88 protein-coding genes, 1 tRNA gene and 1 pseudogene (1 of these 90 cut by a window edge) are annotated in these 115,343 nt (G+C 74.0%); 60 read left to right on the top strand and 30 right to left on the bottom strand.

All coding sequences use genetic code 11. The features are described from left to right. Nucleotides 1-318: 318 nt before the first annotated feature. Entirely contained in the window at nucleotides 319-3,858 is a 3,540-nt protein-coding gene (dnaE, locus tag ACZ7LB_RS02125; protein ID WP_471464922.1) for a DNA polymerase III subunit alpha, read from the top strand. Between the two features lie 123 nt (nucleotides 3,859-3,981). Here dnaE and ACZ7LB_RS02130 read toward each other — a convergent pair whose 3' ends face one another. After that, nucleotides 3,982-4,149, bottom strand: a complete 168-nt coding sequence (locus ACZ7LB_RS02130) for a hypothetical protein (RefSeq protein WP_471464923.1) — start codon at nucleotides 4,147-4,149, stop codon at nucleotides 3,982-3,984. 223 nt (nucleotides 4,150-4,372) lie between these two features. On the opposite strand from ACZ7LB_RS02130, the gene ACZ7LB_RS02135 reads away from it, so the two are divergent. The 4 genes from ACZ7LB_RS02135 (at nucleotide 4,373) to ACZ7LB_RS02150 (ending at nucleotide 8,396) form a co-directional block, all read left to right on the top strand. Continuing rightward, nucleotides 4,373-5,590, top strand: coding sequence for an NYN domain-containing protein (locus ACZ7LB_RS02135; protein WP_471464924.1), 1,218 nt, complete (start codon nucleotides 4,373-4,375; stop codon nucleotides 5,588-5,590). Between the two features lie 160 nt (nucleotides 5,591-5,750). Next, on the top strand, nucleotides 5,751-6,725 hold the full coding sequence (locus ACZ7LB_RS02140) for an ABC transporter ATP-binding protein (protein WP_471464925.1): 975 nt from the start codon (nucleotides 5,751-5,753) through the stop codon (nucleotides 6,723-6,725). 89 nt (nucleotides 6,726-6,814) lie between these two features. Further along, nucleotides 6,815-7,642 (top strand): ABC transporter permease, encoded by an 828-nt coding sequence (locus ACZ7LB_RS02145; protein ID WP_471464926.1) that lies wholly within the window; start codon nucleotides 6,815-6,817, stop codon nucleotides 7,640-7,642. Between the two features lie 34 nt (nucleotides 7,643-7,676). Next, nucleotides 7,677-8,396: an AAA family ATPase gene (locus ACZ7LB_RS02150; protein WP_471464927.1), complete on the top strand. Its 720-nt coding sequence runs from the start codon at nucleotides 7,677-7,679 to the stop codon at nucleotides 8,394-8,396. Nucleotides 8,397-9,205: 809 nt separating this feature from the next. Here ACZ7LB_RS02150 and ybaK read toward each other — a convergent pair. The 3 genes from ybaK to ACZ7LB_RS02165 form a co-directional block, all read right to left on the bottom strand. Next, a complete protein-coding gene (gene ybaK / locus ACZ7LB_RS02155) occupies nucleotides 9,206-9,706 on the bottom strand; it encodes a Cys-tRNA(Pro) deacylase (protein WP_471464928.1) in 501 nt (166 codons plus the stop codon). Nucleotides 9,707-9,795: 89 nt separating this feature from the next. Further along, on the bottom strand, nucleotides 9,796-10,536 hold the full coding sequence (locus ACZ7LB_RS02160) for an LON peptidase substrate-binding domain-containing protein (RefSeq protein WP_471464929.1): 741 nt from the start codon (nucleotides 10,534-10,536) through the stop codon (nucleotides 9,796-9,798). A 653-nt stretch (nucleotides 10,537-11,189) separates the two neighbouring features. After that, nucleotides 11,190-12,767, bottom strand: a complete 1,578-nt coding sequence (locus tag ACZ7LB_RS02165) for an oxidoreductase (protein WP_471464930.1) — start codon at nucleotides 12,765-12,767, stop codon at nucleotides 11,190-11,192. Between the two features lie 199 nt (nucleotides 12,768-12,966). On the opposite strand from ACZ7LB_RS02165, the gene hisD reads away from it, so the two are divergent. Genes hisD through hisF form a run of 8 tightly spaced genes read left to right on the top strand, consistent with a single transcriptional unit; the run spans nucleotide 12,967 to nucleotide 18,758 of the window. Then, complete coding sequence (gene hisD, locus ACZ7LB_RS02170) at nucleotides 12,967-14,292, top strand: histidinol dehydrogenase (protein ID WP_471464931.1); 1,326 nt, start codon at nucleotides 12,967-12,969, stop codon at nucleotides 14,290-14,292. Next, on the top strand, nucleotides 14,289-15,404 hold the full coding sequence (locus ACZ7LB_RS02175) for a histidinol-phosphate transaminase (protein WP_471464932.1): 1,116 nt from the start codon (nucleotides 14,289-14,291) through the stop codon (nucleotides 15,402-15,404). Before hisD ends, ACZ7LB_RS02175 begins: the two co-directional genes overlap by 4 nt. Next, a complete protein-coding gene (gene hisB, locus ACZ7LB_RS02180; RefSeq protein WP_471464933.1) occupies nucleotides 15,401-15,994 on the top strand; it encodes an imidazoleglycerol-phosphate dehydratase HisB in 594 nt (197 codons plus the stop codon). The genes ACZ7LB_RS02175 and hisB overlap by 4 nt, the downstream gene beginning before the upstream one ends. Nucleotides 15,995-15,997: 3 nt before the next feature. Further along, a complete protein-coding gene (locus ACZ7LB_RS02185; RefSeq protein ID WP_202549996.1) occupies nucleotides 15,998-16,162 on the top strand; it encodes a hypothetical protein in 165 nt (54 codons plus the stop codon). Continuing rightward, nucleotides 16,153-16,803, top strand: a complete 651-nt coding sequence (gene hisH / locus ACZ7LB_RS02190) for an imidazole glycerol phosphate synthase subunit HisH (protein ID WP_471464934.1) — start codon at nucleotides 16,153-16,155, stop codon at nucleotides 16,801-16,803. Before ACZ7LB_RS02185 ends, hisH begins: the two co-directional genes overlap by 10 nt. Next, entirely contained in the window at nucleotides 16,804-17,529 is a 726-nt protein-coding gene (gene priA, locus ACZ7LB_RS02195) for a bifunctional 1-(5-phosphoribosyl)-5-((5-phosphoribosylamino)methylideneamino)imidazole-4-carboxamide isomerase/phosphoribosylanthranilate isomerase PriA (RefSeq protein ID WP_471464935.1), read from the top strand. It abuts the gene before it with no gap. After that, nucleotides 17,526-17,957, top strand: a complete 432-nt coding sequence (locus ACZ7LB_RS02200) for a Rid family hydrolase (RefSeq protein ID WP_471464936.1) — start codon at nucleotides 17,526-17,528, stop codon at nucleotides 17,955-17,957. The genes priA and ACZ7LB_RS02200 overlap by 4 nt, the downstream gene beginning before the upstream one ends. 45 nt (nucleotides 17,958-18,002) lie before the next feature. Next, nucleotides 18,003-18,758, top strand: a complete 756-nt coding sequence (hisF, locus tag ACZ7LB_RS02205; RefSeq protein WP_161225212.1) for an imidazole glycerol phosphate synthase subunit HisF — start codon at nucleotides 18,003-18,005, stop codon at nucleotides 18,756-18,758. Between the two features lie 124 nt (nucleotides 18,759-18,882). Here the strand turns inward: hisF and ACZ7LB_RS02210 are convergent, their stop codons facing one another. Beyond that, a complete protein-coding gene (locus ACZ7LB_RS02210; RefSeq protein ID WP_471464937.1) occupies nucleotides 18,883-19,518 on the bottom strand; it encodes a TIGR03085 family metal-binding protein in 636 nt (211 codons plus the stop codon). A gap of 81 nt (nucleotides 19,519-19,599) precedes the next feature. Here ACZ7LB_RS02210 and hisI point away from each other — a divergent pair, with 81 nt between their 5' ends. The 14 genes from hisI to ACZ7LB_RS02280 all read left to right on the top strand — a co-directional run bounded on the left by hisI (nucleotide 19,600) and on the right by ACZ7LB_RS02280 (nucleotide 37,503). After that, complete coding sequence (gene hisI, locus ACZ7LB_RS02215) at nucleotides 19,600-20,001, top strand: phosphoribosyl-AMP cyclohydrolase (protein WP_365215957.1); 402 nt, start codon at nucleotides 19,600-19,602, stop codon at nucleotides 19,999-20,001. A 20-nt stretch (nucleotides 20,002-20,021) separates the two neighbouring features. Continuing rightward, nucleotides 20,022-21,542 carry an anthranilate synthase component I gene (locus tag ACZ7LB_RS02220; RefSeq protein WP_471465115.1) on the top strand — a complete coding sequence of 507 codons (1,521 nt, stop codon included), beginning with the start codon at nucleotides 20,022-20,024 and terminating at the stop codon, nucleotides 21,540-21,542. 184 nt (nucleotides 21,543-21,726) lie between these two features. Further along, the gene (locus tag ACZ7LB_RS02225) at nucleotides 21,727-22,371 is read left to right on the top strand and encodes a TIGR02234 family membrane protein (RefSeq protein WP_471464938.1); all 645 of its coding nucleotides are present in this window, start codon (nucleotides 21,727-21,729) and stop codon (nucleotides 22,369-22,371) included. A gap of 135 nt (nucleotides 22,372-22,506) precedes the next feature. After that, nucleotides 22,507-22,752, top strand: coding sequence for an HGxxPAAW family protein (locus ACZ7LB_RS02230; protein ID WP_471464939.1), 246 nt, complete (start codon nucleotides 22,507-22,509; stop codon nucleotides 22,750-22,752). A gap of 701 nt (nucleotides 22,753-23,453) precedes the next feature. Beyond that, the gene (locus tag ACZ7LB_RS02235; protein ID WP_471464940.1) at nucleotides 23,454-24,008 is read left to right on the top strand and encodes a DUF2752 domain-containing protein; all 555 of its coding nucleotides are present in this window, start codon (nucleotides 23,454-23,456) and stop codon (nucleotides 24,006-24,008) included. Between the two features lie 116 nt (nucleotides 24,009-24,124). Continuing rightward, nucleotides 24,125-24,934, top strand: a complete 810-nt coding sequence (gene trpC / locus ACZ7LB_RS02240) for an indole-3-glycerol phosphate synthase TrpC (protein ID WP_471464941.1) — start codon at nucleotides 24,125-24,127, stop codon at nucleotides 24,932-24,934. 19 nt (nucleotides 24,935-24,953) lie between these two features. After that, nucleotides 24,954-25,130 (top strand): tryptophan biosynthesis modulator TrpM, encoded by a 177-nt coding sequence (trpM, locus tag ACZ7LB_RS02245; RefSeq protein ID WP_471464942.1) that lies wholly within the window; start codon nucleotides 24,954-24,956, stop codon nucleotides 25,128-25,130. Between the two features lie 127 nt (nucleotides 25,131-25,257). Further along, entirely contained in the window at nucleotides 25,258-26,541 is a 1,284-nt protein-coding gene (gene trpB, locus ACZ7LB_RS02250) for a tryptophan synthase subunit beta (protein ID WP_471464943.1), read from the top strand. Continuing rightward, a complete protein-coding gene (trpA, locus tag ACZ7LB_RS02255) occupies nucleotides 26,538-27,353 on the top strand; it encodes a tryptophan synthase subunit alpha (protein WP_471464944.1) in 816 nt (271 codons plus the stop codon). The genes trpB and trpA overlap by 4 nt, the downstream gene beginning before the upstream one ends. Before the next feature lie 111 nt (nucleotides 27,354-27,464). Beyond that, nucleotides 27,465-28,235, top strand: coding sequence for a DsbA family protein (locus ACZ7LB_RS02260; RefSeq protein ID WP_471464945.1), 771 nt, complete (start codon nucleotides 27,465-27,467; stop codon nucleotides 28,233-28,235). Nucleotides 28,236-28,360: 125 nt separating this feature from the next. Next, complete coding sequence (gene lgt / locus ACZ7LB_RS02265; protein WP_471464946.1) at nucleotides 28,361-29,416, top strand: prolipoprotein diacylglyceryl transferase; 1,056 nt, start codon at nucleotides 28,361-28,363, stop codon at nucleotides 29,414-29,416. A gap of 867 nt (nucleotides 29,417-30,283) precedes the next feature. Beyond that, nucleotides 30,284-31,015 carry a VIT1/CCC1 transporter family protein gene (locus tag ACZ7LB_RS02270; protein ID WP_471464947.1) on the top strand — a complete coding sequence of 244 codons (732 nt, stop codon included), beginning with the start codon at nucleotides 30,284-30,286 and terminating at the stop codon, nucleotides 31,013-31,015. A 448-nt stretch (nucleotides 31,016-31,463) separates the two neighbouring features. Continuing rightward, nucleotides 31,464-36,047 carry a glutamate synthase large subunit gene (gltB, locus tag ACZ7LB_RS02275; protein WP_471465116.1) on the top strand — a complete coding sequence of 1,528 codons (4,584 nt, stop codon included), beginning with the start codon at nucleotides 31,464-31,466 and terminating at the stop codon, nucleotides 36,045-36,047. Beyond that, on the top strand, nucleotides 36,040-37,503 hold the full coding sequence (locus ACZ7LB_RS02280) for a glutamate synthase subunit beta (RefSeq protein ID WP_471464948.1): 1,464 nt from the start codon (nucleotides 36,040-36,042) through the stop codon (nucleotides 37,501-37,503). The genes gltB and ACZ7LB_RS02280 overlap by 8 nt, the downstream gene beginning before the upstream one ends. 200 nt (nucleotides 37,504-37,703) lie before the next feature. On the opposite strand, the gene ACZ7LB_RS02285 is transcribed toward ACZ7LB_RS02280, so the two are convergent. Then, nucleotides 37,704-38,588 (bottom strand): chitosanase, encoded by an 885-nt coding sequence (locus ACZ7LB_RS02285; protein ID WP_471464949.1) that lies wholly within the window; start codon nucleotides 38,586-38,588, stop codon nucleotides 37,704-37,706. A gap of 201 nt (nucleotides 38,589-38,789) precedes the next feature. On the opposite strand from ACZ7LB_RS02285, the gene ACZ7LB_RS02290 reads away from it, so the two are divergent. Then, nucleotides 38,790-39,554 carry a vWA domain-containing protein gene (locus ACZ7LB_RS02290; RefSeq protein ID WP_471464950.1) on the top strand — a complete coding sequence of 255 codons (765 nt, stop codon included), beginning with the start codon at nucleotides 38,790-38,792 and terminating at the stop codon, nucleotides 39,552-39,554. Here ACZ7LB_RS02290 and ACZ7LB_RS02295 read toward each other — a convergent pair. Continuing rightward, nucleotides 39,544-40,179, bottom strand: a complete 636-nt coding sequence (locus ACZ7LB_RS02295; protein ID WP_471464951.1) for an SIMPL domain-containing protein — start codon at nucleotides 40,177-40,179, stop codon at nucleotides 39,544-39,546. The genes ACZ7LB_RS02290 and ACZ7LB_RS02295 overlap by 11 nt on opposite strands. Before the next feature lie 247 nt (nucleotides 40,180-40,426). On the opposite strand from ACZ7LB_RS02295, the gene ACZ7LB_RS02300 reads away from it, so the two are divergent. The 4 genes from ACZ7LB_RS02300 to pyk all read left to right on the top strand — a co-directional run bounded on the left by ACZ7LB_RS02300 (nucleotide 40,427) and on the right by pyk (nucleotide 48,013). Beyond that, nucleotides 40,427-40,777: a chorismate mutase gene (locus ACZ7LB_RS02300; RefSeq protein WP_471464952.1), complete on the top strand. Its 351-nt coding sequence runs from the start codon at nucleotides 40,427-40,429 to the stop codon at nucleotides 40,775-40,777. 136 nt (nucleotides 40,778-40,913) lie between these two features. After that, entirely contained in the window at nucleotides 40,914-43,412 is a 2,499-nt protein-coding gene (pepN, locus tag ACZ7LB_RS02305) for an aminopeptidase N (RefSeq protein ID WP_471464953.1), read from the top strand. A 1,595-nt stretch (nucleotides 43,413-45,007) separates the two neighbouring features. Beyond that, nucleotides 45,008-46,426: a lysine N(6)-hydroxylase/L-ornithine N(5)-oxygenase family protein gene (locus tag ACZ7LB_RS02310; RefSeq protein ID WP_471464954.1), complete on the top strand. Its 1,419-nt coding sequence runs from the start codon at nucleotides 45,008-45,010 to the stop codon at nucleotides 46,424-46,426. 156 nt (nucleotides 46,427-46,582) lie between these two features. Continuing rightward, a complete protein-coding gene (gene pyk, locus ACZ7LB_RS02315; protein ID WP_471464955.1) occupies nucleotides 46,583-48,013 on the top strand; it encodes a pyruvate kinase in 1,431 nt (476 codons plus the stop codon). Nucleotides 48,014-48,034: 21 nt separating this feature from the next. On the opposite strand, the gene ACZ7LB_RS02320 is transcribed toward pyk, so the two are convergent. Beyond that, nucleotides 48,035-48,108, bottom strand: a tRNA-Leu gene (locus tag ACZ7LB_RS02320). Nucleotides 48,109-48,210: 102 nt separating this feature from the next. On the opposite strand from ACZ7LB_RS02320, the gene ACZ7LB_RS02325 reads away from it, so the two are divergent. Then, on the top strand, nucleotides 48,211-48,867 hold the full coding sequence (locus tag ACZ7LB_RS02325) for an ANTAR domain-containing response regulator (protein ID WP_471464956.1): 657 nt from the start codon (nucleotides 48,211-48,213) through the stop codon (nucleotides 48,865-48,867). 120 nt (nucleotides 48,868-48,987) lie between these two features. On the opposite strand, the gene ACZ7LB_RS02330 is transcribed toward ACZ7LB_RS02325, so the two are convergent. The 7 genes from ACZ7LB_RS02330 to ACZ7LB_RS02360 all read right to left on the bottom strand — a co-directional run bounded on the left by ACZ7LB_RS02330 (nucleotide 48,988) and on the right by ACZ7LB_RS02360 (nucleotide 59,179). Further along, the gene (locus tag ACZ7LB_RS02330) at nucleotides 48,988-49,704 is read right to left on the bottom strand and encodes an ABC transporter ATP-binding protein (RefSeq protein WP_471464957.1); all 717 of its coding nucleotides are present in this window, start codon (nucleotides 49,702-49,704) and stop codon (nucleotides 48,988-48,990) included. Beyond that, on the bottom strand, nucleotides 49,701-50,591 hold the full coding sequence (locus ACZ7LB_RS02335; RefSeq protein ID WP_471464958.1) for an ABC transporter ATP-binding protein: 891 nt from the start codon (nucleotides 50,589-50,591) through the stop codon (nucleotides 49,701-49,703). The genes ACZ7LB_RS02330 and ACZ7LB_RS02335 overlap by 4 nt, the downstream gene beginning before the upstream one ends. A gap of 4 nt (nucleotides 50,592-50,595) precedes the next feature. Then, complete coding sequence (locus tag ACZ7LB_RS02340) at nucleotides 50,596-52,422, bottom strand: branched-chain amino acid ABC transporter permease (RefSeq protein WP_471464959.1); 1,827 nt, start codon at nucleotides 52,420-52,422, stop codon at nucleotides 50,596-50,598. A 5-nt stretch (nucleotides 52,423-52,427) separates the two neighbouring features. Continuing rightward, nucleotides 52,428-53,360 (bottom strand): branched-chain amino acid ABC transporter permease, encoded by a 933-nt coding sequence (locus ACZ7LB_RS02345; protein WP_471464960.1) that lies wholly within the window; start codon nucleotides 53,358-53,360, stop codon nucleotides 52,428-52,430. Nucleotides 53,361-53,477: 117 nt separating this feature from the next. After that, the gene (locus ACZ7LB_RS02350) at nucleotides 53,478-54,719 is read right to left on the bottom strand and encodes a branched-chain amino acid ABC transporter substrate-binding protein (protein ID WP_471464961.1); all 1,242 of its coding nucleotides are present in this window, start codon (nucleotides 54,717-54,719) and stop codon (nucleotides 53,478-53,480) included. A 1,616-nt stretch (nucleotides 54,720-56,335) separates the two neighbouring features. Continuing rightward, entirely contained in the window at nucleotides 56,336-56,830 is a 495-nt protein-coding gene (locus ACZ7LB_RS02355; protein WP_471464962.1) for a PaaI family thioesterase, read from the bottom strand. Nucleotides 56,831-56,899: 69 nt separating this feature from the next. Next, nucleotides 56,900-59,179, bottom strand: a complete 2,280-nt coding sequence (locus tag ACZ7LB_RS02360; protein WP_471464963.1) for an FdhF/YdeP family oxidoreductase — start codon at nucleotides 59,177-59,179, stop codon at nucleotides 56,900-56,902. 311 nt (nucleotides 59,180-59,490) lie between these two features. Between ACZ7LB_RS02360 and polA the strand changes: the two genes are divergently transcribed. Together polA and ACZ7LB_RS02370 are read left to right on the top strand one after the other, a co-directional pair. Continuing rightward, nucleotides 59,491-62,217 carry a DNA polymerase I gene (gene polA / locus ACZ7LB_RS02365; protein WP_471464964.1) on the top strand — a complete coding sequence of 909 codons (2,727 nt, stop codon included), beginning with the start codon at nucleotides 59,491-59,493 and terminating at the stop codon, nucleotides 62,215-62,217. A 604-nt stretch (nucleotides 62,218-62,821) separates the two neighbouring features. Then, entirely contained in the window at nucleotides 62,822-63,709 is an 888-nt protein-coding gene (locus tag ACZ7LB_RS02370; protein WP_471464965.1) for an IS5 family transposase, read from the top strand. A 13-nt stretch (nucleotides 63,710-63,722) separates the two neighbouring features. Here ACZ7LB_RS02370 and ACZ7LB_RS02375 read toward each other — a convergent pair whose 3' ends face one another. Beyond that, nucleotides 63,723-64,154, bottom strand: a complete 432-nt coding sequence (locus tag ACZ7LB_RS02375; RefSeq protein WP_471464966.1) for a hypothetical protein — start codon at nucleotides 64,152-64,154, stop codon at nucleotides 63,723-63,725. A 241-nt stretch (nucleotides 64,155-64,395) separates the two neighbouring features. Continuing rightward, nucleotides 64,396-65,352, bottom strand: a complete 957-nt coding sequence (locus ACZ7LB_RS02380; protein WP_471464967.1) for a DUF4184 family protein — start codon at nucleotides 65,350-65,352, stop codon at nucleotides 64,396-64,398. A 267-nt stretch (nucleotides 65,353-65,619) separates the two neighbouring features. Here ACZ7LB_RS02380 and ACZ7LB_RS02385 point away from each other — a divergent pair, with 267 nt between their 5' ends. Further along, entirely contained in the window at nucleotides 65,620-67,542 is a 1,923-nt protein-coding gene (locus ACZ7LB_RS02385; protein ID WP_471464968.1) for a lytic transglycosylase domain-containing protein, read from the top strand. Between the two features lie 10 nt (nucleotides 67,543-67,552). Here ACZ7LB_RS02385 and ACZ7LB_RS02390 read toward each other — a convergent pair whose 3' ends face one another. Together ACZ7LB_RS02390 and ACZ7LB_RS02395 are read right to left on the bottom strand one after the other, a co-directional pair. Continuing rightward, a complete protein-coding gene (locus ACZ7LB_RS02390) occupies nucleotides 67,553-70,303 on the bottom strand; it encodes an ATP-dependent RNA helicase (protein WP_471464969.1) in 2,751 nt (916 codons plus the stop codon). 42 nt (nucleotides 70,304-70,345) lie between these two features. Beyond that, nucleotides 70,346-71,143, bottom strand: a complete 798-nt coding sequence (locus tag ACZ7LB_RS02395; RefSeq protein ID WP_471464970.1) for a class I SAM-dependent methyltransferase — start codon at nucleotides 71,141-71,143, stop codon at nucleotides 70,346-70,348. A 398-nt stretch (nucleotides 71,144-71,541) separates the two neighbouring features. On the opposite strand from ACZ7LB_RS02395, the gene rpsA reads away from it, so the two are divergent. The 4 genes from rpsA to ACZ7LB_RS02415 all read left to right on the top strand — a co-directional run bounded on the left by rpsA (nucleotide 71,542) and on the right by ACZ7LB_RS02415 (nucleotide 75,420). Next, entirely contained in the window at nucleotides 71,542-73,035 is a 1,494-nt protein-coding gene (gene rpsA / locus ACZ7LB_RS02400) for a 30S ribosomal protein S1 (protein WP_161225241.1), read from the top strand. Nucleotides 73,036-73,221: 186 nt separating this feature from the next. Next, complete coding sequence (locus ACZ7LB_RS02405) at nucleotides 73,222-74,160, top strand: PAC2 family protein (protein ID WP_471464971.1); 939 nt, start codon at nucleotides 73,222-73,224, stop codon at nucleotides 74,158-74,160. 132 nt (nucleotides 74,161-74,292) lie between these two features. Further along, nucleotides 74,293-74,970, top strand: coding sequence for a dephospho-CoA kinase (gene coaE / locus ACZ7LB_RS02410; protein ID WP_471464972.1), 678 nt, complete (start codon nucleotides 74,293-74,295; stop codon nucleotides 74,968-74,970). 69 nt (nucleotides 74,971-75,039) lie between these two features. Continuing rightward, nucleotides 75,040-75,420 carry a tetratricopeptide repeat protein gene (locus ACZ7LB_RS02415; RefSeq protein ID WP_265291580.1) on the top strand — a complete coding sequence of 127 codons (381 nt, stop codon included), beginning with the start codon at nucleotides 75,040-75,042 and terminating at the stop codon, nucleotides 75,418-75,420. 407 nt (nucleotides 75,421-75,827) lie between these two features. On the opposite strand, the pseudogene ACZ7LB_RS02420 reads toward ACZ7LB_RS02415, so the two are convergent. Together ACZ7LB_RS02420 and ACZ7LB_RS02425 are read right to left on the bottom strand one after the other, a co-directional pair. Further along, a pseudogene (locus ACZ7LB_RS02420) lies at nucleotides 75,828-76,019 on the bottom strand (DUF6343 family protein); the annotation flags it as partial. Between the two features lie 233 nt (nucleotides 76,020-76,252). Then, nucleotides 76,253-76,831: an RNA-binding S4 domain-containing protein gene (locus ACZ7LB_RS02425; RefSeq protein ID WP_471464973.1), complete on the bottom strand. Its 579-nt coding sequence runs from the start codon at nucleotides 76,829-76,831 to the stop codon at nucleotides 76,253-76,255. Nucleotides 76,832-76,966: 135 nt separating this feature from the next. Here ACZ7LB_RS02425 and ACZ7LB_RS02430 point away from each other — a divergent pair, with 135 nt between their 5' ends. Beyond that, entirely contained in the window at nucleotides 76,967-77,689 is a 723-nt protein-coding gene (locus tag ACZ7LB_RS02430; protein WP_471464974.1) for a uracil-DNA glycosylase, read from the top strand. Nucleotides 77,690-78,113: 424 nt separating this feature from the next. Here ACZ7LB_RS02430 and ACZ7LB_RS02435 read toward each other — a convergent pair whose 3' ends face one another. After that, entirely contained in the window at nucleotides 78,114-78,554 is a 441-nt protein-coding gene (locus tag ACZ7LB_RS02435) for a hypothetical protein (RefSeq protein ID WP_471464975.1), read from the bottom strand. Further along, nucleotides 78,545-79,183, bottom strand: coding sequence for an ATP-binding protein (locus ACZ7LB_RS02440; protein ID WP_471464976.1), 639 nt, complete (start codon nucleotides 79,181-79,183; stop codon nucleotides 78,545-78,547). Before ACZ7LB_RS02440 ends, ACZ7LB_RS02435 begins: the two co-directional genes overlap by 10 nt. Before the next feature lie 244 nt (nucleotides 79,184-79,427). On the opposite strand from ACZ7LB_RS02440, the gene ACZ7LB_RS02445 reads away from it, so the two are divergent. After that, nucleotides 79,428-80,288 (top strand): helix-turn-helix domain-containing protein, encoded by an 861-nt coding sequence (locus ACZ7LB_RS02445; RefSeq protein ID WP_471464977.1) that lies wholly within the window; start codon nucleotides 79,428-79,430, stop codon nucleotides 80,286-80,288. Further along, entirely contained in the window at nucleotides 80,289-80,564 is a 276-nt protein-coding gene (locus ACZ7LB_RS02450) for a DUF397 domain-containing protein (RefSeq protein WP_471464978.1), read from the top strand. Between the two features lie 736 nt (nucleotides 80,565-81,300). Here the strand turns inward: ACZ7LB_RS02450 and ACZ7LB_RS02455 are convergent. Next, nucleotides 81,301-82,791, bottom strand: a complete 1,491-nt coding sequence (locus tag ACZ7LB_RS02455; protein WP_471464979.1) for a glutamate synthase subunit beta — start codon at nucleotides 82,789-82,791, stop codon at nucleotides 81,301-81,303. 432 nt (nucleotides 82,792-83,223) lie between these two features. Here ACZ7LB_RS02455 and ACZ7LB_RS02460 point away from each other — a divergent pair, with 432 nt between their 5' ends. Both ACZ7LB_RS02460 and ACZ7LB_RS02465 read left to right on the top strand, forming a co-directional pair. Beyond that, nucleotides 83,224-83,856: a nucleoside/nucleotide kinase family protein gene (locus ACZ7LB_RS02460; protein ID WP_471464980.1), complete on the top strand. Its 633-nt coding sequence runs from the start codon at nucleotides 83,224-83,226 to the stop codon at nucleotides 83,854-83,856. A gap of 156 nt (nucleotides 83,857-84,012) precedes the next feature. Further along, on the top strand, nucleotides 84,013-84,807 hold the full coding sequence (locus tag ACZ7LB_RS02465; protein WP_471464981.1) for a methyltransferase domain-containing protein: 795 nt from the start codon (nucleotides 84,013-84,015) through the stop codon (nucleotides 84,805-84,807). A 967-nt stretch (nucleotides 84,808-85,774) separates the two neighbouring features. On the opposite strand, the gene ACZ7LB_RS02470 is transcribed toward ACZ7LB_RS02465, so the two are convergent. Then, complete coding sequence (locus tag ACZ7LB_RS02470; RefSeq protein WP_471464982.1) at nucleotides 85,775-86,329, bottom strand: methylated-DNA--[protein]-cysteine S-methyltransferase; 555 nt, start codon at nucleotides 86,327-86,329, stop codon at nucleotides 85,775-85,777. A gap of 58 nt (nucleotides 86,330-86,387) precedes the next feature. Continuing rightward, a complete protein-coding gene (locus ACZ7LB_RS02475) occupies nucleotides 86,388-87,278 on the bottom strand; it encodes a glycerophosphodiester phosphodiesterase (protein ID WP_471464983.1) in 891 nt (296 codons plus the stop codon). A 289-nt stretch (nucleotides 87,279-87,567) separates the two neighbouring features. Between ACZ7LB_RS02475 and ACZ7LB_RS02480 the strand changes: the two genes are divergently transcribed. The 7 genes from ACZ7LB_RS02480 (at nucleotide 87,568) to aroQ (ending at nucleotide 96,635) form a co-directional block, all read left to right on the top strand. Next, nucleotides 87,568-88,440: an MHYT domain-containing protein gene (locus ACZ7LB_RS02480; protein WP_471464984.1), complete on the top strand. Its 873-nt coding sequence runs from the start codon at nucleotides 87,568-87,570 to the stop codon at nucleotides 88,438-88,440. Between the two features lie 40 nt (nucleotides 88,441-88,480). Beyond that, nucleotides 88,481-90,619, top strand: coding sequence for an excinuclease ABC subunit UvrB (gene uvrB / locus ACZ7LB_RS02485; protein ID WP_471464985.1), 2,139 nt, complete (start codon nucleotides 88,481-88,483; stop codon nucleotides 90,617-90,619). A gap of 167 nt (nucleotides 90,620-90,786) precedes the next feature. After that, nucleotides 90,787-91,365, top strand: coding sequence for a TerD family protein (locus ACZ7LB_RS02490; protein ID WP_471464986.1), 579 nt, complete (start codon nucleotides 90,787-90,789; stop codon nucleotides 91,363-91,365). A gap of 130 nt (nucleotides 91,366-91,495) precedes the next feature. Continuing rightward, entirely contained in the window at nucleotides 91,496-93,478 is a 1,983-nt protein-coding gene (locus ACZ7LB_RS02495) for a TerD family protein (protein ID WP_471464987.1), read from the top strand. A 286-nt stretch (nucleotides 93,479-93,764) separates the two neighbouring features. After that, nucleotides 93,765-94,766 carry a TerC/Alx family metal homeostasis membrane protein gene (locus tag ACZ7LB_RS02500; protein WP_471464988.1) on the top strand — a complete coding sequence of 334 codons (1,002 nt, stop codon included), beginning with the start codon at nucleotides 93,765-93,767 and terminating at the stop codon, nucleotides 94,764-94,766. Nucleotides 94,767-94,933: 167 nt separating this feature from the next. After that, nucleotides 94,934-96,034, top strand: coding sequence for a calcium:cation antiporter (locus ACZ7LB_RS02505; RefSeq protein WP_471464989.1), 1,101 nt, complete (start codon nucleotides 94,934-94,936; stop codon nucleotides 96,032-96,034). 127 nt (nucleotides 96,035-96,161) lie between these two features. After that, on the top strand, nucleotides 96,162-96,635 hold the full coding sequence (gene aroQ / locus ACZ7LB_RS02510) for a type II 3-dehydroquinate dehydratase (protein WP_471464990.1): 474 nt from the start codon (nucleotides 96,162-96,164) through the stop codon (nucleotides 96,633-96,635). A 31-nt stretch (nucleotides 96,636-96,666) separates the two neighbouring features. Here the strand turns inward: aroQ and ACZ7LB_RS02515 are convergent, their stop codons facing one another. Both ACZ7LB_RS02515 and ACZ7LB_RS02520 read right to left on the bottom strand, forming a co-directional pair. Continuing rightward, nucleotides 96,667-97,323, bottom strand: coding sequence for an MBL fold metallo-hydrolase (locus tag ACZ7LB_RS02515; RefSeq protein ID WP_471464991.1), 657 nt, complete (start codon nucleotides 97,321-97,323; stop codon nucleotides 96,667-96,669). A gap of 104 nt (nucleotides 97,324-97,427) precedes the next feature. Continuing rightward, nucleotides 97,428-98,111 carry a maleylpyruvate isomerase family mycothiol-dependent enzyme gene (locus ACZ7LB_RS02520; RefSeq protein WP_471464992.1) on the bottom strand — a complete coding sequence of 228 codons (684 nt, stop codon included), beginning with the start codon at nucleotides 98,109-98,111 and terminating at the stop codon, nucleotides 97,428-97,430. A 222-nt stretch (nucleotides 98,112-98,333) separates the two neighbouring features. Here ACZ7LB_RS02520 and uvrA point away from each other — a divergent pair, with 222 nt between their 5' ends. Further along, a complete protein-coding gene (uvrA, locus tag ACZ7LB_RS02525) occupies nucleotides 98,334-101,327 on the top strand; it encodes an excinuclease ABC subunit UvrA (RefSeq protein WP_471464993.1) in 2,994 nt (997 codons plus the stop codon). A 114-nt stretch (nucleotides 101,328-101,441) separates the two neighbouring features. Here the strand turns inward: uvrA and ACZ7LB_RS02530 are convergent, their stop codons facing one another. After that, complete coding sequence (locus ACZ7LB_RS02530) at nucleotides 101,442-102,362, bottom strand: carbohydrate kinase family protein (RefSeq protein ID WP_471464994.1); 921 nt, start codon at nucleotides 102,360-102,362, stop codon at nucleotides 101,442-101,444. A 381-nt stretch (nucleotides 102,363-102,743) separates the two neighbouring features. Here ACZ7LB_RS02530 and ACZ7LB_RS02535 point away from each other — a divergent pair, with 381 nt between their 5' ends. Then, on the top strand, nucleotides 102,744-103,166 hold the full coding sequence (locus ACZ7LB_RS02535) for a Rieske (2Fe-2S) protein (protein WP_471464995.1): 423 nt from the start codon (nucleotides 102,744-102,746) through the stop codon (nucleotides 103,164-103,166). Nucleotides 103,167-103,338: 172 nt separating this feature from the next. Here the strand turns inward: ACZ7LB_RS02535 and ACZ7LB_RS02540 are convergent, their stop codons facing one another. After that, a complete protein-coding gene (locus ACZ7LB_RS02540; protein ID WP_471464996.1) occupies nucleotides 103,339-104,289 on the bottom strand; it encodes a hypothetical protein in 951 nt (316 codons plus the stop codon). Between the two features lie 387 nt (nucleotides 104,290-104,676). Here ACZ7LB_RS02540 and uvrC point away from each other — a divergent pair, with 387 nt between their 5' ends. The 6 genes from uvrC to gap form a co-directional block, all read left to right on the top strand. Next, nucleotides 104,677-106,878, top strand: a complete 2,202-nt coding sequence (uvrC, locus tag ACZ7LB_RS02545; protein ID WP_471464997.1) for an excinuclease ABC subunit UvrC — start codon at nucleotides 104,677-104,679, stop codon at nucleotides 106,876-106,878. Further along, nucleotides 106,875-108,017, top strand: coding sequence for an RNase adapter RapZ (gene rapZ / locus ACZ7LB_RS02550; RefSeq protein ID WP_471464998.1), 1,143 nt, complete (start codon nucleotides 106,875-106,877; stop codon nucleotides 108,015-108,017). Before uvrC ends, rapZ begins: the two co-directional genes overlap by 4 nt. Then, nucleotides 108,014-109,105, top strand: a complete 1,092-nt coding sequence (locus ACZ7LB_RS02555) for a gluconeogenesis factor YvcK family protein (protein ID WP_265291604.1) — start codon at nucleotides 108,014-108,016, stop codon at nucleotides 109,103-109,105. Before rapZ ends, ACZ7LB_RS02555 begins: the two co-directional genes overlap by 4 nt. Continuing rightward, nucleotides 109,096-110,085: a DNA-binding protein WhiA gene (gene whiA, locus ACZ7LB_RS02560; protein ID WP_161225273.1), complete on the top strand. Its 990-nt coding sequence runs from the start codon at nucleotides 109,096-109,098 to the stop codon at nucleotides 110,083-110,085. The genes ACZ7LB_RS02555 and whiA overlap by 10 nt, the downstream gene beginning before the upstream one ends. A gap of 1,083 nt (nucleotides 110,086-111,168) precedes the next feature. After that, nucleotides 111,169-114,141 (top strand): M14 family metallopeptidase, encoded by a 2,973-nt coding sequence (locus ACZ7LB_RS02565; protein WP_471464999.1) that lies wholly within the window; start codon nucleotides 111,169-111,171, stop codon nucleotides 114,139-114,141. 221 nt (nucleotides 114,142-114,362) lie between these two features. Then, nucleotides 114,363-115,343, top strand: the 5' portion of a protein-coding gene (gap, locus tag ACZ7LB_RS02570) for a type I glyceraldehyde-3-phosphate dehydrogenase (RefSeq protein WP_471465000.1). It continues 27 nt past the right edge of the window; the window shows 981 of its 1,008 coding nt (coding positions 1-981); it begins with the start codon at nucleotides 114,363-114,365; its stop codon lies off the right edge, out of view.

Raw genomic sequence — 115,343 nt, forward strand, 5'->3', positions numbered from 1 at the left:
GGTGCCTCCTGGTGCGGTGGTGCGTTCCGGGGGTGTGGTGCGGTCCGTGGGGGGAGGGGTGCGGCGGGCGGCCCGGTGGTGCGTGCTGGGGGAGCCGGTCCGGGGGCCGGGGCGCGTCCGGGCGGAGGGCGCTCCGACCGGACCAACGCGCGGCGCCGCGCGGGAGTGCCCCGGCCGGGGCGGGCGGCCCGACACGCGGGCCCCGGCCCGACGGTACGCGTGCAGGGCCCGGGGTGTCAGTGGTGAGGCATAGACTTCGACGCTGACCCCCCGGACTGACCGCAGCCCGTCGTCCCCAGTTTTCCCAGGAGGCCGCACGTGTCGAAGCCGCCGTTCACGCACCTGCACGTCCACACCCAGTACTCGCTGCTGGACGGTGCCGCGCGGCTGAAGGACATGTTCGACGCCTGCAACGAGATGGGCATGACGCACATCGCGATGTCCGACCACGGCAACCTGCACGGGGCGTACGACTTCTTCCACACCGCCCGGAGCGCCGGGATCACCCCGATCATCGGCATCGAGGCGTACGTGGCGCCCGAGTCGCGCCGCAACAAGCGCAAGATCCTCTGGGGCCAGCCGCACCAGAAGCGCGACGACATCTCCGGCTCCGGCGGCTACACCCACAAGACCATGTGGGCGGTGAACCAGACGGGCCTGCACAACATCTTCCGCCTCTCCTCCGACGCCTACGCCGAGGGCTGGCTGCAGAAGTGGCCGCGCATGGACAAGGAGACCATCGCCCAGTGGTCCGAGGGGATCGTCGCCTCCACCGGCTGCCCCTCCGGCGAGGTCCAGACCCGGCTGCGGCTCGGCCACTTCGACGAGGCGCTCAAGGCCGCCGCCGACTACCAGGACATCTTCGGCAGGGACCGCTACTTCCTGGAGCTGATGGACCACGGCATCGACATCGAGCACCGGGTCCGCGACGGGCTGCTGGAGATCGGGCGCAAGCTCGGCATCCCGCCCCTGGTCACCAACGACTCGCACTACACCTACGCGCACGAGGCGACCGCCCACGACGCGCTGCTGTGCATCCAGACCGGCAAGAACCTCTCGGACCCCGACCGCTTCAAGTTCGACGGCACCGGCTACTACCTGAAGTCGACCGACGAGATGTACGCCATCGACTCCTCCGACGCCTGGCAGGAGGGGTGCGCCAACACGCGGCTGATCGCGGAGATGGTCGACGTCGAGGGCATGTTCCACAAGCGCGACCTGATGCCCAGGTTCGACATCCCCGACGGCTACACCGAGGTCACCTGGTTCCAGGAGGAGGTCCGCCGGGGCATGGAGCGCCGCTTCCCCGGCGGCATCCCCGAGGACCGCCGGCAGCAGGCCGCCTACGAGATGGACGTCATCATCCAGATGGGGTTCCCGGGCTACTTCCTGGTGGTCGCGGACTTCATCATGTGGGCCAAGAACCAGGGCATCGCCGTCGGCCCCGGCCGGGGCTCCGCGGCCGGCTCGATCGTCGCCTACGCCATGGGCATCACCGACCTCGACCCGATCCCGCACGGACTGATCTTCGAGCGGTTCCTCAACCCCGAGCGCGTCTCCATGCCCGACGTCGACATCGACTTCGACGAGCGCCGGCGCGTCGAGGTGATCCGGTACGTGACCGAGAAGTACGGCGCCGACAAGGTCGCCATGATCGGCACCTACGGCAAGATCAAGGCGAAGAACGCCATCAAGGACTCCGCCCGCGTCCTCGGTTACCCGTACGCGATGGGCGACCGCATCACCAAGGCGATGCCCGCCGACGTCCTCGGCAAGGGCATCCCGCTCTCCGGCATCACCGACCCCAAGCACCCCCGCTACTCGGAGGCGGGCGAGGTGCGCGGGATGTACGAGAACGAGCCGGACGTGAAGAAGGTCATCGACACCGCCCGCGGTGTGGAGGGCCTGGTCCGGCAGATGGGCGTGCACGCCGCCGGCGTCATCATGTCCAGCGAGACCATCACCGAGCACGTCCCGGTGTGGGTCCGGCACTCCGACGGCGTGACCATCACCCAGTGGGACTACCCGAGCTGCGAGTCGCTCGGCCTGCTGAAGATGGACTTCCTCGGCCTGCGCAACCTCACGATCATGGACGACGCCGTCAAGATGGTGAAGGCCAACAAGGGGATCGACATCGACCTCCTCGGCCTCCCGCTCGACGACCCCACCACCTTCGAACTCCTCCAGCGCGGCGACACCCTCGGCGTCTTCCAGTTCGACGGCGGCCCCATGCGCTCCCTGCTGCGCATGATGAAGCCCGACAACTTCGAGGACATCTCCGCCGTCTCGGCCCTGTACCGGCCGGGCCCGATGGGCATGAACTCGCACATCAACTACGCGCTGCGGAAGAACGGCCAGCAGGAGATCACCCCGATCCACCCGGAGCTGGAGGAGCCGCTCAAGGAGGTCCTGGACGTCACCTACGGCCTGATCGTCTACCAGGAGCAGGTGCAGAAGGCCGCCCAGATCATCGCCGGGTACTCGCTCGGCGAGGCCGACATCCTCCGCCGCGTGATGGGCAAGAAGAAGCCGGAGGAGCTGGAGAAGAACTTCGTCATCTACCAGGCCGGCGCCCGCAAGAACGGCTACAGCGACGAGGCCATCCAGGGTCTCTGGGACGTGCTGGTCCCCTTCGCCGGATACGCCTTCAACAAGGCCCACTCCGCCGCGTACGGACTGGTCTCCTACTGGACCGCCTACCTCAAGGCCAACCACCCGGCCGAGTACATGGCCGCCCTGCTCACCTCGGTCAAGGACGACAAGGACAAGTCGGCCGTCTACCTCAACGAGTGCCGGCACATGGGCATCAAGGTGCTCCCGCCCAACGTCAACGAGTCCGAGTCCAACTTCGCCGCCCAGGGCGACGACGTGATCCTCTTCGGCCTCTCCGCCGTCCGCAACGTCGGGACCAACGTGGTCGAGGCGATCATCCGCAGCCGCAAGGCCAAGGGGAAGTACGCCTCCTTCCCCGACTACCTCGACAAGGTCGAGGCCGTCGTCTGCAACAAGCGGACCACCGAGTCACTGATCAAGGCCGGCGCCTTCGACACGATGGGCCACACCCGCAAGGGCCTCACCGCGCAGTACGAACCGATGATCGACAACGTGGTCGCGGTCAAGCGCAAGGAGGCCGAGGGGCAGTTCGACCTCTTCGGCGGCATGGGCGACGAGCAGAGCGACGAACCGGGCTTCGGGCTCGACGTGGTCTTCGGCGAGGACGAGTGGGAGAAGACCTACCTGCTCGCCCAGGAACGGGAGATGCTCGGCCTCTACGTCTCCAACCACCCGCTGTTCGGGCTGGAGCACGTGCTGTCCGACAAGGCCGACGCGGGCATCTCCCAGCTCACCGGCGGTGACTTCGGCGACGGAGCGGTCGTCACCATCGGCGGCATCATCTCGGGCCTCCAGCGCAAGATGACCAAGCAGGGCAACGCCTGGGCCATCGCCACCGTCGAGGACCTGGCCGGTGCCATCGAGTGCATGTTCTTCCCGGCCACCTACCAGCTCGTCTCCACGCAACTCGTCGAGGACGCCGTGGTGTTCGTCAAGGGCCGTCTCGACAAGCGGGAGGACGTGCCGCGGCTGGTCGCCATGGAGCTGACCGTCCCCGACCTCTCCCACGCGGGCACCAACGCGCCCGTGGTGCTCACCATCCCGGCCACCCGGGTCACCCCGCCCATGGTCAGCCGGCTCGGGGAGATCCTCACCCACCACAAGGGCGACAGCGAGGTGCGGATCAGGCTCCAGGGCCCGACCCGGACCACCGTCCTGCGCCTGGACCGGCACCGCGTCAAGCCCGACCCGGCCCTCTTCGGCGACCTGAAGGTGCTGCTCGGCCCGTCCTGCCTGGCGGGCTGACCCGCCGGGCGGGGCCCGCCGCCGCGCCCGGCTCCGCGGACGCGTCCGACGGCTCAGGGGCGCACCCGTGCACCGGGTGCGCCCCTGTCGTGTTCACCGGCCGCGAGGGCCGTGCGCCGCGCGTCAGTTGTGGCCGAAGCGCTTCTCACGCTTGCGGGAGGCGTGGTCGCCGGGGGAGAGCTGCGGAGCGAGCTGCTCCTCGCGGTCCATCGCCGACGGCTCGCTCTGCTGCGAGCCGCGCGAGGGCTGGGACTGCTGCTTGCGGTCGCGGTTGTGCTTGTTCTTGGCCATGGTGATCTGCCTCCTGAGGGGGATCTAGGGGCCAGGGCCGGAACCAGATTTACACAGGCCAACAAAGAACGCATATCGGGCAATTACCGTCCGTGACGCGGCTCGACGGACCGTGCGGCGCGGAAACGCCACGCCGATGATCGAGTTCGGGCCGTTAACCTCCGCGCGGTCGGGCAGACTCGAAGGAAGCCGAAGCAAACCTCCCGGAAAGAGGGTGGATCGCGTGGACCGCTGCATCGTCCTGGTGGACGCCGGGTATCTGCTGGGGGCCGCCGCCAGTCTCCTCGCCGGCGAGCCCTCACGCTCCCGCATCAGCGTCGACCACGCCTCCCTCATCCAGGGGCTGCGCGAACGCGCCGAGTCCGAGACCCAGCAGCCCCTGCTGCGCATCTACTGGTTCGACGGCGCCCCCGACCGCGTCCCGCAGCCCGAGCACCGGCGGCTGCGCGTGATGCCCCGTGTCACCGTCCGCCTCGGAGCCCTCACCCGCAGCGACGGCCGCTGGGCGCAGAAGGGCGTGGACGCCGCCATGCACGCCGAACTGACCGAGCTGGCCCGCAACCGCGCTTGCTCCGACGTCGTCCTCGTCACCGGCGACGGCGACCTGCTGCCGGGCATGATGGCCGCCAAGGAGCACGGCGTCGCCGTCCACCTGTGGGCCGTCCAGGCCGCCGACGGCGACTACAACCAGTCCGAGGACCTCGTCGCCGAGGCCGACGAGCGCCGCGTCCTGGACCGCGCCTGGATCACCAAGGCCGTCCGGGCCCGGGAGATCGGCGGGATCTGCGCCCCGCCGCCCGCGCCCCGCCCCGAGATCGCCGCCATCCTCTCCGCGCCGCTGCCCGACTCCTCCCTGCCCGCCCCCGCCGAGCGGCCCGCACCGGAGCCCGCGCACCCCGCCGCCCTGCCCGCCCCCGGCGCGGGGGAGCGCGTACCGCCCGCCAAGGGCGTCCCCACCCCCAAGGACCTCGCCGCCCTGCGCGCCCCCGGCCCGCACGCCCAGCCGCATCCGCACCCCGCCAGCGCCACCCTGCGCTGGTCCTCCGACAAGGGCTGGGTCGACCGCCCCGCCGCGGGCGAACCGGCCGAGACCCCCTCGCTGCCCACCCTCGCCCAGCTCACCACCGCCGAGCAGCGCTGGGCCGACCGCGAGGAGGACATCACCACCGTCGGCGGCGACCCCTTCGAGGTCGGCCAGGTCTTCGCCCGACGCTGGGTGGAGCGCCTAGGCGACCACCTCCATCTGCAGAAGCTCTCCGTGATGTACCCGCGCATCCCGCACCGGGTCGACGGCGAGCTGCTGCGCTACGCGGCCCGCTTCGGACTGCTCGCCCACAAGGACGACCAGATCGACGAGCACGACCGGTACGCGATCCGGGCCGGTTTCTGGCGCGAGATCGACCAGCGCACGGCGACCGAGCGCGCCCCCGCGGGCGACTGACGCGCCCCCGCCGCCACCGGGCGCCCCCGCGGGCCACCGGGGCGCCCGCCGAAACGGCCCCCGTGCGCGGACCCGGGGGCGGGACGGGACCGCCGACCCCGTAGTCTCGTCCCTTGTGAGTACGCGCGCGGCACAGTCATCTCGACCCGGTGGCGATGCCGTGTGCGTCGTCCGCGCGCTGACCAAGACCTACCCCGCCGTGCGCGGCAGGCGCGGGGTCCCCGCCACCCCCGAGGTCCGGGCCACCGACGACGTCACCCTGGAGATCCGCCGCGGTGAGATCTTCGGACTGCTCGGGCCCAACGGCGCGGGCAAGTCCACCCTCGTGCGCCAGCTCACCGGGCTGATGCGCCCCGACAGCGGCGGCGTCGAGATCCTCGGCCACGACATCGTGCGCCACCCGGAGCGGGCCGCCCGCATCCTCGCCTACCTCGGCCAGGAGTCCACCGCCCTGGACGAGCTGACCGTGTCGCTGGCCGCCGAGACCACCGGGCGGCTGCGCGGACTCGACGTCCGGCGGGCCCGCGCCGAGCGGGACGCCGTCCTGGACGAACTCGCCCTGACCCCGCTCGCCTCCCGCCCGCTCAAGAAGCTCTCCGGCGGCCAGCGGCGCCTGGCCTGCTTCGCCGCCGCCCTGGTGGGGGAGCGCCCGCTGCTGGTCCTCGACGAGCCGACCACCGGCATGGACCCGGTGGCGCGCCGCGCCGTCTGGGCCGCCGTCGACCGGCGCCGCGCCGAGCACGGCGCGACCGTGCTGCTCGTCACCCACAACGTCATCGAGGCCGAGACCGTCCTGGACCGGGTCGCCGTCCTCGACCGGGGACGCGTGATCGCCTGCGACACGCCCGCCGGGCTCAAGGAGCGGGTCGCCGGGGAGGTCCGCGTCGACCTGGTGTGGCGCGAGACGGCCCCCCTGAACGTCCCCGAGGTCGCCGCCCTGCGCGACCGCGCCGCCGAGTCGGGGCGCCGCTGGACGCTGCGGCTGGCCCCCGAGGAGGCCCGCGCCGTCGTCGCCACCGTCACCGGCGGTGCCGCCTTCGCCGCCCTGGACGACTTCACCCTGGCCACGCCCAGCCTGGAGGACGTGTATCTGGCGCTGGGCGGCGACGCCCGGCAGGGGCTGGTGCGGGCGTGAGCGCCCGCGGGGCCAGAATGGGGGGCGCCGTGCCCGCGCCCCCGGCCACGGCCCGACCCAAGGACCGCGAGGAAACGGAGCTGCGCGACGTGAGTGTCGTTCCCGGCGATGTCCGGCCGGGCGGTGCCCTGGCCGCCGAGCGGCCCGGTGCCGCCCCCGGAGCGGCGGAGCTGGCCCCCGCGGCGCGGCTGTGGCCCTCCCTGGCGGCGGTGTACCGGGCCCAGCTCTCCCGGGCAAGGGTGGCCCGCATTCCGCTGCTGTTCGTCGCCACCTTCCAGTCGGTCGGCATCATGATCCTGATGCGCGGCGTCGTGGACGGCGGCGGCGAGGCGCGGGCCGTGGTCGCGGGCTCGGCGGTGCTGGTCGTCGCCTTCGTCGCGCTCAACCTCCTGGCCCAGTACTTCGGCCAGCTCCGCGCCAGCGGTGGGCTGGACCACTACGCCACCCTGCCGGTGCCGCCCGCCGCGGTGGTGCTGGGCGCGGCGGGCGCCTACGCCTCCTTCACCGTGCCCGGGACGGTGGTCACGGCGGTCTTCGGCTGCGTGCTGTTCGGGCTGCCGCTGACCCACCTCTGGGTGCTGGCGGCCGTGATCCCGCTGGCCGGGGCCGCGCTGGCCGGGCTGGGCGCGGCGCTCGGGCTGCTGGCGCCCCGGCCCGAGCTGGCCACCCTGCTGGGCCAGCTCGGCATGTCGGCGGCGCTGCTGCTGGGCGTGCTCCCGGCCGAGCGGATGCCCGGGGTGGTGCGGCTGGCCCGGGACCTGCTGCCCTCGACCTACGGCGTCGAGGCGTTCGCCCGGACCTTCGGGAAGGACCCCGACTGGGCCCTGGTCCTCGGCGACCTCGCCGTGTGCGCCGCGGTCGGCGTCGTCTCGCTGGCCGTCGCCACCTGGGCGTACCGGCGGGCCGCCGTCCGGTGACGCGCGCCACGGGCGCGTTTGGCAACATGTCAGGGTGACCGCACCCCTGACTCCCCCCCCACCACCCCACGGCCGTCCCTCGGGCGGGGGCGGGCCGGTACCGCCGCCCGCCGGCGCGCACGCGGTGGACCTCGCCCCGTACCGGACCGGTGACCAGCAGGGCCTCTGGACGTGGCCGGAAGTGCGGCAGGCCGTCCTGGCGCTGGTGGCGCTGGCACTCTCCGGGGTGCTGCTGGGGATCCTCTGGTGGTGGCTGGCGCCGCACGTGCCGCTGGTCGGCGACGCGATGGGCGACAGCTGGGTCGTCTACCTCAAGGACTCCGAGGGCGAACAGGCGGTGGGGGTCGACGGCACGTTCACCCTCCTGGCGCTGGCCTTCGGGGCGGTCACCGGGGCGGCGGTCTTCCTGCTGCGGCGCGGCGGCGGGGTGCCGCTGGCGGTGGCGCTCGGCGCCGGGGGGCTGCTCGGCTCGCTGGTCGCCTGGCGGGTCGGCATCTGGCTCGGCCCCACCCAGAACGTGATCGCCCACGCCAGGGCCGTGGGCAGGGGCGTGACCTTCTCCGCGCCGCTGAAGCTGGGCGCCCACGGGGCGCTGCTGGCCTGGCCCATCGCCGCGCTCGGCGTCCATCTGGGCCTGACCAGCCTGTTCACCCCGCGCGACCCGGAACCGCACGACCCCGGGAACCCCGGGTTCCCGGCGAATACGCCGCAGGGGGAACCGCCGCGGGGTGCGGGGGACGGCAAGCCGACGTAGGTCTCCCGGAGGGGACGCGGAAGGGGCCGGCGCGCGCTGCCCGGTCCCCGACCGGCCCGTGCCGTCGCCCGGGCCCGTTCGTTGCTGTCCGCTGCCGCTGCCGCTGCCGCTGCCGCTGCCGCTGCCGCTGCCGCTGCCGCTGCCGCTGCCGCTGCCGCTGCCGCTGCCGCTGCCGCTGCCGCTGCCGTCGGCCGGGCCCGGCCTGGTCCCCCGTGCGTCCGTCCGGCACTCCGGGGCGCCCGTCCGGCGCCTTCCGCCGCGCCCGCGTACCCGTTCGGCCCACGGTCGTACGCTGCTCTGCGCGGTTGCCCGGCTCGCGCCCCCGCGCGCGCTCGCGCATGCCGGCGCAGCGGTACGGCGTCCCGCGCGCCCGTGTGGCTTCCATGGGCCGGTCACGGGTCCGGCGGAGGCGCCGGGTGGGCCGGCGCTGCGGACTTCCGGTGCGGCTGCCCGGCGCTCGCGCGCGTCTGTCCGTCCGGCACCGTTTCCGTGCCTGCGTGCCCGTCCGGCTCATGTTCGTACGGCACCCCGTGAAGCCTGCCCGGCTCGCGCCCGTGTACGCCGGCCCGCCCGGCGGCCCGGCGGCCCGGCGGCCCGCGCGCCCGTGCGGCTTGCATGGAGCCGGGTTCGGCCCGGCGGAGGGTGCCGGGTGGGCCCGGGTTCCGGTGTGGCGGGGGCCGCTCGGCGGACGCGTCCCCGCCGGTGTGCCCGGCGCCGCCGTCCGGTCCGTGCCGGAGGGCGGTGGGGTCCGGGCTGCACCGGTGCCCTGTCCGTGACGTTCCCCGCCCTCAGGGAGAGCCCGGGGCGGGTCAGAGGCGGCCGATGGGGGCCAGGACGGCGTCGGTCAGGGCGGCCAGGTCGGTGGGGGCCAGTTCGACCTCCAGGCCCCGGCGGCCCGCCGAGACGCAGATCGTGGGGTGGGCGGAGGCGGAGGCGTCCAGGACCGTGGGCAGCCGCTTGCGCTGGCCCAGCGGGGAGATGCCGCCCCGCACATAGCCCGTGGTGCGCTCCGCCAGCGCCGGGTCGGCCATCGCCGCGCGCTTGCCGCCCACCGCCGACGCCAGGGCCTTCAGGTCCAGTGAGCCCGCCACCGGCACCACGGCGACCGTCAGCGCGCCGTCGACGTCCGCGACCAGCGTCTTGAAGACCCGCTCGGGGGAGACGCCCATCGCCTCGGCCGCCTCCTCGCCGTAGGACGGGTGGGCGGGGTCGTGGTCGTAGGCGTGCACCGTGTACGCCACCTCGGCCGCCGTCAGCGCCACCGTCGCCGGGGTGCCCCCGGTCTGCTGCTTCTTCGCCTTCTTCGCCATCGCTGCCGTCCCTCCGGGAGACCGTGCGTCGGTGCGTACGGCGCCCCCGTACGCGGATCGCGCGTCCGGCGGCGTCCGCCGGGCGCGGATCAGTTGTAGTGCGTCGGGCCGGTGGTGAGCTCCGAGGCCGGCAGCGACGGCAGGGTGCGGATGATCGCAGTCTCGGAGCGCAGCAGCTTCAGCTCGTCCCGGAGCCGGGAGGCCGTGTCCGGGGCCTGGAGGAGGCGCTGCTTGGTCGGCGTGTCGAGCATCATCGCGGCGGCCACCAGGTACGAGACCACGCTGGGCTCGTCGGGCAGCTCCGCGCCGGTCGCCAGGGACCGCTCGCGCGCGCCCGCCAGCCGCTTCTGGTACTGGCGGAAGGAGCGCAGCACCCCCTCGGCCAGCGCGCCCGCCTCGTCGCCGGGCTCCTCGGGCAGCGGCTCCAGCTCGGCCGTCAGGAACGGTCCCGAGGAGTCCAGGGACAGCAGCCGCACCCGGGTCGTGCCGGTGGCCAGCACCTCGAAGGTGCCGTCCGGCCGTTCCCGGATGGTCGCCGCGTCGGCGACGCAGCCGACCCGGTGGAAGGACGCCATCGGATCGGGACCGAACCCGGCGGTGGGCCCGCGCTCGGGCACGGCGGTGGGATCGGGCATGCCGGGGGCGCTGGGGGCCACTTCGTGGCCGTCGCGGATGGCCACGACGGCGAACCGCCGGGACTCGTCCTCGGGGGTCTTCAGCAGGTCGCGCATCATCGCGCGGTAGCGCTCCTCGAAGACGCTGAGCGGGAGCACCAGCCCCGGGAACAGCACCGAGTTCAGCGGGAAGAGGGGGAGCCGGACGGTGGTCACGACGCAGAAGCCTAATGCGCGCCGCGCCCGGCCCGGCGGCCCCACCCGCCACGCGCCCCGCCCGGCCCGGCCGGGGCTCCCCTCCGCGCCCCGTGCGGGAGGCCCGGCGGGACGACGCCCGGGGCGCCGTCCCGACCACCGTCCGCCCGTCGACGGGATGCCGGGGCGCCGGGGCCGGCGGGGTGTGCCGGGGAGGACCGGGGCCCATGGCTCCCCGGGCACCGGGACCCTCCCGGGCACCCGCTCTCCCGGGCACCGGGACCCCGGAGAGCGGGTGCCGCCGCGGAGTCCCGAGGAGGCCGCCCCGTTCCGGCCGGGCACCGTCGTCGTGCGCACCGTGCCCGGCCCCGCCGCGGCTGTTCTCCCGGGCCCCCCGCGCGGGGTGCTGCGGCGAGTGGCCTCCGGGCGTCGGCCCCCGAGCGGGGAACCCCCGGCGAGTGGCGTCCGGGTGTCGGCCCCGGTGCGGGAGGCCCCGGTGGGGTGACGTCCCGGGCGTCACCTTGACCGCCGTCCGCCCGCAGAGGGGGCCCTGCGGCCGGTGGGGCGCACCCGGGGGCGGCCGGGGGCCGCCGTGGTCCCGCGGGCGCCCGGAGACCCCGCGGGCGCCGCCCCCGGCACCGCTCCGGCCGCGTCCCGGGGCGCGGCCCCGGTGGTCAGCTCCGGCGCAGGAGGCGGGTCGCGCCCGCCGCGACCGTCGTGGCGAGGATCCAGCCGGCCAGGACCAGGGCCGCGGCCAGCCACTTCCACGGGCCGCGCAGATGCCAGAAACCGATCTGGCCGAGGTCGATCACCGGCAGCAGCAGATCCAGGGTGAACAGCACCGGGCTCCAGTCCGGATGCTCCTCGCCCTTCAGCGGTGGCGGATCGGCCCGGGCGAAGGCCAGCGACCCCGCCGCCCACAGCACCGCCATCCACACCGCCGCCCGCCCCGGCCGGTAGCCGTAGGCCACCGTCCAGTCCTGCGCGTACCCCACCAGCTTCGCGGCCGGGGGCAGGCTCTCGCGGCGGCGGCGCTGCTTGGCGAGCAGCACCTCCCGGGCGTCCTCGTCCTCGCCCCCGGCCCGCAGCACGGCGGCCAGCCGCTCGTACGGCTCCGGGTTGTACTCCGCCGTCGCCGCGGCGACCCAGCGCAGCCGCCGCTCCAGCGGGAACGGGCCGCGCGGCACCAGGTTCTCGTAGGAGAAGCCGCCCATGTGCAGCCGGCCGGGACCCGGCCAGCTGTCCGCCCGGTCGACCAGATTGACGACCCGCGCCCCCGACAGCACCACCTTCCCGCGCGTCGGCCTCTCGCCCAGGAACCGCAGCTCCGGTGTCTGCACCCGGCGCAGCGACAGATCCTGCTCGTCGGTGAAGGTGAACCGCGCCTGTTCCAGGTCGACCGCGTCGCCGAAGCGCCCGTCGTCCAGCCGCACCCCGCCCTGGCAGGAGAAGCGCTGGACCCGCGTCCCCTCCGCCGGGGTGGTGCCCCGCAGCAGCGAGCTGCCCAGCCCCGCCGGGGTCAGGTACAGCGTCCGCCCCACGGTGAGCTGCGGCGCGTTCAGCGCGAGCCGGGCGTACGGGTTGCGGAGCAGGGCGCCGCGCAGGCTCAGCGACACGCCGACCGTGGCGCCGCGCAGGCTCATCTCCCCGTACGACTCCATCATCTCGGCCTGGAGGTCCTGGCCCACCGTCATGCCGTCAGCGGCGATCGAGCGCCCGCTGCGGTCCCGGTGCACCACCGCCTGGTTGAGCAGCAGATCGGTGCCGATCCGGGCGTCCGTCAGCCGGATGCCCTGGGCGAAGCGGCAGCGCGGCAGGTGCAGGTCGCCCTCGGTGTGCAGCCGGGCCGCTTCCAGCCGGGGCACCGCGCAGTCGACCATCCGCACCGTGGTGAAGCGGGCCTCCGGCAGCAGCACCTGCCGGTCGAAGCGGCAGCGCCGCAGCTCCACGTACGGCACCACGGTGCCGCCCGCGAGGTCCATGGTGCCGCTGATCCGCACGCCCACGAGCTGGAGCGAGGCCACCCGGCCCGCCAGCGCCGGGGGACCGTCGAGGAGCAGCCGGCATACGACGCGCGCCCGCACCGTCCGCTCCGGACCCCACACCTGCCCGCCGTGCGGATCGTCGACCCGCGCGTCACCGCCGCTGAGGTCGTACACGCCGCCCTCGCGGAACGCCTGCCACATGCCGGCCTCGACCAGCGTCAGGTCGTCCGGCAGCTCTCCGTCACGGTGGCCGTCCCCTTCGGTCACGGCACATCACTCCCTCCCCGTCCCTTCGGCAGTCGGTCACACTTCGTACAACCGTTCATGCCCACTGTGTGACCACCTGAACACTCAACGTGAGGGCGAACTTCGGTCCCCTCCCGGGGCGGTGACGGGCCGTGGCGTTCCGTATCAGCCACTGATACGCGCGGACGGCCTCCGACGCGGGTCTGAGAGAATTGGTTCCGTGATCTCCCGAATCGATCTGCGCGGCGCCGCCCTCCCCGAGGGCGCGGCCCTGCGCGACCTGCTGCCCCGAGCCGACTTCGACGTCTCGGCCGCCCTGGAGAAGGTGCGTCCGATCTGCGAGGCCGTGCATCATCGTGGCGACGCGGCGCTGATCGACTTCGCCGAGCGGTTCGACGGGGTCACCCTGGAGAGCGTCCGGGTCCCGGCCGCCGCGCTCGCCCGCGCGCTGGAGGAGCTGGATCCGGCCGTCCGCGCGGCCCTGGAGGAGTCCATCCGCCGCGCCCGCGTCGTCCACCGCGCCCAGCGCCGCACCACCCGCGCCACCCAGGTCGTGCCCGGCGGCACCGTCACCGAGAAGTGGGTGCCGGTCCAGCGGGTCGGCCTCTACGCGCCCGGCGGCCGCTCCGTCTACCCCTCGTCCGTGATCATGAACGCGGTGCCCGCCCAGGAGGCCGGCGTCGGCTCGATCGCGCTGGCCTCGCCCGCCCAGGCCGAGTTCGGCGGGCTGCCGCACCCGACCGTCCTCGCCGCCTGCGCCCTGCTCGGCGTCGACGAGGTCTACGCGGCCGGCGGCGCCACCGCCGTCGCGATGTTCGCGCACGGCACCGAGTCCTGTCCGCCGGTCAACATGGTCACCGGCCCCGGCAACATCTGGGTCGCCGCCGCCAAGCGGTACTTCGCCGGCCGTATCGGCATCGACGCCGAGGCCGGGCCGACCGAGATCGCCGTCCTCGCCGACGCCGGCGCCGACCCGGTGCACGTCGCCGCCGACCTGATCAGCCAGGCCGAGCACGACCCGCTGGCCGCCGCCGTCCTGGTCACCGACTCGGCCGCGCTCGCGGAGGCCGTCGAGAAGGAGCTGGCGGCCCAGACCGCGGTCGCCAGGCACCTCGACGACCGGATCGCCCCCGCGCTCGCCGGCCGCCAGTCCGCCGTCGTCCTGGTCGACGGCATCGACGAGGGGCTGCGCGTCGTCGACGCCTACGGCGCCGAGCACCTGGAGATCCAGACCGCCGACGCCGCCGCCGTCGCGGACCGCGTCCACAACGCCGGGGCGATCTTCGTCGGCCCCTGGTCGCCGGTCTCCCTCGGCGACTACGCGGCCGGGTCCAACCACGTCCTGCCCACCGGCGGCTGCGCCTGCCACTCCTCGGGCCTGTCCGTGCAGTCCTTCCTGCGCGGCATCCACGTCGTCGACTACACGCGCGACGCCCTGGCCGAGGTCGCGCACCACGTGGTGACGCTGGCGGAGGCGGAAGACCTGCCCGCGCACGGCGCGGCGATCAAGGCACGGTTCGAGTGGAAGGTCCCGGCAAGCAAGTGACGTTCGGCATCGACGATCTGCCCGTACGGGACGAACTGCGCGGTCAGTCCCCCTACGGCGCGCCCCAGCTGGCCGTGCCCGTACGGCTGAACACCAACGAGAACCCCTACCCGCTGCCCGAGGCGCTGGTCGAGCGGATCACCGAGCGGGTCCGCGAGGCCGCCCGCCACCTCAACCGCTACCCGGACCGGGACGCCGTCGAGCTGCGCACCGCGCTCGCCGCCTACCTGACGCGCACCACGGGCCACCCCGTGGGCCCGAGCGACGTCTGGGCGGCCAACGGCTCCAACGAGATCATCCAGCAGCTGCTGCAGACCTTCGGCGGGCCCGGCCGCACCGCGATCGGCTTCGAGCCCTCGTACTCCATGCACGCCCTCATCGCGCGCGGCACCGGCACCGGCTGGATCTCCGGACCGCGCCACGAGGACTTCACCATCGACGTGGCCGCCGCCGTGCGCGCCATCACCGAGCACCGCCCGGACGTCGTCTTCGTCACCAGCCCCAACAACCCCACCGGCAACGCCGTACCGGCCGCCACCGTCCTCGCCCTGCACGACGCCGCGCAGGCCGTGAAGCCGACGATGGTCGTGGTGGACGAGGCGTACATCGAGTTCAGCCACGGCGCCTCGCTGCTGCCGCTGCTGGCGGACCGGCCGCACCTGGTCGTCTCCCGCACGATGTCGAAGGCGTTCGGCGCCGCGGGCCTGCGGCTCGGCTACCTCGCCGCGCACCCGGCCGTCGTCGACGCCGTCCAGCTCGTGCGGCTGCCCTACCACCTGTCCGCCGTCACCCAGGCGACCGCGCTGGCCGCCCTGGAGCACACGGACGACCTGCTCACCTACGTCGAGCAGCTCAAGTCCGAGCGGGACCGGCTGGTGGCCGAACTGCGCGCCATCGGCTACGAGGTGACCGAGTCCGACGCGAACTTCGTCCAGTTCGGGCGGTTCGAGGACACCCGTGCCGCCTGGCGCGGCATCCTCGACCGGGGCGTCCTGGTCCGGGACAACGGCGTACCGGGATGGCTGCGGGTGACCGCGGGCACCCCGGCGGAGAACGACGCGTTCCTGGACGCGGTCCGTGAGTTGAAGAAAGAACAGGAGCAAGGCGCATGAGCCGCGTCGGGCGCGTGGAGCGCACCACCAAGGAGACCTCGGTCCTCGTCGAGATCGACCTGGACGGCACCGGGAAGACGGACATCACCACCGGTGTCGGCTTCTACGACCACATGCTCGACCAGATCGGCCGGCACGGTCTGTTCGACCTGACCGTGAAGACCGAGGGCGATCTGCACATCGACTCCCACCACACCATCGAGGACACCGCCCTCGCGCTGGGCGCCGCCTTCCGGCAGGCCCTCGGCGACAAGGTGGGCATCTACCGCTTCGGCAACTGCACGGTGCCGCTGGACGAGTCCCTCGCCCAGGTGACCGTCGACCTCTCCGGCCGCCCCTACCTCGTGCACACCGAGCCCGAGGGCATGGCGCCGATGATCGGCGCGTACGACACCACCATGACCCGGCACATACTGGAGTCCTTCGTCGCCCAGGCGCAGGTCGCCCTCCACGTGCACGTGCCCTACGGGCGCAACGCGCACCACATCGTGGAGTGCCAGTTCAAGGCCCTGGCCCGGGCCCTGCGCTACGCCTCGGAGCGCGACACCCGCGCCGCCGGAATCCTGCCGTCCACGAAGGGCGCCCTGTAGACCATGAGCGGTACCGCCACCGTCCTGATCGTCGTCGGCCTGTTCTTCCTCGGCGGCATCATCTCCTTCGTCAAGCAGAAGATGCCCACCAGCCTCATCGTGCTGCTCTCCATCGGCGCCGCGATGTGCCTCGTCTCGGGCGTGATGCGCCTGGAGGTGTGGAATTGAGCCCCGCCGCCAAGCGGGTCGTCGTCTTCGACTACGGCTTCGGCAACGTCCGCTCCGCCGAACGCGCCCTGGCGCGCGCGGGCGCCGAGGTCGAGATCACCCGTGACTTCGACGCGGCGATGAACGCCGACGGGCTGCTGGTGCCGGGCGTCGGCGCCTTCGCCGCGTGCATGGAGGGCCTGCGGGCCGCGCGCGGCGACTGGATCGTCGACCGCCGCCTCTCCGGCGGCCGCCCGGTCATGGGCATCTGCGTCGGCATGCAGATCCTGTTCGCCCGCGGCATCGAGCACGGCGTCGAGGCCGACGGCCTGGACGAGTGGCCCGGCACCGTCGCCCCGCTGCGCGCCCCGGTCGTGCCCCACATGGGCTGGAACACCGTCGAGGCCGCCTCCGGCTCGCAGCTCTTCGCCGGGCTGGACGCCGGTGCCCGGTACTACTTCGTGCACTCCTACGCCGTCCACGAGTGGACCCTCCAGCCGCGCGACCCGGCCTTCACCGCGCCCAGGGTGAGCTGGTCCACCCACGGCGAACCGTTCGTGGCCGCCGTCGAGAACGGCGCGCTGTGGGCCACCCAGTTCCACCCCGAGAAGTCCGGCGACGCCGGAGCCCAGCTCCTCACCAACTGGATCGAGACCCTGTAGATGAGCACGCTCGAACTCCTTCCCGCCGTCGACGTCCGCGACGGGCAGGCCGTCCGCCTCGTGCACGGCGAGTCCGGCACCGAGACCTCCTACGGCGCCCCCCTGGACGCGGCCCTCGCCTGGCAGCGCTCCGGTGCCGAGTGGCTGCACCTGGTCGACCTGGACGCCGCCTTCGGTACCGGTGACAACCGCGAGCTGATCGCCGAGGTCACCAGGGTCATGGACATCAAGGTCGAGCTGTCCGGGGGCATCCGCGACGACGACACCCTGGCAGCCGCCCTCGCCACCGGCTGCACCCGCGTCAACCTCGGCACCGCCGCCCTGGAGACCCCCGAGTGGGTCGCCAAGGTCATCGCCGAGTACGGCGACCGGATCGCCGTCGGCCTGGACGTGCGCGGCACCACCCTGCGCGGGCGCGGCTGGACCCGCGACGGCGGCGACCTCTACGAGACGCTGGCCCGCCTCGACGGTGAGGGCTGCGCCCGGTACGTCGTCACCGACATCGCCAAGGACGGCACCCTGCTGGGCCCCAACCTGGAACTGCTGAGGAACGTCTGCGCGGCCACCGACCGCCCGGTCGTCGCCTCCGGCGGCGTCTCCTCGCTGGACGACCTGCGGGCGCTCACCGGGCTCGTCCCGCTGGGTGTCGAGGGCGCCATCGTCGGGAAGGCCCTGTACGCGAAGGCTTTCACCCTGGAAGAGGCCCTGGAGGCAGTGGCGTCATGACGTCCGGCGTACGGCGCGTGCACAGCGGAAGTCCCTGGGAGGAGTCCTTCGGCTGCGCGCGGGCCGTCGCGGCGGGCGACCGGGTCGTCGTCGGCGGCACCACCGCCTTCCGGGACGGGGTGCTGCACGGCGAGGGCGACCCGTACGAGCAGGCCGGGGCGGCCTTCGCCGCCGCCCTGAACGCGATCGGGGAGTTCGGACTCGGCATCGGGTCCGTGATCCTCACTCGCGTCCACCTGGCCCACGCGCGCGACGTAGACGCGGTGGGCCGGGCCCACCGGGAGCTGTTCGGCTCCGTGCGCCCGGCCGCGACCTTCCTGGTCGTGGAGGGCTTCGTCGACTCCCGCATCCTGGTCTCGGTGGAACTGGAGGCCTACGCGGGAGGGACCGCGCCGCCCGGCGCGGAGGGCCCCACGCGGGCCCGTTAGCAGCGGTAACAGCACAGCACGAGGCACTAGAGGAGCCGTGGATTCATGACCCTGGCGGTCCGAGTCATCCCCTGCCTGGACGTGGACGGCGGCCGGGTCGTCAAGGGCGTCAACTTCCAGAACCTGCGCGACGCGGGCGACCCCGTCGAGATGGCCAAGGTGTACGACGCCGAGGGCGCCGACGAGCTGACGTTCCTGGACATCACCGCCTCGTCCGGCGACCGCGAGACGACCTACGACGTGGTGCGCCGCACCGCCGAGCAGGTGTTCATCCCGCTGACCGTCGGCGGCGGGGTGCGCACCGCGGACGACGTCGACCGGCTGCTGCGGGCCGGCGCCGACAAGGTGGGCGTCAACACCGCGGCCATCGCCCGGCCCGAACTGATCCGCGAGATCGCGGAGCGCTTCGGCCGCCAGGTGCTGGTCCTGTCCGTCGACGCCCGCCGCACCCCGTCCGGCGGCTTCGAGGTCACCACGCACGGCGGACGGCGCGGCACCGGCACCGACGCGGTCGAGTGGGCCCACCGGGCGGCGGAGCTGGGCGCGGGGGAGATCCTGCTCAACTCGATGGACGCGGACGGCACCAAGGACGGCTACGACCTGGAGATGATCGCGGCGGTCCGCCGCCACGTCTCCGTCCCCGTCATCGCCTCCGGCGGCGCCGGGCGGCTCGCGGACTTCTCCCCGGCCGTCGGCGCGGGCGCGGACGCGGTGCTGGCCGCCTCCGTCTTCCACTTCGGTGACCTGCGCATCGGCGAGGTCAAGGACGCCCTGCGGTCGGCGGGCCACCCGGTCCGCTAGGCCCTCCCGGACACCCGGCCCCGGCCGCCGCACGGGCGGGACCGGACCGCCGTCGGCCGCGCCGTCCCCGGCCCGGGGCGGCCCGGCCGCCGAGGGGGAGCACCGCAGGGGCGCCCGGGGGGCGTCAGAGGCCGAGCTGTTTCGCCTCGTGCAGCCGGGTGATCGCGTCCTCGTCGCCGTCCAGCGCCACCTTCGCCGCGTCCTGCCGCCCGAAGGCGAACATCAGCAGCTCGGAGGGCTCGCCCGTGACCGTCACCACCGGCGCGCCCCGGTGGGCGACCACCGTCCGCCCGTCCGGACGGCGCAGCACCAGTCCCGTCGGGGCGTCCCGGGCCACCAGCCGGGCGGTGCGCTCCAGCCGGGCCCACAGGGCGTCCTGGAACACCGGGTCCAGCTCGCGCGACGACCAGTCCGGCTGCGCCCGGCGGACGTCCTCGGCGTGCACGTAGAACTCCACCGTGTTCGCCGCCTCGTCGACCTGCTTCAGGGTGAACGGCGAGAACTTCGGCGGCCCGGAGCGGATCAGCCCGATCAGCTCCTCGTACGGCTTCTCCCCGTACTCCCGGGACACCCTCTCCAGCCGGCCCGCCAGCGGCTTGATCAGCACGCCCCCGGCGGCGTCCGGCCGCCGCTCGCGCACCACGACGTGTGCCGCCAGGTCCCGGGTCACCCACCCCTCGCACAGGGTGGGGGCGTCCGGACCGGCGGTCTCCAGCAGGTCGGCCAGCAGCAGCCGCTCACGCTTGGCGAATGTCGACATGCCGTCAGCCTACGGCCGCGCCCCCGGTCCGCCCACCGGACACGGCCGGGGCCGGCCTGCCGCGCGCGGCACAATGGACCCATGACCAGCAGCCCGCCCCGGGGGCCCAGCCCGCTCGCCCCGGAGATCGCCGCCCGCCTCAAGCGCAGTCCGGACGGACTCCTCCCGGCCATCGCCCAGCAGTACGACACCGGGGAGGTGCTGATGCTCGGCTGGATGGACGACGAGGCGCTGCACCGCACCCTGACCACGGGCCGCTGCACCTACTGGTCCCGCAGCCGCGGCGAGTACTGGGTCAAGGGGGACACCTCCGGACACGTCCAGCGGGTCAAGTCCGTCGCCCTGGACTGCGACGCCGACACCGTCCTCGTCAAGGTCGACCAGACCGGCGCCGCCTGCCACACCGGGGCCCGCACCTGCTTCGACGCCGATGTGCTCCTCGGCGGCGGAACGGGTGGCGACGCGCCCGGGGCGGATCAGTAGGGTCTGCGGCCATGGACGTCATGGACCTCGAGACCTTCCGCAAGCTCGCCGCCGACCGCCGCGTCGTGCCGGTCACCCGCAAGCTCCTCGCCGACGGCGACACCCCGGTCGCCCTCTACCGCAAGCTCGCCGCCGAACGCCCCGGCACCTTCCTCCTGGAGTCCGCGGACGGGGGTGCCTCCCAGGCGTTCAGCACCGGGGGAGGGCGCTCCTGGTCCCGCTTCTCCTTCATCGGCGTCCGCAGCGACGCCACCCTCACCGAGCGGGACGGTCTGGCCCACTGGGAGGGCACCCCGCCGGTCGGCGTCCCCGCCGGGGGCGACCCCCTCGGCGCGCTCCGCGCCACCATCGAGGCCCTGCACACCCCCCGCGACCTCGCCGAGGACCTGGGCCTGCCGCCCTTCACCGGCGGCATGGTCGGCTACCTCGGCTACGACATCGTCCGCCGCCTGGAGAAGGTGGGCCCCGGCGAGCGCGACGACCTGCGGCTGCCCGAGCTGACCATGCTGCTCACCAGCGACCTCGCCGTGATGGACCACTGGGAGGGCTCGGTCTGGCTGATCGCCAACGCGATCAACCACAACGACCTGGACACCGGCGTCGACGAGGCCTACGCCGACGCGGTGGCCCGCCTGGACGCCATGCAGGCCGACCTCGGCCGCGCCGTGGCCCAGCCCCCGGCCGCGCTGCCCCCCTCCGAACTGCCCGAGTACACCGCCCTCTGGGGCGGCACCGACTACCAGGCGGCCGTCGAGGACATCAAGGAGCGCATCCGCGCGGGCGAGGCCTTCCAGGTCGTCCCCTCCCAGCGGTTCGAGACGCCCTGCACCGCGAGCGCCCTCGACGTCTACCGGGTCCTGCGCGCCACCAACCCGTCCCCCTACATGTACCTGCTGCGCCTCGACGGCTTCGACATCGTCGGCTCCTCGCCCGAGGCCCTGGTCAAGGTGGAGGCCGGCCGGGCCCTGCTGCACCCCATCGCCGGCACCCGCCACCGCGGCGCCACCCCCGGGGAGGACCAGGCGCTGGCCGAGGAACTGCTCGCCGACCCCAAGGAGCGCGCCGAGCACCTGATGCTCGTCGACCTGGGCCGCAACGACCTCGGCCGGGTCTGCGAGCCCGGCTCCGTCGAGGTCGTCGACTTCATGTCCGTCGAGCGGTACTCGCACGTCATGCACATCGTCTCCACGGTGACCGGGCAGGTCGCGCCCGGCCGCACCGCCTTCGACGTGCTCACCGCCTGCTTCCCGGCCGGCACCCTCTCCGGCGCCCCCAAGCCGCGCGCCCTGCAGATCATCGACGAACTCGAGCCCTCCCGCCGCGGCCTGTACGGCGGCGCCGTCGGCTATCTCGACTTCGCGGGCGACTCGGACACCGCCATCGCCATCCGCACCGCCCTGCTGCGCGACGGCACCGCCTACGTCCAGGCGGGCGCGGGCGTCGTGGCGGACTCCGACCCGGTCGCCGAGGACACCGAGTGCCGCAACAAGGCGGCGGCCGTGCTGCGCGCCGTCCACACGGCCAACCGCCTCGGCGGCTGACGGCGGCCGGCACGGCCGCCGGCGGCGGCGGGACGGGGCGCGCGGGGGCGCTCCGTCCGGCCCGGGACCGTGCCCGCACGCCCCGGATGTGGCCGGAAACCGCCGCCCGACGGCCCCCGATGGGGGACTTCTCACCCTCCGATCGTGAACCCCGGGTGCCGCGGCACCCGGGGTCCGGGTGATAGTGGAGTACGTGACTGCTGTTCCTCACCCCCGCACCCCCGACGCCGGTCCCGGCAGGTCCCACGGCCGCCGCAGCCTCGCCCTCGCCCTGCTGAGCGGCGCGCTCGGCGCCGCCGTCGCCCTGCTCGCCACCCGCCAGGAATGGTCCGAGGGCACCGCGACGGTGGCCGGCGGCGCCTTCCCGCTGACCGCCAGGGGAAGCGACGTCACGGGCGTCCCCGCGGCGCTCGCCATAGTCGGCCTCGCCGCGCTCGTCGCCGTCTTCGCCGTCCGCCGCGCCGGGCGCCTCGCGGTCGCCGGGCTGCTCGCGCTGTGCGGCGCGGGCACCGTCACCGCGGCCCTCGCCGGCGCCCTGGACAGCTCCGCCCTGGACGACAAGGCGGTCCGGGCGGCGGGCGACACCTCGGCCACCGTGGACGCCCTCACCCACACCGCCTGGCCCTACGTGGCCGCCGCCGGCGGGCTCCTGCTCCTGCTCGCCGGGCTGCTCGCGCTGCGCTACGGGCGGCTGTGGCCCGCGATGTCCGGCCGCTACGAGCGCGACGGCACACCCCGCCCGCGCCGCCGGGAGCGCCCGGTCGACCCGGACCGCCCCGAGGACCTCTGGAAGGCGCTCGACCGCGGCGAGGACCCGACCGGGGCCTGACCGGCCCGTCCGCGGCACCCGTACGGGGGACACGCCCACCGGGCGGTGGACCCCCGATCACGCCACGCGCGCCCGTGCGGGACAATGAGCGCGAGCGTCCTGCTCAGACACGTACACAGCAACGAGGAGCAAGCAATGGCGGGCAGCAGCCACGGTCACACCCCGGCCGCCTGGACCGGCGTCATCATCGCCTTCATCGGTTTCTGCGTCGCGGGCATGTTCATGGTGATGGCGCAGCCCGCGGGCTTCTGGGCGGGCATCGGCGTCACCCTCGTGGGTGCTGTCGTGGGCGGCGTCATGAAGCTGATGGGCCTCGGCCAGCCGAAGCACGTCGACCCCTCGCGCAGCATCGCCGACAGCCGCGCCGCCGCCGGCGCCTGAGGGCGGGCGCCGCACGACGGCGGAACGCCTCCACGGGGGGCGGGCGGCACCCGGGTGCCACCCGCCCCCCCGCGCGTTCCCGGCCCGGCTTCGGACCCCACGCCCCCGCGCCCGGCCCGTCCCGCCCGGCGCGTCCCGTCCGGCACCCGTTCGCCCCGTCCGGCACCCGTTCGCCCCGCCGGGCGTACGCCTGCCCCGCCGGGCGTACGCCTGCCCCCTGGGCGTGCGGGTGCTCCGTCGGGCACGCGCCCGGTTTCCGGCCGGGTGCCGTTACCGCCGGGGGCGGCGCCCCGCGCCCGGCGCGTCCCGTCCGGCACCCGTTCGCCCCGCGGGAGGTACGCCCGCGCCGCCGGGTGTGCGTGTGCTCCGCCGGGCGTGTGACCGGTCCGCGTCGGGCACCTTTCGAGAGAGGGACGCCGCGCCCGGGCCTTCCGTGCCGCGCCCGGGCCTTCCGGTTTCGTCCGTCCCGCCAGGCGTTTGTGCGTCCCGCCCCCGTGCGTCGCGTCCGGCGGTGCGTGGTTCTCGCCGGTCCGGGATCTGGCCTCGTGCGTTCGCGCGCCGCGCCCTCCGCCGCCCCGCCGCCGTGCCCGAGCCCTGCGGCGTGCCCGCGCCCGGCGCCGCGCCCCCCTTCGCGCCGCGCCCGGGGTGCCGTGTTCCCCCGCCCGGCGTCCCCCGTGCGGGCCCGCGCCGTGCCGGGCAGAATGCGGACCGTGGACGCCGAGACCCTTCCGAAGCCGCCGCCCGAACCGGCCCCCCGGCACCCGTCGGCCGGGCCCGCCGCGCCTCCCGCCGGCCCCCTTCCGCCCGCCGGACCCGGTCCTCGCGCCGTCCCCGGCCGCCGCCCCGTCTCCGGTCCCCGGGCCGTCGCCGGGCGCCTCGCCGTCCCCGCCGCCGTGCTCGCGGCCGTCGCCGGGGCCTTCACCTACGTGGCGGCCGTCGACCCCAACGAGCCCGGCCACTACCCCGTCTGCCCCCTGCTGCGCGTCACCGGCCTGTACTGCCCCGGCTGCGGCGGACTGCGCAGCGCCCACGCCGTCGCCCACGGGGACCTGCTCACCGCCCTGCACGCCAACGCGCCCGCCGTCCTCGGCTACGCGGCCTTCGCCGTGCTCTGGACCCTCTGGGCGGTGCGCGCCGCCCGGGGGCGCCGCTCGGCCCTCTCCCCGGGCCCCGCGCTGCTCTGGAGCCTGGGCGCCCTGCTGCTGGTCTTCACCATCGTCCGGAACCTGCCCATCGGTGGCTGGCTGACCCCTTGACGGACCGCCCGATGTCCACCTTGTGGGACCGGCGGTGGCCGGATGCGGGCCCCGCGGCCCGCTGCGGATACCATCTCAGTGACCGAACGTTCCGCCGTCCGAAAGGGGCCTCTCGCGTGAGTGTGCTCGACGAGATCATCGACGGAGTCCGTGCCGACCTCGCCGAGCGGCAGGCGCGCGTCAGCCTCGACGAGCTCAAGGAGCGCGCGGCCCGGGCCAGGCCCGCGCAGGACGGCGTGAGCGCCCTGCGCGGCGACGGGGTCAAGGTCATCTGCGAGGTCAAGCGCTCCAGCCCCTCCAAGGGCGCGCTGGCCGCCATCGCCGACCCGGCGGGGCTCGCCGCCGACTACGAGGCGGGCGGCGCGGCCGTCATCTCCGTCCTCACCGAGCAGCGCCGCTTCGGCGGCTCGCTGGCCGACCTGGACGCCGTCCGCGCCCGGGTGGACATCCCCGTCCTGCGCAAGGACTTCATCGTCACCTCGTACCAGCTCTGGGAAGCCCGCGCGCACGGCGCCGACCTGGCCCTGCTGATCGTCGCCGCCCTGGACCAGCCCGCCCTGGAGTCGCTGATCGAGCGCGCCGGGTCCATCGGGCTCACCCCCCTCGTCGAGGTCCACGACGAGGAGGAGGTCGAGCGGGCCGTCGACGCCGGGGCCAAGGTCATCGGCGTCAACGCGCGCAACCTGAAGACGCTGGAGGTCGACCGCGGCACCTTCGAGCGCGTCGCCCCCGAGATCCCGGCCGGCATCGTCCGCGTCGCGGAGTCCGGCGTCCGCGGCCCGCACGACCTCATCGCCTACGCCAACGAGGGCGCCGACGCCGTCCTCGTCGGGGAGTCCCTGGTCACCGGCCGCGACCCCCGGACCGCCGTCTCCGACCTGGTGGCCGCCGGCGAGCACCCGGCCCTGCGGCACGGCCGCGGCTGACCCCGACCGGCAGTCCCCGATGACCGCACCCACGCCCGTCCCCGCGTCCAGGGACCCGTACGCGCGCCTGGCGCGCGGCTGCCGCCCGCGCGGCTGCCGCGCCCCCGCGCGCCGGGTCCACGGGCGCCGGGTGCGTTATGTGATCGGGGACGAGCCCGGCCAGGTGAACGGGATGCGATGGCACCGCGCCCCCTGAGGGGCGCGGGCCGCCACTGAGCCGCGCGGTCCGTCGGGTGCCCTCGGGCGCCGACGGGCCGCGCGGTCGGACGACCCCACCCCGCGGCGCACCGTGCCCACCCATCACACCACCGTGAGGCTCCCGCATGCCCAGCTCCTTCTTCATCCCCGATCCCGAGGGTCAGGTCCCCAGCCCCCAGGGCTACTTCGGCGCCTACGGCGGCAAGTTCATCCCGGAGGCCCTGGTGGCCGCCGTGGACGAGGTCGCCGTCGAGTACGACAAGGCCAAGGCCGACCCCGAGTTCGCCCGTGAGCTCGACGACCTGCTCGCCCACTACACCGGGCGGCCCTCCGCCCTCACCGAGGTCCCCCGCTTCGCCGCCGAGGCGGGCGGCGCCCGGATCTTCCTCAAGCGCGAGGACCTGAACCACACCGGCTCGCACAAGATCAACAACGTGCTGGGCCAGGCCCTGCTCACCCGGCGGATGGGCAAGACCCGCGTCATCGCCGAGACCGGCGCGGGCCAGCACGGCGTGGCCACCGCCACCGCCTGCGCCCTGTTCGGCCTCGAGTGCACCATCTACATGGGCGAGGTCGACACCCGGCGCCAGGCGCTCAACGTGGCCCGGATGCGCATGCTCGGCGCCGAGGTCATCGCCGTGAAGTCCGGCAGCCGCACCCTCAAGGACGCCATCAACGAGGCGTTCCGCGACTGGGTTGCCAACGTCGACCGCACCCACTACCTGTTCGGCACCGTCGCCGGTCCGCACCCCTTCCCGGCCATGGTCCGCGACTTCCACCGGGTCATCGGCGTCGAGGCCCGCCGCCAGATCCTGGAGCGGGCCGGACGGCTCCCCGACGCCGCCGTCGCCTGCGTCGGCGGCGGCTCCAACGCCATCGGCCTCTTCCACGCCTTCATCCCCGACGAGGGCGTCCGCCTCATCGGCTGCGAACCGGCGGGACACGGCCTGGAGACCGGCGAGCACGCCGCCACCCTGAGCGCCGGGGAGCCCGGCATCCTGCACGGTTCCCGCTCCTACGTCCTCCAGGACGACGAGGGCCAGATCACCGAGCCGTACTCGATCTCGGCCGGCCTGGACTACCCGGGCATCGGCCCGGAGCACGCGTACCTGAAGGACTCCGGCCGCGGCGAGTACCGCGCGGTCACCGACGACGCCGCCATGCAGGCCCTACGCCTGCTGTCGCGCACCGAGGGCATCATCCCGGCCATAGAGAGCGCCCACGCGCTGGCCGGGGCCCTGGAGGTCGGCCGGGAGCTGGGACCGGAGGGGCTGCTCGTCGTCAACCTCTCCGGCCGCGGCGACAAGGACATGGACACCGCCGCCCGCTACTTCGGGCTCTACGACACCGACGCCGAGGTCGCCGCCGACCGGGCGGGCACCGCCGAGATCGAGGGGGACGCGAAGTGAGCGGGAACGTACGACTGCTGGACGAGACCCTCGCGGCGGCGAAGGCCGAGGGCCGCGCGGCTCTCATCGCCTACCTCCCGGCCGGGTTCCCCACCGTCGACGGCGGCATCGAGGCGGCCAAGGCCGTCATCGGGGGCGGCGCCGACATCGTCGAGATCGGGCTGCCGCACAGCGACCCGGTCCTGGACGGCCCGGTCATCCAGACCGCCGACGACATCGCCCTGCGCGGCGGGGTGCGCATCGCCGACGTGCTGCGCACCGTCAAGGAGGCCCACGAGGCCACCGGGCGGCCGATCCTCGTGATGACCTACTGGAACCCGGTCGACCGCTACGGGGTGGAGCGCTTCGCCGCCGAGCTGGCCGAGGCGGGCGGCGCCGGGTGCATCCTGCCCGACCTGCCGGTCCAGGAGTCCGCGACGTGGCGGGAGCACGCCGACAAGCACGGTCTCGCCACGGTCTTCGTGGTGGCGCCCAGCAGCCGGGACGCCCGGCTGGCGGAGATCACCGCGGTCGGCAGCGGCTTCGTCTACGCGGCCTCCCTGATGGGCGTCACCGGCACCCGGACCTCGGTCAGCTCGCAGGCCGAGGACCTGGTGCGGCGCACCCGCGCCACCACCGGCACCCCGGTCTGCGTCGGGCTCGGCGTCTCCGACGCCGTCCAGGCCGCCGAGGTCGCCCGCTTCGCCGACGGGGTGATCGTGGGCTCCGCCTTCGTCAAGCGGATGCTGGACGCCCCCGACGCCGCCACCGGGCTGGAGGAGGTCCGCGCCCTCGCGGCCGATCTGGCGAAGGGCGTCCGCAGCCGGGCGTAGCCGTCCGCCGCGTGGCCCGGCGGACCGGGCCGAATGTCATACGGGTCCCTCGTACGGGTGGACCTGGGGCCGGGGAGGCGCGTTGCGCCTCCCCGGTTCGTTCTGCGGGGTGTGAGCGAGAAGAACCGAGGAAAGCGCACCGCCCGGGAGCGGATGGCGGCCGAGCGGCAGAAGCAGCAGTCCAGGGACCGGCGCCGGCGCGGCCTGATCGTCGGCGTGAGCGTGGTCGGCGTCCTGGGGCTCGCGGCGGTGATCGGGGTGATCGCCGCCAACGCGGGCAAGGACGACGGCAGCGAGTCGGCCGGCCCGGTCGTGGTGCCCTCCGGGGCCCAGGGCAAGGACAGCCTCGCCATCCCCGCCGGGAAGGAGAGCGCCGGATCGACGCTCACCATCTGGGAGGACTTCCGCTGCCCCGCCTGCAAGGCCTTCGAGCTGGCCTACCGGGACACCATCCACGAGCTGGCCGCCGCCGGGCAGCTCAAGGTGGAGTACCACCTGGCCACGCTGATCGACGGCAACATGGGCGGCACCGGCTCCCGCGAGGCGGCCAACGCCGCGGCCTGCGCCCAGGACGCCGGCCGGTTCTCCCCGTACCACGACGTGCTCTACGACAACCAGCCCGCGGAGACCGACGACGCCTTCGCCGACAAGGACCGGCTGATCGCCCTGGCGGGCAAGGTCGACGGCCTGGGCACCCCCGCCTTCCAGGAGTGCGTGCGCAACGGCACGCACAACGCCTGGGTCGCCAAGTCCAACCAGGCGTTCAAGAAGGGCGGCTTCAGCGGTACCCCGACGGTCCTGCTGGACGGCGAGAACATCTACCAGGACGGCGGCATGACCCCCGACAAGCTGAAGCAGCGCGTCGCGGAGGCGAACAAGTAGGCTCGTGGGAAGCCCACAAGTAGGAAGGACCGGGCGCGGGCGGACCAATCCGCCCTCCCGTTACGGACCCGTAGCCGAGGTGTCTTGCCGCAGGTCCCGTCCGACACGGTAGCGTCGACCTTGCCATGGAACTTGCCTTCATTCCCAGCCCGTCCAGCGGGGTGCTGCATCTCGGCCCCGTTCCGCTGCGCGGCTACGCGTTCTGCATCATCATCGGTGTCTTCGTGGCCGTGTGGCTCGGCAACCGGCGCTGGGTCGCCCGGGGCGGCCGGGCGGGCACGGTGGCCGACATCGCGGTCTGGGCCGTTCCCTTCGGCCTGATCGGCGGCCGGCTCTACCACGTGATCACGGACTACGAGCTGTACTTCAGCGACGGCCGTGACTGGGTGGACGCCTTCAAGGTCTGGGAGGGCGGCCTCGGCATCTGGGGCGCCATCGCGCTCGGCGGGCTGGGCGCCTGGATCGGCGCCCGGCGCCGGGGCATCCCGATGCCCGCCTACGCCGACGCCGTCGCCCCCGGCATCGCCCTGGCCCAGGCCATCGGCCGCTGGGGCAACTGGTTCAACCAGGAGCTGTACGGGCGGGCGACCGACCTGCCGTGGGCGCTGAAAATCACCTCCTCCGCCGGGGGCCGGGAGCCGGGCACCTACCACCCGACGTTCCTGTACGAGTCGCTGTGGTGCGTGGGCGTCGCGCTCCTCGTCATCTGGGCCGACCGCCGCTTCTCGCTCGGCCACGGCAGGGCCTTCGCCCTGTACGTCGCCTCGTACTGCGCGGGCCGCTTCTGGATCGAGTACATGCGCGTCGACGACGCCCACCACATCCTCGGCCTGCGGCTGAACAACTGGACCGCGCTCCTCGTGTTCCTGCTGGCCGTGGTCTACATGGTGGTCTCGGCGCGGACGCGGCCGGGCCGGGAGGCCGTGGTCGAGCCGGGCGCGGAGAAGGCCGACGGCGCCGCGGAGGACGCGGAGACCCCGAAGGGCGCCTCCGGCGCGGACGCGAAGGGCGCCGCCGAGGACGCGGAGCCCGCGAAGGGCGCGGAGCCCGCCAAGGGCGCCGCCGGGCCCGGGAGCGCCGGGACCGCGAAGGGCGCCGAGGACATTCCCGACGCCCGGGACGGGGACGCCGGGGACTCCGGCGACGTGAGGAACGGCGCCGGGTCGGCCAAGAAGGGCTGAGACGGCACCCGGCCGGACGGCCGGGGCGCGTACGGGCGGCGGTGGTCTCCACCGCCGCCCTCGTCGTGTCCGGCCCCGGATCCCGGTCCCGCCCGGTCCCCGGGTCCCGATCTCCGGGCCCTCGGGCTCGTGGCTGCCCGGCTGCCCGGCGGCTTCGAGGTCCGGCGTCCCGGGCCCGCCTGTACCGCCCGGCTCCGCCCGTACGGCCCGGCTCCGCCCGTACGGCCCGGTCTCATCCGCTGCCGCCGGGCCCCGGCCCCCGGCCTCCGGGCCCCGACGGTTGCGTCCCACCCCGGCGCCAGCACCTGGCTTCCGGGCCTTGACCAGGCCGGCCCCTGGTCCCGGCCCCCGGGCCGCGAGCCCTTGGGCTCCCGGGGCACGGAGGCCGACGGCGCGCATGCCCGGAGGGCTCCGAGGTCCGGCGTCCGGTCCCCGCCCGTACCGCCCGGCTTTGCCCGTACGGCCCGGTCCCCGCCCGTACCGCCCGGCTTTGCCCGTACGGCCCGGCTCCTTCTGCACGGCCCGGTGCTCGCTCGGCCTCTCCGGCCCTTCGCCCGTTCCCCGCACCCGTACTCGGGTTCGTCCGCGCCACCCCTCCCGCGCGCCCCGCGACCCCGTGCCGCCCGGTGCCGTTCCGCGCCCGTCGCCCCGGCGGGATCCGGCCCCGGAGGGGGTCCGTCCTCCCTGTCCGATCCCCGTGCGAGCATGGCCATGGACGTCCTTCCGACGACAAAACCGCAGGTAAGCGCAGCCTTTCCTTGCTGGCGGCAGGGAATGGATCACCGTAGATTGGTTGTTGTCGAGAAGTGGAATTCGTCCAAGGAGCACGCGTCGACGACGTGCTCGACGCTCCCCAGGGGGACCCGCATGGCCATCATCGAGACCGAAGCCGCGCTCCACGAGGCGCACCGCGACAACCACACCCACCGGGACGTCAACGGGGGGTGGCTGCGCCCCGCCGTCTTCGGCGCCATGGACGGGCTGGTCTCCAACCTGGCCCTGATGACCGGCGTCGCCGGGGGCGCGGCCGGGCAGCAGACCATCGTGCTCAGCGGTCTGGCGGGGCTGGCGGCCGGAGCCTTCTCGATGGCCGCCGGCGAGTACACCTCCGTCGCCTCCCAGCGCGAGCTGGTCGAGGCCGAGCTGGACGTGGAGCGCCGGGAGCTGCGCAAGCACCCGAAGGACGAGGAGGCCGAGCTGGCCGCCCTCTACGAGGCGCGCGGCGTCGAGCCGGAGCTGGCCCGCGAGGTGGCCCGGCAGCTCTCCCGCGACCCCGAGCAGGCGCTGGAGATACACGCCCGCGAGGAGCTCGGCATCGACCCCTCCGACCTGCCCTCCCCGCTGGTCGCGGCCGTCTCCTCGTTCGGCTCCTTCGCCCTCGGCGCCCTGCTCCCCGTGCTGCCCTTCCTCCTCGGCGCCGAGGCCCTCTGGCCCGCCGTGCTGCTGGCGCTGGCCGGGCTGTTCCTGTGCGGCGCGGTGGTCGCCAAGGTCACCGCGCGGAGCTGGTGGTTCAGCGGGCTGCGGCAGCTCGCGCTGGGCGGCGCGGCGGCCGGGGTGACCTACCTCCTGGGCACCCTGTTCGACTCGGCCCTGGGCTGACCCCGCTCCGTCAGGATCCGTCTCCCCGCGTTACACGCACGTTAATTCCCTGCCCGCCGGTTTCGCCCCCGAAGCCAGCGGGCATGGTGCGTAAGCGCCACGGGTGAGGAAGCCCGTCGCGTATCCCGCGGAGCGGGCGACGACGCCCCTCCGCCCCGGAGCCGCCGGTCAGCGTCCTTTCCCTCGGCTCGACCCACCACCTCGCACCATCGGGTCCGCGATCCCGAAAGCCGTCGCCGACCCCTCAGATGTCCGCATGCTGGTACGGCGTTTCCGCTTTGCGGGATCCGCAACATCGTGTAGCCTGCACCAGCTTTCGCACTCAGCGGAGGGCCAGCGTCGTCCCTCGGCAACTCGATTTGCCACCCGACGACGATGGGGAGAGCCGATGCACATGCCGCGCCAGCCGTCCCAGCAGCAGCCCGTGACCGACCGGAACCGGTCCTTCATGGACGCCCGCCCCGCCCGGCAGGGCCTGTACGACCCCCGTGAGGAGCACGACGCCTGCGGCGTCGGCTTCGTCGCCACCCTCACCGGTGAGGCGTCCCACACCCTGGTCGACCAGGCCCTCACCGTGCTGCGCAACCTGGAGCACCGGGGAGCCACCGGCTCCGAGCCCGACTCGGGCGACGGCGCGGGCATCCTGACCCAGGTGCCCGACGCCTTCCTCCGCGAGGTGGCCGGATTCGACCTGCCCGAGCCCGGCGGCTACGCCGTCGGCATCGCCTTCCTCCCGCCGGAGGGGACCGCCGCCGCCGTCGAGCGGGTCGGGGAGCTGGCCGCAGAGGAGGGACTGACCGTCCTCGGCTGGCGCGAGGTCCCCGTCGCCCCGCAACTGCTGGGCGCCACCGCCCGCGCCACGATGCCGGTCCTGCGCCAGCTCTTCGTCACCGACGGCACCTCGCGGGGCATCGCCCTGGACCGCCGGGCCTTCGCCCTGCGCAAGCGGGCCGAACGCGAGCTGGGCGTCTACTTCCCCTCGCTGTCCGCGCGGACCGTCGTGTACAAGGGCATGCTGACCACCGGCCAGCTCGAACCGTTCTTCCCGGACCTGTCCGACCGCCGCTTCGCCTCCGCGATCGCGCTCGTGCACTCCCGGTTCTCCACCAACACCTTCCCGGCCTGGCCGCTGGCCCACCCCTACCGGTTCGTCGCGCACAACGGCGAGATCAACACCGTCCGGGGCAACCGCAACTGGATGGCCGCCCGGGAGTCCCAGCTCGCCTCCGACCTGTTCGGCCACGGGCCGGCCGGGGACGGTGCGGCGGGCGGGAACGCCGCCGCGGGCCTGGAGCGGCTGTTCCCGATCTGCACCCCCGACGCCTCGGACTCCGCCTCCTTCGACGAGGTCCTGGAACTGCTGCACCTGGGCGGGCGCTCCCTGCCGCACGCCGTGCTGATGATGATCCCGGAGGCGTGGGAGAACCACGAGTCCATGAACATCGAGGACGCGGGCCGCCGCGCCTTCTACCAGTACCACTCCACGATGATGGAGCCCTGGGACGGCCCCGCCTGCGTCACCTTCACCGACGGCACCCAGGTCGGCGCCGTCCTCGACCGCAACGGACTGCGCCCCGGCCGCTACTGGGTCACCGACGACGGCCTCGTCGTCCTCGGCTCGGAGGTCGGCGTCCTGGACATCGACCCGGCCCGGGTGGTGCGCAAGGGCCGCCTCCAGCCGGGCCGCATGTTCCTCGTCGACACCGCCGAGCACCGCATCATCGAGGACGACGAGGTCAAGGCCGCCCTGGCCGCCGGCCGGCCCTACGCCGAGTGGCTGGAGGCCGGCGAGATCGAGCTGTCCGACCTGCCCGAGCGCGAGCACATCGTCCACACCCACGCCTCGGTCACCCGCCGCCAGCAGACCTTCGGGTACACCGAGGAGGAGCTGCGGGTCATCCTGGCGCCGATGGCCCGCACCGGCACCGAGCCGATCGGCTCCATGGGCACCGACTCCCCGATCGCCGCCCTCTCCGAGCGGCCCCGGCTGCTGTTCGACTACTTCACCCAGCTCTTCGCCCAGGTCACCAACCCGCCCCTGGACGCCATCCGGGAGGAGCTGGTCACCTCCCTGCGCAGCTCCCTGGGGCCCCAGGGCAACCTGCTGGACCCGACCGCGGCCTCCTGCCGCAGCGTCGTCCTGCCCTTCCCGGTGATCGACAACGACGAGCTGGCCAAGCTCATCCACATCAACGCCGACGGCGACATGCCCGGCTTCAAGGCCGCCACCCTCTCCGGTCTCTACCGGGTGCACGGCGGCGGCGAGGCGCTGGCCGCCCGGATCGAGGAGATCCGCGCCGAGGCCGACGCCGCCATCGACAACGGCGCCCGGCTGATCGTGCTCTCCGACCGCCACGCGGACGCCGAGCACGCCCCGATCCCCTCGCTGCTGCTCACCGCGGCCGTCCACCACCACCTCATCCGCACCAAGCAGCGCACCCAGGTGGGCCTGCTGGTCGAGGCCGGCGACGTCCGCGAGGTCCACCACGTGGCCCTGCTCATCGGCTACGGCGCCGCGGCCGTCAACCCCTACCTCGCGATGGAGTCCGTCGAGGACCTGGTGCGGGCCGGGACCTTCCTGCCCGGCGCCGACCTCGCGCAGTCCCTCCGCAACCTCATCCACGCCCTGGGCAAGGGCGTCCTGAAGGTGATGTCCAAGATGGGCATCTCCACCGTCGCCTCCTACCGCGGCGCCCAGGTCTTCGAGGCCGTCGGCCTCGACGAGTCCTTCGTGGAGACCTACTTCCACGGCACCGCCACCAAGATCGGCGGCGTCGGCATCGACGTCGTCGCCCGGGAGGTCGCCGCGCGCCACGCCAAGGCGTACCCCGCCTCCGGCATCGCCCCGGCGCACCGCGCGCTGGAGATCGGCGGCGAGTACCAGTGGCGCCGCGAGGGCGAGCCCCACCTGTTCGACCCGGAGACGGTCTTCCGCCTCCAGCACTCCACGCGCTCCGGGCGCTACGACATCTTCAAGAAGTACACGTCCCGGGTGAACGAGCAGTCCGAGCGCCTGATGACGCTGCGCGGGCTGTTCGGCTTCGCCTCCGGCCGGACCCCCGTCCCGCTGGACGAGGTCGAGCCCGTCTCCGAGATCGTCAAGCGCTTCTCCACCGGCGCCATGTCGTACGGCTCCATCTCCCAGGAGGCGCACGAGACGCTCGCCATCGCCATGAACCGGCTCGGCGCCAAGTCCAACACCGGCGAGGGCGGCGAGGACCCCGAGCGGCTCCACGACCCGGTCCGCCGCTCCGCCATCAAGCAGGTCGCCTCCGGGCGCTTCGGCGTCACCAGCGAGTACCTGGTCAACGCGGACGACATCCAGATCAAGATGGCCCAGGGCGCCAAGCCCGGCGAGGGCGGCCAGCTCCCCGGCCACAAGGTCTACCCCTGGGTCGCCAGGACCCGGCACAGCACCCCCGGCGTGGGCCTGATCTCCCCGCCGCCGCACCACGACATCTACTCCATCGAGGACCTCGCCCAGCTCATCCACGACCTCAAGAACGCCAACCCCCGGGCGCGCGTCCACGTCAAGCTGGTCTCCGAGGTCGGCGTCGGCACCGTCGCCGCCGGGGTCTCCAAGGCCCACGCCGACGTGGTCCTCGTCTCCGGCCACGACGGCGGCACCGGCGCCTCCCCGCTGACCTCGCTCAAGCACGCGGGCGGCCCCTGGGAGCTGGGCCTGGCCGAGACCCAGCAGACCCTGCTGCTCAACGGGTTGCGCGACCGGATCGTCGTCCAGACCGACGGCCAGCTCAAGACCGGCCGCGACGTGGTCATCGCCGCCCTCCTCGGCGCCGAGGAGTTCGGCTTCGCCACGGCGCCGCTCGTCGTCTCCGGCTGCGTCATGATGCGCGTCTGCCACCTGGACACCTGCCCCGTCGGCATCGCCACCCAGAACCCGGTGCTGCGCGAGCGGTTCGCGGGCCGGGCCGAGCACCTCGTCACCTTCTTCCGGTTCATCGCCGAGGAGGTCCGCGAGCTCCTCGCCGAGCTGGGCTACCGCTCCGTCGAGGAGGCCGTCGGCCACGCCGAGGCCCTCGACGTCACCCGGGCCGTCGACCACTGGAAGGCCCGGGGCCTCGACCTGGCCCCCCTGTTCCACGTGCCCGACCTGCCCGAGGGCGCGGTGCGCCACCGGACCGTCGCCCAGGACCACGGCCTGGAGAAGGCCCTGGACAACGAGCTGATCCGGCTCGCGGCCGACGCCCTGGGCGCCTCCGGTGCCGAGGCCGCGGCCCCGGTGCGGGCCCGGGTCGCCATCCGCAACATCAACCGCACCGTCGGCACCATGCTCGGTTACGAGGTGACCCGGAGGTTCGGCGGCGCGGGCCTGCCCGACGGCACCGTCGACCTCACCTTCACCGGCTCCGCCGGGCAGTCCTTCGGCGCCTTCGTGCCGCGCGGCATCACCCTGCGCCTGGAGGGCGACGCCAACGACTACGTCGGCAAGGGCCTCTCCGGCGGCCGGATCGTCGTCCGCCCGGACCGGCGCGCCGACCACCTCGCGGAGTACTCCACCATCGCCGGCAACACCATCGGCTACGGCGCCACCGGCGGCGAGATGTTCCTGCGCGGCCGGGTCGGAGAGCGCTTCTGCGTCCGCAACTCCGGCGCGCTGGCCGTCTCCGAGGGCGTCGGGGACCACGGCTGCGAGTACATGACCGGCGGCCACGCCGTCGTCCTCGGCCCGACCGGGCGCAACTTCGCGGCCGGCATGTCCGGCGGCGTCGCCCACGTCCTCGACCTCGACCCGCGCCGCGTCAACGCCGGGAACCTGGACGCCGTGGAGCCGCTGGACGACGCCGACCGGGAACGGCTGCACGACGTGGTGCGCCGGCACCGGGAGGAGACCGGCTCGACCGTAGCCGCCGCGCTCCTCGCCGACTGGCCCGCCGCCGCGGCGCGGTTCAGCCGGATCATCCCCCGTACGTACAAGGCAGTGCTCGCCGCCAAGGACGCCGCCGAGCGGGCCGGTCTCACCGAGACCGCGATCACCGAGAAGATGATGGAGGCGGCGTCCCATGGCTGATCCCAAGGGCTTCCTCAACCACGACCGCGAGGCCGCCAGGACGCGTCCCGTGGCGCAGCGCGTCAGGGACTGGAGCGAGGTGTACGTCCCCGGCTCCCTGCTGCCGATCATCGGCACCCAGGCGTCCCGGTGCATGGACTGCGGCATCCCGTTCTGCCACAGCGGCTGCCCGCTCGGGAACCTGATCCCCGAGTGGAACGACTACGCCTACCGCGAGGACTGGCCGGCCGCCCAGGAGCGCCTGCACGCCACCAACAACTTCCCGGAGTTCACCGGCCGCCTGTGCCCGGCCCCGTGCGAGTCGGCGTGCGTGCTCGGCATCAACCAGCAGCCGGTGACCATCAAGAACGTCGAGGTCTCCATCATCGACAAGGCGTGGGAGACCGGTGACGTCGTCCCGCGCGTCCCCGAGCGGCTCTCCGGGCGGACCGTGGCCGTCATCGGCTCCGGCCCCGCCGGGCTGGCCGCCGCCCAGCAGCTCACCCGGGCCGGCCACACCGTCGCCGTCTACGAGCGCGCCGACCGCGTCGGGGGACTGCTGCGGTACGGCATCCCCGAGTTCAAGATGGAGAAGCGGCACATCAACCGGCGCATCGAGCAGATGCGCGCGGAGGGCACCCGGTTCCGCACCGGCGTCGAGATCGGCCGGGACCTGAAGGCCACCGACCTGCGCCGCCGCTACGACGCCGTGGTCATCGCCGCCGGGTCCACCACCGCCCGCGACCTGCCGGTGCCCGGCCGCGAACTCCTCGGCATCCACCAGGCGATGGAGTACCTGCCGCTGGCCAACAAGGTCCAGGAGGGCGACTACGTCACCGCCCCGATCTCCGCCGAGGGCAAGCACGTCGTCGTCATCGGCGGCGGCGACACCGGCGCCGACTGCGTGGGCACCGCCCACCGCCAGGGCGCCGCCTCCGTCACCCAGCTGGAGATCATGCCGAGGCCGGGCGAGGAGCGGAATCCGGCCTCGCAGCCCTGGCCGACCTTCCCGATGCTCTACAAGGTCACCTCGGCCCACGAGGAGGGCGGCGAGCGGGTCTACGCCGTCTCCACCACCCGTTTCGAGGGCGACGAGGAGGGCCGCGTCCAGTGGCTCCACCTCGCCGAAGTGGAGTTCACCGACGGCGGGTTCACGCCGAAGCCGGGCACCGGACGCCGCATCCCGGCCCAGCTCGTCACCCTCGCCATGGGCTTCACCGGAACCGACCGGGAGAACGGCCTGGTGGAACAGCTCGGACTGGAACTCGACGAACGGGGTAACATCGCCCGGGACGCCGACTTCCAGACCAATGTGCCGGGTGTGTTCGTCGCCGGTGACGCCGGCCGGGGCCAGTCGCTCATCGTCTGGGCCATCGCGGAGGGCCGTTCGGCCGCCCGCGGTGCCGACCGCTTCCTGACCGGGGCCAGCGACCTGCCGGCCCCGATCCGCCCGACCGACCGCTCCCTGGCGGTCTGACCGGCGGATCGATCCCAGACGTCCCGTACAACGGCGTACGGGCGGGCACTCCGGGGGACTTTCCCCCGGACCCCCCGAGATGGCGCCTGCCCTGTCCCCGACCGGACCCCGGGCAGGCGCTGTCGTCTCTCCGTACGCCCCCGCGCCCGTCCGGGCCGCCCCGACCGCCCGCCGGGACGGGCGGCGGGACCGGCCGCGCCCTACGGCACCCGGTACGTGTCCCCGTACGTCTGCCACGTCAGCGGGGTCCGCAGCGCCAGGTTGCCGGCCTCCAGGAAGCGGCGCTGGGCGGTGTCGATCCGGGAGGTGTCGATGCCGGGGCGCCGGGCCAGCATGGCCGCGCGCCGCACATCGAGGAAGGCGTCCAGGAAGGCCGTCTCGGAGCCGCCCGCGGCCGGGGTCGCGGCCCGCTCCGCCGCCCGCTCGCGCAGCCCGTAGAAGCCGTCGGGACCGGTGTCCGGGCCGTGGAAGACCATCGCGTCGTAGTAGACGAACTGGCCCAGCGGACCCAGGCCGTCCCGCTCGGCCCGGCGCACCGCCGGATCGAAGTAGACCCGGTCCCGCTCCTCCTCCTGCGCCTTGCGGAACGCCGGGACCTCCGCCTCGGCCCGCCATGCCCCGGGGAAGCCCGGGTCCAGGCCCTCGTGGGAGCCGGTCCCGTCGACCGCGCGCAGCGCGGGCAGGTAGCGGGCCAGGCCGTTGTCCGGATGGGCGCGGGTGTAGCGCTCGACGAGGGCGAGCAGGTCGTGGGTGCCGGTGCAGAAGCCGATGATGCCGGCCGTGTAGCCGTCGCCGTGCCCGTCGTCCTCGACGGCCCCGTAGGACGTGCGCCAGTCGACGGTCGAGTTCTCGGCGCTCGACACCAGTTGCTGCGCCAGCTCCTTCTTCTCCGGCGAGGCCAGCCCCGCCGGGGCACCGTCGGCCCTCCCGTCGGACCGGTCCCCGTCGGCCCCCCGCGACGCGGCCGGGGCGGTCACGGCGGACGGGGCGGCGGGGGCGTCGGCCGTGTCGGCCGGCATGAGCAGGTACGCGCCCGTGACCACCACGGGAGCGGCCACGAGGAGCAGCACACCGGCACGTTTCACTGGGGAGGACCTCCGCCCGTCACTGACGACACCCGGCACCGGTCCCGCCCCCCCGCCGCGCGGTCCCGTGACCCCGCGGTCCGGCGGAACGCGACCGGCCCGGCGGCGAACCAAGCTATCAACCCCGGCGGCCCCCCGGCGCCCGGCCGCGGGTGCCGTACGCTCGGGCCACGCCGAAGCCGCTGCGGGAGGGGAGCCCGGATGGCCGCCATCAGCCTGACCAAGGTGCTGGAGACCGCGCCCGCCCTCGCGGGGCCCTACCGCAGCGCCGGGGTGTCGCTGACGAAGCACGGGCTGGAGGGTGTCCGCGCGGCCGTGTACCTGGTCGTCGACCACTCCGGCTCCATGCGGCCCTACTACCGGGACGGCAGCGTCCAGGCGCTCGCCGACCGGGTCCTCGGGCTCTCCGCCCACCTCGACGACGACGGCACCGTGCCGGTCGTCTTCTTCTCCACCGACGTGGACGCCATGGCCGAGATCACGCTCGCCGGCCACGAGGGGCGCATCGGGCGGATCGCCGACGGGCTCGGGCACATGGGCCGCACCCACTACGAGGCGGCCATGGACGCCGTCATCGACCACTACCTGGACAGCGGCGCCCGCGACCCCGCCCTCGTCGTCTTCCAGACGGACGGCGGCCCGAGCAGCCGGACCGCCGCCGAACGCCATCTGTGCAAGGCGGCCGGGCTGCCGCTGTTCTGGCAGTTCGTCGGCTTCGGAGACCCGGACAGCCGCCGGTTCGACTATCTGCGGAGGCTGGACGAGCTGGCCGTGCCCGCCAGGCGGGTCGTCGACAACGCCGGGTTCTTCCACGCCGGGCGCGACCCCCGCCGGATGTCCGACGCCCGGCTGTACGACCTGCTGCTGGGCGAGTTCCCGCAGTGGCTCGCGGCGGCCCGCGCGGCGGGCATCGTCCGGACCGGGTCCGGGACAGCCGGGATCAGGGCAGCCCGGATCAGGGGATGAGGGCCCAGCCGATCCGCACCGCGGCCGTCAGCTCCACCGCGCCGGGGGCGAGGTCGCCCGCCGGTCCTCCGCCGGGCCCGGCGCGGAGACCGGGCGGCTGGACGGGCCCCGCCTCCAGGTCCCGCAGGGAGACGACCGGCCCCAGTCGCACCCCCGCCGCCCCCGCGTACACCCCGGCCCTGCGCCGGGCGTCGGCCACGGCCCGGCGGCGCGCCTCGTCGCCCAGGGCCTCCCGGTCCCGCACGTCGAACTCCACGCCGTCGATCCGCTGCGCGCCCGCGGCCACCACGTCCACGATCAGCCGCTGGAGGCCGTCCAGCGCCTCCGTCTCCACCCCGTACGCCGCCCGGCACGCGTAGCCGACGAACCTGCGGCCGGTGCCGTAGCCGTCGAACCCCGAGGCCAGGGCGAGCCGCGAGGCCGACACCCCGTCGTCCTCCAGACCGTGCCGGCGCAGCACCCCGCGCAGCCGCGACACCGCCTCCCCGGCCTTGCGGAACGCCAGGTCGGGGGAGGGCTCCACCACCTCGACCACCAGCGCCACCCGGGCCAGCCCCGGCTCCGCCCGCACCCGGCCCACACCCGTCACCGTGAGCCCGCCGGGCTCCCCGTCCGCCTCCGCCATGGGGGCATTCAAGCACCGCGCCCGGACACCGGCCACGCCCCGCCCGCCGGGGCCGCCCGCTCCGGCCCCGCCGCGGCGCAGGTGCCGGTGCCGCGTCCGCCCCCGCGGTGCCGCCCGTCCCGGCCGCGCGGGCGGCGTCCCTGGGCGGCGTCGGCGCGCCGCGCCGCACCCCCCGGCGCGCCGGGGAGGCGTTCGGGCGGTGAGACGGTCTGCGGCGGTCCGCCCCCCACCCGTAGGGTGGGCGACCATGACCACCAGCAACACGGGCACCGGCGCGGAGGACCCCGCCGTCGTCGAGGAGCTGAACCGGCTGCGCGACAGCATCGACAACATCGACGCCGCCGTCGTCCACATGCTCGCCGAACGGTTCAAATGCACCCAGCGGGTCGGCCACCTCAAGGCCCGGCACTCCCTGCCGCCCGCCGATCCGGCCCGCGAGGCCCGGCAGATCGCCCGGCTGCGCTCCCTCGCCGAGAGCGCCAGACTCGACCCGGCCTTCGCCGAGAAGTTCCTCACCTTCATCATCGCCGAGGTGATCCACCACCACGAGCGCATCGCGGAGCACAAGGACGACGACGCGGCCCCCGCGCGGGGCTGACCCCCCCCGCGGCGGCCCCGCTCGGCGCGCGCGGCGGCCCCCTCAGAGTGTGCCGCCACCGCCGAACGAACCGGACAAACATCGTGAACCGGCCCGGCCCTGTGCGCCGCCCCCACCATCGGGCAGCATGGCCACCATGTCCGTACTGACGCGCGACGAAGCGCAGACCCGTGCCCAGCTCCTCGATGTCCACCACTACACCATCGACCTCGACCTGACCGGCGGCGACGAGACCTTCGGTTCCCGCACCGCCATCCGGTTCACCGTCCGCTCGGGGACGGGCAGTACGGACACCTTCGTCGAGGTCAAGCCCGCCGAGCTGCGCTCCGTGACCCTCGACGGACAGCCTCTCGACCCCGGCGCCCTGGACGGCAACCGGCTGCCGCTGACCGGCCTCGCGCCGGGCGAGCACGAGCTGCGCGTCGAGGCGTCCATGCGCTACTCGCGCACCGGTGAGGGCATGCACCGCTTCACCGATCCCAGCGACGGCGAGACCTATGTCTACACCCAGCTCTTCCTGGACGACGTGCAGCGCGTCTTCGCCGCCTTCGACCAGCCCGACCTCAAGGCCGTCTTCGCCCTGACCGTCACCGCCCCCGAGGAGTGGACGGTCCTCGCCAACGGCGTCACCGAGCACACCGGCGGCGGCGTCTGGACGGCCGCCCCCACGCCGCCCGTCTCCACCTACCTCGTCGCCGTCGCCGCCGGGCCCTGGCACTCCGTGCGTGCCGAGCACCGCGGGCTGCCCTTCGGCATCCACTGCCGCCGCTCGCTCGCCCCCCACCTGGAGGCCGACGCGGACGAGCTGTTCGAGATCACCCGCGCCTGTTTCGACCGCTACCACGAGAAGTTCACCGAGCCCTACCCGTTCGACTCCTACGACCAGGCGTTCGTCCCCGAGTTCAACGCCGGCGCCATGGAGAACCCGGGACTGGTCACCTTCCGCGACGAGTTCGTCTTCCGCTCCGCCGTCACCGACACCGAGCGGCAGACCCGCGCCATGGTCATCGCCCACGAGATGGCCCACATGTGGTTCGGCGACCTCGTCACCCTCAAGTGGTGGGACGACATCTGGCTCAACGAGTCCTTCGCGGAGTACATGGGCTACCAGACCGTCGGGGAGGCCACCCGCTTCACCGACATCTGGACCGACTTCGGCGTCGCCCGCAAGGCCTGGGGCTACAACGCCGACCAGCGCCCCTCCACCCACCCGGTGGCCCCGGAGAACGTCGAGGACACCGCCTCCGCGCTGCTCAACTTCGACGGCATCTCCTACGCCAAGGGCGCCTCCGCCCTGCGTCAGCTCGTCGCCTGGCTCGGCGAGAAGGACTTCCTGACCGGCATCAACCTCCACTTCGAGCGGCACAGGTTCGGCAACGCCACCCTCGCCGACTTCATCGACTCGCTCGCCGCCGCCACCGAGCGCGACGTCCACACCTGGGCCGACGCCTGGCTGCGCACCACCGGCGTCGACACCCTCGCCCCCCGCGTCACCGGGGACAACGGCGGGCGCCTCCTCACCGTCGAGCGCACCGGCAGCCGCCCGCACCGCATCGCCGTCGGCCTCTACGACCAGGACCTCACCGACGAGGGCCGGCTGAGCCTGCGCGAGCGCTTCGACGTCGACGTGCCGCAGAGCGAGCCCCGGCCCATCGGCAAGCGCCCCGCCCTGATCGTCCTGAACGACGGGGACCTCACCTACGCCAAGGTCCGCTTCGACGCGGAGTCCTTCCGCACCCTCGTCGCGACCCTGTCCGGACTCCCCGGCGCGCTCACCCGGGCCGTCGTCTGGAACGCGCTCCAGGACGCCGTGCGCGACGGCGAACTGCCGGTCACCGAATACCTGGAGACCGCCCGCGCGCACCTCCCGCACGAGACCGACCTGGCCCTCGTCGACGGGGTGCTGACCTTCGCCACCACCCAGGTCGCCCGCCGCTACGTCACCCCCGAGCAGCGGCCCGCCGCCCTGGCCGTCCTGGCCGAGCTGTGCCGCGACCTCATCCGGCGCACCGAGGACGGCGACCACCCCGGGCTGCGGCTGATCGCCGTGCGGCACCGCATCAGCACGGCCACCCAGCCCGACACCATCGCCGGCTGGCTCGCCGAGGGCACCGTCCCCGGCGGCCCGGAACTCGACCCGGAGCTGCGCTGGCGGGTCCTCACCCGGCTCTCCGTGCTCGGCGCGGTCGGCGAGGCGGAGATCGCCGCCGAGCTGGCGCACGACCCCAGCGCCACCGGGCAGGAGGGCGCCGCCCGATGTCGGGCCGCGCTGCCCGACGCCGGGGCCAAGAGCCGTGCCTGGGCCGCCATGTTCGACTCCGACGACCTCTCGAACTACCTGTTCACCGCGACCGCCCAGGGTTTCTGGCAGCCCGAGCAGGCCGAGCTGACCGCGGAGTACGTCGCCCGCTACTACCCCGCCGCGGTCGCCCTCGCCGCCCGCCGGGGCCCGGCCATGGCGGAGGCCGCCGGACACGGCGCCTTCCCGGTGTACGCCGTCGACCCCGAGACGCTGCGCCTCGGCCGGGAGTGCCTCGACACGGACGGCCCGACCCCGGCCCTGCGCCGCAAGCTCGTCGACCAGCTCGACGACCTGGCCCGCGCCCTGCGCGTCCGGGGGGTCGAGACGGACTGACGGCACGGGCGGTGCCCCGGTACGGGTCCGCTGCCCTTACCCGGGACCGGCCCGGGGGTCTGGGCCCCGGAGGCCGGTCCGGGGCCGGGGCTCCGCCCGGGGTCCAGGCTCCGCCCGGGGGCCGGGGGCCGGGGGCCGGGGGCCGGGGGCCGGGGGCCGGGGGCCGGGGGCCCGCCCGGGCCCGGCGGGTCGGTTGACGAGCCGGGTTGACGCACCGGGCCCGCCCGGAGGCCGGACGGGAGGGACCCGCCGCCCGGCGGAACGGGCCGACGGCGCCCGCCGGACGCCCGCGGCCGACGGCGCGGGAGCGGGCCGGGAGCCCGGACGCGGGAAGGGACGGACCCCCGCGGCCACCCCTCGGAACGGCTCCCCTCCGTTCCCCGGCCGACCGCCCTCCCCGGCCCGCGCGGCGCCCGGGGCGGACGTGCCCCGCGGGGCCCCGCCGGTGGGGCGACGGGCGGCGGTACCCCCTTTCGGGTTCTGATCAGCACGGTTGCCGGGCAGGCACGGGGGAGCGCGGCCACCCTGGGGGCTGTCCGTTCCCGCCCGGAAGGCAGTCCATGGGCATGCCGCCCCCCGCCCGCACCCCCGACCCCCGGAGCCCCCGGCCGACCCCGGCACCGGACCCCCGGGAGGCCGACGCCCACCCGCGCACCGGGACGGGCACGGGGGGCGGTACGCGCCGGGGCACCGGGACGGGCCGGAGCGCCGGCGCTTCCCGCCGGCCCGGTGCCCGCGCTCAGTCCGCCCACGTCCGGGCACGTACCGGGGGGTGGCCGGGCGTGGGGAGCCGCCCGGGTGCCGGCGTCTTCCGTCGGCCCGGGATTCTCGTGGGCCCGGGTGCACCGGTGCCTTCCGGGACGGGTCCGGGCGCCGCGACCGGCCCGTGTGCCGGTGCTTCCCACCGGCCCGTGACCTCCGCTCGCCCCGGCGCCCCGGCACGTGCCGGGACCCGGCCGCGCGTCGCCGCGTCCTCGCGGTCCGGGACCCTTCCGCCTACCGGGGACCGCGGGCGCTCCGGCGCCGCATGGTCCGGCACTTCCGCGCAGGGCGTCCCCGTACGCTCCCGCGCCACCCCGCGTACCCGTACCGCCTCTCGCATCCGCGTCACTTCGCGTGCCAGGGCTGTCCCGTGTACCCGTACTGCCCCCTGCTTCCGCGTCACTCCGCGTACCCGTACAGCCTCTCGCATCCGCGTCACTCCATGTGCCGGGGCTGTCCCGTGCACCGGTACCGCCCCCTGCGTCCGCGTCACTCCGCGTGCCAGGGCTGCGCCGCGCACCTGCACCGCCCCCTGCACCCACGCCACCCCGCGCGCCAGGGCCGCCCCGTGCCTTCGCGCCACCCCGCGCCCCGGTGTCCCCGGCCGCTCCCGCGTCCCGGTGTCGGCCGGAGGCTCCGCGCGTGCCCGGGACTCCATACGCGCCCGGCGCACCGGCACCGCGGCGCACGCCCCCGCGCGCACGGCGGGCCCCGCGCACCTCCGGCCCTCCCCGCGCCCCACGCCCGCGCGCACGACGGCCCGCCCCGAACCCCCGCCTACGGCCCTACGACCGGCCGGCTCCCCGGCCCCGTGGAAGGACAACCCCCGTCCGATGAACGACCCGCAGTCCGCCCCGCCCGCCCCCGACGAGCCCCACGACCTCGTCGGCATCGGCATCGGCCCCTTCAACCTCTCCCTGGCCGCCCTGGCCGACCCCCTGAGCGGGCTCGACGCCGTCTTCTACGACCAGCGCCCCTCCTTCCACTGGCACCCCGGTCTGCTGATCGACGGCGCCCGCGTCCAGGTCCCCTTCCTCGCGGACCTCGTCACGCTCGTCGACCCCGGCAGCCCCTGGTCCTTCCTCAACCACCTGCGGGCCCGCCAGCGCCTCTTCCCCTTCTACTTCGCCGAGCGCTTCCACATCCCGCGCACCGAGTACGACGCCTACTGCCGCTGGGTCGCCGAGCGGCTGCCCGCCCTGCGCTTCGGCCACCGCGTCGACGCCGTCCGCTGGAACGCGGGGGACGGCCTCTTCGAGATCGACCACACCCGGATCGGCGCCGACGGCGGTGCGACCGCCCGGGCCCGCGCCCGCGCCAGGAACGTCGTCCTCGGCATCGGCACCGAACCCCACGTCCCGGAGGCGCTCGCGCCCCTCGTCGGCGCCCCCGGCGCCCCCGTCGTGCACTCCTCCGACTACCTCGCCCACCGCGACGCGCTGCTCGCCGCCGGGCACATCACCGTCATCGGCACCGGCCAGTCCGGCGCCGAGGTCTTCCTCGACCTGCTCCGCCGCCGCCCCGTCGGGCGCGAGCGGCTGCACTGGCTCGGCCGCACCGGCGCCTTCGCGCCCATGGAGTACTCCCGGCTCGGACTGGAGCACTTCACCCCCGACCACACCCGCTACTTCCACGCCCTGCCCGAGGAGGTGCGTGACGGCCTCGTCGCCTCCCAGTGGCAGTTGCACAAGGGCATCGACGCCGACACCGCCGCCGCCATCCACGACGAGCTGTACCGGCGGACCCTGGGCGGCGGCTGGCCCGACACCGTGCTCACCCCCGGCGTCCGGGTCCGCACCGCCGGGCGGCTCGCCGCCAGCCAGGTCGAACTCCACCTGGAACACGTCCCGCAGAGCACCCGCACCCGGCTGACCACCGACGCGGTCGTCCTCGCCACCGGCCACCGCGAACGCCCCCTGGACCGCCTGCTGGCCGCCCTGGAACCGCAGCCGCGCCGGGACGGCCGGGGGCGCCCCCGTGTCGACGAGTCCTTCCGGCTGGACCTCGGCCCCTCCGTCACCGGCCGGATCTACGTCCAGAACGCCGAGACGCACACCCACGGTGTCGGCGCCCCCGACCTCGGCCTGGGCGCCTGGCGGAGCGCGAGCATCCTCAACGACCTGACCGGCACCGAGCCCTACCCCCTGCCGGGCCGCACCGCCTTCACCACCTTCGGACTGGCCGAGGAGCGCCTCCGGGTCCCGTCCGCGCGCCGGTACCGCACCCTCGTACCGCTCGCGGACGGCACCTGAGGCCGCCGGACGACGCGCCCCCGCCCCCGTGCGCGACGCTCATCGGAGCGGGGCGGCGCACCGTTGACGGTTTGTCAGGAACCCTTTGACCAAAGGTGGTTGAGTGGTCATGTGCGGCCAATTCACTACCCGCTGGTACGGCATAGGCTCGGACCCATGCGCCGAGCGAAAATCGTCTGTACCCTGGGGCCCGCCACCGACTCCTACGACCAGATCAAGAGCCTGGTCGAGGCCGGCATGGACGTGGCCCGCTTCAATTTCAGCCATGGCACCCACGCCGAGCACGAGGAGCGCTACCACCGGGTGCGCAAGGCCGCCGACGAGACCGGCCGCAGCGTCGGCACCCTCGCCGACCTCCAGGGCCCGAAGATCCGGCTCGGCCACTTCACCGAGGGCCCCGTCCTGCTTGAGCGCGACGACGAGTTCACCATCACCGTCGAGGAGGGCGCCGGGGGCGACCGGCACGGCTGCGGCACCACCTACGCCGGTCTCGCCGACGACGTCACCCCCGGTGAGCGCATCCTGGTCGACGACGGCCGGGTCTGCCTGCGGGTGACCGGCGTCGACGGCCCCCGGGTGCGCACCCGGGTGGTCGAGGGCGGCATGGTCTCCGACCACAAGGGGCTCAACCTGCCCGGCGTCTCGGTCTCGGTCCCCGCGCTGTCCAAGAAGGACGAGGACGACCTGCGCTGGGCGCTGCGCAACGGCTTCGACGTGATCGCCCTGTCCTTCGTGCGCAGCGGCCGCGACGTGCTGGACGTGCACCGGATCATGGACGAGGAGGGCCGCCGGCTCCCCGTCATCGCCAAGGTCGAGAAGCCGCAGGCGGTCGAGAACATCGAGGACATCGTCGCCGCCTTCGACGGCGTCATGGTGGCCCGCGGCGACCTCGGCGTCGAGATGCCCCTGGAGCAGGTCCCGATCGTGCAGAAGCGCGCGGTCAAGCTGGCCCGGCGCAACGCCAAGCCGGTCATCGTCGCCACCCAGATGCTCGACTCAATGATCGACAACGCCCGCCCGACCCGCGCCGAGGCGTCGGACGTCGCCAACGCGGTCATCGACGGCACGGACGCCGTGATGCTCTCCGGGGAGACCAGCGTCGGCAAGTACGCGGTGGAGACGGTGCGGACGATGGCCCGCATCGTGGCGGCGGCCGAGGAGGACCTCCTCGCCGGGGGGCTGCCGCCGCTGACCGGGCAGGACAAGCCCCGCACCCAGGGCGGCGCGGTGGCCCGCGCGGCGGCGGAGATCGGCGACTTCCTCGGCGCGGAGTTCCTGGTGGCGTTCACCCAGTCCGGGGACACCGCCCGGCGCCTGTCCCGCTACCGCTCGCCCATCCCGCTGCTGGCCTTCACCCCGGACCCGGCCACCCGCTCGCAGCTCAGCCTCACCTGGGGCGTGGAGACCTTCCTCGGGCCGCGGGTGGAGTCCACCGACGCGATGGTCGACCAGGTGGACGAGCTGCTCACCCGGCACGGGCGCGGGGAGAAGGGCGACGCCGTGGTCATCACGGCCGGATCGCCGCCCGGTGTCCCCGGGACGACGAACATGGTGCGCGTCCATCACATCGGGGAGGACGACTGCTGACCTCTGAAAGAAAGGGATACGTGCCCCGGGTGGGACTCGAACCCACACTGAATGCCTTTTGAGGGCATCGTCTCTGCCGATTGGACTACCGGAGCCTCTTCGAACCGAAGGGCAGTGTATCCCCTCGGTGAAGCAAACATACAGGAGCTGGGTAGGCTCTTGTCAGCAGTGCCCCTGCACCGAACGAGGAGCCCCACGTGACCGCCCCCGAGCCGCCCCAGCCAGAGAACGCGCCCGAAGACGACGCGTCGCACGTGCCTCCGATGACGACCCGCGTCGTCATCGCCGAGGACGAGGCCCTGATCCGGCTCGACCTCAAGGAGATGCTGGAGGAGGAGGGGTACTCCGTCGTCGGCGAGGCCGGCGACGGCGAGCGGGCGGTGGAGCTGGCCCGTGAGCACCGGCCCGACCTGGTGATCCTCGATGTGAAGATGCCCAAGCTGGACGGCATCTCGGCCGCCGAGCGGATCGCCGCGGAGAGCATCGCCCCGGTGCTGATGCTGACCGCCTTCTCCCAGCGCGATCTGGTGGAGCGGGCCCGGGACGCCGGGGCGATGGCGTACCTGGTCAAGCCCTTCAGCAAGAGCGACGTCGTCCCGGCGATCGAGATGGCCGTCTCCCGGTTCACCGAGCTGAAGACGCTGGAGAAGGAGGTCGCGGACCTCAGCCAGCGGCTGGAGACCCGCAAGCTGGTCGACCGCGCCAAGTCCGTGCTCCAGACCGAGTACGGACTGACCGAGCCCGCCGCCTTCCGGTGGATCCAGAAGACCTCCATGGACCGCCGGATGTCCATGCAGCAGGTGGCCGAGGCGGTCATCCAGGACGCCGAGGAGAAGAAGGCGGCCAAGGGCTGACCCCCCGTCACCGGCCGGGCCACCGCCCGCCGCTGCCCGGCAAGGGCACCGCACGCGTCCGGGCCCGTACCCCCGTCGAGGGGTACGGGCCCGGACGCGTGCGGCGGCGGGACGGGGTGCTCAGTCCTCGCCCAGGTACGCCTTGCGGACCGAATCGTCGTGCAGCAGGTCCTGGCCGCTGCCGGAGAGCACGATGTTGCCGACCTCCATCACATGGCCCTGGTCCGCCAGCGACAGCGCGGCCTGGGCGTTCTGCTCGACCAGCAGGATCGTGGTGCCCTGCGCCTTCAGATCGGCGATCGTCGACATGATCTTCTGCATCATGATCGGCGACAGTCCCATCGAGGGCTCGTCCAGCATCAGCAGCTTCGGCTGCGACATCAGCGCCCTGCCCATGGCGAGCATCTGCTGCTCACCGCCGGACAGGGTGCCCGCGGCCTGCCTGCGCCGCTCCCCGAGGATCGGGAAGAGGTCGTAGGCGTGCTGGATGTCGCGCTCGATGCCCTGCCTGTCGCTGCGCAGGAACGCGCCGAGCCGGAGGTTGTCCTCGATCGCCATCCTGGGGAAGATGTGCCGCCCCTCGGGGGAGTGGGCGAGCCCCAGGGAGACGATCTGGTGGGCGGGGACCTTCTTCAGCGACCGGCCGTTGAAGCGGATCTGTCCGCCGACGGGCTTCAGCAGCCCCGACAGGGTGCGCAGCGTCGTGGTCTTGCCCGCGCCGTTGGTGCCGATGAGGGTGACGACCTCGCCGGCCTCCACGGTGAACGAGATGCCCTTGACGGCTTCGATCTTGCCGTAGGCGACCCGGAGGTCCTCGACTTCGAGCAGGGCGGTCATCGGTCGTTCTCCTTGCCGGCCGGGGTGTCGGCCGCGGTGCCGGCGTTGGCCTCGGCGGCCTCCACCTCGGCGGCTTCCGCAGCGCCGGGGTCGTTCTCCAGGGGTTCGCCCAGATAGGCGGCGACGACGCGCTCGTCGCCCTGGACGGTGGCGCTGTCGCCCTCGATCAGCTTCTCGCCCTGCACCAGGACGGCGACGCGGTCGCAGAGGTTGAAGATGAACCGCATGTCGTGCTCGATGACGAGGATCGCGATGCCCTTGTCGCGGATCGCGAAGACCAGTTCCTCGGTGGTCCGGGTCTCCTGCGGGTTCATGCCGGCCGTCGGCTCGTCCAGCAGCAGCAGGCCCGGCTCGCTGGCCAGCGCGCGGGCGATCTCCAGCTTGCGCTGCTCACCGTAGGGGAGGTTGCGGGCCAGGTGGTCCGCCTTGGCGGCCAGGCCCACGAACTCCAGCAGCTCCATGGCGTGTTCGCGGGAGGCCGCCTCCGCCCGGTGGAAGCCGGGGCCGCGCAGGACGGCCGACCAGAAGCCCTCCCTGGTGCGGGTGTGGCGGCCGACGAGGACGTTCTCCAGCACCGTCATGTTGTTGAACAGCCGGATGTTCTGGAAGGTCCGGGCGATCCCGGCGGCGGTCACCTTGAACGACTTGGGCGGCAGCACCCGGTCCCTGTAGCGGACCTCGCCCTCGGTCGGGATGTACAGACCGGTGAGGCAGTTGAAGAAGGTGGTCTTCCCGGCGCCGTTGGGGCCGATGAGACCGACGATCTCGCCGCTGTTGACCGTGAGGTCCACGCCGCGCACGGCCGTCAGGCCGCCGAAGCGCATGGTGACCCCGCGTGCGTCCAGGACCGTGGTGGCGGTGCCCTTGGTGGTGGTGTCGGTGGTCATGTGGTCAGGCCCCTGTCTTGCTCAGGACGGTGGGCGCGTCGTCCTCTTCGTGGAACTCGAGCTGGCGGCGCCGGTTGGGGATGAGGCCCTCCGGACGGAACCGCATCAGCAGGACGAGCGCGAGTCCGAAGGCGAGCAGCTGGTAGTCGCCGAGGAACTGGAGCTTGTTGGGGATCAGGAAGAGCAGGGCGGCACCGATCAGGGGGCCGGCGATGGTGCCCATGCCGCCGAGGACGACCGCGGCCAGCAGGAAGGCCGAGTTGGGCGGTGTGGTGCCGGCGAACAGGTACTGCTCGGGCGTCACCGTGTAGGTGACGTGCGCCTGTACGGTGCCCGCGAGGCCGGCCAGGGTGGCGCCGACGGCGAAGGCGATGAGCTTGACCCGGAAGCCGTTGATGCCCATGGCGAGCGCGGCGGTCTCGTCCTCGCGGATGGCGACCCAGGCGCGGCCGATGCGGGAGTCGCCGCTGCGCCGGAAGACCAGCACCACGACCGCCGTGATGACGAGCATCAGGAAGAAGTAGTTGGCGAACCGGCCGATGGTGAAGCCGCCGATGTCGTGCTGGATGCCGAGGTCGAAGCCGAGGATCTTCAGGTCCGGGATGGACGACACGCCGTTGGAGCCGTTGGTGATGTCCGGGCCCGAGGTGCCGTCGGTGTTGTTGGCGGCGATGCGGAAGATCTCACCGAAGCCGAGGGTGACGATGGCCAGGTAGTCGCCGCGCAGCCGCAGCGTCGGGGCGCCGATCAGCACACCGAACACCAGCGAGGCGACGGCGCCGACCAGCACGGCCGCCCAGAACGGGAAGTGCACGTCGAACGGCGAGCTGGGCGAGCCGGACACCAGGGCCGCCGCGTAGGCGCCGACGCCGAGGAAGGCGACGTAGCCGAGGTCCAGCAGGCCCGCGAGGCCGACGACGATGTTCAGGCCGAGGGCGACGGTGGCGAAGATCAGGATGTAGACGCCCAGGGTGGCGTACTGGTCATCCGTCTGGGTGAAGGGGAAGCAGGCCGCCGCGATGAACGCGCCGCAGACCGTGATGTTCTGGTGCCGGGCGGTGATCTGCGAGACCCGGGAGATCAGACCGGCCTTGTTGAGCGCCGCGAAGCCGAGCCCGGCCATGATCAGGAAGCCGACGAACAGCTCGTCGTACTCGGTGCCGATGCCGTAGGTGAAGACCACCAGGGCGATCGCGAGGACCGCGACGATGATCAGGATCTCGGCGTAGGAGGGCAGCGGGCGCGCCGGGCGCGGGGTGCCGGCGGCGAAGGCCGCGCGGAGCGTGTGCCGCTTCTGCACGGCGTTGTGCTTGAACCGCTCCCAGCCGGTCTCGTCCGGGTCGAAGGGGTCCGGCTCCGGCCGTTCGAACGGCAGGGCCAGCGCGCCGAGCAGCGACACCAGGGTGGCGGCGGCCACGAGGTAGCCGCCGGGCTCCAGGTTGACGGCGCCGCCGAGTTCGGTGCTGATGGCGAGGACCGCGTACCAGGCGGTGGCGAAGGTTGCCAGGGCGGCGAGCTTGAGCGCCGCGTCGGCCCCGGCGGGCACCAGCCAGCGCAGCCCCTTGACGCCGTAGGAGGCGATGCCGAGGAGGGTGGTCAGGGCGCCGCCGATGAGCACCAGCACCTGCAGCCCGCCCGGGTAGCCGTAGACCGTGAGGTCACCGGGGAACTCGGAGGTCCAGGTCCAGGCCATGAACGTGGCGACGACGGCCAGGGCGCCGCCGCCGGTGGCGAGGGCGCGGCCGAGCAGCGGAGGGATGCCGATGAGGCCGGTGGGAGTGTCCGCGGCGGGCTCGCCGGCGGCCTTCGGAGCGGTGGTCTGTGTGGTCATCGGTGTCACGCCCTGTCCGCGACGCGTTCGCCGAGCAGGCCCTGCGGCCTGAACAGGAGCACGAGGATGAGGAGGATGAACGCCCAGACGTCGGCCCAGGACTGGCTGCCGAACTTGTCCAGGCCGGGGATGTCGGCGATGTACGCGGTGGCCAGGGTCTCCGCGACGCCGAGGACGACGCCGCCGATCATGGCGCCGTAGATGTTGCCGATGCCGCCCAGCACCGCGGCCGTGAACGCCTTCAGGCCGAGGATGAAGCCCATCTTGAAGTCGATCTGGCCGTACTTGAGGCCGTTGGCGACACCGCCGACGGCGGCGAAGACCGCGCCGAGGGCGAAGGCGACCACGATGATGCGGTCGGTGTTGATGCCCATGAGCTTGGCGGTGTCGCGGTCCTGGGCGGTGGCCTGCATGCCGCGCCCGGTGCGGGTGCGCATCACGAAGTAGGCGAGGAAGGCCATGCTCAGGGGGGCGGCGGCGAGCAGGAAGATGTCGCCGGTCTGCAGGGTGGCGCCGCCGATGCTGAAGGGGCCGCCCTCGATCTGCGGGAAGGGCAGCTTCGACTTGGCTTCGGGGTACAGCGCCCACACGGCCTGCTGGAGGGCGAGGGACAGGCCGATGGCCGTGATGAGCGGGGCCAGCCGCGGGGCACCGCGCAGGGGACGGTAGGCGAACCGTTCCGCCCCGATGGCGACCAGGACGGAGACCACCATGGCGCCCAGGAGCATCAGCGGCAGCGCGATCCACATGGAGGTGCCGTCGGGCAGGATGTACAGGTGGACCGTGAGCGCCCCGAAGGCTCCCACCATGAAGATCTCGCCGTGGGCGAAGTTGATGAGCTGGACAATGCCGTAGACCATTGTGTAGCCGATGGCGATCAGCCCGTACATGGATCCCAGTAGCAGGCCGTTGACCAGCTGCTGCGGCAGTTCGTTCACCGCATGTCCTCCGAGACTTTCGGACGTTCGACGGATGAGGCCGGATGCGAGTCCGCGCGGGGCGCCTGTGGAACAGCGCCCCGCGCGGCTCGTGGGCAGTGGTGCGGGCGGGCGGGGTCAGCCGCCGTAGGTACCGGACTTCACGGCACCCCAGGCACCGTTCTCGACGGCGTAGACGGTGAGCTGCTTGTTGGTGGCGTCACCGAACTCGTCGAAGGAGACCTTGCCGGTCACACCGTCGAACGACACGCTCTGCATGGCCTCGACGACCTTGGCGCGGGCGTCGCCCGGCAGCTTGCCGCCGTTGTCGTCGACGACCTTCTTCACGGCCTCGATGATCGACCAGGCGGAGTCGTAGGAGTAGCCGCCGTACGCCTCGAAGGCGTCCTTGTACCCCTCGGCCTTGTAGTTGGCGACGAACTCCTTGGCGGACGGGAGCTCCTCGACGGGCGCGCCGACCGAGGTCGCGAGGTCGCCGGTGCCGTTGGCGCCGGCGAGCTTGATGAAGTCGGCGCTGTAGATGCCGTCGCCGCCGACGAGCGGGATCTTCGCCCCGGCCTCCTTGATCTGCTTGCTCAGCGGACCGGCCTGCGGGTACTCGCCGCCGTAGTAGACGACGTCGGCGCCGGAGTTCTTGACCTTGGTGGCGACCGCGTTGAAGTCCTTGGTGTCCGGGTTGATGTGCTCGGTGCCGACCACCTTGCCGCCGAGCTTCTTGAACTCCTCCGTGAAGGTGCCCGCGAGACCGGCGCCGTAGGTCTTCTTGTCGTCGATGACGAAGACCTTGCGCTTCTTGGAGTCGTTGTAGACGTACTGCGCGGCGAACGGGCCCTGGACGGCGTCCGTGGTCGCGGTGCGGAAGTACGACTTGTACGGGCGGACCTGCTTGTTCTGCCAGTCCACGCCCTGGGTCAGCGACGGGTTGGTGTTGGCCGGGGAGACCTCGACCAGCTTCGCCGTGTCGAAGACCTTCTGCATGGACTCGCCGACCGAGGAGTTCAGCGGGCCGACCACGCCGAGCACGTCCTTGTTGGCGACGAGCTTGGTGGCGTTCTGCTGGCCGACCGAGGGCTGGCCCTGGTCGTCGAGCGCCTGGATCTTGAAGGTGACGCCCTCGACGAACTTCTGCTTGTTGGCCGTCTTGGCGGCGAGGTCCGCGGAGTTCTTGATGCCGAGGCCCAGCGCGGACAGGTCGCCGGTCAGGGGGGCGTCCACGCCGATGACGACGGTGGTGTTGCCACCGCCGGAACCGTCACCGGACTTGGAGCCGCCGTCGTCGTCACGCGAACCGCAGGCGGTGAGGGTGAGCGCTCCCGCCGCCAGAGCGGCGGTGATGGCGATGAGCGAACGTTGGCGCACGATCAGTCCTTTCCCTGGCACGGCCGCTGCCTTGTGGAAGGCGGCCGAGTCGAGCGCTGTGCCGAAGTGTCATTCCGACTGCGCGGTGACTGGCCGTGACTCTAGGCGGGTGCGGGGAATGTGGAGGAGGGTCTGACTGATGATGTGACTCTCTTGTTATGACACGCGGTAATGCAGAGCGGTGTCAGTGGGGAAGAAGGGCGGAATTCAGGCCGATTCGCCCTGTCCGCATCGTGAGAACCCGCAGGAACAGGGGGGCTTGTTCAGGCGTATGAGCCGTTTTGGTGATTACCGGAAAACGTTGCCAGGGGCGACTGGTGGGGCCTATGGGAAGAGGTGGGACATAGTTCCGGGGCGGCCGGAAATCATGCATGTGCATTGTGTGTGCATTACACAGCGTTACGCCTCAGAAGGGGAGTCCGGGGTTCCGTGGTGCTTTTTCATATTCCGTGATCCGCGGTGTGGTAATGATCTTGTGCAGGGAATGCGGCTTTGTCGGGAAAGGTTCCCCGGTGGTGGAGTAACCCGGCCGCGGATGGCTCCCGCGGGCGCGTGACCGGTCGTTTTCCGCCGTTCGCGGACGGGTGCGGAGGCCGTCGTCGGCGGTGCCGGAGCACCCGCCGGGCCGCTGACGCCCGCTCAGGAAAAAGGCTGATTCCCGCCCCTGACGGTGGCTAGGAAGCGGTGGGATGTGCAAGGGGGTGGGAGGGACGGCCACGGGGGCGCGTGGGGAGGCCGGGGTGTGCGGGGAGTGCGGGGACGCAGGGGGCCCGGCCGCGCCGGTTCGGGCCCGGTCACCTCGCCGGACGGCCCCGGTGACCCTGCCGAGGACGGGCGGGGGACGGGGAGGTGACGGGTGGCGTCGGCGGTGCGGCCCGTGGCGGTGCGGCGGCCCCCCGGGGCGCGGAGCCGGAAGGCGCGGTGCGGTTGCCGACGGGGCGGGAGCCCCCCGGCGCGCTCCGGTGTCGCGGGGTCGGCGTGGGGGAGATGCCCCGACCGGCGGGGACGTGCCGGGGGACAGAGGGTCCGCGTGACCCCGGACCCGGTCGTGCCGGGCTCTTGGCGCGGCCCCGGCCCCGGCGGCGTGGGGCGGCGGCAGAGGGGTCCCCGGCCGGCAGGGGGGGAACCGCCGGGGGACAGGCCGCCCATGTCGCCCCGGACCCCGGGCCGTACGGGGTCTCGGTGCGCCCCGGTGTCGCGGGGTCGGCGAGGGAGGGAAGTCTCCGACCGGCCGGGGAAGTGCCAGGGTCAGGGGGCGCAGGGGGACTGCGTGGCCCCGGACCCCGGGCTGTACGGGCCCTGGGCGCGCCCCGGCATCGTGGAGTGGCGGGACGGAGCGGCCCCGACCGGCGGGAAGCACCGGGGAACAGGCGGCTCGCGCGGCCCTGGGCCCCGGTCATGGGGGACACCCTCGGGGCGTCCGGCCGGGGCGTCCGGCGTCGGCCCGGGGGAGTGCCGACCGGCGGAGAAGCACCGGCCCGCGGGGAGGCATCGGCCTGCGGGGGAAGAACCGGCCGGCGGGGAGCGCCGATCGGGAGGGGCGGCCCGCGGGGAGCGCCGATCGTGGGGAGGGGGCCGGTGGGGGCGCCGTCAGGGGCGCCCGCCGCCGGCCTCGCTCAGGCCGTGCCGCCGCCGGGCCGCGCCGCGTCCCCGGGGCCGGCCGCCTCCCGCAGCAGACAGGTCAGCCGGGCGCTGCACACCCGCCGGCCGCTCTCGTCGCTGATCACGATCTCGTACGTCGCCGTCGAACGGCCCCGGTGCACCGGCGTGGCCACACCGGTGACCGTCCCGGACCGGACCCCGCGGTGGTGGGTGCAGTTCAGGTCGACGCCGACGGCGATCCGCGTGCTGCCGCCGTGCAGCATCGCGCCGACCGAGCCCAGCGTCTCCGCCAGCACCGCCGAGGCACCGCCGTGCAGCAGCCCGTACGGCTGGGTGTTGCCCTCCACCGGCATCGTGCCGACCACGCGGTCCGCCGACGCCTCCAGCAGCTCGACGCCCATCCGCTTGCCGAGCGCCCCGGCCGAGAACAGGGCGGGCAGGTCGATGCCCAGCGCGGCGTACTCGTCGAGGACTTCCCGGGGGAACGTGACCCGCTGCTGCTCGCCCATGGGCCGGACTCCGTTCTTCGTGATCGGTGGTGCGGCGCGGCCTGCGCGCCGCACGGCCTGAGCGAACGCTCAGCCGGTCGCCGATTGTTCCAGACGGACCACCACCGACTTGCTGGCCGGGGTGTTGCTGGTGTCCGCCGTGGCGTCCAGCGGCACCAGCACGTTCGTCTCCGGGTAGTACGCCGCCGCGCAGCCCCGGGCCGTCGGGTAGTGCACCACGCGGAAGCCCGGGGCCCGCCGCTCCACCCCGTCCGGCCACTCCCCGACCAGATCGACGTACGACCCGTCCGCGACCCCGAGCCGCCCGGCGTCCTCCGGGTTCACCAGGACGACCCGGCGCCCGTCGCGGATCCCCCGGTAGCGGTCGTCCAGGCCGTAGATCGTGGTGTTGTACTGGTCGTGCGAACGGAGCGTCTGGAGCAGCAGCCGCCCCTCGGGCAGCCTCGGGTACTCCACCGGCGCGGCGGTGAAGTTCGCCCGCCCGGTCGCCGTCGGGAAGCGGCGCTCGTCGCGCGGGGCGTGCGGCAGCGCGAAGCCGCCGGGGCGGGCCACCCGCGCGTTGAAGTCCTCGAAGCCGGGCACCACGCGCGCGATGCGGTCCCGGACGGCCCCGTAGTCCCGCTCGAACTCCTCCCACGGCACCCTGCTGCGCCCGCCGAGCACCCGGCGGGCCAGGCGGCACACGATCGCCGGCTCGGAGAGCAGATGGGGGCTCGCGGGATCCAGCCGGCCGCGCGAGGCGTGCACCATGCCCATCGAGTCCTCGACCGTCACGAACTGCTCGCCGCCCGCCTGCACGTCGCGCTCGGTGCGGCCGAGCGTCGGCAGGATGAGGGCCCGCGCGCCGGTGACCGCGTGCGAGCGGTTCAGCTTCGTCGACACGTGCACCGTCAGCCGCGCGCGCCGCATGGCCGCCTCGGTGACCTCCGTGTCCGGGGAGGCGGAGACGAAGTTGCCGCCCATGGCGAAGAACACCTTGGCGTCGCCGTCGCGCAGCGCGCGGATGGCCCGGACGACGTCGTACCCGTGCTCGCGCGGCGGGGCGAAGCCGAACTCCTTCTCCAGGGCGTCCAGGAAGGCGGGCGCGGGCCGCTCGAAGATGCCCATGGTGCGGTCGCCCTGCACGTTGGAGTGGCCGCGCACCGGGCACACCCCGGCACCGGGCCGGCCGATGTTGCCGCGCAGCAGCAGGAAGTTGACGATCTCGCGGATGGTGGGCACCGAGTGCTTGTGCTGGGTCAGCCCCATCGCCCAGCACACGATGATCCGCTCGGAGCCGAGCACCAGGCGCAGCGCCTCCTCGATGTCCGCGCGGGTGAGACCCGTCGCGGCGAGCGTCTCCTCCCAGTCGGCCTCCAGGGCGGTGCGGGCGAACTCCTCGTAGCCGTGGGTGTGTTCCCGGACGAACGCCTCGTCGACCGCGCCCGGCGTCTCCAGGACCAGCCGGTTGAGGAGCCGGAACAGCGCCTGGTCGCCGCCGAGCCGGATCTGCAGGAACAGGTCGGTCAGCGCGGTCCCCCGGGTGAGCCCCTTCGGGGTCTGCGGGTTGCGGAACCGCTCCATGCCCGCCTCGGGCAGCGGGTTGACGCTGACGATCCGCGCCCCGTTCGCCTTGGCCCGCTCCAGCGCGGAGAGCATCCGGGGGTGGTTGGTGCCCGGGTTCTGCCCGGCCACGATGATCAGGTCGGCCCGGTGGAGGTCCTCCAGCAGGACGCTGCCCTTGCCGACGCCGAGGGTCTCGGTCAGCGCCGAGCCGGACGACTCGTGGCACAGGTTCGAGCAGTCCGGCAGGTTGTTGGTGCCCAGTTCGCGGGCGAAGAGCTGGTAGAGGAAGGCCGCCTCGTTGCTGGTGCGCCCGGAGGTGTAGAAGAGGGCCTCGTCGGGGGAGGAGAGCGCGCCGATCTCCTCGGCGACGATCCCGAAGGCCCGCTCCCAGGTCACCGGCTCGTAGTGCTCGCCGCCCTCCGGGAGGTACACCGGGTGGGTGAGCCGCCCCTGCTGGCCCAGCCAGTAGCCGCTGCGGGTGGCGAGGTCGGCCACCGGGTGCGCGGCGAAGAACTCGGGGGTGACCCGGCGCAGGGTGGCCTCCTCGGCCACCGCCTTCGCCCCGTTCTCGCAGAACTCCGCCGTGTGCCGGTGCTCCGGGTCGGGCCAGGCGCACCCCGGGCAGTCGAACCCGTTCTCCTGGTTGACGCTCAGCAGGGTCAGCGCGGTGCGCCGCACGCCCATCTGCCGCTGCGCGGCGCGCAGGGTGTGGGCGACGGCGGGGATGCCCGCCGCCGCGCGCTTCGGTCCGGTGACCTTCGGCGCGTCCTGGACCGGATCACTCGCGGGCGGCTTCCTGGCCATCGCGCACTCCCCTTCGCGTCCCGTGCGGGCCGCCCGTCTCCGTCGTACGGGCCGTGCCAGCGATCCTCGCACGCCCCGCCGACATCCGGGCCCTCCGGGACCGGCGACCGGGATCCGGCGGGGTCTCGGCGGGGACACGACAGGAGCGCGGCCGGCCGGCACGGGGCGCGGCGGGGCTGCGAAGGGGCTGCGGCGGGGCCGGCCGCCGGACGCGGCGGGGATGGGGGGCGGGGAGCCGGCCGGCGCGGTCCGGCGGCGACGCAGGGCGTGGGCGGGACCGGGTGTCAGTGGTCCGTGGCAGGATCGGGGGCGTGGCAAAGACAGCATCGAAGCAGACCGACCAGACCCCCGGCGGCAGCCGCCCGCGCCTGATGCTCATGGACGGGCACTCGCTGGCGTACCGCGCGTTCTTCGCGCTGCCCGTGGAGAACTTCACCACCGCGACGGGCCAGCCGACCAACGCGATCTACGGCTTCGCGTCGATGCTGGCCAACACGCTGCGCGACGAGGCGCCCACGCACTTCGCGGTGGCCTTCGACGTCTCCCGCAGGACCTGGCGCTCCGAGGAGTTCACCGAGTACAAGGCGAACCGCTCCAAGACCCCGGACGAGTTCAAGGGCCAGGTCGAGCTGATCGGCGAGCTGCTCGACGTGATGCACGTGCCCCGGTTCGCCGTGGAGGGCTTCGAGGCGGACGACGTCATCGCCACCCTCGCCACCGAGGCCGAGGCCGAGGGCTTCGACGTGCTGATCGTCACCGGCGACCGGGACTCCTTCCAGCTGGTCAGCGAGCACACCACGGTGCTCTACCCGACCAAGGGCGTCTCCGAGCTGACCCGGTTCACCCCGGAGAAGGTCGTCGAGAAGTACGGGCTGACCCCCGCCCAGTACCCCGACTTCGCCGCCCTGCGCGGCGACCCGTCCGACAACCTGCCGGGCATCCCCGGCGTCGGCCCGAAGACCGCCACCAAGTGGATCAACGAGTTCGGCTCCTTCGCCGAACTGGTCGAGCGCGCCGACGAGATCAAGGGCAAGGCCGGGCAGAACCTCCGGGACCACCTGGAGTCCGTCAAGCTCAACCGCCGGCTCACCGAGCTGGAGCGCCGCGTCGAGCTGCCCCGGCGGGTCACCGAGCTGGAGCGCCCCGCGTACGACCGCAAGGGCGTCGCGATGATCCTGGACACCCTGGAGATCCGCAATCCCTCCCTGCGCGAGCGGCTGTTCGCCGTCGACCCGGGCTCCGAGGAGGCCGAGGTCACGCCGGTCGTGACGGACGGCGTGGAGCTGGACGGCACCGTGCTGGCCACCGGCGAGCTGGCGGGCTGGCTCGCCGGCCGCGGAGCCGGGCCGCTCGGCGTCGCCACCGTCGCCACCTGGGCGCTCGGCACCGGCTCGGTCGCCGAGGTGGCGCTGGCCGCGGCCGACGGCACCGCCGCGTGGTTCGACCCGTCCCAGCTGGACGAGGCGGACGAGACGGCGTTCGCGGGCTGGCTGGCCGACGCCTCCCGGCCCAAGGTCCTCCACAACGCCAAGGGCGCCATGCGGGTCTTCGCCGAGCACGGCTGGTCGGTCGGGGGCGTCTCCATGGACACCGCGCTCGCCGCCTACCTGGTCAAGCCGGGCCGCCGCTCCTTCGACCTGGACGCGCTCTCCCTGGAGTACCTGCACCGCGAACTGGCCCCGGCCGCCGCGGCCGACGGCCAGCTCGCCTTCGGCACCGACGAGGGCGCGGAGGCCGAGGCGCTGATGGTGCAGGCCCGCGCCGTCCTGGACCTGGGCGAGGCGTTCGGGGACCGGCTGGCCGAGGTCGGCGCCGCCGACCTGCTGCGCGACGTGGAGCTGCCGACCTCCGCCCTGCTGGCCCGCATGGAGCGGCACGGCATCGCGGCCGATCCGGAGCACCTCCGGGCCATGGAGCAGATGTTCGCGGGCGCGGTGCAGCAGGCGGTGAAGGAGGCGCACGCGGCGGCCGGCCGCGAGTTCAACCTCGGCTCGCCCAAGCAGCTCCAGGAGGTCCTCTTCGGCGAGCTGAACCTGCCCAAGACCAAGAAGACCAAGACCGGTTACACCACCGACGCCGACGCGCTCGCCTGGCTGGCCACCCAGACGGAGAACGAGCTGCCGGTGATCATGCTCCGCCACCGCGAGCAGGCCAAGCTGCGCGTCACCGTCGAGGGCCTGATCAAGACGGTCGCCGCGGACGGCCGCATCCACACCACCTTCAACCAGACGGTCGCGGCCACCGGCCGGCTCTCCTCCACCGACCCGAACCTGCAGAACATCCCGGTCCGCACCGACGAGGGCCGGGCGATCCGGCGCGGCTTCGTCGTCGGCGAGGGGTTCGAGTCCCTGATGACGGCCGACTACAGCCAGATCGAGCTGCGGGTGATGGCCCACCTCTCCGAGGACGCGGGCCTGATCGAGGCGTTCACCTCCGGCGAGGACCTGCACACCACGGCCGCCGCACAGGTGTTCTCCGTGGAGCGGTCCGCGGTCGACGCGGAGATGCGCCGCAAGATCAAGGCCATGTCGTACGGGCTGGCCTACGGGCTGTCGGCCTTCGGCCTCTCCCAGCAGCTCAACATCGAGGCGGCCGAGGCCCGCGGCCTGATGGACGCCTACTTCGAGCGGTTCGGCGGCGTACGGGACTATCTCCACCGGGTGGTGGAGGAGGCGCGGGCGACGGGCTACACGGCGACGCTGTTCGGCCGCCGCCGCTATCTGCCCGACCTCAACAGCGACAACCGCCAGCGCCGGGAGGCGGCCGAGCGGATGGCGCTCAACGCCCCGATCCAGGGCACGGCGGCCGACATCGTCAAGATCGCCATGCTCCGGGTGGACCGGGCGCTGCGCGAGGCCGGGCTCACCTCCCGGATGCTGCTCCAGGTGCACGACGAAATCGTCCTGGAGATCGCCCCCGGGGAGAGCGCCGCGGTGGAGGAGATCATCCGCCGCGAGATGTCCACGGCGGTGGAACTGCGGGTGCCGCTGGGCGTCTCGGTCGGCTCGGGCCCCGACTGGGAGTCGGCGGCCCACTGACGACGGACGCGTCCCGGCTCCGCGCCGGAGCGTCGCGCCCGGGGCCGGTTTCCGTCCCCGGCGCTTCCCGTACGGGCGGCACCGCGCGGACGGTCCCGCGCGGGCGGCACGGTCCGGTGCGGACGGCTGCGGGCGGGGAGCCCCGGCTCCGGGGCCCGGCCCGGCCGTCCGGGCGCGGGGCTCCCTACGGGGACGGGCCGGGAGGGCGCGTCACTCAGGTGGGGGCCGTGGGAAGGACGGCCGGGGAGGGGGCCGTGAGGATGGCGGGCATGGGTATACGCATGCTCCACCACCGGACGAACCCGGCTCGGGCAGGCACACAGCGACCCGCCCGGGTGCTCCTCCCACCGGCATCGGCTCCGGTCCTCGCACCCGACGCGAGCACCCTCCGCGTCCCCACCACCCTCCTGGACACCCCCCGCCGCACGGCGGCCGTTCTGCGGCGGCGGCTCGTCCGTGGCGTTCCGGCGGCCGTCGTCCCGCGTGAACCCCCTGCCCGGCGGTCCGGGAGCGGTCCGGTCCGGGGCCGTCTGGCCGCCGTCCTCGCCCTGGTACCGCGCCTGAGGCCCCAGGCCGTGTATCGAAAGTGGATCTTGAGCGGTGAATGATCGTGGTTCATGCGCGGAGAGATCCCACGGACGAACGGTGGGCGGTGCCGGAGCCGTTGTTGCCGAAGGGGGCGAAGGCGGGACGGCCACCTGTCCGGCCCCGGCGGCAGCTGATCGACGGCATACGGTTCCGGGTTCGGACGGGGGTTCCGTGGCGGGATGTGCCCGTCGAGCACGGGCCGTGGGGCCGGGTCTACGACCTGTTTCGCCCACGGCAGCGGCACGGTACCTGGTACCGAGTCCTCGCCCGGCTCCAGTGCCTGGCCGATGCGAAGGATGCGATCACGTGGGACCTGGGCGTCGAGTCCACGGTGTGCCGCGCCCATCAGCATGCAGCCGGAGCCCGGAAGCGGGGTGACCTGCAGAAAGAACCGCCGGGCGGGGTCTTCACCGAGCCCCGTGATCACGCACTGGGACGCTCGCGCGGCGGGTTCACCACCAAGCTGCGCCTGGCCGTCGAACAGGGCCAAAAGCCCATGTCGATCGTGGTGACGGCTGGGCAGCGCGGAGACTCGCCGCAACTCGAACCCGTTCCGGAGAAGGTCCGCGTGTCCCGCATCGGGTCGGGCCGACCGCGTGTCCGTCCCGATCGAGCGCGCGCTGACCAGGCGTACGCCTCCCGCGGGAACCGCGCCCGCCTGCGCCGACGCGGGATCCGCCGCACCATCCCGGACAAGGCCGACCAGGCGCGTAACCGCAGGAAGCTCGGCTCCCATGGCGGCCGACCGCCGCGTTTCGCCCCGGTCGACCACCGCGAGCGCCATGCGGTCGAGTGCGGGATCAACCCGCCTCAAGCGTCACCGGGGGTGGCCACCCGCCACGGCAAGCTCGCGGTTCGCCATGAGGCGACTGTCCTCGTAGCGGCCGTCAACGAGTGGCTGTGATTGGCAGACGTCGCTAGAGCTCGTAGTCCTGGGCCAGTTCCTCCCAGCGAATGCTGCGAAGCGCAAGATCGGCATCCTCGCCTGACGGGACATCCGGGAAGGGCTGGAACCGGACCACGGTGAGAGCGGAGCGGTGCAGCACGGGGTCGAGCACAGGAGCGACCGCCGTCGAGCGGAAGACGCCGATGCAAGCCACGGAAGGCGGCACCTCAACAGGACCGAAGGCGCCGGCGGTCTGGTCCGGGTACTCGTGGGAGGGCGGAACGAGATGGACCGGCGCGAAGGAGAACGCGCGTTCGGCCTCCCGCCGGCGGCCGCTGACTTTCATGTCGTTGACGCGCTTGCACGGGTAGCCCTCCAACATCCCCTCATAGGTCGAAGACATCCGCAGCTCGGTGAGCTCGATCGAACGACCAGACGAGAGGACGATGTGGCTCAGCGACATGCCGACACCCCATGCGCATGATCCACTTTCGACACACGGCCTGGATTTCCCTCCGGAAGGTGCCGCGAGGCGCCGGGGTCCGGCACGCCTCCGTGGGGGTGGGCCGGGCGGCGGCATTCCGCATCCGGTTCGCGCCACCGCCACCGCGGGAGGCCACGCGCCGGACGCGGTACGACCCGGCCTCGGGCCGGACGAGGGGGCCGACGACGGAACCCGGGGCCGCCACGGGTCCCGGCGCCCCTCAGCGGGTCACCCGCCACCCCCGCGAGGCGCCCGTGTCCGTACCCGCGCCCGTGTCCGGGCCCGCTCCCACGGTGCCGTCCGCCTTCCCGCCCGGGCCCGCGCCCGCTCCCGCACCGCCGTCCGCTCCGGTGTCCGGGCCCGCCGTGCCGCCGGGTGCCCGGACCGGGCGCCGTGTCCGAACCGCCACGGCGTACAGCGGCAGGGCGAGCAACAGTCCCGCCCCGGCCCCGAAGCACACCGTCGGGATCAGCTCCCACGGCTTCGCGACCGCTCCCCAGTACGCCCACCACCGCACCGCCCGCACCACCGCCCCGGTCGCCGCGCAGCCGCCGAACAGGGCCAGGGCCCACCACCGGTCCCGCGCCGACAGCGACGGCACGGCCGGCCGGGGGACGTCCGGCATCCCCCGCAGCGCCCGGACCAGGAACAGCGCGATCACCACCGCCGCCACCGCCGAACCGCCGTACTGGAGGTACCAGTAGAGCGGCGATCCCGCGAAGTCCCGCTCCAGGACGGGGAACACCCGCGCCCCCCACCGGCTGTGATGTGTGAAGGCGTCCCACACCACATGGGTGAGCGCGCCGAGCACCGCCGAGGCGTACCACCGGGCCACCAGGGACGGCCGGGTCCGCGCGCGGGGCGCCCCGCAGCGCAGCAGCGCGGCCGGCCGCCCCTGCCGGCCCGCCGGAAGCAGGGCCACCAGCGGCTCACGCACCGTCAGCCACAGCCCCACCAGCGTCCAGGCGACGAGCACGTCCAGGGTGAAGACGCCCGGGAAGGAGTGCGTGACCCGCCCGAACTCCATCGCCCCGGGGACGAGACTCGCTGCGTAGTAGGTCATGTCGGGCGCGAACGAACCCGCCACGAGGACCGACGGCACCAGCCGTCCCCGCCCGGTCCCGTCCCCGCGCACGGCGGGCAGGACGGCGGCGGCATGGCTTGCGGTGAACGGCAACGGAGCTCCTCGCGTGGTCAATCGGTGAAAATCGGGCGGGTGCCGGTGCCCGCTCACAGCAAGGTGCCGTAGGGTCGCCAGCGGCACCGTACCGGTCGAACAGACGATCAACGCCCGGGGAGGGTTTCGGTGCGTCCCCCGAGCGCTCGTCCGTCACCGCGGGGCGATGGCCGGCGTACCGCCCCGACCGGGTGGGCACGACAGCTGAAGACGACGGGCACGGACGGACGACGACGCGCACGAGCGTTCAGGGGAGGGGTTCACTCTATGGCGGCGCACTTCGACAGGAGACTCCGCAAGGCGGCGGTCACCACCACCGTGGCGGCACTCGCCGTCGCGGCCCTGTCCGCCTCCCAGGCTCCCGACGTGACGGTCGACGCCCAGGGCAGACGGACCTCGTCGGACAGCGCCACCGCGCCCGACGCGCTCCCCGCCGACCAGAGCGCCACCGGCAACTCGCCCTATCACACCGACCTTCCGCCGCTGAACAGCCCGAGTCCCGCGCCGTCCCCCACCATCGGCGGCACCCCCGTCGTCCAGGGCCCGGCCGAGGAGGGCATCCCCGCCACCGTCCTCGACGCCTACCGCAGGGCCGAGGCCGAGCTGCGCCGCACCAAGCCCGGCTGCAACCTGCCCTGGCAACTCCTGGCCGCCATCGGCAAGGTGGAGTCGGGCCACGCCCGGGGCGGACGCGTCGGCGCCGACGGCACCACCACCAGCCCCATCATCGGCCCCCAGCTCGACGGCAACGGCTTCGCGCTCATCAAGGACACCGACAACGGCCTGTACGACGGCAACAGCGCCTACGACAACGCCGTCGGCCCCATGCAGTTCATCCCGTCCACCTGGGCGTGGGCGGGCCGCGACGGCAACGGCGACGGACGCGCGGACCCGAACAACGTCTACGACGCGGCCCTCTCGGCCGGCGGCTACCTCTGCCGCAACGGCTGGGACCTCGCCGTTCCGGCCGACCTCAAGCGCGCGATCCTCAGCTACAACAACTCGCAGGACTACCTGCACACCGTCCTGTCCTGGCTGGACTACTACCGCAGGGGCAGCCACCCGGTCCCGGACGGCACCGGCACGCTGCCCGTGGGCCGCAGCGACGACCCGTCCCCGGTGATCCCGCCGTCGACCCCGCCCGGCGGCCCCACCGGTCCCGGCACGCCCTCGCCCGGCACGGGCACCGGCACGCCCACCGAGCCCACCGAGCCGACGAAGCCCACCGAGCCGACGAAGCCGACCGACCCGGGCAAGCCCGCCGAGCCCAAGCCGCCCGCGCCGACCCCGCCCCCGCCCGGCACGAAGCCGACGCCCACCGACACGGTGGACCACCTGGAGAAGACCGGCACCGGGCCGCTCACCGCGACCGCCGGGGAGACCTTCGCCGAGCGGGCCGCCGCCCGCGCCGAGACCGACGAGGGCAGGGGCGTCGCCAAGGTCCGGGTCCGCTTCACCGTCCAGGGCGACACCGACACCGTCTTCACCGGCGGGGAGCGCGTCGCCACCGCCGTCACCGACCGCTCCGGCGTGGCCACCGCCCCCGCCCTGGTCGCGGGCGAGCGGACCGGCACGTTCACCGTCCGTGCCACCGTCGTCGGCCGCGCCGTCCCCGGTCTCGGCTACCGGGCGACCGTCACCGAGCGCGTCGCCGACGCGCTCGCCCGCACCGGCGACGGCACCGCCCCGGTCTGCGAGGCCGGCGGCACCTTCGCGGACCCGATCGGGCTGAGGGCCACGCTCAAGGGCGCCGCCGCGAGCGGGGTCGCCGTCACCGCCACCCTGGTGCGGTCGGCGACCGATCCGGCCGAGAACGACCAGGGTCCCTACTTCGAGGGGGCCGACGGCGAGCCCGTCCGCACCGTCACCCGGCTCACCGACGCCAAGGGCCTGCTGACGCTGCCCCGGCTGCACGCGGACGAGGCCCCCGGCGCGTACGTGCTGCGGCTGACCGCCCCGGGCGGCGCCACGCTCAACATCGGGCTCACCGTGACCCCCGCCGAGGAGGCCGAACCGTCCCCGGGGCCGTCCACGCCGTCCGGGGAGCCTTCGGCCGGGACCTCGCCGAGCCCCTCCGCCACGGCGCCCGCCGCCTCCCCGTCCGCGTCCGCCTCCCCGTCCGGATCCGCGTCCGCGTCGGCGTCCGGCACCCCGTCCAGCGGTTCGCCCTCGCCCGGCGCCGGGAAGTAGCCCCCGTCCGTCACCGTCCGAGCCGCGCGGTGGTGTGGCGCGTCGGCTCGGCCGTGGCGGGGTCCTCGGGCCACGGATGCCGGGGATACCGGCCCCGCAGCTCCGCCCGCACGCCCCGGTAGCCGTCCCGCCAGAAGGAGGCCAGGTCGGCGGTGACGGCGGCGGGCCGCCCGGCGGGGGACAGCAGGTGCACCAGCAGCGGCACGCCCGCCACCTCGGGCGAGCGGTCCAGCCCGAACATCTCCTGGAGCTTGACCGCGAGCACCGGCCGCTCCGGGTCGGCGTAGTCGATCCGGACGCGGGAGCCGCTGGGCACCGTGATCCGTTCGGGGGCCAGCTCGTCCAGCCGCCCCGCCTCCCCGGAGGCCCAGGGAAGCAGCCGCGCCAGCGCCTGCCCGGCGTCGATCCGCGCCAGGTCCGCCCGCCGCCGCGCCCGGCCCAGCTCGGGCTCCAGCCACTCGTCCGCGCGCGCCAGCAGCGCCTCGTCGGTGACGTCCGGCCAGGGCCCGCCGAGCCGCAGCCGCAGGAAGGCCAGCCGCAGACGCAGCGATCGCGCCCCGGCCGACCAGCGCAACGGCTCCAGCCCCTCCCGGCGCAGCCCCTCCAGCAACGCCTCCCGCACGAGGTCCGGGGCGGCGTCCCGCAGCGGCCGCACCGCCAGCTCGACGGCGCCCAGCCGCTCCACCCGCCGGGCCACGACGTCGCCGTCGGCCCAGCGCACCTCGTCCCGCGTCTCCCGCAGTGCCGCAGCCGCCCGTACGGCCGCCGCCTCGTCGACCGCCGCCGCGAGCCGCACCCGCGCGTGCCCCCGCCCGACGGGCCGGTCGGCCACCGCCACCGCGATCCACGGCGCCCCGCGCAGTGCCGATCCCTCCGGCAGCTCCGCGCGGGTGCCGGAGACCATGAGGTACGACCCTCCGTCCAGCCTCGCCACCCGCTCCGGGTACGCCAGCGCGGCCACCCGGCCGACCAGCGCCTCCTCGGAGCGGTGCGCCGTCCCGCCCCCGCCGCCGGCCGCACCTGCCCGGTCCGCCGCCCCGGGGCCGCCGGTGCCCCGGCGGACGCGGTCCGCCGTCTCACGCCGCCCCGGGGCTCGGGAACCGCCCGCGCCTGCGCGCGGGCCGTCGGCCGCCGTGCCGCGAGTGCCGTCGGTCCCGCGCCCGCCGTCCGTCGGTCCGCGCCCGTCCGGGCCGCCGTGCCCGTGGTCCGCCGTCGCGCCCCGGTCCCCGCCCCCGCGTCCGCCCGCGCCCCCGTGACCGTCGTCCGCCGCTGCGCCGCGCAGCCGCCGTGCCTCCCGGCGCCAGCGCGCCCCGTACGCGTCGCCGCCGCGCCGGGCGGTGCGCAGCGCGGTCACCAGATCGTCCCCGTACTCGCGCGGGGCCTCCTCGCTGAGCAGCGCCACCACCTCCGCGACGGCGTCCCCCGCGTCCCCGCCGCCCGCGTCCAGCAGCGCCCGGCCCAGCCGGGGGTGCACCCCCAGACGCGCCATGCGCGCGCCCCGCTCCGTGGCGCGGCCCGCCCGGTCGACCGCGCCGACGGCCGCCAGGACCGCCCGCGCCGCCGCCATCGCCCCGCCCGGCGGCGCGTCCAGCAGCGCCAGCCCCGACGCGTCCGGGTCGCCCCAGCAGGCCGCCTGGAGCGCGAAGGCCGTCAGATCGGCCACCTTGATCTCGGGCGCGGGGAACCCCGGCAGCCGCGCGTCCTCCGCCTCCGCCCAGCAGCGGTACACCGCCCCCGGCGCCTCCCGCCCCGCCCGGCCGGCCCGCTGCCGGGCCGACGCCCGCGAGGCGCGCACCGTCGTCAGCGCGCTCAGCCCCCGCGCGTGGTCCACCCGGGGCTCGCGCGCCAGTCCCGCGTCCACCACCACCCGCACCCCCGGCACCGTCAGCGACGACTCGGCCACCGACGTCGCCAGCACCACCCGGCGCCGCGTCCCGGGCGCGAGCACCGCGTCCTGCACCGCCGCGGGCGCCCGCCCGTGCACCTGGAGCACCTCCGGACCGGCCTCCCCGAGCAGCCCGGCGACCCGGGCGATCTCCCCGACACCGGGCAGGAAGCACAGCACGTCCCCGTCCCGCTCGGCCAGCGCCCGCCGCACCACCGCGGCCACGTGCGCGAGCAGCGCCGGGTCCACCCGCGTCCCGTGCGGCGGGCGCACCGGCCGGACCGGCGGCGCCCACACCACCTCCACCGGATACGACACGCCCGGCGCCGTTACCACCGGAGCCCCGCCCAGCAGCTCCGACCAGCCCTCCGCGTCCGTCGTCGCCGACGCCGCCACCAGGTGCAGCCCGGGCCGCAGGGCCTGCCGCACGTCCCAGAGGAACGCCGCCGCGGTGTCCGCGTCCAGATGGCGCTCGTGGCACTCGTCCAGCACCACCACGTCGGTGCCCGCCAGCTCCTGGTCCCGCTGGAGCCGCTGGAGCAGCACGCCCGTGGTGACGACCTCCACCCGGGTGTTCCGCCCGGTCACCCGCTCGCCGCGGACCGTGTGGCCGACGAGCCCGCCGGGCCGCTCGCCCAGCAGCCACGCCATCCGCCGGGACGCCGCCCGCGCCGCGATCCGCCGGGGCTCGGCGACGACCACCCGCCGCGCCGGCCCCCCGTCCAGCAGCCCCGCGAGCGCCAGCGGCACCAGCGTCGTCTTGCCGGTGCCCGGCGGCGCCACCAGCACCGCGCAGCCGTGCCCCGACAGGGCCTCGCGCAGGGCGGGCAGGGCAGCGCGGACGGGCAGGGAGCTCAGGGCGTCGTCACGGATCACGGACCCAGTGTCGTCGACCCGGCCGGGCGCGGTCACCGCCGCTCAGACGCGCTCGCACACGAAGATCGCCGTCCCCGGGATCAGCCCCCCGCGCAGCGGCGACCAGCCGCCCCACTCGGAGGTGTTCCAGTCCGGCCACTCCGGCTCCACCAGGTCCACCAGCCGGAACCCGGACGCCACCACGTCCCGGACCCGGTCGCCCAGCGTGCGGTGGTGCTCGACGTAGACCGCGCTGCCCGTCCCGTCCTGCTCGACGTAGGGGGTGCGGTCGAAGTAGGAGGAGGCCACCGACAGCCCCTCGGGGCCGGGCTCGTCCGGGAACGCCCAGCGCAGCGGGTGGGTCACCGAGAACACGAACCGGCCCCCGGGCCGCAGCACCCGGCGCACCTCCCGCAGCACCAGCCGGGGGTCGGCCACGAAGGGCAGCGCCCCGTACGCCGAGCAGGCCAGGTCGAAGGAGGCGTCGGCGAAGGGCAGCACCGCGGCGTCGGCGCAGACCAGCGGGAAGTCACCGCCGATGCGCAGGGAGTGCTGGAGCTGGCGGTGGGAGAGGTCCAGGGCCACCGGACGGGCGCCCCGGGCGGCCAGCCAGCGTGAGCACTGGCCCGCCCCGGCGCCGATCTCCAGGATGTCCCGCCCCTTCAACTCCTCCGCCGGGCCGAGGAGTTCGGCCTCCACCTCGTCCAGTCCCTCGGGGCACCACACGAAGCGGTCGTCGCCGAGGAAGGTGCCGTGCTCGTTCTGGTACTCGTCCGCGTTGCGGTCCCACCAGCCGCGGTTGGCGCGGGCGCTCTCCGTGACCCCGGCGGCACGCCGGGTGGCCTCCGGTTCGTCGGACATGACGGGCTCTTGGATGACCGGCTCCCTCGTACTAATCTGCGGGCACTTCCGTGGTCCGTCCCCGGGGGCCGCGGACCGGCGCGCGCGGTGCGCGGAGGTGTCGCGGCGGCTCCGGGGGACGTTTTCGTGCCGGGTATGCGGCGAACCGCCCCGCGTGTGCGGCTTCGCGCATTGACCCTGCCCGGCTGCCCCCGTATGCTACAAGTTGCGCTGCGGGCCTGCGCACCTCAGACGTAGCAGGTCGCGCTCGCATCTGTTGTATGTCCCCTCGGTTGTCGAGGCGTCGCCGGCGGTTTCGGCTGACGCTTCCTTGGCTGTCCGGCTTCTTCAGAGCGAAACCGGCTCCCGGCGCAAGCAGTGCCTACGACTTCAATGTCCGTACCGGAGCCCTTTCCCACATGACGAGCAGCACCGAGACCACCGCCACCACCCCGCAGGTAGCGGTCAACGACATCGGTAACGAGGAAGCCTTCCTCGCCGCGATCGACGAGACGATCAAGTACTTCAACGACGGCGACATCGTCGACGGCGTCATCGTGAAGGTCGACCGGGACGAGGTCCTGCTCGACATCGGTTACAAGACCGAAGGTGTCATCCCGAGCCGCGAGCTCTCGATCAAGCACGACGTCGACCCCAACGAGGTCGTCGCCGTCGGTGACGAGATCGAGGCCCTGGTCCTCCAGAAGGAGGACAAGGAAGGCCGCCTGATCCTCTCGAAGAAGCGCGCCCAGTACGAGCGAGCCTGGGGCACCATCGAGAAGATCAAGGAAGAGGACGGCATCGTCACCGGTACCGTCATCGAGGTCGTCAAGGGTGGTCTCATCCTCGACATCGGCCTCCGCGGCTTCCTCCCGGCCTCCCTGGTCGAGATGCGCCGCGTCCGCGACCTCCAGCCCTACGTGGGCAAGGAGCTCGAGGCGAAGATCATCGAGCTGGACAAGAACCGCAACAATGTGGTCCTGTCCCGCCGTGCCTGGCTGGAGCAGACCCAGTCCGAGGTCCGCCAGACCTTCCTCACGACCCTCCAGAAGGGTCAGGTCCGCTCCGGCGTGGTCTCCTCGATCGTCAACTTCGGTGCCTTCGTGGACCTGGGTGGCGTCGACGGTCTGGTCCACGTCTCCGAGCTGTCCTGGAAGCACATCGACCACCCCTCCGAGGTCGTCGAGGTCGGCCAGGAGGTCACGGTCGAGGTCCTGGACGTCGACATGGACCGCGAGCGCGTCTCCCTGTCGCTGAAGGCGACCCAGGAAGACCCGTGGCAGCAGTTCGCCCGCACCCACCAGATCGGCCAGGTCGTCCCCGGCAAGGTCACGAAGCTGGTTCCGTTCGGCGCGTTCGTCCGTGTGGACGAGGGCATCGAGGGTCTGGTGCACATCTCCGAGCTGGCCGAGCGCCACGTGGAGATCCCCGAGCAGGTCGTCCAGGTCAACGACGAGATCTTCGTCAAGGTCATCGACATCGACCTGGAGCGCCGCCGGATCTCGCTGTCCCTCAAGCAGGCCAACGAGTCCTTCGGTGCCGACCCGTCGGCGGTCGAGTTCGACCCGACCCTGTACGGCATGGCCGCGTCCTACGACGACCAGGGCAACTACATCTACCCCGAGGGCTTCGACCCCGAGACCAACGACTGGCTCGAGGGCTACGAGAAGCAGCGCGAGGAGTGGGAGCGCCAGTACGCCGAGGCGCAGCAGCGCTTCGAGCAGCACCAGGCGCAGGTCATCAAGTCCCGCGAGGCGGACGCCCAGGCGGCTGCCGAGGGTGGCGAGGACGCCGCTCCGGCCGCTTCCGGCGGCGGTTCGTACTCCTCCGAGGGCGGCGACAACTCCGGCGCCCTGGCGTCGGACGAGGCGCTGGCCGCGCTGCGCGAGAAGCTGGCCGGCGGCCAGAGCTGATCACGCGCTGAGCAGGGGTTCCGCCCCGAGCGACAGCTCATGACGGAGGGCCCGCATCCCCACCCGGGATGCGGGCCCTCCGGCGTTCCCGGAGCGGCGGCCCGGACATGATCATGGGAACGGACGGGAATGCCGGAACCGGTACCCGTGTTGTGGGTAGCGAACACGAGGAGGGGAGCGGTCACTGTGCTTGATCCGCAGGGTTTGTACGCATGGGAGCCGAAGGGCCTGGCCGTCGTCGACGTGGCCCTCGCCCAGGAGTCCGCCGGACTCGTCATGCTCTACCACTTCGACGGCTACATCGACGCCGGCGAGACCGGCGACCAGATCGTCGACCGGCTGCTCGACACGCTGCCCCACCAGGTCGTCGCCCGGTTCGACCACGACCGGCTCGTCGACTACCGGGCCCGCCGCCCGCTGCTCACCTTCCAGAAGGACGCCTGGACCGACTACGAGGAGCCCGCCATCGAGGTGCGGCTCGTCCAGGACGCCACCGGTGCGCCCTTCCTGCTGCTGTCCGGCCCCGAACCGGACGTCGAGTGGGAGCGCTTCGCCGCCGCCGTCGGCCAGATCGTCGAGCGGCTCGGCGTGCGCCTCTCGGTGAACTTCCACGGCATCCCCATGGGCGTCCCGCACACCCGCCCCGTCGGCATCACCCCGCACGGCAACCGGACCGACCTCATCCCGGGCCACCGCAGCCCCTTCGACGAGGCCCAGGTCCCGGGCAGCGCCGAGGGGCTGATCGAGTACCGGCTGGCGCAGGCCGGACACGAGGTCCTCGGGGTCGCCGCGCACGTCCCGCACTACATCGCCCGCTCCGCCTACCCGGACGCGGCGCTGACGGTCCTGGAGGCCATCACCGCCGCCACCGGCCTGGTGCTGCCCGGCGTCGCCCACTCGCTGCGCACCGATGCCCACCGCACCCAGACCGAGATCGACCGGCAGGTCCGGGAGGGCGACGAGGAGCTGACCGCGCTGGTCCAGGGCCTGGAGCACCAGTACGACGCCGCCGCCGGCGCCGAGACCCGCGGCAACATGCTCGCCGAGCCCGTCGAGATCCCGTCGGCGGACGAGATCGGCCGGGAGTTCGAGCGCTTCCTGGCCGAACGGGAGGGCGAGGGCTGATCCGCTAGGCTGCTGGCGGACCGCGCCCGGGTCCCGGCCACCGGCCGGACCGGCGGCGGCGCGTCCGCCGCGGTCCGCGGCCGGTACGAGTGTCCCCGCCGGCGCGGGGTGGTGAGGGGTGGAGGCGCTGCCATGCTGTCCGTGGGTCTGACCGGCGGTATCGGTGCCGGCAAGAGCGAGGTGTCCCGGCTCCTCGTCGACTGCGGGGCCGTACTGGTCGACGCGGACCGCATCGCGCGGGAGGTCGTCGCCCCGGGGACGCCGGGCCTCGCCGCGGTCGCGGCGGCCTTCGGCCCGGAGGTGCTCGCCCCCGACGGAAGCCTGGACCGGCCCGCCCTGGGCGCCGTCGTCTTCGCCGACCCCGAGAAGCTGGCCGCGCTGAACGCGATCGTGCACCCCCTGGTCGGCGCCCGCTCCCGCGCGCTGGAGGAGGCCGCCGACCAGGACGCCGTCGTCGTCCACGACGTCCCCCTGCTCACCGAGAACGGCCTCGCTCCCCGGTACGACCTGGTGATCGTGGTCGACGTCGACCCCGCCACCCAGCTCGACCGGCTGGTGCGGCTTCGCGGCATGACACCCGGGGACGCCCGCGCGCGCATGGCCGCCCAGGCGACCCGCGAGCAGCGCCGGGCCGTCGCGGACATCGTCATCGACAACGACGTGCCGCTGGAGGACCTGCGGCGCCGGGTGCGGGAGGTCTGGGCGGAGCTGGTCCGCAGGGCGCGGGCGGCGGACCCCGACCCGGACCGCGACGCGGACCCCGATCGTGACGCAGGCCCCGATCGTGACGCGGGCCCCGGGGCCGGGTGACCGGAACGCCCGGGAACTGCGGCCCCCGCGGGGGTTGTTGACCGTCTCCACCGAAGGAAGGACAGTGCCGTGCCCGAGACCAGTGGCCCGACCGGACGCACTCCGGAGACCGACGTCATCGACTTCCGGGCCGCCGAGCAACTCCTCGCCGCACGCGACCCCCGGGGCGCGGTGAAGCTCCTGGACGCCGTCATCGCCGCGCACCCGGAGAACACCGCGGCCCGGCTGCTGCGGGCGCGGGCCTTCTTCCTCGCGGCGCAGCTCAGGGCGGCCGAGCTGGAGTTCACCATCGTCCTGGAGCGCGAGCCGGACAACGCGTTCGCGCACTTCGCCCTCGCCCGCACCTATGAGCGCCGGAGCTGCCCCGATCTGGCCCGGCGCCACTTCCGGCTGGCGGCGGCGCTGGACCCGAACCCGGAGTACCTGGAGCGGGCGCGCTTCGAGGACTGATCCCGGGCGGGTCCCCGGGCGGTGGGCCGACGGGCCCGGGTGACCGGCCCGGGTGACCGGCCCGGTCGTGGCCGGTGCGTCGCGGGACCGGCGCGGTGGGTCCAGGAGCGGTTCGGCGGGCGCGGGTGCCGGGCGCGGTGCCGTCGGACGCGGGGTGCGGGCCGGGCGCCGGGGGAGCGGTGAGAGGCGGAGCGCGGGGGAGCGGCCGGTGTCGTGCCCCTCTCGTGCCAGTGCCGGTGCCGGTGCCGGTGCCGGTGCTGCGGGCGGTCGGCTCGGCTCGGCTCGGCTCCGGTGGGTCATCCGTGCCGGTCCCGGTCCCCGTCGGACGGTCCCTCCGGGGGCGGCTCCGAGGGGGCGCCCGGCGGGCGGTGCGGGGGAGCGCCCCGCGACCGGTCCGGGGGCACGGCGGGCGGCCGGTACGGAGGAACGTCGGGGCCGGGCTGGTAGTGGGGTCCCTGGCGGATGTGGCGCAGGATCACGGTCATGTCGACGGTGGCGACGAGCCACAGCACCCCGCAGGCCAGGGCCCAGCCGGGCCGCCCGGTCAGCGCGAAGACCGCCGTCCCGAAGACCGCCCAGACCAGCCCCCACAGGCTCAGTCAGAACCGCGCCCGCAGGGCGCTGCGCGCGGTCGCCGGTTCACTGCCCGTACGCATCGGGAACCATCACTCCTGATGCCACGCTACTGCGGGCGGAACGGGACGGCACGGGCGTCGGCGGGTGCCCGCGGGACGGCGTTCCCCGGCGCCCGCCACGCCCCCGGGTCCGCCTCCGCCCGGCGGAGGCGGACCGGCGGGGCGGCCCGGGGCGGGAGAGGGGACCGCCGGTGGGCTCAGTGCCCGGCCCGGCGGCCCTGGCTCTCCAGCGCGCGCAGGCGTTCCAGCTCGCGGCGGTCGCGCTTGGTCGGACGGCCCGTGCCGCGGTCGCGGACACCGGCCGGGGCGACGGCCTCGCGGGGCGGGGGCGGCGGGGAGTTGTCGACGTAGCACTGGACGGCCACGGGGGCGCCGACCCGCTTGCGGATCAGCCGCTTCACGACCACCACCCGCTCCCGGCCCTCGTGCCGCAGGCGGACCTCGTCACCCACGCGCACCGCGTAGGCGGGCTTCACCCGCTCGCCGTTGACCCGGACATGGCCGCCCCGGCAGGCGGACGCGCCGAGTGAGCGGGTCTTGATCAGCCGGACCGCCCAGATCCAGCTGTCGACCCGGACGCTCTCGCCGGTCCGCGGCCCGGCCGCGTCGGCGGCGGCCGCCGCACGGGCCGTCGCGTCCGCGCCGCCCGCCGGGCCGTCCGCACCCTCCACCGGGTCGTCCGCGCCGGTCAGCGGAGCCGTGCCGGTCGCCCGGTCCGTGAGATCGCGCGGGGTCCGCGCCGCGCCGTCGCCGTCCTCGTCACGCTCGGAAGCCATGCCCCGACCTTAGCCGCCACCCCCGCGCACGGGGGAGCGGATATCCGGGGGCGCCCCGCCGCCCCGACGCCGCCCCGACGCGGTCCCCACGCGGTCCCGGAGCGGCGACCCGCCCGGCGGTCCTACCGTGGAGCCATGAACAGCAGCGGCCTCGCCGACCTCGACCGGCGGATCACGGGCTGCCGGGCCTGCCCCCGGCTGGTCGCCTGGCGCGAGGAGGTGGCCCGCACCAAGCGCGCCGCCTTCGCCGACTGGACGTACTGGGGCCGCCCGGTGCCGGGCTTCGGCCCGCCCGACGCCCGCCTGCTGATCGTCGGCCTCGCCCCGGCCGCCCACGGCGCCAACCGCACCGGACGGATGTTCACCGGCGACCGCTCCGGCGACGTGCTGTACCGGGCGCTCTACGACGTGGGCCTCGCCTCCCGGCCCACCGCCGTCTCCGCCGACGACGGCCTCGAACTGCGCGGGGTGCGGCTCACCTCACCGGTGCACTGCGCGCCGCCCGCCAACAAGCCCACTCCCGGGGAGCGCGACACCTGCCGCCCCTGGCTGGTGCGCGAGCTGGACCTGCTGCGGCCCACGGTGCGCGCGGCGGTCGTCCTCGGGGCCTTCGGCTGGCAGGCCGCGCTGCCCGCCTTCGCCGCTGCGGGCTGGACGGTGCCCCGCCCCCGTCCCGTCTTCTCCCATGGGGCCCAGGCCGTCCTGGACGCGCCCGGCGGCGAGCCGCTCCGGGTCTTCGGCTGCTTCCACGTCAGCCAGCGCAACACGTTCACCGGCCGGCTCACCCCCGCGATGCTGCGGGACGTGCTGCGCACGGCGGCCGGGGCGGCGGGACTGCCGACGAAGGACGAGGAATGAGCGGGCGCCCGGACAGGAGTCCGCGCCGTCCGCGATGACTCCCGGCGCTCCCGGAACGGCACCCTCGCCCGCACCGGGCACGCGGCACCACGCTCGCGGCGGTCCCGGGACGCCGTACCGCGCGCGGGCCACCGGCCTTCATCGCGCGGAGGGTGCCGTGGTGGTGCGGCGGTGCGGTGGTACGGCAGTGGCGGCGTGCGTGCCGTGAAGGCGCCGCCGGGTGTGGTGGCCGTGGCCGTTGCCCGGCCCGCGAGGCGGTGCCGTGACAGGTGGCCCTGTGGACGGCCCTGGAGGTCGCCGCGCGGTGGTCCTGGACGGCGCCGGGGAGCCGTTCACCCCGTGACGGTGAAACCGGGTCCCGGAGCCGGGACCGCCCCCCTGCCGCCACTGCGCCGCTGCCGTACCGCGGGGCCGTCGGCCACCGCTACGCGCTGACCGTCCGCGACCAGGTGGGCTTCGTGTCCGTCAGCCGGCACAGCGCCAGGTAGAGAGGTATCGGCGGCGTGTACGGCACGGTGCCGTCCGGGCGGTGGATGAGACCGGGGAGGACGGGGGAGTCCGGCAGGACCGCGCCGGTGGCGTAGCACGCGGGGGCGGGCCACTCCAGGGCGTAGTCGGAGTCGGACGGGACGATCCACCACCAGTGCGCCTCGTCGGCGTAGACACAGCCCACGCGCGGCAGCCGGGGCATCACCAGCGGGCCCAGCCGCGCGGGCACCGCCACCGCGTCGCAGCCCAGCGGCGCCGTCATGCCGTCCGGCACGGGCAGACGCCGGGGCAGCGCCGGAGCGCGCAGTTCGCGCCGGAGCCGTACCAGCGTGTCCATGCCGAGCGGCCGGATGCCGGTCGCGGCCCTCATAGCCATGCGGTCCCCGTTCCCCCGTGGATCTGCTGTCGTGCTCCGAAGCCCGGTTCGGCCTCGGTCCCCCCGCCGCCGCGCGGCGGCACCGGCTTCGGACGGGCGCCCCAGCCCAGGTCGTCGCGGGGCTCCCGGGAGGTGTCCGTCCCGCGTGTCAGCTCGGCCCAGACGAGCAGGCCGGGGCCGTGCTCATGGGCGCCCCACGCCTCGCACAGCGCGTCGACCAGCAGCAGTCCCCGGCCGTGCTCGTCCTCGGGCTGCCGGTCGGCCGAGGGCTGGGGCTGGCCAGGGGCGCAGCCCTCGTCGCGCACGGCTATGCGGACCAGATCGTCGTCGTCGTGCAGCTCGCAGACGATGTGCGCGCTCGCGGTGTGCACGATCGCGTTGGTGACGAGTTCGGAGACCACCAGGGCCGCCGTGTCGCGGGTGTCCTCGCCCACCGCCCAGCCGGTCAGCCGGTCCCGGGTCAGGCGTCTGGCCTGCGCGGGAGAGCCCGGATGCGCGGCCAGCTCGAAACGGAAACGGCGCTGGGCGGCGACGGCCCCCAACGGGCCGGCTCCCGTGGCGGCACCGAGAACCGGACGGTTCACGATGGCATCAGTTCCTAAGGGCGCGGACGGAATCACGCTTGCCACTATCGCCCCGCCGGGAACACTTGGCAAGTGTCACTCTGAAAAATGCAGAGTGCTGTGTGACGGTCTGAGCGGTCGTGGCACACTGCTCGCAACAGCACGTCGAGCGGCGCCACTTCAGATCTCCGAAGGTCCGCCCCGGACCTTCGAACGGATCTTCGAATGGCGCCGCCGGGCTGTCCAGACGGGTCCGGGCCGGTCCGGACCACCGGGCCCGTTCGCAGCAGTGGTTTCAGGAGGTGGAAGGGTGAGCGAGCCCCGGTCCGCGCCGACGGTCGGCCAGGTCGTCCTCGGCCGTCGACTGCTGGACCTGCGCGAACGCGCCGGACTCAAGCGCGAGGAGGCGGCCCGCGTCCTGCGCGTCGCCCCGGCCACCGTCCGCCGCATGGAGACCGCCGAGGTCGCCCTCAAGATCCCGTACCTCCAGCTGCTCCTGAAGGCCTACGGCATCCCGGACGACGAGGCCGAGGTCTTCGTCCAGCTCGCCGAGGACGCCAACAAGCCCGGGTGGTGGCAGCGCTACCACGACATCCTGCCGGGCTGGTTCTCCATGTACGTCAGCCTGGAGGGCGCGGCCTCCCTGATCCGCTCCTACGACCCCCACTTCGTCCCCGGGCTGCTCCAGACCGAGGACTACGCGCGGGGGGTGCTCCGCTCGGGAGCCATAGGCCAGACCCGGCCCGACGACATCGAACGCCATGTCGCGCTGCGCATGCGGCGCCAGGAGTTGCTGACCCGCCAGGACGCGCCCCGCCTGTGGGTCGTGATGGACGAGACCGCGCTGCACCGCGGGGTCGGCGGTCCGGAGGTGATGCGTGCCCAGATCGACAAGCTGCTCGACGCCACGAAGCTGCCCAACGTCACGCTGCAGGTCGCCCCGTTCGCCAACGGGCCGCACCCCGGCACCTACGGGCCCTTCGTGCTGTTCCGATTCGCCATGCCGGAGCTTCCGGACATGGTCTACAGCGAGTACCTGACCGGCGCCGTCTACCTGGACGCGCGCGCCGAGGTGGCGACCCACCTCGAGGTCATGGACCGCATGGCGGCGCAGGCCGCCACGGCACATCGCACGAAGGAGATCCTCCGGGATCTCCGCAAGGAGCTGTGAATGGATCGTATGACGTCCCAGCCCGGGCCGCTCAGGCTCGGGCAGCGGATCTACAACGGGATGCCCGCCCGTGACCTGGGCAGCGAGGGCTGGCACAAACCCTGGAGCGGCGGCAACGGCGGCAACTGCCTGGAGGCCATGAAGCTCGCCGACGGCCGGATAGCCGTGCGCCAGTCCACCGATCCCGACGGTCCGGCCCTGATCTACACCTCCGCCGAGATGACCGCCTTCATCCAGGGCGCCAAGGCCGGGGAGGCGGACTTCCTGCTCTCCTGAAGGAACGAAAATGCTGCACCCCGTTGATGATTGCTGCTAAGGCTTGGCATTGATCCGGCCACCCACCCCGGTGGCGCTCCGCCCACCGTGACCCAGAGGGTGGTGACCAGGAGAATTCCCATGTGTCACCCGCGTTCGCGCGGGTGACACGTGTTTTCCGGCGGTGCCGCCGCCATGCCGTCGCGTCGGGCGCCGCCGCGCTACCGCCGTGCCGCCGACGGCCCCGCGCCACCGCTGTGCGGCCGGTTGCCGTCGTGGTCCGGCCGGTGCGGGCTGTCCGGCTGTCCCGCTGTCCTCCGGTCTCCGGCCGGTCCGGCCCTCGCTCCGGTGGTGTTCCGGTCCCTCCGGCCGGGGACGGAGGGTGCGGCCAGGGGCAGCCCGGGGCAGCCGGTGCCGTCCGGCGTGGTGCGAGTGCGGGCCGGGCACGGACATGATCCTCGGGTGCCGGGTGCCGGGTGCCGGGTGCCGGGTGCCGGGTGCCGGGTGCCGGGTGCCGGGTGCCGCGCGCGCTGGGCGGGCGCTGGGCGGGCGCGCTGGGCACGGACGCCGGAACGGCTCCGGCCGGTCACGGCTCCCGAGCCGGTACGCCGCCACCGGCGCCGGTCGTGAGCCACGGGTACCGTTCACCCGGCATCGGTCCCCCGGCCGTCGGTGCCGACCGGAAGGCCACGGGCGTCGGTCGCTGGGCACCCGGCCACCGGTTGCCCCGGCGGGGCCGGACGGCCGCGGGAGCCGGTCACGCGGTCATCGGCCGGTCACGGGGACCGATCGGCGACGGCAGGCTCCCCTCTCCGCCCGACAGCAGGCGGTCCACGGCCGCCGCCACCGACCGCCCCTCCGCGACCGCCCACACGATCGACGACTGCCCCCGCGCGGCGTCCCCGGCGGCGAACACCCCCGGGACCCCGGTCGCGAAGTCCCCGTCCCGGGAGAGGGTGCCGTCGGCGTCGAGCGCCAGCCCCAACCGCCCGATCAGCCCGTCCTCCCGGTCCGGTCCCGAGAAGCCGAGGGCGAGCAGCACCAGATCGGCGGGCAGTGTCCGGCCGGTCCCCGGCAGCGGCCGCCGCTCCGCGTCCACCCCGGTCAGGCGCAGCCACCGCACATGGCCCTCCGCGTCCCCCACGAAGCGCAGCGCGCTCGCCGCGAACAGCCGCGCGTCCGCCTCCGACACCGGCGCCGACCGCAGCTCGCGCGCCTCCTCGTGCGCCGCCGACACCCGGTACAGCCGCGGATACGTCGGCCAGGGCTCGGCCTCCTCGTCCCGCGCCGGGCCCGGCCGGGGGCGGATGTCGAGCTGGGTCACCGAGGCGGCGCCCTCCCGCACCGCCGTCCCCAGGCAGTCCGCGCCGGTGTCGCCGCCGCCGACGATGACGACGTGCCTCCCGGCGGCCGACAGCGGTGAGACCTCCAGGTCGCCCGCGCACACCCGGTTGGCCGACGGCAGGTACTCCATCGCCTGGTGCACCCCCGCCAGCTCCCGGCCCGGCACGTCCGCCTCCCGCCAAGCGGTCGCCCCGGTGGTGATCACCACCGCGTCGTAGCGGGCCCGCAGTTCGCCGGCGTCGATGTCCCGGCCGACCGCGACCGAGGTGCGGAACCTCGTCCCCTCCGCCCTCATCTGCCCGATCCGCCGGTCCAGGCGCCACTTCTCCAGCTTGAACTCGGGGATGCCGTACCGCAGCAGCCCGCCCGGCCGGTCGTCCCGCTCGTAGACCGCCACCGTGTGCCCGGCCCGGGTGAGCTGCTGGGCCGCCGCCAGCCCGGCGGGACCCGAGCCGATCACCGCCACCGTCCGCCCGGAGAGCCGCCCGGGCGGCAGCGGCGCGACGAAGCCCTCCTCCCAGGCACGGTCCGCCACCGCGCACTCGACGTCCTCGATGGTGACCGCCGGCCGGTTGATCGCCAGCACACAGCCCGCCTCGCACGGCGCGGGGCACAACCTGCCCGTGAACTCCGGGAAGTTGTTCGTGGCGTGCAGCCGCTCGCTCGCCGCCCGCCAGTCCGCGCGGGAGACCAGCTCGTTCCACTCGGGGATGAGGTTGCCGAGCGGGCAAGCCTCGTGGCAGAACGGCACCCCGCAGTCCATACAGCGGTCGGCCTGCCGCTCGGCCAGGGGGAGCGGCGCCCCCGGCACCCCCACCTCGTTCCAGTCCCGGACCCGTTCCCCGACCGGCCGACGCGGCCGCTCCTCGCGGGGCGTGGTCAGAAATCCGTGGGGATCGGCCATGGCCGTCTTCCTTGCGTACGGGGTGACGGGCCGGGCGGGACGGTCGGAGCGGGCGGTGCGGACGCGGCCTCGCGGGTGCGGGGCCGGACGCGGGGCCGTCGGGGGACCGGCTCGTGCGCTGCATGGGGTTGTGGTGCGGGCCGACGCGTTCCGGACCGTGCGGCTCCGGCTCGCGCGTGGACCCGCGCGGTGCTGCCGGTCACCCGGCACCGAGCCTCCGGCGCGGAGCCGGACGGCCCGGACAGGGCCACCGGACGGGACCGCCGCCCGGAGTAGCACCAGCCCCTGGCGGGTGGCGCTCCGTGGCCCGTGTGCGAAGGTGCCCGTCTCGTCACGGTACGCCCGTCCGGGCGATGTGCGCACGGCGCCGGGCGTCGCCGGTACCGGACGGGCGCCCCGCGGACCGGGCCACGTCCGGCGCATCATGGGCCCGTGCGACTCGAAGCGATCACCTGGGACCGGCTCGGCGGCCTGCTGGCGGAGCGTCTGCTCGGCCTGGAGCCTGCCGACGGCGCCCGCTGGACCCGCGTCGCCCTCGACGGCGCCCCGGCCGCCCGCCCCGGCGATCTCGCCGAACGGATCGCCGGGGCGCTGCGCCCCCTCGGCCGCCCCTCCCTCGTCGTCGGCACGGACGGCTTCCTCCGGCCCGCCTCGCTGCGTCTGGAGTACGGGCACCGGGACGTCGAGTCCTACTACAACGGCTGGTACGACACGGGTGCCCTGTGGCGGGAGGTCTTCGACCGCCTCGGGCCGGACGGCGACGGACGCGTCCTGCCCGATCTCTGGGACCCCGTCACCGACCGGGCCACCCGCAGCCCCTACGTCCCCCTGCCGCCCGGCGGGGTCCTGCTGCTGCACGGGCCGTTCCTGCTGCGCCACTGGTTCCCCTTCGACCTCGGTGTCCACCTCACCCTCGGGCCCGGCGCCCTGCGCCGCCGCACCCCCGAGTCCGACCACTGGACCCTCCCCGCCTTCGCGCGCTACGAGCGGGAGGCCGAACCCGCCGCCCGCGCCGACATCCTGGTCCGCGCCGACGACCCGCGGCACCCCGCGTGGAACGGGTGAGACACGCGGTACCCGGGCCCCTCGGCACCACCGGCCGCCCCCCTGCCGCCGCCCCGGGCGGAGCGCGCCCGGCCCCATGGGGCGTGCCCCGCCGCCCCCGGGCCGCCCGGTGCGTCGCCCACTTCCGGCAAGCCGGGCAACTGGGATGATCGCCGCATGACGCGAACCGACGGATACCTCCTCGACAACCGCCGCTCCGAGGCGGCGGAGCGCTTCGACGCCTTCGCCACGCTCTTCGACCCCACCACCTTCCGGCACCTGGAGGCACTCGGAGTCGGCCCCGGCTGGCGCTGCTGGGAGGCCGGGGCCGGCGGCACCTCCGTGGTGTCCTGGCTGGCCAAGAGGGTCGGACCGACCGGCCGCGTCGTCGCCACCGACATCGACACCTCCCGCGTTGCCCCGGCCGCCCGTCCACCCGTCGAGGTGCTCCGGCACGACGTGGGCGCCGACGAGCCGCCCGGGGACGGGTTCGACCTCGTGCACGCCCGTCTCCTCCTCGTCCACGTGCCGGACCGGGACCGCGCCCTCCGCTCGATGATCAAGGCCCTGCGGCCCGGTGGACGCCTCCTCGTCGAGGACGCCGACCCCGCTCTGCAGCCCCTGTCCTGCCCCGACGAGCACGGCCCCGAGCAGCGGCTCGCCAACCGGCTGCGGCAGGGCTTCCGCGATCTGCTCGCCGAGCGCGGCGCCGACCTCTCCTACGGCCGCCGACTGCCCCGGCTGCTGCGCGAGGCCGGACTGCGCCGCGTGGAGGCCGACGCCTTCTTCCCGGTCGCCTCGGACGCCTGCGCCGCCCTGGAGTCCGCCACCGTCCGGCACGTCCGCGACGAACTGGTCGCCGCCGGGGCGGCCACGGACGAGGACGTCGAACGCCACCTCGCCAACGTGGCCTCCGGCACCATGGACCTGGCGACGGCCCCGATGATCTCCGCCTGGGGCCGCAAGCCGTAGCCGCCCCCGGCCGCCCGCGGAGCGGGCACCACCGCCCACCGCACCACCCGGAGCCCCTTCTCCCGCCTCCACCTCGCATCCCTCTCCCGCGCCCGGTGGGGATCCCCTCCCCGCCCTTCCGTACTCCGCCGGGACATCCCCTCCGCCCCGTCGGTCCCCGCCCCGCCGCCCGGTGGCCGCAGGGTGCCGGGGCGTGCTCCCGGCATCCGTACCGCCCCGTTCCGACACCACCAGCACCATGACCTCGCCCCTGTCCCTCGCCGTCCCCCTGAATCCTTGCGAAGGACGGCCTGCCGGAAACCCCGGCCCGACCCGGAGCCGCCCCTGGCGTGACCCTGAGACGGACCCGAGTCCGGACCTCATGACGGACTCCACGACACGCCCCGACCAGGTCGTCCTCCGGCCGCGCGACCCCGTGGCCGCGGCGGACTTCTACGAGCGGGCGATCGGCCTCGAACCCCTACGGGCCGCCGAGTCACCGAGGGCGCCGTGTGCTTCCCCTCCGTACGGCTGAACGCCGGGAGGATCCCCGATCCGGCGCCGCACGCCATGGCCGTGCGGCCGCGGACGCGGCCCGCGGCCGCCGAGGTCCCGGGCCCTTTCGTCAGCCATGTGCGCCTGGCCCGGCCGAGGGGCGCCTTCGACACCCCTCGCGTCCCACCGCGGGAGTAGGCCGTGCCGGATGTCGGAGATCACCCGCGACTCCTACGGGCTCGGGGCCAGGCGGCGCGCGCCTGCACCTCAGCGACCCGGACGGCAACGCCGTCGAGGCCCGGCCCTATGACTGGCACCGCTGCGGGCCCCGCCGGGGGACACCCGCCCGCCATCCATCCGGGCCCGGCACGGCACGAGCCGACGCGGGCCTGAGCAGAGCACGGGCGCGGTCCCGGCGCGGGTACGATCCGCCGCCCCGTCCCCCCGCACGGCAAGGTACTCCGGCCACCGGCACGGTCAGATCTCCGCCCGGTCAGAACAGTGGCTCGGGCAGCACGCCCTCCAACGCCAGCAGCTTCCGCTTGGTCTCCAGCCCGCCCCCGAAACCGCCCATGCCCCCGCCGCTCTCCACCACCCGGTGGCACGGCACGACCACCGGCAGCGGATTGGCCCCCATCGCCGCCCCCACCGCCTGCGCGGCGCCCGGCTGCCCCACCCTGCGGGCCAGGTCGCCGTACCCGACGACCGAGCCGCAGGGGACACCGGACGCCAGCTCCCGCAGGACCTGGCGGTTGAAGCCCGAGATCAGCGACCAGTCCAACGGCAGGTCGAAATCCCGCCGACGGCCCGCGAAGTACGCCTCGACCTGCCGCACCGCCTCGGCGAGCAGGGGAGAACCGGGCGCCTCGACGGGGCGGACGCCCAGCCGTGACACCAGCTGGTCCAGCGCCCGGTCGCGCACCGTGTCCGTGGCGTGGAACACCACGTTGACCAGGCCCTCGCGGGTCGCGGCCAACAACAGCGGACCGATGCCGGTGGCCACGACGGTCCACACGGCCTCTCGCTCGTCCTGCTCCTCGACCTCCATGCGCCCCACCGTACGGCCCGGCACCGACACTCCCGCCCGGAACCGGACACCGCCCCGGTCAGCGGGCGGGGGCGCCCACCGGTTCGCGCACGGCGTCGCGCACCACGTCGGGCCGGTTGCTGATCACTCCGTCCACCCCGTACCCGGCGACCTTGCGCGCGGTGTCCGCGTCGTCGACCGTCCAGGCGAAGACCCGCAGCGGGTCGCCGTGCGGCCCCCGGTGGGCGTGCACGGCGGAGACGTAGGGCCGGGACAGGGAGCCGTGCGCGGGGTTGATCTGGTCGGCGAACTCGGCGTACCCGGCCAGGTCGGGCACCTGCGGCGCGCCGAGGAACCCGGTCCGCACGGCGGGTTCCAGTTCGTGCACGGTCCGGACGCTGTCCGCGCTGAAGCTCTGCACCACCAGCCGCCCCTCCAGATGCCCGTCGTCCAGCCACCCCTCGTCGTCCAGCACCCGCAGGGTCTGCTCCTCGACGCCCGGGTACAGCTCGGGGCTCTTCAGCTCCAGGAGCAGCTTCTGGTGGTTCCGCTCGACGCGGCGCAGGTACTGCGTCAGCGTGGGCACGCGCGTGCCGGCGTACCCGGGGGAGAACCAGGCGCCCGCGTCCAGCCGCGCGACCTCCGCCGCGGTGAAGTCCCTCACCCGCCAGGGCGACCGGTCGGGGAAGACCTCCTCGGCGTCGGTGGTGCGCTTCAGGGTCTCGTCGTGCAGGACGACCAGCTCGCCGTCCCGGGTCCGCTGGACGTCGTTCTCCACCCAGTCGACGCCCAGCCCCGCCGCCCGGTCGACGGCCGCCAGGGTGTTCTCGGGCGCGTAGGCGCTGGCACCCCGGTGGGCGACGACCACGGGACCCGCCGCGCCGTCGTCGGTGCGGGCCCGGGAGCTGGGGGCCAGCAGGGCGATCCCCAGCAGAGCGGTGATCGTGACGGCCACTGCGCGCGCGTGCATCCGGTCTCCTCGCGTCGAACGATCACTTACAGCACCACTGTGACAGCGGAGAGTCAACGTCAAAGGGGTTCGGTGTGACCGCGGGCTGAACAACGTCGCTCAATTCCGCACACCGGGGCCCCACAACTGGGTCGATGCCGTGATTCTTTGCCGCAGCACCGTTCGGCCGTTCCGGTGGGGGCCATATCCTCTGCCAGACCCGGACCGCCCGCGCGGCGTAGGGGCGGGGGTGCGTACCGGGCTATTCCGGGACACCACCGGAACGTGAGACGGCGGAAGGCAGCCGCGGATGCGGGACACGGTCGACGGATTCAGCTACGGACTGGTCACCCCCCTGGTGGCCTACCTCATGGCCCTGCTCGGCGGCGCCCTGGGGCTGCGCTGCACCACCAGATCACTGCGGGCCGGCGGATCCCGGCGCGCCCTCTGGCTCGCCCTCGGCTCCGGCGCGATCGGCTCCGGCATATGGACCATGCACTTCATCGCCATGATGGGCTTCACCATCGAGGGGACGCCGATCCGCTACGACCGGTCGACGACCTTCGCGAGCCTCGCCGTCGCCGTCGTCATGGTCGGGGTGGGCATCTTCATCGTGGGCCACCGCGGCGCCCGCGGGACCGCCCTGTTCACCGGCGGCACCCTCACCGGGCTCGGCATCGCCTCCATGCACTACCTGGGCATGGCGGGCATGCGGCTGAACGGGCGGCTGGAGTACGACACGCCCACCGTGGCCCTCTCCGTCGCCATCGCCATGGCCGCCGCCACCACGGCCCTCTGGGCGGCGGGACAGGACCGCGGCTTCGCCTGGAGCACCGGCGCGAGCCTGGTGATGGGGCTCGCCGTCACCGGCATGCACTACACGGGCATGGCCGCCCTCCGGGTGCACACCCACGGCACCGCCGGGCCCGCCACCGGCGACTCCCCGGCGGAACTGCTGGCACCCCTGCTGATCGGCCCCCTCGCCTTCCTCCTCCTGGCCGCCGTCGTGGTGATGTCCGACCCGCTGATGGTCATGGGCGGGCCCGCCCGCCCCGGCCGGGAACCCGGCGTCCCCGCCCGTCCGCAGGGCGCCCGCGCCGTCCACCACCGGCCCCACCACCACCCGCACCACCCGCGCCGCCGGCTCGCCCACCGGCGCCCGCGCGCCCCCCAGAACCGCTGACCGGAGCCCGTTGTCAGTGCGGAGTCGTACCGTGGAACCCATGCGGCCCGTTTCCCAGATCGAACGCACGGTGGCGCCCTTCGAGGTCGTCAGCCCCTACCAGCCCAGCGGCGACCAGCCGACGGCCATCGCCGACCTCGCCCGGCGCATCGGAGCGGGCGAGAAGGACGTCGTCCTGCTCGGCGCGACCGGCACCGGCAAGTCCGCCACCACCGCGTGGATGATCGAGAAGCTCCAGCGGCCCACCCTCGTCATGGCCCCGAACAAGACGCTCGCCGCCCAGCTGGCCAACGAGTTCCGCGAACTGCTGCCGAACAACGCGGTCGAGTACTTCGTCTCGTACTACGACTACTACCAGCCCGAGGCGTACGTTCCGCAGTCGGACACCTACATCGAGAAGGACTCCTCGATCAACGAGGAGGTGGAGCGCCTGCGCCACTCCGCGACCAACTCCCTGCTCACCCGCCGGGACGTCGTGGTGGTCGCCTCCGTCTCCTGCATCTACGGCCTCGGCACCCCGCAGGAGTACGTGGACCGCATGGTCCCCCTCCGCGTCGGCGATGAGCACGACCGGGACGAGCTGCTGCGCCGCTTCGTCGACATCCAGTACACGCGCAACGACACGGCGTTCACCCGCGGCACCTTCCGCGTGCGCGGCGACACCATCGAGATCTTCCCGGTCTACGAGGAGCTCGCCGTCCGCATCGAGATGTTCGGCGACGAGATCGAGGCCCTCTCCACCCTCCACCCGCTCACCGGCGAGATCATCAGCGACGACCGGCAGCTCTACGTCTTCCCCGCCTCCCACTACGTCGCCGGCCCCGAGCGCATGGAGCGGGCCGTCAACGACATCGAGAGGGAGCTGACCGGCCGCCTGGCCGAGCTGGAGAAGCAGGGCAAGCTCCTGGAGGCCCAGCGGCTGCGCATGCGCACCACCTACGACCTGGAGATGCTCCGCCAGATCGGCACCTGCTCCGGCGTCGAGAACTACTCGATGCACTTCGACGGCCGCCTGCCCGGCTCACCGCCGAACACCCTGCTGGACTACTTCCCGGACGACTTCCTCCTCGTCATCGACGAGTCGCACGTCACCGTGCCCCAGATCGGCGCCATGTACGAGGGCGACGCCTCCCGCAAGCGCACCCTCGTCGACCACGGCTTCCGGCTGCCCTCCGCCCTGGACAACCGGCCGCTGAAGTGGGAGGAGTTCCAGGAGCGCATCGGGCAGACGGTCTACCTGTCCGCGACCCCCGGCGCCTACGAGCTCTCCCGGTCGGACGGCGCCGTGGAGCAGATCATCCGCCCCACCGGCCTCGTCGACCCCCAGGTCGTCGTCAAGCCCACCGAGGGCCAGATCGACGACCTGGTGCACGAGATCCGCTCCCGCACCGAGAAGGACGAACGCGTCCTCGTCACCACCCTCACCAAGAAGATGGCCGAGGACCTCACCGACTACTTCCTGGAGCTCGGCATCCAGGTGCGCTACCTGCACAGCGACGTCGACACCCTGCGCCGGGTCGAGTTGCTGCGGGAGCTGCGGGCCGGCGAGTACGACGTCCTGGTCGGCATCAACCTGCTGCGCGAGGGCCTCGACCTGCCCGAGGTGTCCCTGGTGGCGATCCTCGACGCCGACAAGGAGGGCTTCCTGCGCTCCGGCACCTCCCTGATCCAGACCATCGGCCGCGCGGCCCGCAACGTCTCCGGCGAAGTCCACATGTACGCCGACCGGATCACCCCGGCGATGGAGAAGGCCATCGACGAGACCAACCGCCGCCGGGAGAAGCAGGTCGCCTACAACACGGCGCACGGCATCGACCCGCAGCCGCTCCGCAAGAAGATCAACGACATCGTCGCCCAGATCGCCCGCGAGGACGTCGACACGGAGCAGCTCCTCGGCTCGGGCTACCGCCAGACCAGGGACGGCAGGGCCGCCAAGGCCCCCGTGCCCGCCCTCGGCAAGGCGGCGGCCGACGGCGCCGCCAAGGGCAGGGGCAAGGACCGCGCCGCGGCGCCCACGGACCGTCCCGCGGCCGAACTCACCGGGCAGATCGAGGAGATGACCACCCGTATGCGGGCCGCCGCCGCGGACCTCCAGTTCGAGATCGCGGCCCGGCTGCGCGACGAGGTCTCCGAGATGAAGAAGGAACTGCGCCAGATGAAGGAGGCCGGACTGGCCTGACGGCGCACGGGGGAAGGCGCAGTGTTGCAAGAACGACACAAAGTGGGGCTCGGGGTACGTCACTGTCAGTGCCCCTGCGTAGGGTTTCGGTCAACCGCGGTGTCCGCGGTTGACCACACCGCGGACCTCCGCGGCGACCGGGGAAGCACGAAGAGGGGAAGCAGCGCGTGACCGTCAACATGACCAAGGGTCAGGCCATCAGTCTGCAGAAGAACGACGGCGGCAGCCTGACGGCCGTGCGCATGGGTCTCGGCTGGCAGGCGGCCCCCCGACGCGGCCTGTTCGGCTCGCGCACCCGGGAGATCGACCTCGACGCCTCCGCGGTGCTGTTCGCGGACAAGCAGCCCGTCGACGTCGTCTTCTTCCGCCACCTCGTGAGCGACGACGGCTCGGTGCGCCACACCGGGGACAACCTCGTCGGCGGCGCGGGCCAGGGCGGCGACGACGAGTCCATCCTCGTCGACCTCCAGCGCGTCCCGGTCCACATCGACCAGATCGTCTTCACCGTGAACAGCTTCACGGGCCAGACCTTCCAGGAGGTGCAGAACGCGTTCTGCCGCCTGGTCGACGAGACCAACGGCCAGGAGCTGGCCCGCTACACGCTGGCGGGCGGCGGCGCCTACACCGCCCAGATCATGGCCAAGGTCCACCGTTCGGGCCAGGGCTGGGCGATGACCGCGCTCGGCAACGCCGCCAACGGCCGCACCTTCCAGGACCTCATGCCCGCGATCCTGCCGGTCCTCTAGGGACCGCGCGCGACCGCCGTCCGGGCGCCCGGACCCGCCGGGGAGGCGGGCCGGGGCCGCCCGGACGGCGGTCGCGCGAGCGGCGGCGGCACGGCACCAGTGACAGACGAACGACACAGGGGGATGGGCGATGACGGCCGAGCTGGTGCGGGGGCAGAACCACCCGCTTGCCCAGGCCCGCCTGGAGATCCGCGTCTCGGCCGGTACGCCGGTCGCGGCGGCGGTCACACTCGGCGACGAGAACGGCACGGTCCACGGCACCGGAGGGGTGGCCCACCCGGGCGCGCCCACCCTGCCGGGCCTCGAGGTCTCCCGGCAGGCCGCCGCCGACCACCGCCTCGCGGTGGACCTCGACGCCGTGCCGGACGCCGTGCACCGCGTCAGCGTGCTGCTGGCCCTGCCCGCCGACGGACGGGACCCCGCGGGCTTCGGCTCCGTCGCCGCCCCCTTCGTCGCCGTCACCGGCCTCGACGGCACCGGGATCGCCAGCTACACCATCACCGGGCTGGAGACCGAGACCGCCCTGGTCGCCCTGGAGCTGTACCGCCGCCAGGGCGCCTGGAAGGTCCGCGCCGTGGGCCAGGGCTACGCCGGCGGCCTCGCCGAACTCCTCGCCGACCAGGGGCTCGCCGAGGCGGTGCCGCTCGCCGGCACCATCCAGGAGGCCGTCGCCCGGGGCCTCGCCCGTTCGGTGCCGGCGCCCCCGCCGCGCACCCCGGACACCGACCGCGCCCCGCTGCCCACCACCGCCCCGGCCCAGGGCCCGGAGAACGGCGCCACCACGCCCCGCGGGGTCCCCGGACCCGCCCCGGCTGCCTCCCCGTACGACGCCTCCGGCGGCACGGGCGGGTCGGCCGACGCGGTCCCGGGCGCGGCACCTCCCGGGGGCGGCCCGATCGACTACACGCATCCGCGACGGCAGAACGCCGCACCGCCCCCACCGCCTCCGACGGCGCCCCCGGCAGCCCCCGGGGAGCCCGCCCGGCCCGTCGCGGGGGACGCCACCGGCTGGTCCATGGACGAGCGGCTCTACAACCAGGTGTGGGGCATGTTCGAGGACCTGGCCCGCTCCGCCGCCGCCTACCGCAGCGCCGTCGACTTCGCGGACTCCCGCATGGAGAAGGAGCTGGACCACGTCCTGTCCGACCCGCGCAGCCGGATCGGCGGACAGGGCGACGCCGCGCGGGAGGCGGCGCGTGACCGGCGCGGTCAGCTCGTCGCCCAGGCGAGGGAGGCCCTCGACCGCGACCTCGCCCAGCTCGCCGCCGAGGCCGACGTCGTCGAACCCGCCCTCCCGGCCGCCTACGCCCGCTGGGACAACCCCGTCTGGCACGCCCACCGGGTGCCCATGGAGACCCCGATGGCCCTGCGCCTGGGCGATCTGAGGCTCCCCGAGGCCGACGCGATACGCATCCCCATGCTGGTCAGGCTGCCGCTGGAGCGCGGGCTCTGGATCGACAGCGGGCGGCCCGGCTCGTCCGAGGGGGCCTTCGCCGACTCCCACGAACTGCGGCACCTCGCGATGGAGGCGGCCGTCGCGCACGCCGCCCGGCTGCTGGCCGTCCATCCGGCGGGCGACTTCACCGTGCACGTCATCGATCCCGCCGGTTCGGGCGCGCGGGCGCTGGAGCCGCTGGTGCGCACCGGTGTGCTCGCGGGCCCGCCCGGCCAGGGCGCGGCGGGGGTGACGGACGTCCTGGCCCGGCTCACCCAGCGGGTCGACCTGGTGCAGATGGCGCTGCGTGGCGGGGCCGCCGACGCGCTGCCGCCGGACCTCGACACCTCCCAGCAGTTGCTGATCGTCAATGACTTCCCGCACGGCTTCGACGACCGGGCGGTGAACCAGCTCCGCTACCTAGGGGACGAGGGGCCCGCCGTCGGCGTGCACCTGATGATGGTCGCGGACCGCGAGGACTCCGCGGGGTACGGGCCGCTGCTCGACCCGCTGTGGCGGTCGCTGCTGCGGCTGACCCCGGTGGCTGACGACCATCTCGCCGACCCCTGGGTGGGCCACGCGTGGACGTACGAGCCGTCGCGGGTGCCGCCGGGCAGCCAGGTGATCCAGCAGGTGCTCACCCGCCTCGCGGAGGCCCGCCGCTCCTGGGGCCGATGAGCCCACCCCGTCACGTCAAGGAAAAGTAAAGGGTCGCTGGCCAGGCATTTTGTATTTCTCTTTACCTCACTCTTTACCTTCCCTTGGGGAAGAGGGTACTGTTTTCCGCACGGAGGGGAGTACTCCCTGTCTGCTGCGGCGCACCCGTCAATACGGATCAGGACAGATCCCGGGACGTCGGCCCGCGGGCGGCCCGGCGCATCACGCGCCCGGTGGCCCCGGGTGGAAGAGACCTCCGGCAGCGATGACGCTGACATCCGCCGAGTGACGTACTGCCGGAGGCGCAGTGGAAGTTTCCGCGACCCTGTGGGTCCTGACCATCGTGGGCCTCGCCGCCCTCATCTCGGTCGATTTCTTCATCGGCCGCAAACCGCACGACGTGTCGATCAAGGAAGCGGGCATCTGGACGGTCGTCTGGATCGCCCTGGCCGCCCTCTTCGGGCTCGGCCTCCTGCTCTTCGCGGGCGGCCGGCCCGCGGGCGAGTTCTTCGCGGGCTTCGTCACCGAGAAGTCCCTGAGCGTGGACAACCTCTTCGTCTTCGTCCTGATCATGGCGAAGTTCGCGGTGCCCTCGCAGTACCAGCAGCGCGTGCTGCTCTTCGGTGTCCTCATAGCGCTGGTCCTGCGGGCCGGCTTCATCGTGGCGGGCGCCGCGATCCTCGCCAGCTTCTCCTGGATGTTCTACCTCTTCGGAGCCTTCCTGGTCTGGACCGCCTGGAAGCTGATCCAGGAGGCCCGGGCCGAGGAGGAGGACGAGGAGTTCGAGGAGAACAAGCTGCTCAAGGCCGCCGAGCGCCGCTTCGGCGTCGCCGACCGCTACCACGGCACCCGGCTGTGGATCGAGGAGAACGGCAAGCGGGTCATGACCCCGATGCTCGTCGTGATGCTCGCCATCGGCACCACCGACATCCTCTTCGCGCTCGACTCCATCCCGGCGATCTTCGGCCTGACCCAGGACCCGTACATCGTCTTCACCGCCAACGCCTTCGCCCTGATGGGCCTGCGCCAGCTCTACTTCCTCATCGGCGGCCTGCTCAAGAAGCTGGTCCACCTCTCCTACGGCCTGTCGGTCATCCTGGGCTTCATCGGCGTGAAGCTGGTGCTCCACGCCCTGCACGAGTCCGGGGTCCCCGTCCCCGAGATCAGCATCCCGGTCTCGCTCGGCGTGATCTGCTCCGTCCTGATCGTCACCACGCTCACCAGCCTCCGGGCCTCCAGGAAGGAGGCGGCACGGGCCGCCGCGGACGAGCGGGAGGCGAGCGCCGTGAAGGACGGCACCGGCCGCTGACCGGCCGCGGCCCCCGCGCACCACGCCACCCGCGCGGGGGCCGTCGCGCCCCGCCCACGCCTCCCTCCCACCGCGCCGTCCGCCGCCGGTGCGCGGTGCGCGCGGCGCCCGCCCCGGCCCATGTGACCGAGCGTGCGCACCCCGTTCCCCTCTGCGACGATCGACGCATGACCAGTCGGCCCAGGGCGCTCCTGACACAGTGGACGACCATCGTGCCGGTGACCGCGGTCGTGCTGCTGCTCCTCACCTGGGGACGCCACATGCCGGGGGTGATCGTCGCCCTGCTCACGGTCGTCCTCGCGGCGTCCGTCCTGGCCGCCGTGCACCACGCCGAAGTGGTGGCGCACCGCGTCGGCGAACCCTTCGGCTCCCTGGTCCTGGCCGTGGCGGTCACCGTCATCGAGGTCGCCCTCATCGTGACCCTGATGATCGACGGCGGCGACAAGAGCGCCTCCCTCGCCCGCGACACCGTCTTCGCCGCCGTGATGATCACCTGCAACGGTGTCGCCGGGCTCAGTCTCCTCGTCGGCTCCCTGCGCCACGGCACGGCCGTGTTCAACCCCGAGGGCACCGGTGCCGCCCTCGCCACCGTCGCGACGCTGACGACCCTCAGCCTCGTCCTGCCGCCGTTCACCACCAGCGCCCGGGGGCCGGAGTTCTCCACGGTCCAGCTCAGCTTCGCCGCCGTCTCCTCGCTGATCCTCTACGGCCTGTTCGTGGCCACGCTGACCGTGCGGCACCGCGACTACTTCCTGCCCATCACCCGGCAGGGCGAGGTCATCTCCTCGGAGGACCACGCCGACGCCCCGACCGTCCGCGCCGCCCTGATCAGCCTCGGGCTGCTCGGCCTGGCCCTGATCGGCGTCGTCGGCCTCGCCAAGGGGGTCTCGCCCACCATCGAGAGCGGAGTGGAGGCCGCCGGACTCCACCACGCGGTCGTCGGTGTGATCATCGCCCTGCTGGTGCTGCTCCCCGAGACCATCGCCGCGGTGCGCTCGGCCCGCCGCGACCGGGTGCAGACCAGCCTGAACCTGGCCCTCGGCTCCGCCATGGCCAGCATCGGCCTGACCATCCCGGCGGTCGCCCTGGCCTCCGTCTGGCTCCCCGGACCGCTCGTCCTCGGCCTCAGCCCCACCCACATGGTGCTGTTCGCCCTCACCGTCGTGGTCTCCTCCCTGACGGTCGTCCCCGGCCGGGCCACGCCCCTGCAGGGCGGCGTCCACCTGGTGCTGTTCGCGGCCTACCTGGAACTCGCCGTCAATCCGTAGCCACCGGACGGGGACCGGGACGGGCGGTGGGGGAGCGGCCGTCCGCCCCGCGGGGGCGCCGTGATAGACCGGGGCCCGAGCGGCGGCCCGCGCCGGCACCGCCGCACCCCGACGGACCGGAGGAACCGTGCCCCGCACCCTGGCCAACGCCCCGATCATGATCCTCAACGGACCCAACCTGAACCTGCTCGGCCGACGGCAGCCGGAGATCTACGGCCACGACACCCTCGCCGACATCGAGGCCCTGTGCGCGAAGGCCGCCGCCGCGCACGGCGGCACCGTGGACTTCCGGCAGTCCAACCACGAGGGGGAACTGGTCGACTGGATCCACGAGGCCCGGCTCGGCCACTGCGGCATCGTGATCAACCCCGCCGCCTACTCGCACACCTCCGTGGCGATCCTGGACGCCCTCAACACCTGCGACGGGCTCCCCGTGGTGGAGGTCCACCTCTCCAACATCCACCGGCGCGAGGAGTTCCGGCACCACTCCTACGTGTCCCGCCGGGCCGACGGCGTGATCGCCGGGTGCGGCGCGCAGGGCTACGTCTTCGGCGTGGAACGGGTTGCCGCGCTGGCCGGGGCGGGCTGGGCCGGGGCCTGAACGCCCCGGGCGCCGTTCGCGCGCCCGGTACTCACCAGCCCCGGGCGCGCCACTCCGCCAGATGCGGGCGCTCGGCCCCGAGCGTCGTGTCGTCGCCGTGGCCCGGGTAGACCCACGTCTCGTCGGACAGCGGGGCGAAGATCCTGGTCTCGACGTCGTGGATCAGGCGGGCGAACGCCTCCGGGTCGTCGTGCGTGTTGCCCACGCCGCCCGGGAAGAGGCAGTCCCCCGTGAAGACGTGGGGGTGGCCGTGGGGATCGTCGTAGACGAGGGCGATCGAGCCCGGGGTGTGGCCGACCAGATGGCGCGCGGTGAGCTCCACCCGGCCCACCCGGACGGTGTCGCCGTCGTCCACCAGGACGTCGGTCGGGACCGGGATGCCCTCGGCGTCGAACCGGCCCGCGAGGGTGCGGGCTCCGGTGGCCGCGACGACCTCGGCGAGGGCCTGCCAGTGGTCGGCGTGCCGGTGGGTGGTGACGACGGCGCCGATGCCGTCGTCACCGATCGTGCCGAGGAGCGTCCCCGCGTCGGCGGCGGCGTCGATGAGCACCTGCTCGTCGGTGGCCCGGCAGCGCAGCAGGTAGGCGTTGTTGTCCATCGGGCCGACCGCGATCTTGGTGATCATCAGGTCCTTGAGCTCGTGCACGTCGGCGGGTCCGCCGACCCTCACCTCTCCGCTGTACGTCATGGCAGCCAGCTTAGTGGGGTGTCCGGCGGGTGCCCGCGGTGCCGGGCGCCCGCCGTCGGCCGACCGTGCCCGCCGCGTCCCCGCGTCGCCGCGGGGACGGCCGGCTACAGCGCGGGCGGCGAGGGCAGCGGGCCGCCCTCGGCGGTCAGCGCGGAGCCGTCGCGGCGGCCGGCCAGCCAGCCGAGCAGCTCGGCCGGGGTGCCGGTGACCGTCACCTCCGGCTCGCCCTCGCGGCCCGTGCGCCAGGAGCGGACGCCGTCGGTGACCCGGGTGGGAGGCACCCCCGGGTTGCCGTCGAACCGGTCGGTGAGGAAGTCGATCTCCCGCTCCGTGAAGTCCGCCGGGAGGTCCTCCAACTCGTAGCCGACCCCCAGGTCCACGTGGTGCAGCTCCAGCTCGATCCACCGGCGGAAGGGCAGCCGGGACGCCGAGTCGGTGACCCCGTTGCGCAGCTCCACGGTGCGCGACCAGTCGGCGGGCGCCTCCGCCGCGGCCCGCAGCACGGCGGTGCTCTCGCGCAGGTCGGCGAGGTGGGCGTCGACGGGACGCGCGGCGCCCCGCTCGATGTCGGCGTCCCGGGCGCCGTCGGAGGCGTACATGGGGCGGGCCTCCAGGGCGTTGGCGAGCGCCTCCGCGTTGCGGGCGAGATGGGCGAGGACATGTCCGCGGGTCCAGCCCGGAAGCCGTGACGGCTCGTTCACGGAGGCGTTGTCCAGGGTGCCGACCGAGGTGAGCAGCCGCTCGGTGGCCTTGTGGACGGCCGCCAGGTCGTGCGCGTGATCAATCATGGGCCGACCCTAGTCCGCGCCACTCCTTCGGGTGAAGCAGAGGGACGACGGCCACGAATCGAATGTACGTGCTATATGGTCGGATGCGGCGTCGGGCATGCTGGAGAGTCGGCAGTTGTTGACAACCATGAATCCGACCGGCGTTGTCAGTGGCTCCCCCTAGTCTGAGAAAAGACGGGGCCCCGCCCCTGTCACTTCTTCCAAAGAAAGGTGCGGACCGGCGTGGCCGACCGTCTCATCGTCCGTGGCGCGCGCGAGCACAACCTGAAGAACGTCTCGCTCGACCTGCCTCGTGACTCGCTCATCGTCTTCACGGGCCTGTCCGGGTCGGGCAAGTCCTCCCTGGCCTTCGACACGATCTTCGCCGAGGGCCAGCGGCGCTACGTGGAGTCCCTCTCCTCCTACGCACGGCAGTTCCTCGGCCAGATGGACAAGCCGGACGTCGACTTCATCGAGGGGCTCTCCCCGGCGGTCTCCATCGACCAGAAGTCGACCTCGCGCAACCCGCGCTCCACCGTCGGCACCATCACCGAGGTCTACGACTACCTGCGGCTGCTCTTCGCCCGTATCGGCAAGCCGCACTGCCCCGAGTGCGGCCGGCCGATCTCGCGCCAGTCGCCGCAGGCCATCGTCGACAGGGTGCTGGAGCTGCCCGAGGGCAGCCGGTTCCAGGTGCTCTCGCCGCTGGTGCGCGAGCGCAAGGGCGAGTTCGCCGACCTCTTCTCCGACCTGCAGGCCAAGGGATACTCCCGCGCCCGGGTCGACGGCGAGACCGTGCAGCTCTCCGAGCCGCCCGCGCTGAAGAAGCAGGAGAAGCACACCATCGAGGTGGTCGTCGACCGCCTCACCGTGAAGGACTCCGCGAAGCGCCGCCTCACCGACTCCGTCGAGACCGCCCTCGGCCTGTCCGGCGGCATGGTCGTGCTCGACTTCGTCGACCTCCCCGAGGACGACCCCGAGCGCGAGCGCATGTACTCCGAGCACCTGTACTGCGCCTACGACGACCTGTCCTTCGAGGAGCTGGAGCCCCGCTCCTTCTCCTTCAACTCGCCCTTCGGCGCCTGCCCCGACTGCACCGGCATCGGCACGCGGATGGAGGTCGACCCGGAGCTGATCGTCCCGGACCCGGACAAGTCCCTGGACGAGGGCGCGATCCACCCCTGGTCGCACGGCCACACCAAGGACTACTTCGGCCGCCTCATCGGAGCCCTGGCGGAGGCGCTGGGCTTCCGCACCGACATCCCCTTCGCGGGGCTGCCGCAGCGGGCGAAGAAGGCTCTGCTCAACGGGCACAAGACCCAGGTCGAGGTCCGCTACCGCAACCGGTACGGGCGCGAGCGCCGCTACACCACGGCCTTCGAGGGCGCCGTGCCCTTCGTCAAGCGCCGGCACAGCGAGGCCGAGAGCGACGCCAGCCGCGAGCGCTTCGAGGGCTACATGCGGGAGGTGCCCTGCCCCAGTTGCCAGGGCACCCGCCTCAAGCCCGTCGTCCTCGCGGTCACGGTCATGGGCCGGTCCATCGCCGAGGTCTCCGCCATGTCCATCAGCGACTGCGCGGACTTCCTGGGCGAGCTGAAGCTCAGCGCCCGGGACAAGAAGATCGCGGAGCGCGTGCTCAAGGAGGTCAACGAGCGGCTGCGCTTCCTGGTCGACGTCGGCCTGGACTACCTCTCGCTCAACCGCGCGGCCGGCACCCTCTCCGGCGGCGAGGCCCAGCGCATCCGGCTGGCCACCCAGATCGGCTCCGGGCTCGTCGGCGTCCTCTACGTCCTGGACGAGCCGTCCATCGGCCTGCACCAGCGCGACAACCACCGGCTGATCGAGACCCTGGTACGGCTGCGCGACATGGGCAACACGCTCATCGTCGTCGAGCACGACGAGGACACCATCAAGGTCGCCGACTGGATCGTCGACATCGGCCCCGGCGCCGGTGAGCACGGCGGCAAGGTGGTGCACAGCGGCTCCGTCAAGGAGCTGCTCGACAACGCCGAGTCGCAGACCGGGCTCTACCTGTCCGGCAGGAAGGCCATCCCGCTCCCGGACACCCGCCGCCCGCGCGACCCGTCCCGGCAGCTCACCGTGCACGGCGCCCGGGAGAACAACCTCCAGGACATCGACGTCTCCTTCCCGCTCGGCCTCTTCACCGCCGTCACCGGTGTCTCCGGCTCGGGCAAGTCGACCCTGGTCAACGACATCCTGTACACCCACCTGGCGCGCGAGCTGAACGGCGCGAGGGGCGTGCCCGGACGGCACACCCGGGTGGACGGCGACGACCTCGTCGACAAGGTCGTCCATGTCGACCAGTCGCCCATCGGCCGCACCCCGCGCTCCAACCCGGCGACCTACACCGGTGTCTTCGACCACATCCGCAAGCTGTTCGCGGAGACGACCGAGGCGAAGGTCCGGGGCTACATGCCGGGCCGGTTCTCCTTCAACGTCAAGGGCGGCCGCTGCGAGAACTGCGCGGGCGACGGCACCATCAAGATCGAGATGAACTTCCTCCCGGACGTCTACGTCCCGTGCGAGGTCTGCCACGGCGCCCGGTACAACCGGGAGACCCTGGAGGTCCACTACAAGGGCAAGTCCATCGCGGACGTCCTCAACATGCCGATCGAGGAGGCGACCGAGTTCTTCGAGGCGGTCCCCGCCATCGCCCGGCACATGAGGACGCTGAAGGACGTCGGCCTCGGCTACGTCCGGCTCGGCCAGTCCGCGACCACCCTGTCCGGCGGCGAGGCCCAGCGCGTCAAGCTCGCCAGCGAGCTCCAGCGCCGCTCCACCGGGCGCACGGTGTACGTCCTGGACGAGCCCACCACCGGGCTCCACTTCGAGGACATCAGCAAGCTGCTCACCGTGCTGTCCGGGCTGGTCGACAAGGGCAACTCGGTGATCGTCATCGAGCACAACCTCGATGTGATCAAGACCGCCGACTGGGTCGTCGACATGGGCCCCGAGGGCGGCGCGGGCGGCGGACTGGTGGTCGCGGAGGGCACTCCCGAGCAGGTCGCGGGGGAGCCGGCCAGCCACACCGGCAAGTTCCTGCGGGACATCCTGGGCGCCGACCGGATCAGTGACGCCGCGCCGGTCAAGGCCCCGCGCAGAACGGCGGCCAAGGCGGCGAAGGCGGCCAAGGCCACCCCGGCCAAGGCCGCCGCGAGCCGGACCGCCGCCAAGGCCACCGCGAAGAAGGCGACGACGCGGGCCCGCAAGTCCTGACACCGCGCCGTCACCCACCCTGCTCCCGGGAGCATCCGGGGGCAGGACGGGCGGCTCCCGGGGCGCGTGCCCGGTGCTCCGGGTCCGGCCCCTGGGGTCGGCCCCGGCCCCCGGTCAGTCCGCCCCGGGGTCCGGCACCTCGTGGGCGTACGGCGGCTCCGCCCCCGCGCGGGAGCAGGTGACCGCCGCCGCCCGGGCGGCGAAGCCCAGCAGTTCCGCCCACTCCCCGGGGCCCAGCGCGGCCACCCCGGCGTGGCTGAGGGCGTCGCGGGCCGCGAGACCGTGCAGCAGGGCGGCGTTCACGGTGTCCCCGGCGCCGATGGTGTCCACCACGGCGACCCGCTCACCCGGCACCGCGTGGGCGGCGCCGTCGCGAGTGAAGGCGGTCATCCCCGCAGCCCCCCGGGTGAGCACGACCGCCGCCGGACCGGCCGCCAGCCACTCCCGGGGCGTACCGCCGAGCCACTCGGCGTCCTGCTCCGACAGCTTCAGCAGCGACACCCGCGGCAGCCAGCCGAGGAGCCGTTCCCGGTGGGCGTCCGGGTCCGCGATCAGCCCGGCCCGGATGTTCGGGTCCAGGGTGGTGAACACGCCCCCGGCCGACGCCGTCCGCAGCAGTTCCCCGTACGCGCTCGCCCCCGGCTCCAGCACCAGCGAGCAGGTGCCGAAGGCCACCGCGCGGGTGCCCGGCGGCAGCTCGGCCGGCGCGGTGAACAGCCGGTCGGCGGTCCCCTCCACGTAGAAGCCGTAGGCGGCCGATCCGTCCGTGCCCAGCGAGGCCACCGCGAGCGTCGTCGGCTCGGCACCGCGCCGTACCGTCGACACGTCCACCCCGGCCGCGCGCAGCCGCTCCAGCAGCGCCTCACCGAAGGCGTCGAGGGAGACGCGGGAGCAGAAGGCGGTGGGGGAGCCGAGCCGCCCCAGGGCCACCGCCGTGTTGTACGGGCCGCCGCCGGGCGCCGGGCGCAGCGGGGCGAGGGCCCCGGGGCCCTGCGGTACCAGGTCGATCAGTGCCTCACCGGCGACGACGATCACGGGCGGTTCCTCTCCGGGCAGCGGGACGGGCGGGGGCGCGCCGACACCGCCGCTCAGGACCCGTCCGCGCCGGCGCCACCCCGGGGGAGGACCGGGCGGCGGCCGGGGACGGCGCCTCCACGGACCCGCGCACGGGACCACGACGGCACACCGTCCCCACGAGCGCCCGGCCGGACGCTATCCCAGCCCCGGAAGCACACGCACACGCGCACGGCCGCAGCCGCCCGCGCCGACCGGCCCCGGGAAGCCCGGCGCCCGGGCCGGAGGGCCGCCGTCCCGCACCCCGTCCCGCCCTCCGTCCGGCCGGGACGACCCACCCAGGGGGCCGGTCCGAGACGCCCGATATCGTCGTTCCGTACACCCCCGACCCGTGGAGAGCACATGTCCGGCCGCCCCGCCCCGAGCCGTCGTACCGTCCTGCGGTCGGCGGCCCTCACACCCGTCGCCGGACTCGGCCTGGCCGCGTGCTCCCCGGGTGGCGGCGGTGTGTCCGCGCAGCCCACCGCGCCCGTCGAACTCGGCGCGGACAGCGAGGTCGGCAAGGGGGAGACCAAGCTCTACGGGGACCAGAAGGTCGTGGTCAGCCGCGCGGAGGACGGCTCCCTGAGGGCGTTCAGCACCATCTGCACGCACCAGGCGTGCGTCATCAAGAAGCTGGACGGCACCAAGCTCGTCTGCCCCTGCCACGGCAGCGAGTTCGACGCCCGCACCGGCGAGGTGCTGCGCTCCCCGGCGTCCGTGGCGCTCGTGGAGCTGACGGCCGAGGTCGAGCAGGGCAGGATCGTCGCCGTCCCCAGGACCTGAGGCCCGCGGGCGCACCGTCCCGCGAGGGGCGGGCCCACGGGAGGGGCGCCCGGGCAGTGGGCCTGCGGCCGGGCACCCGGGGAAGCGGTGGACCCGCCCGTGAACGGACCACGCGGCGGGCGGCGCCACCGGCGGGCCGCGCCGAGGGGCCGTACGACGGGCCCCGGCCCCGTCACTCCCAGTCCCAGCCGATCCCCACGATCCCGGCGCGCACCCGGGGCTCCACCAGATGCACCGAGCGGTGCAGTCCGCTGAGCGGCAGGTCCCGGCGGCCGCCGCGCGGGGCCGCCGCCGAGGGCTGGGTGAACCGGTGGCAGCGCACCGGCAGCGCCGCCGGATCGAACCGCACCTGGAGCGCGTACTGCCCGCCCGCCGCCTCGAAGTCGCGGAGGTACTCGCGCGACGCCCGCGCCGTGCCGTCCTCCACGGCGTAGCGGAAGAGATGCGTGTCGCCGCTGCCGAGCCGCGTGTCGAAGAGCAGCTCGGTCACCAGCACCCCGGTGTCGTGGTGCGACCGGACCCGCCCGGTGCGGCAGTTCTCCAGCGCCCGGACGGTCATCCGGGCCGGATCGCAGCCCGGGTCGCCGTGGTGGACGGCGAGGAAGCGGTCGACGCCGTCGCGCTGGGCGCGGACGATGTGCTGCGAGTCCCGCCCGGCCAGTTCCCGCCGGGCCCCGACACGGACCCGCTCGTGGTGCGCCAGGGTGAGCAGCCCGCCACCCGGCGCCACCTGGCCGAGCTCGGCCAGCAGCCGGTCCAGCGCACCCGACGCCTCCATCTGCGCGCGGTACGAACGGGCCGCCGACGGGCGGTCCCCGCACGGCCCGCAGGGCTCGCCCAGGAGCCGAATCAGCGACTCCTCGGGCAGCTGGAGTATCTCCTCCAGCGCCCGCACGGCCCGCAGGGACTCCGGGCGCTGCGGACGGCGCGCCCCCTGCTGCCAGTAGCTGAGGCTGGTCACGCCGACCTTGACCCCGTGCCGCGACAGATGGTGCTGCACCCGCTGGAGCGGCAGCCCGCGCGCGGCGATGGCGGCCCGCAGGGCGACGTGGAAGGGGCCACCGCGCAGGGCCGAGTCGAGTACCTCGGTGGCGGCGTCCGCGTGCTGTGTGGCGTGCTGCATGCAGGGCCTCTCTGTGAGGGGGCGCAACGGCCGGCCGGACCGTGCGGCGCGGATTCGCCGAGGCCGTCCCCGTCGCGGCGCAGGGGAGGTCCCCGCATCCGTGCGCCGCGGTCCCGGGGCCCCGGGTTTTCCCCGCATTGAAGCGTGTCGGCCCTGCCGCGACAACACCCGTGACAGGGCCCCCGCACGCACCTGGCCGAGATGCCCCGCCCGGCCCGCGCGACGGGCACGGTGTGCGACCGCTCCGCTCCCCGGCGTCCGCGCAGCGCCCCGCGGCCCCCGGCCGCACCCCTTGCGGGCGGGCGCCACCGCCCCGCCCGGCCCGCCCGGCGGACGGTTGTCCACAGGCCCGCCGGACTGTCGGTCCACGCCAGTAGGGTGTGACTCATGGCCGACCCCTCCAGCTACCGCCCCAGGCCGGGTGAGATCCCGGACTCCCCGGGGGTGTACAGGTTCCGAGACGAGCACCGCAGGGTGATCTACGTCGGAAAGGCGAAGAGCCTGCGCCAGCGCCTGGCCAACTACTTCCAGGACCTGGCTCACCTCCACCCCCGCACCCGCTCCATGGTCACCACGGCCGCCTCCGTGGAATGGACGGTCGTGTCCACGGAGGTCGAGGCCCTGCAGCTGGAGTACTCCTGGATCAAGGAGTACGACCCCCGGTTCAACGTCAAGTACCGCGACGACAAGAGCTACCCCTACCTCGCGGTGACGATGAACGAGGAGATCCCCCGCGTCCAGGTCATGCGCGGGCACAAGAAGAAGGGCGTGCGCTACTTCGGGCCGTACGGGCACGCCTGGGCGATCCGCGACACGGTCGACCTGCTGCTCCGCGTCTTCCCGGTGCGCACCTGCTCGGCCGGGGTCTTCCGGAACGCCGCCCGCACCGGCCGCCCCTGCCTGCTCGGCTACATCGACAAGTGCTCCGCGCCCTGCGTGGACCGCATCACCCCGGAGGACCACCGCGCCCTCGCGGAGGAGTTCTGCGACTTCATGGCCGGCCGCACCGGCGCCTACCTGCGGCGCCTGGAGAAGCGGATGACCGAGGCCGCCGAGGAGATGGAGTACGAGCGGGCCGCCCGCCTGCGCGACGACATCGGCGCCCTGAAGAAGGCCATGGAGAAGAGCGCGGTCGTGCTCGCCGACGCGACCGACGCCGATCTGATCGCCGTCGCCGAGGACGAGCTGGAGGCCGCCGTCCAGATCTTCCACGTGCGCGGCGGGCGGGTGCGCGGCCAGCGCGGCTGGGTCACCGACAAGGTGGAGGAGATCACCACCGGCGCCCTCGTCGAGCACGCCCTCCAGCAGCTCTACGGCGAGGAGAGCGGGGACGCGGTGCCCAAGGAGGTCCTGGTCCCCGCCCTGCCCGAACCGGCGGAGCCGGTGCAGGAGTGGCTCACCGGGCGCCGCGGTTCGGGCGTGTCGCTGCGCGTGCCGCAGCGCGGCGACAAGAAGGCGCTCATGGAGACCGTGCAGCGCAACGCCCAGCAGGCGCTCGTGCTGCACAAGACCAAGCGCGCCTCCGACCTGACCACCCGCTCGCGCGCGCTGGAGGAGATCGCGGACTCCCTCGGTCTCGACAGCGCGCCCCTGCGGATCGAGTGCTACGACATCTCGCACCTCCAGGGCGACGACGTGGTCGCGTCCATGGTCGTCTTCGAGGACGGGCTGGCCCGCAAGAGCGAGTACCGGCGCTTCCAGATCAAGGGCTTCAGCGGACAGGACGACGTCCGGTCCATGCACGAGGTGATCATCCGCCGCTTCCGCCGCTACCTGGCCGAGAAGGAGCGGACCGGCGAGTGGGTCGACGGGGACGGCCTCCCCGAGGGCGCCTCCGGGAGCGGCACCCCCGGAAGCGGTGCTCCCGGGGACACCGCCGCCGGCATCCCGGCCGGGGAGAGCGGCCCCGGCGGCGACCGCGCGGAGGACACCCGCGCGGACGCGCCGGCCGACACCCCCCTCGACACCTCGCTCACCGATGAGGACGGCCGCCCGCGGCGGTTCGCCTACCCGCCGCAACTGGTCGTCGTCGACGGCGGCCGGCCGCAGGTCGCGGCGGCCCGGCGGGCCCTGGACGAGCTGGGCATCGACGACATCGCGGTGTGCGGCCTGGCCAAGCGGCTGGAGGAGGTCTGGCTGCCCCACGAGGACGACCCGGTCGTCCTGCCCCGCACCAGCGAGGGCCTCTACCTGCTCCAGCGGGTCCGCGACGAGGCGCACCGCTTCGCCATCACCTACCAGCGCGGCAAGCGCGCCAAGCGCTTCCGCTCCAGCCCCCTGGACGACGTGCCCGGCCTGGGCGAGACCCGCAAGCAGGCGCTGATCAAGCACTTCGGTTCGCTGAAGAAGCTCCGGTCGGCGACGATCGACCAGGTCTGCGAGGTGCCCGGCATAGGCCGCAAGACGGCCGAGACCGTCGCCGCGGCCCTCGCCCGGGCCACCCCGGCCGCGCCCGCCGTGAACACGGCGACGGGGGAGATCATGGAAGACGAGGACGGGGTACTCGGAACGACGGGAACGACGACCGAGGCCTCCGGGGAGCCCGTATCCGCGGGCACCCCTGACGAACGACGGGGGCAGGAACCATGACGGAGCACGACGCACAATCCGGGGCGGCACGAGAACGGGCCGCCGCACCAGGGCCGGCGGCCACCGCCACCGGGCCCGCCAGCCACGACGGACGCACCCCCGGTGCGGCCGGCGGACCGGCGAAACCCCACCCCGGGGCCGCAGCGGACCGGGCGGCCCCGTCCCACCCCACGACCGCCGGGGAGGCGGACCCCCACACGGACCGCCCCGACGGGCCCCAGAACGACGGAGCAGAAGTGAGCACGGGCAAGGAAACAGCCGGGACGGCCAACGACGCCGCCATTCCCGAGCTGGTGATCATCTCCGGGATGTCCGGGGCGGGCCGCTCGACGGCGGCGAAGTGTCTGGAGGACCTCGGCTGGTTCGTGGTCGACAACCTGCCGCCGGCGCTGATCCCCACCATGGTGGAGCTGGGCGCCCGCTCCCAGGGCAACGTGGCCCGCATCGCGGTCGTCGTCGACGTCCGCGGACGTCGATTCTTCGACAATCTGCGCGACTCCCTCGCCGACCTCGACTCGCGGGGCGTCACCCGGCGGATCGTCTTCCTGGAGTCCTCCGACGAGGTCCTGGTCCGCCGCTTCGAGTCGGTGCGCCGCCCGCACCCGCTCCAGGGCGACGGCCGCATCGTGGACGGCATCGCCGCCGAACGCGAGCTGCTGCGCGAGCTGCGCGGCGACGCGGACCTCGTGATCGACACCTCCAGCCTCAACGTGCATGAGCTGCGCGCCAAGATGGACGCCCAGTTCGCCGGTGACGAGGAGCCCGAGCTGCGGGCCACCGTCATGTCCTTCGGCTTCAAGTACGGGCTCCCCGTCGACGCCGACCTCGTGGTGGACATGCGCTTCCTGCCCAACCCGCACTGGGTCCCCGAACTGCGCCCCTTCACCGGCCTCAACGAGGAGGTCTCCGGCTACGTTCTCAGCCAGCCCGGCGCCAAGGAGTTCCTCGACCGCTACACCGAGCTCCTCCAGCTCATCGCCGCGGGCTACCGTCGTGAGGGCAAGCGCTACGTGACCGTGGCCGTCGGCTGCACCGGCGGCAAGCACCGGTCCGTGGCCATGTCGGAGAAGCTCGCCGCACGGCTCGCGGCCGAAGGCGTGGAGACGGTGGTCGTCCACCGGGACATGGGACGGGAATGACAGGACGTAGTCCGCGGCTGGGCAGGCTGCGCCGGGTGGCTCCGGAAGGGCGCGGCGGCAGACCCGCCGACGCCCGGGCGGCCCGGCCCGAACAGGCGCGCGGCGCCCGGCCGCGACGCCGGGGCGCCCAGCCCAAGGTCGTCGCGCTCGGCGGCGGCATGGGTCTGTCCGCCTCGCTCGCCGCGCTGCGCCGGATCACCGGCGACCTCACCGCCGTCGTCACCGTGGCCGACGACGGCGGCTCCAGCGGGCGGCTGCGCGACGAGCTGGGGGTGCTGCCGCCCGGCGACCTGCGCAAGGCGCTGGCCGCGCTGTGCGGCGACGACGACTGGGGCCAGACCTGGGCCCGGGTCATCCAGCACCGCTTCCAGTCCAAGGGCGACCTGCACGAGCACGCGGTCGGCAACCTGCTGATCGTCGCGCTCTGGGAGCAGCTCGGCGACCATGTCCAGGCGCTCGACCTGGTCGGCAAGCTCCTCGGGGCGCACGGACGGGTGCTGCCCATGTCCGCCGTCCCGCTGGAGCTCCAGGCCCTGGTCAGGGGCCACGACCCGGACCGGCCGGAGGACGTGGACACCGTGCGCGGCCAGGCCACCGTCGCCCTGACCCCCGGCGACGTGCAGTCGGTGCACCTGGTGCCCGCCGACCCGCCCGCCGTGCCCGAGGCGGTCGAGGCGGTGCTCGACGCGGACTGGGTGGTGCTCGGGCCCGGCTCCTGGTTCTCCTCGGTCATCCCGCACCTGCTCGTGCCCGAACTGCTGGACGCGCTCGCGCAGACCAAGGCCCGCCGGGTGCTCTCGCTGAACCTCGCCCCGCAGCCGGGAGAAACCGAGGGCTTCTCCCCGCAGCGTCATTTGGAGGTTTTGGGACGACACGCCCCTAAACTCGCCCTGGACGTGGTGCTGGCCGACGAGGCCGCCGTGCCCGACCGTGACTCGCTCACCGATGCCGCGAAACGGTTCGGCGCCGCGGTCGAGCTGGCTCCGGTCGCCCGGACCGACGGGACCCCGAGGCACGACCCGGAGCTGCTGGCCGCCGCGTACGACCGTATTTTTCGGATGCATGGAAGGATCGGCCCATGGCGATGACGGCAGCGGTGAAGGACGAGATCTCCCGGCTCCCCGTCACCCGGACCTGCTGCAGAAAGGCGGAGGTCTCCGCCGTGCTGCGGTTCGCCGGCGGCCTCCACCTGGTGAGCGGGCGCATCGTGATCGAGGCGGAGCTGGACACCGCGATGGCGGCCCGCCGCCTCAAGCGGGACATCCTGGAGATCTTCGGGCACGCCTCGGAGCTGATCGTGATGGCGCCGGGCGGGCTGCGCCGGGGTTCGCGCTACGTCGTCCGGGTGGTCGCGGGCGGTGACCAGCTCGCCCGCCAGACCGGTCTGGTCGACGGCCGGGGCCGCCCGATCCGGGGTCTGCCGCCGCAGGTGGTCTCGGGGGCCACCTGCGACGCCGAGGCCGCCTGGCGCGGTGCCTTCCTGGCGCACGGTTCGCTGACCGAGCCGGGCCGTTCCTCCTCCCTGGAGGTGACCTGCCCCGGTCCGGAGGCCGCGCTCGCCCTGGTCGGCGCCGCCCGCAGGCTCTCCATCGCCGCCAAGGCCCGCGAGGTGCGCGGCGTGGACCGGGTCGTGGTCCGCGACGGCGACGCCATCGGGGCGCTGCTGACCCGGCTCGGCGCCCATGAGTCGGTGCTCGCCTGGGAGGAGCGGCGGATGCGCCGCGAGGTGCGCGCGACCGCCAACCGCCTCGCCAACTTCGACGACGCCAACCTGCGCCGCTCGGCCCGCGCGGCCGTCGCCGCGGGGGCCCGGGTGCAGCGGGCCCTGGAGATCCTCGCCGACGACGTGCCCGAGCACCTCGCGGCGGCGGGGCGGCTGCGCATGGAGCACAAGCAGGCCTCGCTGGAGGAACTGGGCGCCCTCGCGGACCCGCCGCTGACCAAGGACGCCGTCGCCGGGCGCATCCGGCGGCTGCTGGCGATGGCCGACAAGCGCGCCTCGGACCTCGGCATCCCGGGCACGGAGGCGAACCTCAGCGAGGACATGGCCGACAACCTGGTCGGCTGACGGCCGGCCATCGGCGGCCGACCGTCCGCCGGTCCCGCCGCGCCGCCCGGCCGGATCGCCCGCGCCGCCCGGCCGGATCGACGTGACGTTCGGGGGCCCGGCGCGTCGGTCGCCGGGCCCGCCCTCCTGCCCGGTCGCCCGCCTGCCCGGTCGCCCGCCTGCGCGGGCACCAGCCCGGCCGGCCTGGCGCCCGCGTAGTCGTTTCGGTGGCTCGGCGGCCGTGCCGGGGGAGTGCGGGGCGGTCCGGGGTACTGCGTGACCGGTACGCCGACAACGGTTCCCGGGACGGGGGCCGTGTGATCGCAGGGCCGGGGTTCCGTCCAACGCGGGGAGGCCGCCTGACGACCGCCCGGCCGTCTGCGCGCAGGGCCCGCTCGGCTGTCCGAACGGCGGGCCGTCCGCAGCCGGGGGCGACATGTCGAACGCCTCGCCGAAGCCCAAGCGCGGGGCCGGGAGCGGGGAAGGCGCCGGGGTCACGTGGCGTGGTCCGTGGCACCGGCGGCTCGGACGGCGGCTCGGGTGGCCACGGGCCCCTCCCTTCGCGTGATCCCGGTCCGCTCATCCGCGTGACTCGGGCCCGCTCTTCCATGCGATTCCGGCCCAACCCTTCGCGTGATTCCGGCAGGGGCCGTCCGCGCTGCTGCCGGGACGGTCACGCGGGTGAGTCCGTTCCGCCCGGCTGCGGAGCGCCGACCCCACCGTTCCCGGAGCACTGTCCTCGGTCTGGCCCGCGCCCCGGGTCTGGCCCGCGCCCCGGGACCGCCTCGCCCCCAGACCACCCCGAGCCCTTCTGCGCCGCCCGCCCAGCCCGACCGCCCGGCCGCCCGCCCCGGCCGCCCGCCCTGGCCGGAGCGGCCCCCTCCGCAGCCGCCGGAGCCCCTCCGTGTCCGCCGTAACAGCCCAACCGCCTCGGATACCGCTCGGCGAGTGCCGCCATTCGTCCCCAACGCCCCTCAGTCCACGCCCAGTTGGGTGACCCGTGCCGCTCCCCGCGTGTCCCTTCCGCGCTCTTGACTCGATCATGGGGTGTCATGAGCCTGGCATCTGTTCGCCTGCCGTGGCGGACCCACGCTAGGGGGCTTCATGAGACTCAGAGCGAGATCGATCCTCGCTGCCGGCGCGCTCCTGATCGGCGGAGCGGCCATCGCACCCGTCGCCCAGGCCCGCCCCGCACAGCCCGCGCCGCCCGCCCACCCCGCGGAGGCCGCCACCCCGGACCCGGACGGGGTCAAGGTCTTCCGCGCCGAGGTCACCCGTGAGCAGGTACCCCTGCTGCTCGCCGCCGGGCAGGACGGCCGGGAACTCGGCGAGCGGATCCCCGGCCGGGGCAGCGCCACCGTCGAGGTGTACCTCACCGACCGGCAGGCGGACACCCTGCGCGGACAGGGCGTCGACCTCACCGAGCACACCCTGACCGCCGGCGCCGAGCGGCGCGTGGCCCGGGCCGGCGAGGGCGTCTTCCGCCCGTACAGCGGCAGCGGCGGCCTGAAGGAGGAGATCCTGCGGACCGCGCGGGAGAACCCCGGGCTCACCAAGGCCGTCTCCATCGGCCGCACCGTCCGCGGCCAGGACATCCTGGCGCTCAAGGTGACCGGCGGCGCGAAGAGGTCCCGGGACGGCTCCAAGCCCGCCGTCCTCTACATGTCCAACCAGCACGCGCGCGAGTGGATCACCCCGGAGATGACCCGGCGGCTGATGCACCACTACCTGGACAACTACCGCACGGACCGCCGGATCAGGAGGATCGTCGACTCCACCGAGCTGTGGTTCGTGCTGTCGGCCAACCCCGACGGCTACGACTACACCTTCCAGGACCCCGCCAACCGGCTGTGGCGCAAGAACCTGCGCGACACCAACGGCGACGGGGTCATCGGCACCGGCGACGGCGTCGACCTGAACCGGAACTTCTCCTACAAGTGGGGCTACGACGACGAGGGCTCCTCACCGAGCCCCAGCAGTCAGACGTACCGCGGCCCCGGCCCCGCCTCCGAGCCCGAGACCCGGGCGATCGACGCCTTCCAGAAGCGCGTCGGCTTCGACTACGGCATCAACTACCACTCCGCCGCCGAACTCCTGCTCTACGGCGTCGGCTGGCAGGTCGCCACCGGCACGCCCGACGACATCGCCTACCGGGCGCTCGCCGGGACACCGGGGAACTCCGCGATCCCCGGCTACCGCCCGCAGGTCTCCTCGGAGCTGTACACCACCAACGGCGAGGCGGACGGACACGCCGCCAACGTCAACGGCCTGTCGATGTTCACCCCCGAGATGTCGACCTGCCAGACCGCCTCCGCGGTGGACCCCGACGACGCGTGGGATCCGCGCGACTGCCGCTCCGGCTTCACCTTCCCGGACGACGAGAAGCTGATCCAGGGGGAGTTCGCCAAGAACATCCCCTTCGCGCTCTCCGTCGCCGAGACCGCCGCCCACCCGGACCGGCCCGCCTCCTCCGTCGGCCTGGACGCGCCCGACTTCACCCCGGCGCCCTTCACCACCTCCTACGCGCGCGGCGCCGACCAGGAAGTGTCGGTCGTCGTACGGAAGTCGGTGCGCGACAAGGAGCTGAAGTACCGCGTCAACGGGGGCCGCACGCACGACATGGCGCTCCGGCCGTGGCGCGGCGGCGAGACCTACGGGGGCGAGGACAACCTCCACTTCGACGAGTACCGGGCCGAGGTCAAGGACGGAGACCGGGGGGACCGGGTCGAGGTCTGGTTCACCGGTGAACGCGCCGACGGCCGCCGCACCGAGAGCGCCCACTTCACCTACACCGTCGCCGAACGGCCCCGCGCCGACGTCCTCGTCGTCGCCGAGGAGGGCACCCGGGCCACCCGGGCCGGGGACTACGTGGCCGCGCTGCGGGCCAACGGCCGGCGCGCCGCCGTGTGGGACGTCGCCACCCAGGGCGCCCCCGACGCGCTCGGCGTCCTCGGCCACTTCGGCACCGTCGTCCACTACACCGGCGCCTCGGCGCCCGGCAACGCCACCCAGCTCGCGCTGCGGGCCCACCTCAACGAGGGCGGCAAGCTGATCGAGGCCGGCGAGCAGGCGGGCGGCAGCGTCGACCTGGGCGGCGGCGCCCTCTCCGACGACTTCAGCCAGTACTACCTGGGCGCCCACACCCGCGGCGCCGCCCCCGGGGCCGTGGGCTTCACCGGCGCCGGAGCGCTCGCCGGAGCCACCGGCGCGCTCGGCGACGCCCCCGGCAACCCGCTGGACCGGGCCGCCTCCTACAGCCTCACCTCCGAGGCCGACGGCAACCCGCGGTTCGCGAGCCGGGGCGCCGGGACCTACACCGGGGCCACCAACCCCTACGGTCCCCACTCCGGTGCCTGGATGGCCGCCGCCGTCCACACCGACGACGCCTACAAGCGCCTCACCCGCACCATCGACCTCACCGGCGTCCGCGCCGCCGACCGGCCCACGCTCCGCACCCAGCTCCTGTGGGACACCGAGCGCGGCTACGACCACGCCCTGGTCGAGGCGCACACCACCGGCGCCGCCGACTGGACCACCCTGCCCGAGGCGGGCGGCGCCACCTCGGCCGCCGTGCCCGCGGAGTGCGAGGCCGGCTTCTACCTCGCCGACCACCCCTGGCTCTCCCACTACCTGACCCGGTCCGACACCGGCTGCGCCGCCACCGGCACCAGCGGAGCCTGGAACAGCCTCACCGGCTCCTCCGGCGGCTGGCGCCAGGCGGAGTTCGACCTGAGCGCCTACGCCGGACGCTCCGTCGAGGTCTCCCTCGCCTACGTCTCCGACCCCGGCAGCGGCGGCCGGGGCCTGCTCGCCGACGACATCTCCCTGGTCACCGGCGGCACTCCGGACGCGGCCGAGGGCTTCGAGACCTCGCTCGGCGCCTGGCGGGTCGCCGGGCCGCCGCCCGGCAGCCCCGCCGCCCTCAAGGACTGGTCCCGCACCGGCGCCCTCTTCGGCACCCACGCGGCCGTCACCACCGAGGACACCGTGCTGCTGGGCTTCGGCCTGGAGCACCTCACCGCGCCGGCCGACCGGGCCGCTCTGCTCCGGCGGGCCCTGCGTGCCCTGGACGAGTGACATCGCCGTCAACGGGCACTGAGAGGGCGTAAGGCGTTCGGGTGACCCGGCCCCGGGCCGCGGCCCGTACCCCCATCGGGGGATACGGGCCGCGGCGCCGTGCGTGGCCTGTCTCGATGTCACCCCCCGGCCCCCGGAGAGGTAGGGTCGGAGGTGGTCGGGGACATCCCAAACACAGCTCGCCGGCACATCGGCCGGCGTACCAACGAGGAGATCGGTTCGTGACGATCCGCGTAGGCATCAACGGCTTTGGCCGCATCGGTCGTAACTACTTCCGCGCGCTGCTGGAGCAGGGTGCGGACATCGAGATCGTGGCTGTCAATGACCTGGGTGACACCGCGACCACCGCCCACCTGCTCAAGTACGACACCATCCTCGGCCGCCTCAAGCAGGAGGTGTCGCACACCGAGGACAGCATCACCGTCGGCGACCGGACCATCAAGGTCCTCTCCGAGCGCGACCCCGCCGACATCCCCTGGGGCGACCTGGGCGTCGACATCGTCATCGAGTCGACCGGCATCTTCACCAAGAAGGCCGACGCCGGGAAGCACATCGCCGGCGGCGCCAAGAAGGTCATCATCTCCGCCCCGGCGAAGGACGAGGACGTCACCATCGTCATGGGCGTCAACGAGGGGACGTACGACCCGGCGAAGCACGACGTCATCTCCAACGCCTCCTGCACCACCAACTGCGTGGCGCCGATGGCGAAGGTGCTCGACGAGAACTTCGGCATCGTCAAGGGCCTGATGACGACGGTCCACGCGTACACCAACGACCAGCGCATCCTGGACTTCCCGCACAAGGACCTGCGCCGGGCCCGCGCCGCCGCCGAGAACATCATCCCGACCACCACCGGTGCCGCCAAGGCCACCGCCCTGGTCCTCCCGCAGCTCAAGGGCAAGCTGGACGGCATGGCCATGCGCGTCCCGGTTCCCACCGGCTCGGTCACCGACCTGGTCCTGGAGCTCTCCCGCGAGGTCACCGAGGACGAGGTCAACGCCGCCTTCCAGAAGGCCGCCGAGGGCGAGCTGAAGGGCATCCTCTACTACACCGAGGACCCGATCGTCTCCTCGGACATCGTCAACTCCCCGGCGTCCTGCACCTTCGACTCCTCCCTGACCATGGTCCAGGAGGGCACGAGCGTGAAGGTCATCGGCTGGTACGACAACGAGTGGGGCTACTCCAACCGCCTCGTCGACCTC

The organism is Streptomyces sp. NPDC107521 (genome assembly GCF_055598485.1).

What these genes read in the sequence shown, in the direction of transcription:
- ACZ7LB_RS02130 (WP_471464923.1), bottom strand. Translation starts at nt 4,149, where the DNA reads ATGGCCAAGAACAAGCACAACCGCGACCGCAAGCAGCAGTCCCAGCCC.
- ybaK (WP_471464928.1), bottom strand. Translation starts at nt 9,706, where the DNA reads ATGGCGAAGAAGGCGAAGAAGCAGCAGACCGGGGGCACCCCGGCGACG.
- hisB (WP_471464933.1), top strand. Translation starts at nt 15,401, where the DNA reads ATGAGCCGCGTCGGGCGCGTGGAGCGCACCACCAAGGAGACCTCGGTC.
- ACZ7LB_RS02185 (WP_202549996.1), top strand. Translation starts at nt 15,998, where the DNA reads ATGAGCGGTACCGCCACCGTCCTGATCGTCGTCGGCCTGTTCTTCCTC.
- priA (WP_471464935.1), top strand. Translation starts at nt 16,804, where the DNA reads ATGAGCACGCTCGAACTCCTTCCCGCCGTCGACGTCCGCGACGGGCAG.
- ACZ7LB_RS02200 (WP_471464936.1), top strand. Translation starts at nt 17,526, where the DNA reads ATGACGTCCGGCGTACGGCGCGTGCACAGCGGAAGTCCCTGGGAGGAG.
- hisF (WP_161225212.1), top strand. Translation starts at nt 18,003, where the DNA reads ATGACCCTGGCGGTCCGAGTCATCCCCTGCCTGGACGTGGACGGCGGC.
- ACZ7LB_RS02210 (WP_471464937.1), bottom strand. Translation starts at nt 19,518, where the DNA reads ATGTCGACATTCGCCAAGCGTGAGCGGCTGCTGCTGGCCGACCTGCTG.
- hisI (WP_365215957.1), top strand. Translation starts at nt 19,600, where the DNA reads ATGACCAGCAGCCCGCCCCGGGGGCCCAGCCCGCTCGCCCCGGAGATC.
- ACZ7LB_RS02220 (WP_471465115.1), top strand. Translation starts at nt 20,022, where the DNA reads ATGGACCTCGAGACCTTCCGCAAGCTCGCCGCCGACCGCCGCGTCGTG.
- ACZ7LB_RS02230 (WP_471464939.1), top strand. Translation starts at nt 22,507, where the DNA reads ATGGCGGGCAGCAGCCACGGTCACACCCCGGCCGCCTGGACCGGCGTC.
- ACZ7LB_RS02235 (WP_471464940.1), top strand. Translation starts at nt 23,454, where the DNA reads ATGCGGACCGTGGACGCCGAGACCCTTCCGAAGCCGCCGCCCGAACCG.
- trpM (WP_471464942.1), top strand. Translation starts at nt 24,954, where the DNA reads ATGACCGCACCCACGCCCGTCCCCGCGTCCAGGGACCCGTACGCGCGC.
- trpB (WP_471464943.1), top strand. Translation starts at nt 25,258, where the DNA reads ATGCCCAGCTCCTTCTTCATCCCCGATCCCGAGGGTCAGGTCCCCAGC.
- lgt (WP_471464946.1), top strand. Translation starts at nt 28,361, where the DNA reads ATGGAACTTGCCTTCATTCCCAGCCCGTCCAGCGGGGTGCTGCATCTC.
- ACZ7LB_RS02270 (WP_471464947.1), top strand. Translation starts at nt 30,284, where the DNA reads ATGGCCATCATCGAGACCGAAGCCGCGCTCCACGAGGCGCACCGCGAC.
- gltB (WP_471465116.1), top strand. Translation starts at nt 31,464, where the DNA reads ATGGACGCCCGCCCCGCCCGGCAGGGCCTGTACGACCCCCGTGAGGAG.
- ACZ7LB_RS02280 (WP_471464948.1), top strand. Translation starts at nt 36,040, where the DNA reads ATGGCTGATCCCAAGGGCTTCCTCAACCACGACCGCGAGGCCGCCAGG.
- ACZ7LB_RS02290 (WP_471464950.1), top strand. Translation starts at nt 38,790, where the DNA reads ATGGCCGCCATCAGCCTGACCAAGGTGCTGGAGACCGCGCCCGCCCTC.
- ACZ7LB_RS02295 (WP_471464951.1), bottom strand. Translation starts at nt 40,179, where the DNA reads ATGGCGGAGGCGGACGGGGAGCCCGGCGGGCTCACGGTGACGGGTGTG.
- ACZ7LB_RS02300 (WP_471464952.1), top strand. Translation starts at nt 40,427, where the DNA reads ATGACCACCAGCAACACGGGCACCGGCGCGGAGGACCCCGCCGTCGTC.
- pepN (WP_471464953.1), top strand. Translation starts at nt 40,914, where the DNA reads ATGTCCGTACTGACGCGCGACGAAGCGCAGACCCGTGCCCAGCTCCTC.
- ACZ7LB_RS02310 (WP_471464954.1), top strand. Translation starts at nt 45,008, where the DNA reads ATGAACGACCCGCAGTCCGCCCCGCCCGCCCCCGACGAGCCCCACGAC.
- pyk (WP_471464955.1), top strand. Translation starts at nt 46,583, where the DNA reads ATGCGCCGAGCGAAAATCGTCTGTACCCTGGGGCCCGCCACCGACTCC.
- ACZ7LB_RS02330 (WP_471464957.1), bottom strand. Translation starts at nt 49,704, where the DNA reads ATGACCGCCCTGCTCGAAGTCGAGGACCTCCGGGTCGCCTACGGCAAG.
- ACZ7LB_RS02335 (WP_471464958.1), bottom strand. Translation starts at nt 50,591, where the DNA reads ATGACCACCGACACCACCACCAAGGGCACCGCCACCACGGTCCTGGAC.
- ACZ7LB_RS02340 (WP_471464959.1), bottom strand. Translation starts at nt 52,422, where the DNA reads ATGACCACACAGACCACCGCTCCGAAGGCCGCCGGCGAGCCCGCCGCG.
- ACZ7LB_RS02355 (WP_471464962.1), bottom strand. Translation starts at nt 56,830, where the DNA reads ATGGGCGAGCAGCAGCGGGTCACGTTCCCCCGGGAAGTCCTCGACGAG.
- ACZ7LB_RS02360 (WP_471464963.1), bottom strand. Translation starts at nt 59,179, where the DNA reads ATGGCCAGGAAGCCGCCCGCGAGTGATCCGGTCCAGGACGCGCCGAAG.
- ACZ7LB_RS02370 (WP_471464965.1), top strand. Translation starts at nt 62,822, where the DNA reads ATGATCGTGGTTCATGCGCGGAGAGATCCCACGGACGAACGGTGGGCG.
- ACZ7LB_RS02375 (WP_471464966.1), bottom strand. Translation starts at nt 64,154, where the DNA reads ATGTCGCTGAGCCACATCGTCCTCTCGTCTGGTCGTTCGATCGAGCTC.
- ACZ7LB_RS02385 (WP_471464968.1), top strand. Translation starts at nt 65,620, where the DNA reads ATGGCGGCGCACTTCGACAGGAGACTCCGCAAGGCGGCGGTCACCACC.
- ACZ7LB_RS02395 (WP_471464970.1), bottom strand. Translation starts at nt 71,143, where the DNA reads ATGTCCGACGAACCGGAGGCCACCCGGCGTGCCGCCGGGGTCACGGAG.
- rpsA (WP_161225241.1), top strand. Translation starts at nt 71,542, where the DNA reads ATGACGAGCAGCACCGAGACCACCGCCACCACCCCGCAGGTAGCGGTC.
- coaE (WP_471464972.1), top strand. Translation starts at nt 74,293, where the DNA reads ATGCTGTCCGTGGGTCTGACCGGCGGTATCGGTGCCGGCAAGAGCGAG.
- ACZ7LB_RS02425 (WP_471464973.1), bottom strand. Translation starts at nt 76,831, where the DNA reads ATGGCTTCCGAGCGTGACGAGGACGGCGACGGCGCGGCGCGGACCCCG.
- ACZ7LB_RS02430 (WP_471464974.1), top strand. Translation starts at nt 76,967, where the DNA reads ATGAACAGCAGCGGCCTCGCCGACCTCGACCGGCGGATCACGGGCTGC.
- ACZ7LB_RS02435 (WP_471464975.1), bottom strand. Translation starts at nt 78,554, where the DNA reads ATGGCTATGAGGGCCGCGACCGGCATCCGGCCGCTCGGCATGGACACG.
- ACZ7LB_RS02450 (WP_471464978.1), top strand. Translation starts at nt 80,289, where the DNA reads ATGGATCGTATGACGTCCCAGCCCGGGCCGCTCAGGCTCGGGCAGCGG.
- ACZ7LB_RS02455 (WP_471464979.1), bottom strand. Translation starts at nt 82,791, where the DNA reads ATGGCCGATCCCCACGGATTTCTGACCACGCCCCGCGAGGAGCGGCCG.
- ACZ7LB_RS02465 (WP_471464981.1), top strand. Translation starts at nt 84,013, where the DNA reads ATGACGCGAACCGACGGATACCTCCTCGACAACCGCCGCTCCGAGGCG.
- ACZ7LB_RS02470 (WP_471464982.1), bottom strand. Translation starts at nt 86,329, where the DNA reads ATGGAGGTCGAGGAGCAGGACGAGCGAGAGGCCGTGTGGACCGTCGTG.
- ACZ7LB_RS02475 (WP_471464983.1), bottom strand. Translation starts at nt 87,278, where the DNA reads ATGCACGCGCGCGCAGTGGCCGTCACGATCACCGCTCTGCTGGGGATC.
- ACZ7LB_RS02480 (WP_471464984.1), top strand. Translation starts at nt 87,568, where the DNA reads ATGCGGGACACGGTCGACGGATTCAGCTACGGACTGGTCACCCCCCTG.
- uvrB (WP_471464985.1), top strand. Translation starts at nt 88,481, where the DNA reads ATGCGGCCCGTTTCCCAGATCGAACGCACGGTGGCGCCCTTCGAGGTC.
- ACZ7LB_RS02495 (WP_471464987.1), top strand. Translation starts at nt 91,496, where the DNA reads ATGACGGCCGAGCTGGTGCGGGGGCAGAACCACCCGCTTGCCCAGGCC.
- ACZ7LB_RS02505 (WP_471464989.1), top strand. Translation starts at nt 94,934, where the DNA reads ATGACCAGTCGGCCCAGGGCGCTCCTGACACAGTGGACGACCATCGTG.
- ACZ7LB_RS02515 (WP_471464991.1), bottom strand. Translation starts at nt 97,323, where the DNA reads ATGACGTACAGCGGAGAGGTGAGGGTCGGCGGACCCGCCGACGTGCAC.
- ACZ7LB_RS02520 (WP_471464992.1), bottom strand. Translation starts at nt 98,111, where the DNA reads ATGATTGATCACGCGCACGACCTGGCGGCCGTCCACAAGGCCACCGAG.
- ACZ7LB_RS02535 (WP_471464995.1), top strand. Translation starts at nt 102,744, where the DNA reads ATGTCCGGCCGCCCCGCCCCGAGCCGTCGTACCGTCCTGCGGTCGGCG.
- ACZ7LB_RS02540 (WP_471464996.1), bottom strand. Translation starts at nt 104,289, where the DNA reads ATGCAGCACGCCACACAGCACGCGGACGCCGCCACCGAGGTACTCGAC.
- uvrC (WP_471464997.1), top strand. Translation starts at nt 104,677, where the DNA reads ATGGCCGACCCCTCCAGCTACCGCCCCAGGCCGGGTGAGATCCCGGAC.
- rapZ (WP_471464998.1), top strand. Translation starts at nt 106,875, where the DNA reads ATGACGGAGCACGACGCACAATCCGGGGCGGCACGAGAACGGGCCGCC.
- ACZ7LB_RS02555 (WP_265291604.1), top strand. Translation starts at nt 108,014, where the DNA reads ATGACAGGACGTAGTCCGCGGCTGGGCAGGCTGCGCCGGGTGGCTCCG.
- whiA (WP_161225273.1), top strand. Translation starts at nt 109,096, where the DNA reads ATGGCGATGACGGCAGCGGTGAAGGACGAGATCTCCCGGCTCCCCGTC.
- ACZ7LB_RS02565 (WP_471464999.1), top strand. Translation starts at nt 111,169, where the DNA reads ATGAGACTCAGAGCGAGATCGATCCTCGCTGCCGGCGCGCTCCTGATC.